General features: G+C 73.1%; 85 protein-coding genes and 1 pseudogene (1 of these 86 only partly in view). 45 read left to right on the forward strand and 41 right to left on the reverse strand.

The genetic code is table 11. The features are described from left to right. Nucleotides 1–187 precede the first annotated feature (187 nt). A complete protein-coding gene (locus AB0J76_RS13245) occupies nt 188–874 on the forward strand; it encodes a hypothetical protein (protein WP_352327116.1) in 687 nt (228 codons plus the stop codon). Between the two features lie 199 nt (nt 875–1,073). Next, nucleotides 1,074–2,339: a valine--pyruvate transaminase gene (locus AB0J76_RS13250; protein ID WP_352327115.1), complete on the forward strand. Its 1,266-nt coding sequence runs from the start codon at nt 1,074–1,076 to the stop codon at nt 2,337–2,339. A 72-nt stretch (nt 2,340–2,411) separates the two neighbouring features. On the opposite strand, the gene bla is transcribed toward AB0J76_RS13250, so the two are convergent. Beyond that, nucleotides 2,412–3,383, reverse strand: coding sequence for a class A beta-lactamase (bla, locus tag AB0J76_RS13255; protein ID WP_352327114.1), 972 nt, complete (start codon nt 3,381–3,383; stop codon nt 2,412–2,414). A gap of 250 nt (nt 3,384–3,633) precedes the next feature. On the opposite strand from bla, the gene AB0J76_RS13260 reads away from it, so the two are divergent. Beyond that, nucleotides 3,634–4,677 carry a DUF5937 family protein gene (locus tag AB0J76_RS13260; protein ID WP_352327113.1) on the forward strand — a complete coding sequence of 348 codons (1,044 nt, stop codon included), beginning with the start codon at nt 3,634–3,636 and terminating at the stop codon, nt 4,675–4,677. A gap of 91 nt (nt 4,678–4,768) precedes the next feature. Then, entirely contained in the window at nt 4,769–5,299 is a 531-nt protein-coding gene (locus tag AB0J76_RS13265; RefSeq protein ID WP_352327112.1) for a hypothetical protein, read from the forward strand. A 39-nt stretch (nt 5,300–5,338) separates the two neighbouring features. Here AB0J76_RS13265 and AB0J76_RS13270 read toward each other — a convergent pair whose 3' ends face one another. After that, entirely contained in the window at nt 5,339–5,956 is a 618-nt protein-coding gene (locus AB0J76_RS13270) for a hypothetical protein (protein ID WP_352327111.1), read from the reverse strand. Beyond that, a complete protein-coding gene (locus AB0J76_RS13275; protein ID WP_352327110.1) occupies nt 5,944–6,525 on the reverse strand; it encodes an RNA polymerase sigma factor in 582 nt (193 codons plus the stop codon). Before AB0J76_RS13275 ends, AB0J76_RS13270 begins: the two co-directional genes overlap by 13 nt. A gap of 200 nt (nt 6,526–6,725) precedes the next feature. Here AB0J76_RS13275 and AB0J76_RS13280 point away from each other — a divergent pair, with 200 nt between their 5' ends. After that, nucleotides 6,726–8,225, forward strand: a complete 1,500-nt coding sequence (locus tag AB0J76_RS13280) for a S41 family peptidase (RefSeq protein WP_352327109.1) — start codon at nt 6,726–6,728, stop codon at nt 8,223–8,225. Here AB0J76_RS13280 and AB0J76_RS13285 read toward each other — a convergent pair whose 3' ends face one another. Continuing rightward, nucleotides 8,226–8,897, reverse strand: coding sequence for a DUF4386 domain-containing protein (locus AB0J76_RS13285; protein WP_352327108.1), 672 nt, complete (start codon nt 8,895–8,897; stop codon nt 8,226–8,228). Nucleotides 8,898–8,925: 28 nt separating this feature from the next. Next, nucleotides 8,926–9,300, reverse strand: a complete 375-nt coding sequence (locus AB0J76_RS13290) for a nitroreductase family deazaflavin-dependent oxidoreductase (protein WP_352327107.1) — start codon at nt 9,298–9,300, stop codon at nt 8,926–8,928. A 121-nt stretch (nt 9,301–9,421) separates the two neighbouring features. Between AB0J76_RS13290 and AB0J76_RS13295 the strand changes: the two genes are divergently transcribed. Continuing rightward, nucleotides 9,422–10,090, forward strand: a complete 669-nt coding sequence (locus AB0J76_RS13295) for a TetR/AcrR family transcriptional regulator (protein ID WP_364389503.1) — start codon at nt 9,422–9,424, stop codon at nt 10,088–10,090. A gap of 102 nt (nt 10,091–10,192) precedes the next feature. Here the strand turns inward: AB0J76_RS13295 and AB0J76_RS13300 are convergent, their stop codons facing one another. Genes AB0J76_RS13300 through AB0J76_RS13315 form a run of 4 tightly spaced genes read right to left on the reverse strand, consistent with a single transcriptional unit; the run spans nt 10,193 to nt 17,698 of the window. After that, entirely contained in the window at nt 10,193–11,086 is an 894-nt protein-coding gene (locus tag AB0J76_RS13300) for a hypothetical protein (protein ID WP_352330822.1), read from the reverse strand. After that, nucleotides 11,083–15,354 carry an NEW3 domain-containing protein gene (locus tag AB0J76_RS13305; protein ID WP_364389505.1) on the reverse strand — a complete coding sequence of 1,424 codons (4,272 nt, stop codon included), beginning with the start codon at nt 15,352–15,354 and terminating at the stop codon, nt 11,083–11,085. The genes AB0J76_RS13300 and AB0J76_RS13305 overlap by 4 nt, the downstream gene beginning before the upstream one ends. Before the next feature lie 45 nt (nt 15,355–15,399). Next, nucleotides 15,400–16,620 (reverse strand): glycosyl hydrolase, encoded by a 1,221-nt coding sequence (locus AB0J76_RS13310; RefSeq protein ID WP_352325020.1) that lies wholly within the window; start codon nt 16,618–16,620, stop codon nt 15,400–15,402. A gap of 46 nt (nt 16,621–16,666) precedes the next feature. Further along, nucleotides 16,667–17,698: a LacI family DNA-binding transcriptional regulator gene (locus AB0J76_RS13315; protein ID WP_352325018.1), complete on the reverse strand. Its 1,032-nt coding sequence runs from the start codon at nt 17,696–17,698 to the stop codon at nt 16,667–16,669. Nucleotides 17,699–17,796: 98 nt separating this feature from the next. Between AB0J76_RS13315 and AB0J76_RS13320 the strand changes: the two genes are divergently transcribed. From AB0J76_RS13320 to AB0J76_RS13335, 4 genes are read left to right on the forward strand one after another with little or no spacing between them, the layout of a single operon-like run. After that, the gene (locus AB0J76_RS13320) at nt 17,797–19,077 is read left to right on the forward strand and encodes a sugar ABC transporter substrate-binding protein (RefSeq protein ID WP_352325017.1); all 1,281 of its coding nucleotides are present in this window, start codon (nt 17,797–17,799) and stop codon (nt 19,075–19,077) included. Then, nucleotides 19,074–19,973 carry a sugar ABC transporter permease gene (locus AB0J76_RS13325; protein WP_352325015.1) on the forward strand — a complete coding sequence of 300 codons (900 nt, stop codon included), beginning with the start codon at nt 19,074–19,076 and terminating at the stop codon, nt 19,971–19,973. Before AB0J76_RS13320 ends, AB0J76_RS13325 begins: the two co-directional genes overlap by 4 nt. Before the next feature lies 1 nt (nt 19,974). Beyond that, nucleotides 19,975–20,892: a carbohydrate ABC transporter permease gene (locus AB0J76_RS13330; RefSeq protein WP_352325014.1), complete on the forward strand. Its 918-nt coding sequence runs from the start codon at nt 19,975–19,977 to the stop codon at nt 20,890–20,892. A 30-nt stretch (nt 20,893–20,922) separates the two neighbouring features. Then, nucleotides 20,923–23,919 carry a glycoside hydrolase family 38 C-terminal domain-containing protein gene (locus AB0J76_RS13335; RefSeq protein WP_352325013.1) on the forward strand — a complete coding sequence of 999 codons (2,997 nt, stop codon included), beginning with the start codon at nt 20,923–20,925 and terminating at the stop codon, nt 23,917–23,919. Nucleotides 23,920–23,983: 64 nt separating this feature from the next. On the opposite strand, the gene AB0J76_RS13340 is transcribed toward AB0J76_RS13335, so the two are convergent. Further along, nucleotides 23,984–24,886 carry an endo-beta-N-acetylglucosaminidase H gene (locus tag AB0J76_RS13340; RefSeq protein WP_352325011.1) on the reverse strand — a complete coding sequence of 301 codons (903 nt, stop codon included), beginning with the start codon at nt 24,884–24,886 and terminating at the stop codon, nt 23,984–23,986. Between the two features lie 230 nt (nt 24,887–25,116). On the opposite strand from AB0J76_RS13340, the gene AB0J76_RS13345 reads away from it, so the two are divergent. The 11 genes from AB0J76_RS13345 to AB0J76_RS13395 all read left to right on the forward strand — a co-directional run bounded on the left by AB0J76_RS13345 (nt 25,117) and on the right by AB0J76_RS13395 (nt 37,523). Next, nucleotides 25,117–26,031 (forward strand): 2-dehydropantoate 2-reductase N-terminal domain-containing protein, encoded by a 915-nt coding sequence (locus AB0J76_RS13345; protein ID WP_352325010.1) that lies wholly within the window; start codon nt 25,117–25,119, stop codon nt 26,029–26,031. Next, a complete protein-coding gene (locus tag AB0J76_RS13350; protein ID WP_352325009.1) occupies nt 26,028–26,384 on the forward strand; it encodes a metalloregulator ArsR/SmtB family transcription factor in 357 nt (118 codons plus the stop codon). Before AB0J76_RS13345 ends, AB0J76_RS13350 begins: the two co-directional genes overlap by 4 nt. 140 nt (nt 26,385–26,524) lie before the next feature. Then, nucleotides 26,525–27,451 (forward strand): NAD(P)-dependent oxidoreductase, encoded by a 927-nt coding sequence (locus tag AB0J76_RS13355; RefSeq protein ID WP_352325007.1) that lies wholly within the window; start codon nt 26,525–26,527, stop codon nt 27,449–27,451. Continuing rightward, entirely contained in the window at nt 27,448–27,855 is a 408-nt protein-coding gene (locus AB0J76_RS13360) for a hypothetical protein (RefSeq protein WP_352325006.1), read from the forward strand. Before AB0J76_RS13355 ends, AB0J76_RS13360 begins: the two co-directional genes overlap by 4 nt. Nucleotides 27,856–27,921: 66 nt before the next feature. After that, the gene (locus AB0J76_RS13365) at nt 27,922–28,680 is read left to right on the forward strand and encodes a hypothetical protein (RefSeq protein ID WP_352325005.1); all 759 of its coding nucleotides are present in this window, start codon (nt 27,922–27,924) and stop codon (nt 28,678–28,680) included. Nucleotides 28,681–28,794: 114 nt separating this feature from the next. Further along, nucleotides 28,795–30,873, forward strand: coding sequence for a hydantoinase/oxoprolinase family protein (locus tag AB0J76_RS13370; RefSeq protein ID WP_352325004.1), 2,079 nt, complete (start codon nt 28,795–28,797; stop codon nt 30,871–30,873). Then, nucleotides 30,870–32,585 (forward strand): hydantoinase B/oxoprolinase family protein, encoded by a 1,716-nt coding sequence (locus AB0J76_RS13375; RefSeq protein ID WP_352325003.1) that lies wholly within the window; start codon nt 30,870–30,872, stop codon nt 32,583–32,585. Before AB0J76_RS13370 ends, AB0J76_RS13375 begins: the two co-directional genes overlap by 4 nt. Before the next feature lie 37 nt (nt 32,586–32,622). After that, nucleotides 32,623–33,951 carry an MFS transporter gene (locus AB0J76_RS13380; protein WP_352325002.1) on the forward strand — a complete coding sequence of 443 codons (1,329 nt, stop codon included), beginning with the start codon at nt 32,623–32,625 and terminating at the stop codon, nt 33,949–33,951. Between the two features lie 28 nt (nt 33,952–33,979). Then, nucleotides 33,980–35,164 (forward strand): glycine C-acetyltransferase, encoded by a 1,185-nt coding sequence (locus tag AB0J76_RS13385; protein ID WP_364389511.1) that lies wholly within the window; start codon nt 33,980–33,982, stop codon nt 35,162–35,164. Next, nucleotides 35,161–35,955, forward strand: coding sequence for an SDR family NAD(P)-dependent oxidoreductase (locus AB0J76_RS13390; protein ID WP_364389513.1), 795 nt, complete (start codon nt 35,161–35,163; stop codon nt 35,953–35,955). Before AB0J76_RS13385 ends, AB0J76_RS13390 begins: the two co-directional genes overlap by 4 nt. A 74-nt stretch (nt 35,956–36,029) precedes the next feature. Next, a complete protein-coding gene (locus AB0J76_RS13395; RefSeq protein ID WP_364389796.1) occupies nt 36,030–37,523 on the forward strand; it encodes a CoA-acylating methylmalonate-semialdehyde dehydrogenase in 1,494 nt (497 codons plus the stop codon). Between the two features lie 106 nt (nt 37,524–37,629). Here AB0J76_RS13395 and AB0J76_RS13400 read toward each other — a convergent pair whose 3' ends face one another. Continuing rightward, nucleotides 37,630–38,400, reverse strand: a complete 771-nt coding sequence (locus AB0J76_RS13400; RefSeq protein WP_352330652.1) for a GntR family transcriptional regulator — start codon at nt 38,398–38,400, stop codon at nt 37,630–37,632. Nucleotides 38,401–38,508: 108 nt separating this feature from the next. Here AB0J76_RS13400 and AB0J76_RS13405 point away from each other — a divergent pair, with 108 nt between their 5' ends. Together AB0J76_RS13405 and AB0J76_RS13410 are read left to right on the forward strand one after the other, a co-directional pair. Continuing rightward, complete coding sequence (locus AB0J76_RS13405) at nt 38,509–39,672, forward strand: pyridoxal phosphate-dependent aminotransferase (protein ID WP_352330654.1); 1,164 nt, start codon at nt 38,509–38,511, stop codon at nt 39,670–39,672. 127 nt (nt 39,673–39,799) lie between these two features. Beyond that, nucleotides 39,800–40,204: a hypothetical protein gene (locus tag AB0J76_RS13410; RefSeq protein WP_352330656.1), complete on the forward strand. Its 405-nt coding sequence runs from the start codon at nt 39,800–39,802 to the stop codon at nt 40,202–40,204. 36 nt (nt 40,205–40,240) lie between these two features. Here the strand turns inward: AB0J76_RS13410 and AB0J76_RS13415 are convergent, their stop codons facing one another. Then, nucleotides 40,241–40,561 (reverse strand): hypothetical protein, encoded by a 321-nt coding sequence (locus AB0J76_RS13415; RefSeq protein ID WP_364389515.1) that lies wholly within the window; start codon nt 40,559–40,561, stop codon nt 40,241–40,243. 181 nt (nt 40,562–40,742) lie between these two features. On the opposite strand from AB0J76_RS13415, the gene AB0J76_RS13420 reads away from it, so the two are divergent. The 4 genes from AB0J76_RS13420 to AB0J76_RS13435 all read left to right on the forward strand — a co-directional run bounded on the left by AB0J76_RS13420 (nt 40,743) and on the right by AB0J76_RS13435 (nt 44,331). Continuing rightward, nucleotides 40,743–42,002 carry a serine hydrolase domain-containing protein gene (locus AB0J76_RS13420; RefSeq protein ID WP_352331269.1) on the forward strand — a complete coding sequence of 420 codons (1,260 nt, stop codon included), beginning with the start codon at nt 40,743–40,745 and terminating at the stop codon, nt 42,000–42,002. A 187-nt stretch (nt 42,003–42,189) separates the two neighbouring features. Continuing rightward, the gene (locus AB0J76_RS13425) at nt 42,190–43,419 is read left to right on the forward strand and encodes a serine hydrolase domain-containing protein (RefSeq protein WP_352327254.1); all 1,230 of its coding nucleotides are present in this window, start codon (nt 42,190–42,192) and stop codon (nt 43,417–43,419) included. A 101-nt stretch (nt 43,420–43,520) separates the two neighbouring features. Next, entirely contained in the window at nt 43,521–43,982 is a 462-nt protein-coding gene (locus AB0J76_RS13430) for a hypothetical protein (protein ID WP_352327255.1), read from the forward strand. Between the two features lie 103 nt (nt 43,983–44,085). Beyond that, nucleotides 44,086–44,331, forward strand: coding sequence for a hypothetical protein (locus AB0J76_RS13435; RefSeq protein ID WP_352327256.1), 246 nt, complete (start codon nt 44,086–44,088; stop codon nt 44,329–44,331). Nucleotides 44,332–44,459: 128 nt separating this feature from the next. Here the strand turns inward: AB0J76_RS13435 and AB0J76_RS13440 are convergent, their stop codons facing one another. Then, the gene (locus tag AB0J76_RS13440; RefSeq protein ID WP_364389518.1) at nt 44,460–47,474 is read right to left on the reverse strand and encodes a BTAD domain-containing putative transcriptional regulator; all 3,015 of its coding nucleotides are present in this window, start codon (nt 47,472–47,474) and stop codon (nt 44,460–44,462) included. A gap of 199 nt (nt 47,475–47,673) precedes the next feature. Here AB0J76_RS13440 and AB0J76_RS13445 point away from each other — a divergent pair, with 199 nt between their 5' ends. Further along, nucleotides 47,674–50,433: an AAA family ATPase gene (locus AB0J76_RS13445; RefSeq protein WP_352323350.1), complete on the forward strand. Its 2,760-nt coding sequence runs from the start codon at nt 47,674–47,676 to the stop codon at nt 50,431–50,433. Between the two features lie 4 nt (nt 50,434–50,437). Here the strand turns inward: AB0J76_RS13445 and AB0J76_RS13450 are convergent, their stop codons facing one another. Both AB0J76_RS13450 and AB0J76_RS13455 read right to left on the reverse strand, forming a co-directional pair. Next, nucleotides 50,438–50,950 carry a hypothetical protein gene (locus AB0J76_RS13450; protein ID WP_352323351.1) on the reverse strand — a complete coding sequence of 171 codons (513 nt, stop codon included), beginning with the start codon at nt 50,948–50,950 and terminating at the stop codon, nt 50,438–50,440. A gap of 39 nt (nt 50,951–50,989) precedes the next feature. Further along, on the reverse strand, nt 50,990–52,471 hold the full coding sequence (locus AB0J76_RS13455; protein WP_352323352.1) for a cytosine permease: 1,482 nt from the start codon (nt 52,469–52,471) through the stop codon (nt 50,990–50,992). Between the two features lie 186 nt (nt 52,472–52,657). Here AB0J76_RS13455 and AB0J76_RS13460 point away from each other — a divergent pair, with 186 nt between their 5' ends. The 8 genes and pseudogenes from AB0J76_RS13460 (at nt 52,658) to AB0J76_RS13495 (ending at nt 63,629) form a co-directional block, all read left to right on the forward strand. Continuing rightward, complete coding sequence (locus AB0J76_RS13460) at nt 52,658–54,055, forward strand: FAD-dependent monooxygenase (protein ID WP_352323353.1); 1,398 nt, start codon at nt 52,658–52,660, stop codon at nt 54,053–54,055. A 6-nt stretch (nt 54,056–54,061) separates the two neighbouring features. Then, nucleotides 54,062–55,618, forward strand: a complete 1,557-nt coding sequence (locus AB0J76_RS13465) for an FAD-dependent monooxygenase (RefSeq protein ID WP_352323354.1) — start codon at nt 54,062–54,064, stop codon at nt 55,616–55,618. A 62-nt stretch (nt 55,619–55,680) separates the two neighbouring features. After that, nucleotides 55,681–56,523, forward strand: a pseudogene (locus AB0J76_RS13470) (CoA-binding protein); the annotation flags it as partial. Between the two features lie 643 nt (nt 56,524–57,166). Next, nucleotides 57,167–57,406 (forward strand): hypothetical protein, encoded by a 240-nt coding sequence (locus tag AB0J76_RS13475; protein ID WP_352323366.1) that lies wholly within the window; start codon nt 57,167–57,169, stop codon nt 57,404–57,406. Between the two features lie 226 nt (nt 57,407–57,632). Next, entirely contained in the window at nt 57,633–57,944 is a 312-nt protein-coding gene (locus tag AB0J76_RS13480) for an acyl carrier protein (protein WP_352323355.1), read from the forward strand. Continuing rightward, nucleotides 57,941–61,900, forward strand: a complete 3,960-nt coding sequence (locus AB0J76_RS13485; protein ID WP_352323356.1) for an amino acid adenylation domain-containing protein — start codon at nt 57,941–57,943, stop codon at nt 61,898–61,900. Before AB0J76_RS13480 ends, AB0J76_RS13485 begins: the two co-directional genes overlap by 4 nt. Then, nucleotides 61,897–62,631 (forward strand): alpha/beta fold hydrolase, encoded by a 735-nt coding sequence (locus AB0J76_RS13490; protein WP_352323357.1) that lies wholly within the window; start codon nt 61,897–61,899, stop codon nt 62,629–62,631. Before AB0J76_RS13485 ends, AB0J76_RS13490 begins: the two co-directional genes overlap by 4 nt. Then, complete coding sequence (locus tag AB0J76_RS13495; RefSeq protein WP_352323358.1) at nt 62,610–63,629, forward strand: LLM class F420-dependent oxidoreductase; 1,020 nt, start codon at nt 62,610–62,612, stop codon at nt 63,627–63,629. Before AB0J76_RS13490 ends, AB0J76_RS13495 begins: the two co-directional genes overlap by 22 nt. Here the strand turns inward: AB0J76_RS13495 and AB0J76_RS13500 are convergent. The 12 genes from AB0J76_RS13500 to selA all read right to left on the reverse strand — a co-directional run bounded on the left by AB0J76_RS13500 (nt 63,598) and on the right by selA (nt 93,362). Further along, nucleotides 63,598–64,866: an MFS transporter gene (locus AB0J76_RS13500; RefSeq protein ID WP_352323359.1), complete on the reverse strand. Its 1,269-nt coding sequence runs from the start codon at nt 64,864–64,866 to the stop codon at nt 63,598–63,600. The genes AB0J76_RS13495 and AB0J76_RS13500 overlap by 32 nt on opposite strands. After that, the gene (locus AB0J76_RS13505; protein WP_364389523.1) at nt 64,847–68,467 is read right to left on the reverse strand and encodes an amino acid adenylation domain-containing protein; all 3,621 of its coding nucleotides are present in this window, start codon (nt 68,465–68,467) and stop codon (nt 64,847–64,849) included. The genes AB0J76_RS13500 and AB0J76_RS13505 overlap by 20 nt, the downstream gene beginning before the upstream one ends. Beyond that, on the reverse strand, nt 68,464–71,493 hold the full coding sequence (locus tag AB0J76_RS13510; protein WP_364389525.1) for an amino acid adenylation domain-containing protein: 3,030 nt from the start codon (nt 71,491–71,493) through the stop codon (nt 68,464–68,466). Before AB0J76_RS13510 ends, AB0J76_RS13505 begins: the two co-directional genes overlap by 4 nt. Further along, nucleotides 71,486–74,614: an amino acid adenylation domain-containing protein gene (locus AB0J76_RS13515; RefSeq protein WP_352323362.1), complete on the reverse strand. Its 3,129-nt coding sequence runs from the start codon at nt 74,612–74,614 to the stop codon at nt 71,486–71,488. The genes AB0J76_RS13510 and AB0J76_RS13515 overlap by 8 nt, the downstream gene beginning before the upstream one ends. After that, nucleotides 74,611–77,751: an amino acid adenylation domain-containing protein gene (locus AB0J76_RS13520; RefSeq protein WP_352323363.1), complete on the reverse strand. Its 3,141-nt coding sequence runs from the start codon at nt 77,749–77,751 to the stop codon at nt 74,611–74,613. Before AB0J76_RS13520 ends, AB0J76_RS13515 begins: the two co-directional genes overlap by 4 nt. Then, complete coding sequence (locus AB0J76_RS13525; RefSeq protein ID WP_352323364.1) at nt 77,744–77,971, reverse strand: MbtH family NRPS accessory protein; 228 nt, start codon at nt 77,969–77,971, stop codon at nt 77,744–77,746. Before AB0J76_RS13525 ends, AB0J76_RS13520 begins: the two co-directional genes overlap by 8 nt. Beyond that, nucleotides 77,968–83,409 carry an SDR family NAD(P)-dependent oxidoreductase gene (locus AB0J76_RS13530; RefSeq protein WP_364389528.1) on the reverse strand — a complete coding sequence of 1,814 codons (5,442 nt, stop codon included), beginning with the start codon at nt 83,407–83,409 and terminating at the stop codon, nt 77,968–77,970. Before AB0J76_RS13530 ends, AB0J76_RS13525 begins: the two co-directional genes overlap by 4 nt. Further along, nucleotides 83,406–88,019, reverse strand: a complete 4,614-nt coding sequence (locus AB0J76_RS13535; RefSeq protein ID WP_364389530.1) for an amino acid adenylation domain-containing protein — start codon at nt 88,017–88,019, stop codon at nt 83,406–83,408. The genes AB0J76_RS13530 and AB0J76_RS13535 overlap by 4 nt, the downstream gene beginning before the upstream one ends. After that, nucleotides 88,016–89,494: a thioesterase domain-containing protein gene (locus tag AB0J76_RS13540; RefSeq protein WP_352329761.1), complete on the reverse strand. Its 1,479-nt coding sequence runs from the start codon at nt 89,492–89,494 to the stop codon at nt 88,016–88,018. The genes AB0J76_RS13535 and AB0J76_RS13540 overlap by 4 nt, the downstream gene beginning before the upstream one ends. Before the next feature lie 539 nt (nt 89,495–90,033). Further along, nucleotides 90,034–91,323, reverse strand: coding sequence for a hypothetical protein (locus AB0J76_RS13545; RefSeq protein WP_352329763.1), 1,290 nt, complete (start codon nt 91,321–91,323; stop codon nt 90,034–90,036). Between the two features lie 125 nt (nt 91,324–91,448). Continuing rightward, complete coding sequence (locus AB0J76_RS13550; protein ID WP_352329765.1) at nt 91,449–91,922, reverse strand: DUF6463 family protein; 474 nt, start codon at nt 91,920–91,922, stop codon at nt 91,449–91,451. Between the two features lie 129 nt (nt 91,923–92,051). Then, the gene (selA, locus tag AB0J76_RS13555; protein ID WP_364389533.1) at nt 92,052–93,362 is read right to left on the reverse strand and encodes an L-seryl-tRNA(Sec) selenium transferase; all 1,311 of its coding nucleotides are present in this window, start codon (nt 93,360–93,362) and stop codon (nt 92,052–92,054) included. 127 nt (nt 93,363–93,489) lie between these two features. Between selA and selD the strand changes: the two genes are divergently transcribed. Next, nucleotides 93,490–94,482: a selenide, water dikinase SelD gene (selD, locus tag AB0J76_RS13560; protein ID WP_352328898.1), complete on the forward strand. Its 993-nt coding sequence runs from the start codon at nt 93,490–93,492 to the stop codon at nt 94,480–94,482. A gap of 71 nt (nt 94,483–94,553) precedes the next feature. Here the strand turns inward: selD and AB0J76_RS13565 are convergent, their stop codons facing one another. From AB0J76_RS13565 to AB0J76_RS13590, 6 genes are read right to left on the reverse strand one after another with little or no spacing between them, the layout of a single operon-like run. Further along, entirely contained in the window at nt 94,554–94,946 is a 393-nt protein-coding gene (locus AB0J76_RS13565; RefSeq protein ID WP_352328897.1) for a MauE/DoxX family redox-associated membrane protein, read from the reverse strand. Continuing rightward, nucleotides 94,943–95,485: a hypothetical protein gene (locus tag AB0J76_RS13570; RefSeq protein ID WP_352328895.1), complete on the reverse strand. Its 543-nt coding sequence runs from the start codon at nt 95,483–95,485 to the stop codon at nt 94,943–94,945. Before AB0J76_RS13570 ends, AB0J76_RS13565 begins: the two co-directional genes overlap by 4 nt. A gap of 18 nt (nt 95,486–95,503) precedes the next feature. Next, nucleotides 95,504–95,677, reverse strand: a complete 174-nt coding sequence (locus AB0J76_RS13575; RefSeq protein ID WP_352328893.1) for a hypothetical protein — start codon at nt 95,675–95,677, stop codon at nt 95,504–95,506. A 9-nt stretch (nt 95,678–95,686) separates the two neighbouring features. Next, complete coding sequence (locus tag AB0J76_RS13580) at nt 95,687–96,199, reverse strand: hypothetical protein (RefSeq protein WP_352328891.1); 513 nt, start codon at nt 96,197–96,199, stop codon at nt 95,687–95,689. Continuing rightward, the gene (locus tag AB0J76_RS13585; protein ID WP_352328890.1) at nt 96,196–96,705 is read right to left on the reverse strand and encodes a hypothetical protein; all 510 of its coding nucleotides are present in this window, start codon (nt 96,703–96,705) and stop codon (nt 96,196–96,198) included. The genes AB0J76_RS13580 and AB0J76_RS13585 overlap by 4 nt, the downstream gene beginning before the upstream one ends. Before the next feature lies 1 nt (nt 96,706). Next, complete coding sequence (locus AB0J76_RS13590) at nt 96,707–97,456, reverse strand: hypothetical protein (protein WP_352328889.1); 750 nt, start codon at nt 97,454–97,456, stop codon at nt 96,707–96,709. A 337-nt stretch (nt 97,457–97,793) separates the two neighbouring features. On the opposite strand from AB0J76_RS13590, the gene AB0J76_RS13595 reads away from it, so the two are divergent. Next, a complete protein-coding gene (locus tag AB0J76_RS13595; protein ID WP_352328887.1) occupies nt 97,794–98,321 on the forward strand; it encodes a hypothetical protein in 528 nt (175 codons plus the stop codon). A 133-nt stretch (nt 98,322–98,454) separates the two neighbouring features. Then, a complete protein-coding gene (locus AB0J76_RS13600; protein ID WP_352328885.1) occupies nt 98,455–99,111 on the forward strand; it encodes a CBS domain-containing protein in 657 nt (218 codons plus the stop codon). Nucleotides 99,112–99,134: 23 nt separating this feature from the next. Here the strand turns inward: AB0J76_RS13600 and AB0J76_RS13605 are convergent, their stop codons facing one another. Continuing rightward, nucleotides 99,135–99,467: an STAS domain-containing protein gene (locus tag AB0J76_RS13605; RefSeq protein WP_352328884.1), complete on the reverse strand. Its 333-nt coding sequence runs from the start codon at nt 99,465–99,467 to the stop codon at nt 99,135–99,137. Between the two features lie 269 nt (nt 99,468–99,736). Here AB0J76_RS13605 and AB0J76_RS13610 point away from each other — a divergent pair, with 269 nt between their 5' ends. Then, nucleotides 99,737–100,264, forward strand: a complete 528-nt coding sequence (locus AB0J76_RS13610; RefSeq protein WP_364389538.1) for a hypothetical protein — start codon at nt 99,737–99,739, stop codon at nt 100,262–100,264. Between the two features lie 87 nt (nt 100,265–100,351). Here AB0J76_RS13610 and AB0J76_RS13615 read toward each other — a convergent pair whose 3' ends face one another. The 5 genes from AB0J76_RS13615 to AB0J76_RS13635 form a co-directional block, all read right to left on the reverse strand. Continuing rightward, nucleotides 100,352–101,764, reverse strand: coding sequence for a non-reducing end alpha-L-arabinofuranosidase family hydrolase (locus tag AB0J76_RS13615; protein ID WP_364389798.1), 1,413 nt, complete (start codon nt 101,762–101,764; stop codon nt 100,352–100,354). Nucleotides 101,765–101,831: 67 nt separating this feature from the next. Continuing rightward, on the reverse strand, nt 101,832–103,850 hold the full coding sequence (locus AB0J76_RS13620) for an RICIN domain-containing protein (protein ID WP_364389540.1): 2,019 nt from the start codon (nt 103,848–103,850) through the stop codon (nt 101,832–101,834). After that, a complete protein-coding gene (locus AB0J76_RS13625; RefSeq protein WP_352330745.1) occupies nt 103,847–106,570 on the reverse strand; it encodes a beta-L-arabinofuranosidase domain-containing protein in 2,724 nt (907 codons plus the stop codon). Before AB0J76_RS13625 ends, AB0J76_RS13620 begins: the two co-directional genes overlap by 4 nt. A gap of 496 nt (nt 106,571–107,066) precedes the next feature. Then, on the reverse strand, nt 107,067–108,524 hold the full coding sequence (locus AB0J76_RS13630; RefSeq protein WP_352330255.1) for an endo-1,4-beta-xylanase: 1,458 nt from the start codon (nt 108,522–108,524) through the stop codon (nt 107,067–107,069). A gap of 396 nt (nt 108,525–108,920) precedes the next feature. Beyond that, on the reverse strand, nt 108,921–109,757 hold the full coding sequence (locus tag AB0J76_RS13635; protein ID WP_352330253.1) for a MerR family transcriptional regulator: 837 nt from the start codon (nt 109,755–109,757) through the stop codon (nt 108,921–108,923). 189 nt (nt 109,758–109,946) lie between these two features. On the opposite strand from AB0J76_RS13635, the gene AB0J76_RS13640 reads away from it, so the two are divergent. Further along, the gene (locus AB0J76_RS13640; RefSeq protein ID WP_352330251.1) at nt 109,947–110,561 is read left to right on the forward strand and encodes an SAM-dependent methyltransferase; all 615 of its coding nucleotides are present in this window, start codon (nt 109,947–109,949) and stop codon (nt 110,559–110,561) included. Between the two features lie 174 nt (nt 110,562–110,735). Then, nucleotides 110,736–111,917 (forward strand): acetate kinase, encoded by a 1,182-nt coding sequence (locus AB0J76_RS13645; protein WP_364389543.1) that lies wholly within the window; start codon nt 110,736–110,738, stop codon nt 111,915–111,917. Nucleotides 111,918–111,927: 10 nt separating this feature from the next. Here the strand turns inward: AB0J76_RS13645 and AB0J76_RS13650 are convergent, their stop codons facing one another. Continuing rightward, nucleotides 111,928–113,181: a hypothetical protein gene (locus tag AB0J76_RS13650; protein ID WP_352330674.1), complete on the reverse strand. Its 1,254-nt coding sequence runs from the start codon at nt 113,179–113,181 to the stop codon at nt 111,928–111,930. Between the two features lie 221 nt (nt 113,182–113,402). Here AB0J76_RS13650 and AB0J76_RS13655 point away from each other — a divergent pair, with 221 nt between their 5' ends. From AB0J76_RS13655 to AB0J76_RS13665, 3 genes are read left to right on the forward strand one after another with little or no spacing between them, the layout of a single operon-like run. Beyond that, nucleotides 113,403–114,245, forward strand: coding sequence for a universal stress protein (locus tag AB0J76_RS13655; RefSeq protein WP_352330676.1), 843 nt, complete (start codon nt 113,403–113,405; stop codon nt 114,243–114,245). Beyond that, on the forward strand, nt 114,242–114,742 hold the full coding sequence (locus AB0J76_RS13660) for a CBS domain-containing protein (protein ID WP_352330678.1): 501 nt from the start codon (nt 114,242–114,244) through the stop codon (nt 114,740–114,742). The genes AB0J76_RS13655 and AB0J76_RS13660 overlap by 4 nt, the downstream gene beginning before the upstream one ends. Nucleotide 114,743: 1 nt before the next feature. Further along, nucleotides 114,744–115,262, forward strand: a complete 519-nt coding sequence (locus AB0J76_RS13665; protein ID WP_352330680.1) for a flavodoxin — start codon at nt 114,744–114,746, stop codon at nt 115,260–115,262. 46 nt (nt 115,263–115,308) lie between these two features. Here AB0J76_RS13665 and AB0J76_RS13670 read toward each other — a convergent pair whose 3' ends face one another. Next, nucleotides 115,309–115,343, reverse strand: the 3' portion of a protein-coding gene (locus AB0J76_RS13670) for a cation-transporting P-type ATPase (protein WP_352329901.1). 2,476 nt of this gene lie beyond the right edge of the window; only the last 35 of its 2,511 coding nucleotides appear in the window; the start codon falls outside the window, past its right edge; its stop codon occupies nt 115,309–115,311.

The raw sequence follows: 115,343 nt of genomic DNA on the forward strand, positions 1-115,343 counted from the left end.
CGGCTTGTTCGTCCGATCGCTGCTCGCGGGGATTCCGCGGGCCGGGCGCCGCCCCTACCCCGCCCTCCAGGGAGGCACACGGCGACCGCCGCGAACGTCAGAGCCCTGTCACAGCACGATCAGCCGCACGTCAGGACGGGTTGGCAGGAGGGAGGCGGACGCACGTCCCATCGACGAGGGGAGAACCATGTACACCGACTTCGAGCCGACCCCGCTGGCCGGCCAGGCCGTACGGCGGCTGCGGCAGCTGCGGGACGACGACCCCGTGCCCAACCGGTTCCTCGACCGCATGGACGCCGGGACGCTCACGATGGACCACGTCAGGCAGCTCGTGGGCGTGACCCACAAGTGCCACCCCGCCGAGATCACGGCGTTCGCCACGATGATCGCCCGCGACCCGCACCCGCTCGCGGTCGAGTTCTTCGACGGCATGCTCGGCCTGATCCACCGTGCCCGGCCCAAGCTGGCCAAGGTGATGGCCGCCCTGGACCTCGACGAGGAACGCCTGCACCGCTGGCCGGCCGACCCCGCCGCCTACCAGGTGGCCGGGACGTGGGGCTGGATCGGCTTCCTCGGCACCCAGGCCGACGCCGCGCTCGCCCTGTACTGGGACATGGTCCGCTACTTCCCCGACAGCGACGAGATGCTCGCCCGCCTGCCCAAGACCGGCCTCGACGTGCCGGAGGAGTTCGTCGTCTACTACGGCGGCGGGCAGTCCGACGAGCTCGAACGTCAGGCGCTGGCGGTGGCCGAGCACGGCCTGCGGCGCGGGCAGAGCGCGGACGACGCCGTGTTCGCCGCCCGCCTGATGGAGGAGAGCATCGGCCAGTACTGGGCCGCCGCGGCCGCCGACCCGCGCGAGCCCCGGCCCTGATCCCGGCGATCCCTTCTCGGAGGCGCGGCTCCCCGCCACCTGCGTCTTCGTGCGCGACGCCCGGCGGTGCGCTCGGCCCGTGCCGGCGGGCGTCGTCCCCGTCTTGTGCGGGGGCGGCGAATGCGGTGGACTCGCTTGATCACGACAAACCGCGGGTGTGTGCCGGCGGCGGGCCAGATCCGAGAAGGGACACGCAACAATGAAGTTATCGCGGAGCGGCCAGAAGATGTCTGACATGTCGGGCCTGCGGAGCATCATGGAGGACGTCGCGACCTCCACCGCCTCGGGCGCGTCCGACTGGCTGAACCTGAGCATCGGCAACCCCGCCCAGATCAAAGAGGTCATCGACGCCTGGAGGGACCTGACCGCGACCGTCGTGGCCGAGGACTTCGCCGCGACCAGCAGCCGCTACGGGCCCTCACGCGGCATGCCCACCCTGGTCGAGGAGATCGTCACCTCCTTCAACGCCCGCTACGGCTGGGGCATCACGGCCGACAACGTCGTGGTGGGGCCGGGCAGCCAGATGCTCTTCTTCATCGCCACCGCGCTGTTCTCCGGCCAGACCGCCGACGGCTCGTTCCAGCGCGTGGTCCTGCCCATGACCCCCGACTACGCCGGCTACCTGGGCCTGTCCACGGACCCCGACGGCGTGACCGGCATCGCCCCCGCGACCGAGCTGATCGGCGACAGGTCCTTCCGCTACGCCTTCGACTTCGAGGCGGTGGAACGATGCCCCGAGATCGGCATGCTCCTGCTGTCCAGCCCCAGCAACCCGACCGGCCGCAGCATCGACGGCGACGAGCTCGCCCGGCTGATCGACCTGGCCCGGCGCCGTGACGTGCCGCTGATCGTCGACCACGCCTACGGCGCCCCCTTCCCCCGCGTCGCCGCCTCCCGGGTCGCCCCGCAGTGGGACGACCACCTGATCAACTGCTTCACCCTGTCCAAGGCGGGCATGCCCGCCGAACGCGTCGGATTCGCGATCGGGCCGTCCCGGTACATCCGCGCGATGGTGTCGTTCATGGCCAACTCCGTCCTGCACGCTCCGCAGCTCATGCAACGGGTGGCGGCCAGGGCGCTGTCCTCGGGGCTGCTGGACCGGCTCGCCTCCACGGTGATCAACCCGTTCTACCGGGCCCGCCGCCTGTACGCCGAGCGCCTGCTGGCCGACCTCCTGCCCGAGTCCGTCGCCTGGCGGCTGCACGCCGGAGAGGGCGGCATGTTCTGCTGGTTGTGGATCGATCACGACTGGTTCGACGACATGGCCCTGTACCAGCTGATGAAGACCAAGAAGGTCTTCGTCGTCCCGGGCCGCCACTTCTTCGCGCCCCCGGCGTCGGCCGCCACGGCGGAGCCCCATGCCAGGCGGTGCTTCCGGATCAGCCTCACCGCCGACGAACACGTGATCGCCGAGGGCGTCGGAAGGATCGCGGAGGGCCTCCTGGAGCTGCGCCGCGGCTCCTGAAGGCCCGCGCCGCCCGGGACCTGCCGCCCCTCACGAGCCCAGGCCCGGCGCGGCCCCGCCACCAGGACGCCGCTACCTGGCGAGGCCGAGCCCTCGGACCAGGACGGTGGCCGCCTTGGCGATCACGCTGTTGTCCATGGTCGCGTTCGGGTCGGTGCGATTGGTGTAGATCGCGATGATCACCGGCGCGCCGGAGGGCGGCCAGGCGACGGCGATGTCGTTGGCCGGAGCGTACGCGCCGGTGCCGCCGCCGGTCTTGTCGCCGACGATCCAGTCCCGCGGAACCCCGGCCCGGATGCGCTCGGCGCCGGTGACGCTGGCCCGCAGCCAGTCGTTCAGCCGCTGCCGGTCCTCGGGCACGAGCGCGTCGCCCACGCTGAGCTGCTGGAGGTTGCGGGCCATGAACGCGGGCTTGACGGTGTCGCGCTTCTCGCCCGGCTTCCAGTCGTTGAGTTCCGGCTCCCAGCGGTCGAGCCGCCCGACCGGGTCGCCGAGCGAGCGGTAGTAGCGGGTCAGCCCGGCGGGTCCGCCGATCTGCTTGAGGAGCACGTTCGCCGCGGTGTTGTCGCTGGCGGTGACGGCCGCGTGGCACAGCCGGTCCGCGGTCATGCCGTTCCTGACGTTCTCCGGCCGTCCGCTGATCGGCGAGTTCACGACCACGTCCTCGGCCGTCCAGTGCAGCGTGCGGTCCAGCAGGCCGGGGTCGGTCGTGCGGGCCTTGTCCAGGATGGCGCCGCACAGGATGGCCTTGAAGGTGGAGGCGCCGGCGAATCGTTCGCCGCCCCGGTAGGAGAGGGTCCTCCCGGTGCCGGTGTCGATCGCGTAGGCCCCGATGCGTCCCTGGTAGGAGTGCTCCAGCGCGCGCAGTTGCTTCCTGACGCCGGCCGTGCCGCTCTCCGGCCGCGCGGCGGCGAGGGCGGACGCCGAGCGCGCATCGGCCCCCGCCGAGCCCGCCAGGCCCACGACGGCCGCCATCGCCGTCGAGGTCGCCAGCACAGAAGCGCCGAGCCTGGTACGCAGCCCTCCGTGACGAACGTCTCTCATCCCGACTCCCCGATCTCGATCCGGACCTTCCCGAGCGCGACCAGAAGACCAGAGGCCGCAGCGGGATGTCCAATAGCGATATGAGACCCCGAACCATTAGGACCCGGATATTCACCCAGGTGTCAAAGGTCTCCCAGCGCGACGCTGCCCGCGTCCGGGTCCGGCGCGATCGGTGGTCGAGGCGGTACGGCGTCGGTGACCGGGCGCCCGTGTGCGCCGGCCCTGCGCTGCGGGTGATGGGATCGGTTCCATGCCCACAGTGATCACCGGCCTCGACCGGTGCATGCAGGCGGGGTCCCTGCTTCCCGCGGTGTCGGCGATGACCGAGTTCGGCTCGGCGCTGCACGTCCTGCGCGACCCCGGTCACCACGGCCTGCAGGACTGGGCGGCGAAGACCCTCGCGGCGATGAGCCCTGGCCTGGCGGCCTGGACCCGCTCGTGGTGGTGGACGGCGCAGGCCATCAGAGCGACGCCGTTCGTCACCCCCGAGCCCCCGGCGGAGAGCTTCGACGACCGGCTCGAACAACTGCGTGCCATGCCCGCCCAGGAGCTGGCAGGACAGCTGCTGCGGCCGATCGCCCCCTCGGGCGACCGGCAGGTCGCGCTCCAGTGGTCACGCGCGCGAGATCCGGCGGTGGCGGCCCGCGTCGAAGCGCTCGTCAGGCACCCGCAGGACGCTGCCGCCGATTTCCTGTCGTTCCTGCGTCGCAGCCGCCAGGAGTGGTTCGAGGCCGAATGGACCCGGATCCGGCCGGTGCTGGCCGGGCGGGCGCGACGCTTCGCCGACCTGGCGGCCCGGCAAGGGCCAGGGCCCGCACTCGCCGCTCTCGACCCCGCCATGGAGCTCGCCCCCGGCGAGGTGGCCGTACGCATCGCCAAGATCCAGGCCGCCCGTCATGACGTGTCCCGGCGCGGGCTGGTCGTCGCGCCCAGCACCTTCATCCGCCCCCACCTGTACGTGGCCGACGTCCCCGGCCGGCCACTCCTTCTCCTGCACCCCGTCGACGCCGGACTTCCCGTGCCCTCCGCCGCCGTGGTGCGGCGACGGCTGGAGGCCCTCGCCCACCAGGGCCGCCTGGAGGTCGCCCGGGCGATCGCCACCGAACCGCGAACGGCCGGCGAGATCGCGATGTTGTGGAACGTGGACCCGACGCAGGTGAACCGGCACCTGCGCGCCCTGGCCGCGGCGGGACTGGCCACCACGGCCCGTCAGGGGCGGTTCGTGCGGTACCGGCTCGCCGCCGACGTCCTGGAGGAGCTCGGCAGGGACCTGCTGTCGCTGCTGCTGCGCTGAGCACGATTGATCGCATTCGTCAGTCCGCTGGCCGGACGGCCACGGTGGGTGCTGAAGTCCCTCCCAACCACTTCATCGAGGGAGAACCACCGTGACGATCCTGTCTCCGGAAGAGGCGGCCGGCCGCCTGCGCGCCGATCGGGACATCCTCCTCGCCCGCGTCACCGGGCTCACCGAGCAGCAGCTCGACGCCGACCACCTGGTGGATTCGGGCCCGCTCGGCGACTTCTGCCGCTCCTTGCACGACCTCATCGCGCACGTCCTGATGTGGGACGAGATCAACCTGGCGGTGCTGACGGAAGCCGCCGCGGGCCGGCCGCACTGGAGCCTCGATCCACGCTGGGAGGACCCCGCCGTCGGGCAGGCGCTGAACGTCGGCGGCGTCGAGGCGGGCCGGCACCTCCCCGCCTCGCTGCTCCTGCACCGGTTCGGGGCCGTGCACGACGCGATCCTGACGGACCTGAGCCGGTACGACACGCAGTCCTGGGACGCGCCCGGCCTCGGAGCCGTGGTGCAGAGGGCGTGGACCGTGCCCGGCAACCCCGCGTACTGGCACGCCGCCGTCCACCTCCGCCGGCTGCCGTCCACCCCACCTGCCGCCGGCCGCCGGCCGCGAGGATGAAGCCTGCCCGGGGGCGAGGCCCAGTCCCGTCAGTTTTCGTCACCGAGCGTCCGCGACGGGCGTGCACGGCTGCACGGGGGTGCCCGCCTGGGCCAGCCAGGCGCCGAGCTGCCAGGGCACCTGCGGGTTCCCGTTGTCGCGGAACTCCACCACGAGCGTCTCGCCCGGTCTGATGTACTGCGGGAAGATCTGGAGCGTTCGGACGGACTTCACCCGGGTGGCCCTGTACGATCGCGACTCCTCCACCAGCGAACGCAGCTCGCTCGGGTGCGAAGCCGGTTCCCCGCCGTAGGCGCGGTCGACGCCGGTGAATCGCGGGCCCGCGCACCGCGTGGCCGGAGCCAGGAAGGTCACGTCGGCCTTGACGCCGACCGCATCGAGCTTGGCCTCCAGGCCGGCGGGATCGCGCAGCTCGTTGACGGTGACCTCGACCGTGCCGTCCGGGCCTCTGGTCACCGCGTGGGCGGCGGGCCCGGTTCCGCCGACCAACGGTGTGACGGTGATCGCCGCCGCGACTCCGGCCGCGACCAGCAGGCGAGGGCCGGTGACGACGCGTCGCCGGGGCTGCATCCCGCGGAGCAGTCGCTGCCGTGCGCCGGCGAGTTCGTCCGGGGTGGCGGGGGGAACGGTCTGCCACATGGCCTTCAGGGCGTCCATCGGCGTTCTCCTTGTCTGCTCAGGGCTTGACGGATCTGAAGACGGGCCCGGTTGAGTCGCGAGGCGACGGTTCCAGGCGGGACGGCCAGCGCGTCGGCCACCTCCTGGTAGCTCAGTTCGGCCCAGGCGACGAGCAGCAGCACGTCGCGATCGGCCGGTGCGAGCTCCATCAGGGCCAGCGCCAGCGGGCGGTTGACGGCCAGCGTGTTGACCTCGTCCTCGACCGGGGAGCCGGACAGCTCCGCCGGATGCACGCCGCTGCGCACGTAGGCGCGGTAGAGGCTCATCTCGGTACGCCGCCTCCGGCCGATCAGGTTGGAGGCGATGCCGTACAGCCATGGCCGGGCGTCGGGGCGACTCCGGTCGTAGCCGCCGCGGTGCTGGAAGGCGGCCAGGAAGGTGTCGGCCACGACGTCCTCCGCCTCGCTGGGGCCCAACCGTCTGGTCACGTAACGGTGCAGGAGCGGCGCGTGCCGGTCGAACAACGTGGCGAAGATCTCGGGCTCGTCGAGCGATCTCTCGATGAGGAGCGCGTCGTCGACCTCGACTGCTTCGCGAGGGATTGTCATGCATACCGACCTTTCCTGGCGTATGCGGTCACCTGTACTTACCGCGCCGGCCCGAAATCCTTCACGGGAGAACGCGGTCAGTACGGGCGCGAAGTCGTTCGCCGAAGAGCCGGCCCACCGCCGTCGGACGCCTGCGCCGAAGAGCCGGCCCACCGCCGTCGGACGCCTGCGCCGAAGCACGCTGCCTAGCGCCGGATCCCATGAACGACAACAGCGATCTCGACAGCACCATGACCGACAACAGCGATCTCGACAGCAGAAAAAAGGGGCGCGGACGGACGGCCCGGCGGCTGGCCGCCGTACTGGCCGCGCTGGGCGTCGCCGTGGCGGGGCAGGTCGCCGCACCGCCCGCGGACGCCGCCGCCGGACGGCAGCCGCTGGACGGCCTCTGGCGGGCCGACGGGTACGGCACCGTCTTCGACATCGGCCAGGGGCGGCTCACCACCTACGACACGACGGCGATCAGCTGCCTGCGCGGGGTGCTCTCGGCGGAACAGACGGCGCGGACGCGCGACTCGGCGTCCTTCACGGCCCGGGAAGGCGCCCGGCGGATCGTCGTCGAGACGCGGGGGGCCGGCCGGGCGCGGCTACGGTACCCGGGCAGCGTCGGCGCCATCGACCTGCGCAGGCTGCCCCGCCTGCCCCGGGCCTGCGCCATCCCCACGCCCGCTGATCCGGTGAAGGTGTTCGACGTCTTCTGGACGACCTTCGCCGAGAACTACCCGTTCTTCGCCACCAAGGGCGTCGACTGGCGAGCCGTACGGGACCGGTACCGGTCCAGGATCGGTCCGGGCAGCGGGGACGAGGAGCTGTTCGCCGTACTGCGCGACGTGCTCAAGGAGCTCGGGGACGCGCACACCGCGCTCATCGCGGGCGGCAGGCAGTTCGCCAGACCGTTGCGTCCGGGCACCAGGCAACTGGACGGGGTGCCGGCCTTCGTGGCCTTCAACGAACGCGTCCGGGAGTTCGTCGAGCGGAACGACACCCGCAAACCCCTGCAACAGTGGGGACGAGGCGTGATCGGGTACGCCGACCTCCCGGGCGGCCTGGGCTACCTGCGGCTGGGCGCGTTCGACGGCTACGCCGACGGCGGCTTCGAGCCCAACGCGGCCGAGCTGGACCGGGCGCTCGACGAGATCTTCACCGTGTCCCGCACGTCGGGGCCCGGCCGGCTGCGCGGTCTCATCCTCGACGTCCGCGTCAATCTGGGCGGCTACGACGCACTCGGCCTGCGGCTGGCCTCCAGGCTCACCGGCAGGCCGTACCAGGCGTACGCCAAGCAGGCCCGCAACACCCCGGGCGATCCGCCCGGGTTCACCCGTCCTCAGCCGGTGCCGGTACGGCCGGCGGCCGGACCGCTGTACACGGGCCCCATCGCGATGCTCACCAGTAGCCTGACCATCAGCGCGGGCGAGACGTTCACCCAGGCCATGACGGGACGGACGCCCCGGCCCGAGCGGATCGGGGAGAACACCCAGGGGGCCTTCTCCGACTTCCTGTGGCGGCGGCTGCCCAACGGGTGGAGCTTCGCGCTGCCCAACGAGCGTTTCCTGACCCGCGACGGGACCTCCTTCGACGTCACGGGCATCCCGCCGCACCTGTCCGTCCCCGGCGTCCTCAGCGACGAGGAACTGAACGGCGGCCACGACGCCGCCTTCGCGAAGGCCCTGTCCTACCTGACGAGCCGGCGGCGGCGGTAGCTACGGGTTCTTCGTGACGAAGCCTCTCGTCATCAGCCACACGGCGAAGACGAAGCTCTGCAGGGCCAGTGGCGCGTTCATGGCCAGATAGAGCGGCGTGACCACGCCGATCACGCGAAGCAGCACGAGGAGACTCGCCGACACGGCTGCCGCGATCGCCAGGAGTCCCCACCCGGACAACCATCGAGGGATCGATCTCGACCGCCACAGAATGCGGAACAACAGGAGATCTCCAAGGCTCAGCGAGATGATCAATGCGACGTGATTGACCAGATCGCGCGCCGTCCGCAGTACTTCTCCTGCGGCCTCGATGCCGGGTGCGGCGGCAGCGTCGGCCTGGGTGAGCTCCTGGCCCAGGACGAGGAACAAGGGCAGGATGATGACGCCGACGAAGTGGAACGTCGCCGCGATCAGCCTGAACCCGAGGAAACCCAGGCTGAGTGCTTCGTTCTGCGCCCGCACCATCGGATACAGCAACAGCGCGAACCCGACATAGGCGGGGATCATGATGGACTGAGCGACTGCGCCGAGGAGGACCTGGCCCTCGTGTGCGGAGACGAGAGCGAGACGGCGTGGTTCATCGACAGCAGGAACGACGCTCAGCGCGCCGGCGATCATGCCCAGGATGACCAGCGTGCCGGCAATTGCGGTTGCCCGCCTGTTCGTGTGCACGATTCTTGTCCCGAGATCGTCGTGGCGGTCAGCCGGTGAGCAGGTCCATGCGCAGGAACTCGGTGATGCGGAGCAGCTTCGGTGGGCGTGCCACTTTCTCGGGGAGGGCCTGGAACGCCTCGTCCTCCCCGACAAGGCGGGGGGCGGTGAGTTCCACCTCCCTCCCGCCGACGCGGAGCCGCGCGTTCCCCGCCGCCAGGACGTTCTGCACCCAGTCCGAACGCGATCCATAAACCAGCACGAACAGGTAACCGCCGTCGACGGGATGCGCGTCGAGCGGCGTGCGGTACGTGGCGCCGGAAACGCGGCCGACGTGAATCAGCACCGGCCATTTGCCGCCGGTTATCGCACGGGGGTTGAACACCTTCTTGTTCACGTGCCCCCACCACTTCGGCATCGGCATGGAAATCTCCTTCTGCGAGCTCCGTCAAGCGCCAGGACAGCCTTACGGTCGTAAGGCCGCTTACGGGTGTAAGGTTGGCTTACGCTCGTAAGGCTGTCAACCCGTCCTCACCGGAGCCGTCATGCCGTCGCAACCGCTCAGCAGAGTCCTCGTCCTGGAAGCCGCGATCCGGGTCGCGGACCGGGGCGGCGCCGAGGCGATCACGATGCGCCGGGTGGCCCAGGAACTGGGCGTGGAGGCCATGTCGCTCTACCACCACGTGCCCAACAAGGACGCGATCCTCGACGGCGTGGTCGACATGGTGTTCGCGGCGATCGAGTTGCCGGGTGCCGGATGTGACGATTGGCGCGATGCGATCCGTACGCGAGCCGTCTCCGCCCGCACGGTGTTGTCGCGGCACAGCTGGGCCCTCGGCCTGATGGACTCCCGCCGCGATCCGGGGCCGGCGACGCTGCGCCACCACGACGCCGTCCTGGGCGTCCTGCGGGAGGCGGGGTTCACGCTGCCGATGGCCGCGCACGCCGTGTCGCTGATCGACAGCTACGTCTCGGGGTTCGTCCTGCAGGAGGCGAACCTGCCGATGGCGACGCCTGACGATGTCGAGGACGTGGCCGGTGACATCCTCCGGCAGTTGCCGGAGAAGGAGTTGCCGTACCTCGCCGAGATGATCCGCGACCACGCCCTGCGGCCGGGCTACGACCACACCAGCGAGTTCGGCTACGGCCTGGACCTGATCCTGGACGCCCTCGAAGCGCGCCGCAGCGCCCAGCGCGCGGGCGAATTCGGATGAGCTTCTCGGTACGGGCGGCGAGCACGTGAACGGCCGGCCGGGTCGCGGGGTGCCGCCGCCTGGTCGAGGGCGAGGGATGTGAACGGGCCGGGTCCGGTTGGGTCAGTGGCGGTGGTGGTTGTCGGGTTGTGCGGGGTCGCCGGGGTGTTCGAGGCCCGGCACCAGTCGCAGCCGGTGGGCGCGGGCGTGGTCGAGCCAGCGTACGAACGCCACCCTGCGCGCGGAGTCGAGAAGGCCGTCGGCGGGTGCGTCCCGGTCCGGGGCGGGGTCGTGACAGGCGACGAGGGTGGCGGTCCAAGGGCCGGCGGTCACCGTCCGGCCCGGTGCGGCGGCGGCCAGGGCCTCGGCCAGGGCGACGGGCAGCGAACCCGGTTCGGCGTCGAACTCGCCGTCCGGGGTGCGTAGCCGCCATGTCGGTCCGGCGGGCGGTCGCGCGGTGGCCTCCCGGTACGCGGCTACCTCAGACGCCGAGACGGTGACGCCGGCGGTGACGGCCTCGTAGACGGCCCGGACGGCGGCGCTGCCCTCGTAGGCCGCCGCAACGATCGACCCCAGCTCAACAGCCGCCCGCTGATCGAGCCGTACCGCAGGGGCGTTGGCGGGCTGGCCGGGCCGTGCCGCGAGCGCGTCGGTGGGGGACCGGTCGGGGCGGGGTGGTGGGGGCTTGTCCAGGGGCAGTCCGCGGGCTGTGGCCTCGGCGGCGCACAGGTGCTCGGTCAGCACCACCTGGGCCACCCAGCGCGTGAGCTGCCGGTCCTCGGCCGTGCCCGGTGCCGGAAGCGCCGCGGACCTCGGGCCGGCCCGCAGGGCTGCGAGCCGCCGGTCCAGCTCGAAGCGGGGGAGCGGGCAGCCGTCGAGCCACCCGAGCACCGGCCCCACACCGGCCGCCACCGGCTCGCCGGTGACGGGCGCATGGGCGAAGTCCGGATGGCCGGCCTCATGCGCGGAGGTCTCAGAATCGCACCGGGGATGGTCGGGGCGGGGGGAGCGGGTCACGGGGTCACCAGCAGTTCGACGGTCGGCGCGTACTGGCAGCGGCCGAACCACATGACCTTGCCCAGGGCCCATGCGGAGCCGGAGGCGGCGTCGCGGGGTGCCGACACCTCGAACTCGGCGACCGTGCGCTCGCCGGCCGCCAGGACGAACCCGCGGACCGGGGCGGCGATCAGGTCCCACGTGCCCCAGGGCGAGACGACCTGCAGCTCGCCCCGGATCTCGCCGTTCGTGCGGTTGTGCAGCGCCAGCCCCAGCACGGCCCGCCCGCCGGGAGCGACGCGCACCGACGGCGTGGTCACCTCCACCGACAGCCCGGTGTCGCGGCCGGGACGGTCCTTGCTGCCCTGCGCGGCCACCCACTCCTCCGGGATCTCACCGGGCACGGGCAGCACGCCGGGCAGGTCGCCGACGGCGACGGTGACCACGTCCTCGACGGTCTGGCCGTCGTGCCGGATCCGGGCGGCGACGAAGTACAGGCCGGGCCCGACGCCCGGGGGAGGGGTCACCGTGACCGGGAACCGTACGTGCCCGCCCGCCGCCAGCCGGTACGGGCGCCGCGTCACACCGGCCGTCCAGCCGTCGGGGACGAGGATCTCCACGGCTCCTTCCACGTCGGCGTCGAGCAGGTGCGAGGAGAGCACCACGGACAGCTCGGCGGGCTCGCCCCCGGTCCGCACCAGGCCCGGCGACGCCGTGACGCTCACCGGCAGGTAGCCCATCGGCGCCGGCCCCCGGTTGTGCAGCCAGTACCGCGCATGCACCGGCTGAGCCGCCTCGGCCACCGGCCCCAGCACCGCACCGCCGCGCGGCGACCCACCCGCAGGCCCGAGCACCGCACCGCCGCGGGCCGAGCCTTTCGGCGGCAGCGCGGGTCCGGTCGGCAGGGAGGGCAGGCCGATCACGGTGGCGACCTCGGCGCCGGTCAGCGCGACGGCCCCCTCGACGGGTCCGCGCCGCCGTTCGAGCAGGTCGGCGCGGTGCGTCTCGCGGAGGGTGAGCGCACCGGAAAGGACGGCGTCGCGGCCGAGCCCGGTGGACTCCATCAGCCGCACGGTCACCCCTGCGGCCGGGTCCGCCGCGGCGGCCGACCCGTGCGCGGTCGGGTTGCCGGTCGGCTTGAGGGTGCCGACCAGCACTTCGCGGGCGGGCTCGACCTTCAGGTACGACCGGGTCGGCGGCAGCGGGCCCCCGTGCGGTTCGGCGATCACGGCGTACAGCGGATGGTTGAACTCCTGCCCCCGGGCGGGCAGCGTCAGCGTGCGCCAGTCGCCCTCGCCGGAGACCAGCGCATAACGGAACTCGTGGGTCCAGTGCATGAGCTGGAAGCCCGCTCCGTCGGGCAGCGTACGGCGGGGCGGGTCGATCCACACCCCGGACGGCCACCCGGTGCACGAGCGCATCAGCGACAGGTGCAGCGTGCCGGCCGGATCGACGGCGAACCCCGGCAGGCCGTAGGTGAGCAGCGCGACGGTGTGGCCGGTGAGCAGCTCGGACTCCGGGACCTCGCCGGGGCAGGCGGAGATCACGCGGGCGTCGGCGAGGTCGGCGGTCAGCGCGGCGGGATCGGTGGTGACCAGGGCGGGCAGCGCCCGCAGGTCACGCAGGTCCGCGTTGGGCCGCCAGACCTCGCGCAGCGGCCGGGCGGCGGGCACCCAGACGCGCCCGTCCCGCTCCAGGACCTCGGCATAGGCAGGGCCCGCGCGTTCCAGCAGCTCGCGCACCGCGTCGTTCTCCCGCGGGCCGCCGACCATGACGCGGAAGTCGGGCAGGTTGGAGTCGACGTCGAGCCAGCCGTACCTGGACCAGTCCGCCCCGGCCGTGGTCGCGGTGACCCCGGCCCTGACCAGCGCCACCAGCAGGTCGCGCACGCCGGCGGCGTCGTCCGGGCCGGGCACGACCACCTCCGCCACGCCGAGCGCCCGCTCGCCCAGCGGCCGGCCGTCCGGGCCGGCGAGGGCGACGCGGGCGGTGGAGCCCAGGCCGAACCAGGTGTTGGCGGGGTTGTCGAGGGTCCACGGCGCCTCGGCGGCGTCCACGTCGGGCAGGGCGAACCCGCGTCCGACCACGGCCCCGGCCACCTCGCTCACCGGCAGCGCGCCGGGCAGGTCGGCGGGGAAGCTGAGCCGCAGCAGCCGGTCCGCGCCGCGGTAGTCCAGGACGCGGGTGGTCAGGTCCACGTGGTCCACGCCGTCCCAGAGGGTGACGGTCTGCTCGTAGCCGATGCCGTCCACCGTGCCGGTGATCACCAGGCGCTCGCCGAGCGGGCAGGTCTCGCGCCGCACCTCGGCCGCGCCCTGCGCCGCGCCGACGACCGGGCCCTTGGGCACCAGGTGCCAGGGGCCCTCGCCGAAGTCGGGATGGGCGGGGTACTCCTCGTAGACCCGCAGCTCGTTGCCGACGCAGCCGGGCCGGAGCAGCTCGCGCCCCGCCTTCTTGTCCAGGACGGCCGACAGGCAGCCGCCGCGGCCGGGGTCGGCTGTGACGCGGTAATGGGCGTTCTCGACGGTCACGCCGGGCGCGGAGATCCATGCGGTCGCCGCACCGGGCCGGGACGATCCCGGCAGGAGACGCCAGGTGCGCCACCCGGTGGCGGGCACGTCCTCGGCCAGGAAACGCAGGGTCCCCCGGTCCACGACGCACGGCACCTCCACGCCGGCGTCGTCGAGCACCCGTCCGCCGTCGAGCCCGGCGGGCAGCCGTACGGCCACCGGCGCCGACCGGTCGAACGACAACGTGTTCGCGACGACGACGGCGACGCCTTCGCCGCCGGTGTCCACGCGCGCGACGAGCGAGGCGAGCGACACGTCGCGCACCGCGCCGGCCAGGTCGTACGCCTCGCGCCAGCCGGACAACAGGTCCAGGTAGACCTGGTCGGACTCGCTGCCGGTGATCGCGTCGTGGTGTGCCCCGTAGGCCAGCTGCCGCCACACCTTGTCCAGCGCGGCCTCGGGGTAGGTCCCGAGCCCTTCGAGCGCGGCCAGGGTGGCCAGCTTCTCCGCGTCCACGGCGGCCACCTCGCCCGCCCGCTGCGCCTGCTTGGTGTCGATGTAGGAGACGTCCTTGCCGGTGTAGACCGGGTTCATGTCGCGGGTCTGCGGGCTGGGACGGCGTCCGGCGGCCGCCAGCTCGGCCCGGACCGCGTCGAGGAAGTCGCGCGGGGTGGCGCAGACGAAGCGCGGCCAGACGTAGCGGGCGTTCCAGGAACGGTGGATCTCGGTGACCCACTTGTTGGGCGGGGTGTAGTCAGTGCCCACGGGCAGCAGCAGGTTCCGCGTCGCCCCGACCGGCTTGAGCTTGCGGTACAGCTCGTACACGGCGTGCTCGGCGCTCGCCAGGTCGGCGGCGGAGTCCATCCACCAGCCGGCCGAGTAGTGGTGCGGCATGAAGTGCGTCAGCACGCCGAGCCCCGACGGGGCGATCCACTCGAACTCGCTCGGGAACTGCATCACCCGGGCGTCGTCCTTGGCCTCGCCGAAGTTCTTCTGGATCGGCCCCCACTGGTGGAAGGGCCCGCGCGCCCACGCGCTGCCGGTCAGCCCCGCCGCGGCGAGGTATCCGGGGAACTGCGGGTCGTGCCCGAACGCGTCGAGCTGCCACGCCGTCGCCGGGTCCCCGCCGAGGATGTCGCGCTGGTAGCCGATGCCGTACACGATGTTCCTGATCGTGACCTCGGCGCCGGTGAGGTTGGTGTTGGGCTCGTTGTACGTCCCCCCGACCAGCTCGACCTGCCCGCGCTCCATCAGCAGCCGCAGGTCGGCCCGGCGCTCGGGACGGACGTCGAAGTACGGCTTGAGATAGTCGATCTCGGCCAGCACGAACTTGTAGACGGGGTCGCGCAGCGCCAGGTCCAGGTGCGCCTCCACCAGCGCGAACCCGTTGCGCTCCCACAGCGGGCGGGTGGTGGCGTCCCCGGACAGCAGCTCCCACGGCGAGGTGTAGGCCGCCTGCGTGTTCCACCACACCGGGTCGTAGTGGAAGTGGGAGACCAGGAACATCGTCCAGCCGGGCTCGGCCACGACCACCACGGCCTCGGCCCGCGCGCCGCCCGCCGTCACCACGACCGGCAGCTCGGCCCCCGGGACCGGGTCGGCGATCTCCAGCGGGACCTCGACCTCGCCCGCGCCCTCCGCCTCCCCGGACACGCCCGGGCCGGTGACGGCGACCCGGGCCGGCGGGCCGTCGAGCGTCACGCGCAGCAGCTGGCGCGGGGCGTCCTCGGTGCCCGTGAACAGGTCCGTGGACTCCACGGAGACGATGGCGACTGACACGGTCTTCCCTTCAGGAAATCGATGATCACGCGGTCGGCCCGCCGTTCACTCCGGGGTGAGGACGGTGCCGATGCGCCGGGTCGCGAGGTGGGCGGGGTCGGCGGCGCGGTCGCCGGCGACGATGGCCACGGGCCCGGACCGGCGCAGCCGGACCCATGCGGCGTGGAAGGCGCTGCCCGGCGCGACCTCGGCCCGGCGTCCGGGCTCGGTCCGCAGGTCCACGTCGCACCGCAGGGCCGGACGGCTCGCCTCGGCACGGCCGCGGCGCTCGCCGATGATCGCGGCGAGCTCCTTGGCCGCCGGCTTGGGACGGTGGTCCACGGTGAACAGGCCCAGCTCGTACTCCCGCTCGGGGAAGTCGGAGAGGGAACGGTCCAGGTCGTGGGAGCACCACCAGGTGACACCCCACAGGGCGGGGTTGACGGTCACCGCGTCGAGCGTGCGGCGGACGAACTCGGCGGTCGCGGCCTCGGGCACGTCCGGCCTGGGCACCCCGATCTCCTGCAGCCAGACGGGCCTGGCCGGGTCGAGCGAGGTGGCCGCGGCCAGCTCGACCAGGTAGTCGGCGTGCGAGACGGTGGCCGGGCCGAGCGGGCCGTCGATCGCGGAGACGCCGTTGAACACCCAGGAGTGCACCGTGGTCAGGTCGCCCAGGTCCACGTTGTCGGCGGGGTGGAAGGGGTGCTTCGGGTCGTACCAGGTGGCGTCGTACAGGGAGTGGAGGGCGAGCAGGCCGGGCGCGGCCGCACGCACGACGTCGATCAGCTCGGCGGCCCACGCCGTGGACGCCTCTGGGGTGGTGGCGTTGCTGGGGTAGAGGTTGTTGACCTCGTTGCCGAGCGTGACGGCGAACACGTTGCCGCGGGTGGCGACGGCGCGGGCGAGCCGGTCGGCGTAGGCGGCGATGGCGTCGCGCGCGCCGCGGTCGGTGAACAGGCTGCGCCGGTGCCAGGTGAGCACCCAGGAGGGCAGGAAGTCGAAGCTGGACAGGTGCCCCTGGAGCAGGTCCACGGCGACGGACAGGCCGAACTCGGCCGCGACGTCGATCACCGCCAGCAGGTCCGCCACGCCGCGCTGCCGGACCAGCCCCGGGTTGGGCTGGATCCACGGCCAGATCGGGAACACGCGCACGTGGTCCAGGCCGATCGAGGCCAGGTCCTCGAAGTCGCGGCGGACCGCGTCGAGCGACAGGTCGAGCCAGCTGTGGAACCAGCCGGCGGAGGGCACGTAGTTGGCGCCGTGGCGAAGGGGGTCGAGCAGGGGCACGCGTCCTCCGGGGGTCGTACGATCTCCCGGCGGAGCCTAAAGCGATTTAGTCGCCCTGCCAAGCCCCCGGAGCCGCCGTGCTCTCCCGGACCGTCAGCCGGGGGGTCTCGGTCTTGACGTCCTTGCGCTGTTCAGGGTCGGCGATGACCTCCAGCATCACCTCGGCCAGCCGCTTGCCGAAGGCGAAGGTGTCGCGGGAGAGCGCGGTGATCGCGGGGTGGGTGATCCGCGTGAGCACCGAGTCGTCGAAGGCCACGATGGACAGGTCGTCGGGCACCTTCACCCCCATCTCGCCGGCCACCCCCAGCCCGGCCAGGGCCATCACGTCGCTGTCGTAGACGATGGCGGTGGGCCGGCGGGGCCGCGACAGCAGCGCGCGCGTCGCGGCGGCGCCCTCGGAGTCGCTGAAGTCGGTGTGCACCGACACCGCCTCCTCCAGGGCCAGCCGCCCCGCCCGGTCGCGCAGCGCGCGGGCGCGCCGCTGGGTGTGCCGGAACGCCGGCAGGCCCGCGACGTGCGCGATCCTGCGGTGACCGAGCGCGGCCAGGTAGTCCACGATCGACAACATGGCCTCCCGGTCGTCGGCCCAGACGCTCGACAACGACCCGTGCCGGCCCGGCCCGCCCAGGACGACGGCGGGCACGCCCAGCTCCTCCAGCACCGCGATGCGCGGGTCGCGGACCATGAGGTCCACCATGACGAAGCCGTCGACCCGGTGGGCGGAGGTCCACTCGCGGTAGATCTCCATCTCGGCCTCGGCGTCCTCCACGATCAGCAGTTGCAGCGCGACGGCCTGGGCCGACAGCCCCGACTGCAGGCCGGACAGTAACTGGGCGAAGAACGGCTCCACGCCGAGTGCGCTGGCGGGGCGGGCGATGACCAGGCCCACCGCCTCCGCGCGCGCCCCGCCCAGGGCCCGGGCGGCGCTGTGCGGACGCCAGTTCATCTCCTTGGCGACCTGCAGGATTCGCGCGCGGGTGGCCTCTCCGACCCCCGGGCGGCCGTTGAGCGCGAAGGACACCGCGCCCTTGGAAACCCCGACCCGCTCGGCGATGTCGGTGATCGTCGGTCGGCGCACCACTGCTCCTTCACGAATTCGTCTCAGCTATTGACACACGAGTCTAGCCAGGTGAATAGTCCCGCAACTAGAGCGATTTAGTAACCAAGGAGAGCGCCATGCGTAGGTACTGGACGGGCCCGGCGGTGGCAGCCGTCATGGTCGTCTCGGGCTGCGGCCTCGGCGGGTCCGCCGAGCCGGGAGCCGCCGCCCCGACCGCGGCGGCCACGGGAGAGGTGAAGGGCACTGTCAGCCTCCAGACGTGGGCCCTGAAGCCCAAGTTCACGGCGTACGTCGAGGGCGTCATCGCCGCCTTCGAGAAGAAGTACCCCGGCACGAAGGTCGAATGGCTCGACCAGCCGGCGGACGCCTACTCCGAGAAGGTACTGAACCAGGCCGCCTCCGGAACACTCCCCGACGTCACCAACCTGCCCCCGGACTTCGCCAGGCCCCTGGTCCAGCAGGGCATGCTGCTCGACGTCGCCGCCGCCGACCCCAAGCTCGCCGACGAGTACGTCGCGGGCGGCATCGACGCCTACACCTTCCGCGGCTACCCCGGCACCTACGGTTACCCCTGGTACCTCAACACCGACGTCAACTACTGGAACTCCGAGTTGATGAAGAAGAACGGACTCGACGCGGCCAAGCCGCCGACGACGTTCGACGAGCTGGTCGAGCAGGCCAGGACGTACAAGGAGAAGTCCGGCGGCAAGACCTACCTGATGAGCCGCCGCCCCGAGCTGGGCGACCTGGCGCAGGCGGGCGTGAAACTGCTGTCCGACGACGGCAAGAGCTTCGTCTTCAACACCCCCGAGGCCGTCGCGGTGATCGAGAAGTACCGGGCCGCCTTCAAGGAGGGCTTACTGCCGCGCGACGTGCTGACCGACACCTACGCGGGCAACGCCAAGCTGTTCAACGAGGGCACCGTGGCCTGGACGACGGCCGGCGCCAACCACATCATCGCCGTCAAGACCGACAACCCCTCGCTCGCGCCCAAGGTCGTGCCCTCGACCGCGATGGGCACCCCGCCGCTGTACGTGCAGGGCCTGTCGGTGTCGAAGAAGAGCAAGAACCCGGCCGCGGCGATCGCGCTGGCCCGCTGGGTGACCAGCGCCGAGAACCAGGCGGCGTTCGCGCACGAGGTCAGCGTCTTCCCCAGCACCAAGGCCTCGGCCGGCGACCCGTTCTTCACCCGGAGCGACGGCACCAACGCCGGCGACGCCAAGGTCATCGCCTTCAAGTCGCTGGCCAGCGCCAAGGTGCTGCAGCCGGTCGAGGTGACCGAGGCGATGAGCAAGTTCATCCGCCAGCAGATCGCCCTCGCGCTCAACGGCGAGGTCTCCGCCAAGGAGGCGCTGGACGCCGCGGTCGCCAAGTGCAACGAGCTGCTCAACCAGTGATCACCCCCGCGATCCCCGCACAGGGCGCCCTCCGCCGCCGGCTCACCCCCTGGCTGCTGGTGGCGCCCGCCGCGTTGTGGCTGCTCGTCTTCAACGTCTGGCCCTCGCTGAACACGCTGGTGCTGGCCTTCACCAACGCCAAGCCGCTCAGCGGCGGGCACTTCACCGGGCTGGCCAACTTCGGCCGCATGCTCGACGACGACCAGCTCGGCGACGCGCTGCTCAACAGCGTCGTGTTCATGCTGGTCTGCCTGCCGGTGCTCACCCTGCTGCCGCTGCTGCTGGCGATCCTGGTGGAGAAGAAGATCCCCGGCATCACGTTCTTCCGCACCGCCTTCTACACGCCGGTCGTCGCCTCCGCCGTCGTGGTCGCGCTGATCTGGAGCTGGCTGCTGAGCGACCGGGGCCTGATCAACGGGCTCATGCAGGCGATGGGCGTGCTGCAGGGGCCGCTGCCGTTCCTGACCGACCGGTGGCTGCTGGTCCTCAGCGCCATCACCCTGACGGTGTGGAAGGGGCTGGGCTACTACATGATCATCTACCTGTCGGCGCTCGGGAACGTGCGGCGCGAACTGCACGAGGCCGCGGCCGTGGACGGGGCGGGGGCCGTGCGCCGGTTCTGGAGCGTGACGGTGCCCGGCGTGCGCAACACGATGTTGCTGGTGTCGGTGCTGGTCTCGGTGTCGGCCCTGCGCGTGTTCTCCGAGCTGTTCGTGCTGTCCAACGGCACCGGCGGTCCGGGCGGGCGGGCGATGTCGCTGGTCATGCTGATCCAGATGTACAGCCGCGGCTTCTACGGCCACTTCGGCTACGCCTCGGCGCTGAGCATCCTGCTCTTCGTCATCACGATCGGCCCGATGCTCCTGCTGACCCGGCTCAATAGGAAGGCGGACTGACATGGCCGCTATGAAGGCGAGCCCGCGACCCGCCGCCGCGGTGGCCCGCCCGGGGCGGCACGGCGGCCGCCGCCGGGGCCGGGGCGGGTTCGGCGCCACCAGGCCGGGGGAGCTGGTCCTGCGGTACGCGCTGCTGCTGCTCGTCCTGGCGATCACCATCCTGCCGTTCCTGTGGCAGTTGTCCACCTCGCTGAAGGGCCCGTTCGAGGACGTCTTCGCACAGACCCCCAGCTTCGTCCCGCACCAGCCGACGCTGGAGAACTACGCGCGCGTCGCGGACACCATCCCCGTGTGGACGTACGCGCTCAACTCGGTGATCGTGGCGGTCATCGTGGTGGGCGGCAACGCGGTCGGCGCGACGCTGGCCGGGTTCGCGCTGGCCAGGCTGGAGTTCCGGGGCGCCAAGCTGCTCCTGGTGCTGTTCCTGTCCACGCTCGTGCTGCCGGGCGAGGTGACGATCGTCTCCCAGTACGTCACCGTGCGCGGCATGGGCCTGGCCGACACGCTGCTCGGCGTGGCGCTGCCCGGCGCGATCGGCATGCTGAACGTGCTGCTGATGCGCACCGCCTTCCAGGCCATCCCCAAGGAGATGGACGAGGCGGCGGTCATCGACGGGGCGACCCCCTGGCAGCGGCTCGTCCGGCTCGGGCTGCCGAACGTGCGCGGCATGCTGAGCGTGATCACGATCTTCGCGTTCATCGGCGCATGGGACGACTTCCTGTGGCCGCTCATCGTGCTCAACGACCCGAAGAACTTCACGCTGACCGTCGGACTGCAGTACCTCAACGGCACGTTCAGCGCCAACCCCCGTCTCATCGCCGCTGGGACAATGATCTCCTTCCTGCCCATCGTGCTCCTGTTCGCCTCGCTGCAGCGCTTCTTCTTCCGGGGCGTCGCCGAGGGCGCGATCAAGGGCTGAGCCGGTTCCGAGAACGAGGAGTCTCTCTCCATGCATGACGACCGCACCCTGGTCGAAGCCCGCCTCAAGCGCGTGCTGGACGAACGTCTGCGCCCGGCCGTCTATCCCGAGTCCGTGCCGATGGACGTGCGCGTCTGGACCGCGCCGGGCGAGCCCGTACCCGTCGCCGAAGGGCTGGCGGCCCCGACCGAGCCGATCGCGGTCGGCGCGGCCTGGGGCGCGCCGTGGGCGACGAGCTGGTTCACGGTGACCGGCACCGTCCCGCCCGCCTGGGCGGGCCGGACCGTCGAGGCGGTGCTCGACCTCGGCTTCGACGAGAACATGCCCGGCTTCCAGTGCGAGGGCCTGGTCTACCTGCCCGACGGCACGCCCGTGAAGGGGCTCAACCCGCGTAACCAGTGGGTGCGCGTCGGCGCGCCGGTGGCCGGCGGCGAGCAGGTCGAGCTGCGGATCGAGGCGGCCTCCAACCCGGTCGTGCTGGACTACAAGCCGTTCGTGCCCACGTTGCTCGGCGACAAGGAGACGGCGGGCAGCGAGCCGCAGTACCGGCTGGCGCGCATGGACCTGGCCGTGTTCGACGAGACGGTGTGGAACCTGATCCTCGACCTGGAGGTGGCCGGGGAGCTGATGCACGAGCTGCCCGCCGACAGCGGCCGCCGCGCGGAGCTCACCCGGGCCATCGACCGCGCCCTGGACGCGGTCGACCTCCAGGACGTCAACGCCACCGCCGGGGCGGCCCGCGCCGAGCTGGCCGGCGTGCTGTCCGCGCCCGCCGTGCCCTCGGCGCACCGGATCAGCGCGGTCGGGCACGCCCACATCGACTCGGCCTGGCTCTGGCCGCTGCGCGAGACCGTCCGCAAGGTCGCCCGTACCGCCTCCAACATGACGGCGCTGCTGGCCGACGAGCCGGAGTTCGTGTTCGCGATGTCGCAGGCCCAGCAGTGGGCGTGGATCAAGGAGCACCGGCCCGAGGTGTGGGCCAAGGTGACCAAGGCCGTGGCGGCCGGGCGGTTCGTCCCGACCGGCGGCATGTGGGTGGAGTCCGACACGAACATGCCCGGCTCCGAGGCCATGGCCCGCCAGTTCGTGCACGGCAAACGCTTCTTCATCGACGAGTTCGGCGTCGACAACGAGGAGGTGTGGCTGCCCGACACGTTCGGGTTCGCGGCCGGGCTGCCGCAGATCATCAAGGCGGCGGGCTCGAAGCGGCTGCTCACGCAGAAGATCTCGTGGAGCCGGACGAACACGTTCCCGCACCACACGTTCCTGTGGGAGGGCATCGACGGGACGCGGGTGTTCACGCACTTCCCGCCGGTCGACACCTACAACTGCTCGATGAACGGCCGGGAGATCGCGCACGCGGCCCGCAACTTCAAGGACAAAGGCGTCGCCCGGCACTCGCTGGCCCCCACCGGCTGGGGCGACGGCGGCGGCGGCACCACCCGCGAGATGGTGGCCAAGGCCGCCCGGCTGCGCGACCTGGAGGGCTCGGCCACCGTCACCTGGGAGACCCCCGCCGCCTTCTTCACCAAGGCCGAGGCCGAGTATCCCGACCCGCCGGTCTGGGTGGGCGAGCTCTACCTGGAGCTGCACCGCGCCACGCTGACCAGCCAGGCCAAGACCAAGCAGGGCAACCGGCGCAGCGAGTCGCTGTTGCGCGAGGCCGAGCTGTGGGCCGCCACGGCCGCCGTGCGGGCCGGCGCGCCCTACCCGTACGAGCAGCTCGACCGCATCTGGAAGACGGTGCTGCTGCACCAGTTCCACGACATCCTGCCCGGCTCGTCGATCGCCTGGGTGCACCGCGAGGCCAGGGCCACCTACGCGGCGCTGGCCGAGGAGCTGACCGGCCTGATCGACGACGCCCAGCGGGCCCTGGCCGGGGACGGCCCCCACGAGCTGGTCTTCAACGCGGCCCCGCACGCCCGCAACGGCGTGCCGGCCGGCGGCGCGGCCCCGGCCGTACCGGGGGCTCCGACGAGCAGGGAACCCCGCGAGGGCGGCGGCTTCGTGCTGCACAACGGCCTGCTCCGGGTCGAGGTGGACGGCCGCGGCCTGATCGTCTCCGCCTACGACCTGCGGGCCCGGCGCGAGACCCTGCCCCCCGGCCAGGCCGCCAACCTGCTCCAGCTGCACCAGGACTTCCCCAACATGTGGGACGCCTGGGACGTGGACGAGTTCTACCGCAACACCGTCGCCGACCTCACCGCCGCCGACGAGGTGACGGCCGGCGAGCGGCCCGGCTCGGTCCGCGTCACCCGCTCGTTCGGCGGGTCGTCCGTCACGCAGGTGATCTCGCTGGACGGGCGGCGGGTCGACATCGCCACCGAGGTCGACTGGCACGAGACGGAGAAGTTCCTCAAACTGGCCTTCCCCCTCGACGTGCGCGCCGAGCGCTACGCCTCCGAGAGCCAGTACGGCCACGCCTACCGCGCCACCCACACCAACACGAGCTGGGAGGCGGCCAAGTTCGAGGCGTGCAACCACAAGTTCGTGCACCTGGAGGAGCCCGGCTGGGGCGTGGCCGTGGTCAACGACTCCACCTACGGCCACGACGTGACCCGGACCGTGCGCGCGGACGGCGGCACCACCACGACCCTGCGGGTGTCGCTGCTGCGCGCCCCCCGCTTCCCCGACCCCGAGACCGACCAGGGCAGGCACACCTTCCGGCACGCGCTGCTGCCCGGCGCGACGATCGGCGACGCGGTGCGCGAGGGCTGGTTCCTCAACCTGCCCGAGCGGGTGCTGTCCGGCGCCGCCGAGGTAGAACCGCTGGTCACGGTGGACGACGACGCGGTCGTGATCACCGCCGTCAAGCTGGCCGACGACGGCAGCGGCGACGTCGTGGTGCGCTTCCACGAGTCGCGCGGCGGCCGGGCGGCGGCCACGCTCACGGCCGGCTTCCCCGTCACCTCGGTGACCGTGACCGACCTGCTGGAGCGCCCGCTGGCCGAGCCCGAGCGGCCCGGCCGGTCGATCCCGGTGACGTTGCGGCCGTTCGAGCTGGTCACCCTGCGGCTCGGCCGCTGACCGCACGTTCCCGATGAGGGGCGCCCGTCCCGGGCGCCCCTCACGTGCGTTCAGGGCGGAGGCGTCAGGGGGTGTAGACGGCGGAGCTGCCGTACAGCTTGCTGGTGAAGGCCGAGATGTAGGAGGCGGTGTTCGCCGAGGTGAGGTTGTAGGTGAGGAAGACGCCGTACCCCTCGCTGACCGTACGGCGGGCCAGGGAGGCGGCGGTGGACGAGCTGGTGCCGGTGAACGACACGGCGGCCGGCGACAGGCGGGACCTGGAGGTCGGGCCGTTCGGCACGGACCAGGTGCCGTACCAGGGGTTCCAGGCGTAGTCGAAGGTGTTGTTGATGCTGACGCCGTTGTAGGACAGGCGGTCGGCGGCCGGGCCGATGTCGTACAGCGTGATGAGCTTGTTCGGCAGCTTCTGGCGCAGGGCCTGGACCAGGTAGACGAAGGAGAAGTCGTTCGGCTGGCCGGTGCCGTTCCTGCCGTACTCGACGTACTCGTCGTCGAAGTCGATGCCGTCGAGCCCGTACGTCGTCACCACGTCGGCCAGTTCCTGGGCGAACGCGTCGGCGGCCTGCCGGGACGGGAAGTTCGCGAAGCCGGCGCCCTGGTGGTTGCCGAGGATCGACAGCAGGACCTTGATGCCCTTCTGCTGCAGCGGGCGGACCTCGGTCGCCACGTTGTCGAGCACCCGCTGCACGTTCTCGTTGCAGTGGAGGTAGGCCTTGGTGCCGTCGTAGTTGATGTTGGCGGCGAAGATGACCGCGATGTCGAACACCTGCGCGCCGCCTCGGGCGAGCGTGTACTTCGCGACGTTGGTCATGCTCTCGCTGTTGACCTCGATGTAGACCACCGAGAGCGGGCCGGTCTTGGCGGCCGCGCGGCGCTCGGCGTGTGCCGCGGTGGGTAACGCGGCACCTGCGGCGGTCGCGGCCAGCGCTGCCAGCAGGGTCCTTCTGCGCATGAGCGGTGAACTCACGATCGACTCCTCAGGGCATGGGGGATGATTTGCTATATCGGTTAAGTCCAGTCCACTCGTTCTCGCGAGGCTGCATGGGGGCTGGAGATAAAACGGTATAGCGCCTCGATCATCGGCAGCCCGGGGCCCGCTGTCAAGGTGTCCGCGGCGCGGAAAGACGTCGCGCGCGCCGGAGATCTCTCCGGTGGTAGTGTTCCGTATATCCAAATATTTAGATGTATGGAGCAGTGATGACGAAGGTGCTGATTGTCGGTGCCGGCGCGCTGGGGCAGGTCTTCGGGGCGTGGCTGGCCGCGGGCGGGGCCCGGGTCAGCTATCTCGTCCGGCCGGGCCGGGAGGGCTGGGAAGGGGCTCCGGTGTACCGGCTCAGGCGGGGGCGGGCGCCGGTGACCGAGCGGATCACGCCGTACGAGGTGCGCAGCGAGCCGCCCCGCGAACAGTGGGACATGGTGTGGCTCTGCGTGGACTCCCCGGCGCTGCGCGGCGACTGGACGGGCGCGCTGCGTGCGGTGACCGGCACGGCGACGGTGGTCACCATCGGCCAGGACCCGGGCGATCTGCGCACCCTGGCCGGCGTCTGGCCGCAGGAGCAGATCGTCCAGGTGACCCCGACGCTGCTGGCCTACCAGGCGCCGCTGGAGCGCGAGGTCCCCGCGCCGGGGGTGGCGTACTGGGTGCCGCCCGGTACGGCGACGGGCGTCACCGGAGCGCGCGCCCCGCAGGTCGTCGCCGCGCTGCGGGCCGGCGGCGTGCGGGCCAGGCGGGTGACGCGGGCCGGCACGGGAGAGCTGACCGCCGCCCGGATGATCCCCTACATCGCCGCGCTGGAGTCCTCCGGCTGGCGGCTGCCCGCGTCCGGCCCGCGGTTGCGAGGGGCAGCCGCGGCCGTCCGGGAGGCCGTCGCGGTGGTCCGCGCCCAGCACGGGCTGCGCGCTCCCGTCCCCGTTCCGTCCTGGGCCGTGGGCCTGGCGTTGCGCGTGCTGCCCCGGCTGCTCCCGTTCGACCTGCGCCGCTACCTGGAGACCCACTTCACGAAGGTGAGCGCGCAGACCCGCCTGATGCTGGACGGCTGGATCGCCGAAGGGTCCACCAGGGCGCTGCCGGTCGGCCGCCTGTCCGCCGTGCGCGACTCGCTGCCCGCATGAGCGGCTCGATCGAGGCCCGGGACGTCCTCGCGCTGTTCGCCCGGACCCGGCCGCTGTTCACCGCCCTCGGGGACGAGCGCAGGCAGGAGATCGTCGTCCACCTGCTGGAGTCCGCGGCCCCGCGCAGCGTCGGCGACATCGCCGCGCACCTGGAGCTGTCCCAGCCCGCCACCTCCCACCACCTCAAGATCCTGCGCGACGCGGGTCTGCTGACGGTACGGCGCAAGGGCACCCTGCGCCTGTACGACCTCGACGCCGACGCCTATCCGGAGCTGCTGACCCCCATGCGCGACCTCATCACGTTGATCATCTCGTGCGCCTCCGGCCCCGGCGAGCAGCCGGACGGTCAGTAGCGGCCGGCAACCGCCCGCGCGCCTTCCCGTCCCGGTCTGTCACATCGGGAGCGGCTGTCCCGTCCTCGCAGTGCTGTCCATCCAGCTGAGGAGGTCTCCGTGACACACCCCCACGGGCGACGGGCGAAGGAGCAGGGGCGATGAAGGTACTGCTGGCCGGGGCGACCGGCGCGATCGGGATTCCGCTGCTGTCGGCGCTGGCCGCGGCGGGGCACGAGGTGGTCGCCGTCGTCCGCGATCCCGCCAGACGGCGGCTCGTCACCGACCGCGGCGCGCACGCCGTCGTCGCCGACGTGCTCGACCGGGACGCGCTGCTGCGCGCGCTCGACGGGCACGCCGCCGACGTCGTCATGCACCAGGCCACGGCGCTGCGCGGCGCCTCGCGCAGACTGCGCCCCGACGACCCCACCCTCGCCCTGCGCGACCGCGGGACCGCGCACCTGCTGGACGCCGCGCGGGCCGTCGGCGCGCGCCGGTTCGTCACCCAGTCGCTGATCACCGGGTACGGCTACCGCGACCACGGCGACCGCGTGCTGACCGAGGACGACGAGTTCGGCGTGCACGTCGGCACCGTCGCCGACCTGGTGACCGACTCCAGCGTGGCGACCGAGAGCCAGGTGTTCGCCGCCGAGGGCATCGAGGGCATCGCCCTGCGCTACGGCATGTTCTACGGCAGGAACGCCTTCAGCGACCTGTTCGCCGACCTGATGCGCAAACGGGCGCCCGTGCTGCCGCGCGGCCGGACGGGCACCACCTCCTTCGTCCACGTGGACGACGCCGCGGCGGCCGCGGTCGCGGCCATGGAACGCGGCGCCGCGGGGCAGGCGTACAACATCGTGGACGACCGGCCGATGAGCTGGCGCGACTTCCTGACCGCGGTCGCCCGCGCGCACGGCACGCCGCGTCCCGTCGTGATCCCGAGATGGCTGGTCAGGCTGACCGTGCCGTACCTGGGCTGCCTGCTGATGGACACCACGATGCGGGTCTCGCACGCCAAGGCCACCCGCGACCTGGGCTGGACCCCGGTGCACCCGAGCGTTCCCGACGGACTGGAGGACATGCGATGACGAACGGCTACAGCAGGCCGGCCAGGATCTTCGTCCAGGCGGCCGTGGCGGTCGGCGCGCTGACGATGCTGGGCTTCGGCGTGTGGATGCGCCTCGACCCGGCGGGGTTCGCGGTCTTCGCCCGCTTCCCCAATCACGTGCACTTCCTGCACGACGCCGGGGTCTTCCAGATCGGCATCGGGCTGATGATGCTGAGCGCGCTGGTGTGGCGCGACGTGCTGTCGGTCGTGCTGGTCGGGTTCCTCGTCGCCAACACGCTGCACGTGGTGAACCATGCGGCCGACCTGGACCTCGGCGGCAATCCGGACAACTGGTGGCAGCTCGCCCTCCTCTCGCTGCTGACGCTGGCCGGCCTCGTGGTGCACCGCAGGCAGCTCAGCCGCCGGTCACGGGCGCAGAGGTAGGTCATGGGCGGTGGGTGTCCGATAGCTTGCGACAATCCGCGTGACATGACATGAGGAGTGTTCAGCGTGACATCCGAGACGAACCCGGCGGCTGACTCCAGCGAGTGGGAGGCCGCGCTGGCCGCTGCGTTCGAGATCCTGCTCGGTGGAGGGCCGGCCGTGGACCCTGCCGCCAGGTACGGCGTGTACTACGCCTCGGCCACCTTCGACGAGTTCCTGTTCCCGAACGACTGGGCCACCGCCGACGCCCTGTCGGGCCGCGAGGCGGGGCACCTCCCGGATCCGGATGGTGCACACCCCTTCTCGCCCTGGACGTGGCGGTTCGACCTGGGCGGGTCGTTGTTCTGGTTCGACCCCGATCTGCTGGCGGGAACAGGGTCGTGGGGCGAGGACGGGCACAAGGGCCCCCGGCCGTTCGGCGACGCCTTCGTGACCGACCTGCGGGCCGTGTCCGCGGTCGACGAAGCCGATGAAGCCGGTGAGGTGCTGGTGCGCGGCGCGCAGTTGGGGCCGCTCCTGAGCCGCCACGGCGTCGATCTGACCGGCGGGGAGTGCGAGAAACTGAACGGCTGGCTGACCGTGCTGCTGCGTGTCGCCACCGACGGCACCCTCACCGACGCGATGCGGGCCGCCACGTTCACGGAACGTGGCCCCGGCCACCTGGTGTCCGTCTCCGACCTGCGGTACGCCCGCTCCGCCGTGCAGCCCTGGGAAGGGCGGCTGGGCGCGGTCACGCATTCCGCGCTCCGCGACCATCTGCGCATGCTCTGTCTCGCCAAGGACGACGCGCGCAGCCAAGGGTGGGACCAGCCGGAATCACGCTGACGACCTAGGCAGGTCATATCACCTGACTCATATAAAAATGACAACTAGGCATTGCTGATATCTCAACCCACTCGTACTGTGATCCCAGTCGCTCCGTAGAACGAAGGAGATCCAGTGCCCCCCAGTCACGATCCTCGACCGGCCGGCTGGCGAGTCGGCGCCGACATCGGCGGCACCTTCACCGACGTCATCGCGCTGGGGCCGGACGGCGAGGTCGTCCCCATGAAGGTGCTGTCCACCCCGCCCGACTACGGCGCCGGCGTGGTGGCGGCGACCACCGGCGTGCTCTCCCTGGCCGGGGCCCGGCCCGAGGCCGTGGTCGCGATGCTGCACGGCACGACCGTCGCCACCAACGCGATCCTGTCGATGAACGGCGTGCGCACCGCGGTGGTCACCACCCGCGGCTTCCGCGACGTGCTGGAGATCGGGCGGCTGCGCCGGCCGGTGCTCTACGACCTGTCATGGTCCAAGCCCGAACCCCTCGCCCGGCGACGCGACCGGCACGAACTCGACCAGCGGATCACGGCCGACGGCCGGCTCGCCCCACCGGCCGGCGAGGACGAGATCCGCGCCCTGGCCGGACGCCTGCGCGCGGACGGCATCGAAGCGGTGGCCGTGTGCCTGATCAACTCCTACGTACGCCCGGACGAGGAACGGCGGGTCGCCGCGCTGCTGCGAGCCGAACTGCCCGGCGTGTACGTCACGGCGTCGGTCGACGTCTCCCCACAGCCGCACGAGTTCGAACGCACGAGCACCGCCACGGTCAACGCCTACGTCGGCCCCACCGTGCACGGATACCTCACCCGGCTCGAAGCGGGGCTGCGCTCGGCGAAGGTGCGCGCGCCCCTGCTGGTCATGCAGTCCAGCGGCGGACTGCTCGACGCGGCCTCCGTCGCGCGACGGCCGGTGCAGATCATCGAGTCCGGTCCGGCGGCCGGCGTGACCGCCGTGCAGAAGCTCGCCCAGTTGATGGGCCTGTCCACGGTGGTCGCGTTCGACATGGGCGGGACCACGGCGAAGGCGTCCCTGATCGAGCACGGTGAGCCGTTCGTCTCGGCCGACTACGAGGTCGGCGGCGGCATGAACGGCGCCCGCGGTCTCAGTTCCGGCGCCGGGTACCCGGTGCGGGCGCCGTCGATCGACATCGCCGAGGTCGGCTCCGGCGGCGGCAGCGTCATCTCCGTCGACGCGGCGGGCGCCCTGCACGTGGGGCCCGTCAGCGCCGGCTCGCGTCCCGGGCCCGCCTGCTACGGCCAGGGCGGCGAGCTGCCGACCCTGACCGACGCCAACGTGACGCTCGGCTACCTCAGCCCCGACGCGCTGGCCGGCGGCCGGGTGGCGATCCACCCCGAGCTGGCCGCGAAGGCGTTGTCGGCGGTGGCCGAGCAGCTCGGCGACGACGTGGCGGGCGCCGCGCGCGGCGCGTACCAGGTGGCCGTGTCGAGCATGACGACCGCGGTCAAGGCGGTGACCAGCGAACGAGGGCGTGACCCGCGGGAGGCCACCATGGTCGCCTTCGGCGGCGCGGGCCCCCTGTATGCCGCCGCGCTGGCCCGCGAGCTGGGGATCTCGACCGTGATCGTGCCCGTGCATCCGGGACTGTTCAGCAGCCTGGGCCTGCTCGTGGCCGACACCGAACGCCAGGAGCTCACCCCGTACCGGGCCGGCCTCGCCGACGTGGGCGCGCTCGCCGCGGAGTTCGCGCGGCTGTCCGCCCTCGTACGCGACCAGCTGGGCGCCGACGCCGTCGTGGACCGGCTCCTGGACATGCGCTACCGCGGCCAGCGATTCGAGCTGCGGATCCGGGTGCCCGACGGCGACCTCACCGAGGACCTGCTCGCCGAGACGCGGTCCCGCTTCCACGCCGAGCACCGGCGCACCTACGGCCGGGCCGGCACGGACGAGCTGGTGGAGCTGGTCAACCTCCGGGTACGCGGCCGGCTCCCCACCCCGGTGTCCATCGCGGACGTGCTGAGCCTGCCCCTCGCCCCCGGCGGCGAGCCCGCCGTCCGCGCGTGCCGGTTCGACCGGACCATGCCCACGCCCGTCGTGGGCCGGTCGGATCTCGGCCCGGAACCGGTCGAGGGACCGATGGTCGTCGAGGACATGGACGCCACCACCCTCGTCCCGCCCGGCGCCCGGGTGCACCTCGACCGGCTCAACAACATCGTCATCACCTGGAGCGCCTCATGATCCGCGACGCCGTGACCTTCGAGGTCTTCCGCAACGCCGTCACCGGGATCGCCGACGAGATGGCGATCACGATCCTGCGCACGGCTCACTCGCAGCTCGTGGCGTCCAGCATGGACTTCTCCGCCGCCCTGTGCGACGCGCACGGCCGGGTGATCGCCCAGGCCAACACCCTGCCGGTGCACCTCGGGTCCATCCCGGACGCGATGGAGGCGATCCTCGACGAGTTCGGCGACCGGATCCGTCCGGGAGACGTCTACCTGCTCAACGACCCGTCCCTGGGCGGCATGCACCTGCCCGACATCTTCGCGGTCGCCCCGGTGTTCGCCGGAGCGGACCTCCTGGGCTTCGCGGTCACGGTCGTCAACCACACCGACGTCGGCGGGTGGGCCGCCGGTTCGATGGCCGTGCAGTCGACCAGCATCTTCGCCGAAGGCGTGCAGATCCCGCCGTCGTGCCTCGTCGAGGCCGGCACGGTGAACGAGACGTTCCTGCGGCTGATCCTGCGCAACGTCCGCGAGCCCGAGCTGCTGCGCGGCGACCTCGAATCGCAGCTCGCGGCCTGCCACACCGGGGCCGAGGGGCTGCGCGCGCTCGCGGCGCGGCACGGCGTCCACGGGCTCGCCGCCCTCGTCGACGAGTTGCTCGACTACTCCGAGACCCTGCTGCGCGCCGCGCTCGCCGAGGCCGTCCCGGGCGCCTACGAGTTCCTCGACCACATCGACGACGACGGCCTCGGGTCCGGGCCGATCCCGATCCGGGTCAAGGTCACGCTGTCCGGGTCGGGGATCGAGCTCGACTTCACCGGCTCCTCGCCGCAGGTGGACTCCGCGCTCAACGCGACGGCCTCCTTCACCCGCTCCGCCGCCTACGCCGCCCTGCAGGGCGTGCTCGCCTCCGACATCCCGGCCAACAGCGGCTTCTACCGGCCGTTCAGTTTCGTCATCCCGGAAGCCTCCATCCTCAACGGCCGGCGGCCGGCCGCGCGCGGCGCCCGCGGGCTCGTCGGCTTCCGGATCATCGACGCCGTCCTCGGGGCGCTCGCCCCGGTGTTCCCCGCCCGGGTGCCGGCCGCCGGGGAAGGCGGGCCCGACGGGATCGCGATCGGCCTCGTCGGGCCGGACGGGGAGTCCATGGTGTTGTGGGACCCGCTGGCGGGGGCGTGGGGCGCGCGTCCCGACCGCGACGGCGTCGACGGGATCAGCTCCCTGGGCGCGAACCTGACCAACACGCCGGTCGAGGAGCTGGAACGCTCCGGCCACCTCCGCATCGACGGTTACGGCTACCTCCCCGACAGTGGCGGAGCGGGCCGCTGGCGCGGTGGCCTGGCGACCTTCCGCGACATGACGCTGCTGGCGGCCGAGGCCAAGGTGCAGATCAGGTCCGACCGGCGCAGGTTCCTGCCGTACGGGCTGGCCGGCGGCGCACCGGGAACCCCCTCGCTCAACGTGCTCGACCCCGGCGGTCCCGGTGAACGGGTGCTGGAGTCCAAACCGCACTTCGAGATGACCGCGGGAACCCGCCACCGGCACGTGACCGCCGGCGGCGGCGGGCACGGCGTCCCCTTCGAACGTATCCCCGAACTGGTCCTCGAAGACGTCCTCGACGGCAAGGTGACCCACGAGGGAGCCGAACGGGACTACGGCGTCGTGATCACCGCGGACGGCGTGATCGACAGGGACGCCACCGCCAGGCTGCGAGGCCGGGCGCGCTGAAGCCGCTGCACACCCCCCACACCGATTGGAACCCCCCATGAGTTCACCCGTCGCGACACCACCGAGCACCGTCTCACCGCGCACCTGGCGCAAGGTGGGCGTCCGGATCATGCCCCTGGTCGGCCTCGCCTACGTGGCGAGTTACATCGACCGCGCCAACGTCGGTTACATCGCCGCGCCCATGTCCCGTGACCTGGGCCTCGGCAGCGGCCAGATCGGCCTGGCCGCCGGGCTGTTCTTCATCGGCTACGTCCTGTTCGAAGTGCCGAGCAACATGATGCTCAGCCGGTTCGGCGCGCGGAAGTGGATCGCCCGCATCATGATCACGTGGGGGCTGGTCACGGCGGCGACCGCGGCCGTGAACTCCCCGGCCACGCTGTTCGCCGCGCGGCTCCTGCTCGGGTTCGCCGAAGCCGGTCTGGCCGCCGGGATCCTGCTCTACCTGACGTTCTGGTTCCCGCGCCGCCAGCGTTCCTGGGCGCTGTCGGCCTTCATCGTGATGATCCCGCTGTCCTCGATCATCGGCTCTCCGCTGGCCGCCGCGCTGCTGGAGTGGGGCCAGAGCCTGTTCGGCGTCGCGGGCTGGCGGGCGCTGTTCCTCGTCGAGGGCATCCTGACGGTCGTCGTCAGTGTCCTGATCTTCGTCTTCCTGCCGAACCGCCCGGCCGACGCGCGCTGGCTCGACGACGAGGAGAAGGCCGCCATCGAGAACCTCCTGGCCGCCGAAGCCGCCGAACAGCGCGCCCGCGGGGCGCTCACCGGGCTGCGCCAGGCGCTGACCAGCGGCCGGGTGTGGGCGATGGCCGTGACGTGGTTCGCGATCGCGTTCGGGCTCTACCCGCTGCAGTTCTTCCTGCCCACGATGATCAGGTCCATCACGCAGAGCGTCGGCGACTCCGCCGACGTCAGCAGCGTGCTGCTGTCCGCGATCCCCTACGTGGTGGCCGCGGTCGCCCTGCTGACCTGGGCTCGCCTCGCCGCGCGCTGGACGGCGGTCACGGCCACGGCCGTACCGATGGCCCTCGGCGCGGCGGGGCTGCTGCTGGCGACCTTCACCAGCAGCGGCACGCTGTTCGTGCTCGCCGTCTGCCTGAGCGTCGCCGGGATCATCACCGCGATGCCGCAGTTCTGGCGGATCCCGGCGATCGGCCTGACCGAGGCGGCCGCCGCCTCCGGCATCGCCCTGATCAACTCCGTCAGCAACGTCAGCGGATTCATCGGTCCGTACTTCACCGGGACGATCGCGTCCGCGACCGGCAGCTTCACCTACGCGCTGCTGGCCATCGCGATCATCATGGTCGCCGGGCTGGCCGTCCTGCTCACCGCGGGACGCCGGATGGAGCGGCTGGACGGGAGCCTGTCATGACCGCCGCCGACCGGCAGGGAGGCAGGGCGTGAACGCCGCGCTGCTGAACCGGCTCCGCGCCGAGCTCGACGGACGCCGGGCGACCACCGGGCTGCGCCGCGACCTCGTGGTCTCGGGCGCCCAGGGGCCGGCGCTCGGCGTGGCGGGGGAGTGGCTGGTCAACTTCGCCTCCAACGACTACCTCGGGCTCGCCGGCGACCCGGAGGTCCTGGACGCGGCCCGGCGGGCGCTGCGCGAGACGGGGCTCGGGGTGGCGGCGGGCCGAGTGCTCTGCGGCACCCGGGCCGTCCACGGCGAGCTGGAGGCGGGCATCGCCGAGCTGGTCGGCGCCGAGGACGCCGTGCTCCACAACTCCTGCTTCGACGCGAACCTCGGCCTCTTCGACGCCCTGCTCGGCCCGCAGGACGTCGTCCTCAGCGACGCGCTCAACCACGCCAGCCTGATCGACGGCATCCGCCTCACGCGGGCCCGGCGGCGCGTCTTCGCCCACGCCGACCTCGACGAGCTCGAACGCCACCTCGCCGAGTCCGCCGGCGCGCGGCACCGCCTCATCGTCACCGACGGCGTCTTCAGCATGGACGGCGACGTCGCCGCGCTGCCCCGGCTCTGCGAGCTGGCCGAACGCCACGACGCGGTGCTCGTGGTGGACGACTCGCACGCCACGGGGGTGCTGGGCCCGACCGGCGGAGGCACCCCCGAGCACTTCGGGCTGAAGGGACGCGTCGACGTGCTGACGGGGACGCTCGGCAAGGCACTGGGCGGCGCGGCCGGCGGCTTCGTCGCGGGCGACCGCGCGCTGGTCGAGACGCTGCGCCAGGTCTCGCGGCCCTACATCTTCACCAACGCCATGGCCCCCGCGCTGGCCGCGGCGGCGCTGGCGGCGATCCGCATCGCACGGCGGCGTCCGGATCTGCGGGAACGCCTGGCCGCCAACACCGCCTGGCTGCGCCGGGCGTTGCGCGACCTCGGCTACGAGGTGCCGCCAGGGGAGCATCCGATCATCCCCGTGATGCTGCGCGGCGGCACGCTGGCCCGCGACGTGGCGGCGGCGCTGCGCCGCGAGGGCGTCCTCGCCTTCGCGCTCTCCCACCCGGTCGTCCCGGCCGGCGAGGAGCGGATCAGGGTGCAGGTCTCGGCCGCGCACACCGCCGGCCAGCTCGAACGGGCCGCAGCCGCCTTCGGCCGCGCGCGTGCCGTCCTGGCCGGCTCATGAGCACGGCCGACGGACTGCGGGCGCCGACCAGCGCCGACGGCAGTGAGCTGGCGGGCCGGGTCGCGATCGTGACCGGCGGGGCCAGTGGCATGGGCCTGGCCGCGGCCCACGCGCTGGCCCGCCGCGGCGCGACCGTCGCCGTGTTCGACCTGGCCGCGCCCGGCCCCGCCGAGCTGGCGGCGACGCTGGCCGTGCCGGCGGACCGCGTCCGGTCGCTCGCGGTGGACGTCACGGACGGCGACCAGGTCCAAAGGGCGTTCGCCGCGCTGCTGGAGGAGCGGTCGCGGCTCGACATCCTGGTCAACGCCGCGGGCGTCGCACCGCCGACCCCGTTCGAGGAGATCACCCGGGCCGAGTGGAACCAGGTGCTGGCGGTCAACGTGCTCGGGACGGTCCTGTGCTGCCAGCAGGCGCTTCCCGCGATGCGCGCCCGAGGCTGGGGCCGCATCGTCAACTTCTCCTCCACCGCCGGCAAGACCATCAGCACCGCGGGCGGCGCCCACTACACGACGGCGAAGCACGGCGTCCTCGGGCTCACCCGGCACCTGGCGAAGGACTGCGGCCCCGACGGCATCACGGTGAACGCCGTCTGCCCGGGGCTCATCGACACCCCGATGGCCCGCGCGCTGCTGCCCGGAGAGGCACTCGAACACGCCACCCGGTCGTTCCCGGTGCCCCGCGCCGGGCAGCCCTGGGAGGTCGCCGAGCTCGTCGCCTTCCTCGCCTCGGACCGCGCCGCGTACATCACCGGGGCGGCCATCGACATCAACGGCGGCGACCTGATCGTCTGACGCGGCGCCGCCGAACACCCGCAACCAGCACCCCACGAGAAGGTGAGCTATCTGTGAGCACAGGGACAGTCAGGATGATCCGGCACCGGATCAACGGCCGCGAGACCGCCGGCCGGTCCAGCCGCACCGCCCCGGTATGGAACCCCGCGACCGGCACGCACCAGGCCGACGTGCTGCTGGCCGAGCCCTACGACGTCGACGCCGCCGTGCGAGCCGCGCGGGCCGCCCTGCCGGCCTGGGCCGACACCTCGGTCATGCGGCGGTCGCGCTTGATGTTCGCCTTCCGCGAGCTGGTCGACAAGCACCTCGACGACCTCGCGCGGCTGGTCTCCGCCGAGCACGGCAAGGTCCTCGACGACGCCAGAGGCGAGCTCGTCCGCGGCCTGGAGGTGATCGACTTCGCCTGCGGGATCCCGCACCTGCTCAAGGGCGAGTACTCCGACCAGGTCTCGACCGACGTCGACCTGTTCTCCTTCCGGCAGCCGCTCGGCGTCTGCGCCGGGATCACGCCGTTCAACTTTCCCGCCATGGTCCCGCTGTGGATGCATCCGATCGCGATCGCGACCGGCAACACGTTCGTGCTCAAGCCCTCCGAACGCGACCCGTCGGCGGCCAACCTCATCGCCGACCTCTACGCCGAAGCCGGTCTGCCCGACGGCGTCTTCAACGTCGTCCACGGGGACAAGGTCGCGGTCGACGCGATCCTCGACCACCCGGACATCGCCGGCGTGTCGTTCGTCGGCTCGACGCCGGTCGCGCGGTACGTGTACGAGCGCGCGACCGCGGGCGGCAAGCGCGTCCAGGCGCTCGGCGGCGCCAAGAACCACGCCGTCGTGCTGCCCGACGCCGACCTCGACCACGCCGCCGACCATCTGGTGGCGGCCGGGTACGGCTCGGCGGGCCAGCGCTGCATGGCGATCTCGGTCGCCGTCGCGGTGGGCGACGTGGCCGGGCCGCTCGTCGAGCTGATGCGCGAGAAGGCGCAGGCGATCAAGGTCGGGCCGGGGCTGGAGGCCGGGTCCGAGATGGGGCCGGTCGTGTCGGCGGAGGCGCTCGACCGGATCAGGGGTTACATCGACTCCGGCGTCGCCGCGGGCGCCGACCTGGTCGTCGACGGGCGCAAGCTCGACCTCGGGGGCGACGGCTTCTTCGTCGGGCCGACGCTGTTCGATCACGTCACGCCCGACATGGACGTCTACCGCGACGAGATCTTCGGCCCGGTGCTCGTCGTCGTGCGGGTCGGCTCGCTGGAGGAGGCGATCGGCCTGATCAACGGCAACAACCTGGCCAACGGCACGGCGATCTTCACCAGGGACGGCCATGCGGCGCGCCTCTTCCAGCGTTCCGTCCAGGTCGGGATGATCGGCGTCAACGTGCCGATCCCGGTGCCCATGGCGTTCCACTCGTTCGGCGGCTGGAAGCAGTCGCTGTTCGGCGCCCACCACATGCACGGCCCTGAGGGCGTCGCCTTCTACACGCGCGCGAAGGCCGTCACCAGCCGGTGGCCGGCGGAGAGGGAGGACGGCCCGCGCCACCGCGGCGACCTCTCCTTCCCGACGGCGGTCTGACCGGACGGCCCGGCCTCGCGCCGCACCCCGCGGGCCCGGTCGGACGGCCCGGCCTCCGACCGGCCACGCGCCGCACCTCGCAGGCCCGGCCCCCGCCCGGCGCCGGCTAGGCCGGCGGGCGCGAGGCGGGCAGCTCGATGTGCGCCCTGCTCACCGAGGTGCTCTTCGCCAGAACCTGCAGCAGGTCGCGGCGCACGCGTTCGCACCGGGCGCGCATCGCGTCCCGGGCGGCGTCCGCGTCACGCGCGCGCAGCCCCTCGTAGACGGCCCCCAGCTCGCCGGGCGGGCTCGCGATGCCGGGATCGATCAACGCGGCCATGCGCAGAACCCGTTCCAGCTCGTCGAGCACGTCGACGATCGCCTTGCCGAGACGCGGGTTGCCGCTGAAGTTGGCGATGATGCCCTCGAACTCGATGCCGGCCCGGAGCGACTCCTCCTGTTCCACCTCGCCCGCCGCGAGCGCGATGGGCACCTTGGACAGCGCTTCGAGCCGTTCGAGCGCCGGCGCCGTGACGCCGAGGCGCGCCGCGGCGGCGGCCGCCTCGCCGGACAGCAGCGTCCGCAGGGCGCACAGGGCGTCGGTGTCCTGCAGCGTGATCGGACTGACGACGTAGCCCGCGCGCGGAAGCGCGGTCACGAGCCCGTCGCGCCGCAACCGGGCCAGCGCCTCGCGCACCGGCGTCTTGCTGATGCGCCATTGCTCGGCGAGCGACGTCTCGGTGAAACTGCTGCCGGGCGACAACGTCAGGTCGATGATCTGGCGGCGGATCGCCCGATATGCCTGACTGGTGCGGTCGAGGCCGGTCTCGTCCGTGCCGACCAGCAGGAGCGCGGGGATGTGCGGGGTTCCGCTGACCACACCATGAATGTCGGACATCGCGCCAGGATACCAATTCACAGCGTTGATACAGCAGCTCGGTCGTCGGGAACTGGATAGAGATATCTATTCTTGTTGTTGATATCTCAGTGTGCGATGCTTCGTTCCATGCAGCGAAACTCCTGGTCCCTTCCCGCCGCGAGCGACTTCCCGGCGCTGGGGGCGATGAGCACCCGCGCCCGCGCGGAGCGCAGCGCACGCGACGGCGTGCGGATGCTCCCGCTCGCGGGCGCCCCGATCCTGCCCATGCCCGAGCACGTACGGCGGGCGGTGGCGGGCGCGATGGACCTGCCCGATCCGCGCGACACCCGCGGCCTGCCGGAACTGCGCGCCGCGATAGCCGCCGAACTGGAGCGCGAGCACGGCCTGCGCGTCGATCCCGAGCGCCGCCTGCTGATCACCCACGGAGCGATGCAGGGGCTCTCCCTCGTGCTGCGCACGGTGCTCGCGCCGGGCGACGAGGTGATCGTGCCGACCCCCACCTACTTCTTCGACGGCGCCGTCCGCGAGGCCGGCGCGACGCCCGTCGGCGTCCCGTCCCGCGAGAGCGATGGCTGGGCGCTCGACCTGGCCGGTCTGGAGGCCGCCGTCACGAGCCGCAGCCGCGCCGTGCTGCTGTGCAATCCGACCAATCCGACGGGCTATCTCCCCGACGCCGCCACCCTCGAGGCCGTGGTCGACCTCGCCGCCCGCCACGGGCTCCTCGTCATCTCCGACGACTCATGGCAGCACTTCACCTACGACGGCCACCGCTACCACCCGGTGGAGGCGTACGCCGACCGCTGGCCGCACCTGGTCACCGTCACCAGCCTCAGCAAGTACTACGCGCTGGCCAGCTGGCGGCTCGGCTACGTCCTGGCGCCGCCACCGGTCATCGACGCGCTCAACCGCCGCTTCGAGTGGGAGGCGGTGTGCTGCGGAGCGGTTCCGCAGCGGGCCGCGGTCGCCGCCCTGACCGGCCCGCGCGACTGGCTCGACCGGGCGCTCTCCACCTACCAGGCCAAGCGCGACCTCGTCTGCGACGGCATCGCCGCGAGCGGCCTCCCCGAGCCCGTCCGGCCCATGGGCGGCGCCTTCCTGCTCGCCGACTGCTCACGCCTCGGCGAGACCCCGGCCGCCATCGACCACGCGCTCCTGCGGAACGGCATCGCGACCGTACGCGGCGCCGACATGCACGGTCCCGACACACATGTCCGCATCACGTTCGGCTCCGACGAGCGAACGCTCACCGAGCTGATCCGCGGCCTCGAACGGGCCCTCCGGGCGTCCTGACACCCCCGGGCATGCCGGTCTTGTTGCGTTTTTGCGGCAAATTTCGGCAGTCGGTCACCAAGGTCGACAATGAAGGGAGATCATGGCATCAGCCTCGGGGAACAGGTCGATCTGCTGAAGGAGACCGATGAACGAGCGAATCCTGCCGTTACCCGCCGTACTGCGCGCCGCGCGAACCGTCATGTGCATCCAGGTGGTCCTGGTGGCCCTGAGTCTGATCGTCTTTGTGACCGGCCTCGTGGAGGCGGCGCTCGTCGGGCTCCTGCTGATCCCCGTCCTGGTCAATGTCGTGATCGGCGTGACCATCGGCGTGGTCGTGGCCAGGATGAGGTCGCGCCGGCCGTGGGTCCGCTGGACGGGAGTGGCCGTCGAGGCGGTCCTGGCGGCCACCCAGCTCTGGGGAATGATCGGCGGCCCGAGCATCGGGGGCGTCGCCGGCCTCGTGCTGGCCGGGGGCGCGATCTACTGCCTCCTGTCGCCGCCCTCGACCGCCTGGTTCACGCCCGCGGCCCCGGCGACAGCGGCTCGTTGACACCCGCCCCCGGTAGGGGGTCGAAGGCGCGCGCCTCTAGCCGAACTTGACGAAGGTCGGGAAGGGGGCGGTGAAGGTCTCGAAGTTGCGGGAGCCGACGAATCCGGCGAAGACGGTGCAGTTGCTGTTGGTGTACAGGGTGGCGTCGGCGTCGGTGTCGTTGTGGGCGTTGCGGGCGCCGCCGGAGACCGGCAGGCAGGCGCCGTTGGGCGTCGGGATGTTGAGGGTGGTCTCCTGTCCGTTGCTGGCCCTGGTGTAGAAGAACGTGCCGGTGGCGGCGTGGGCGGAGACGGGGAGCGATGCCGCGACCAGCGTGGTGGCCAGGGCGCTCAGAGCGAAGGCGGGAAGACGTGTCATGCCTCCAGGTTATACGTAGAGTAAATAAGCGACAACTCTGAGTAACAAGGAAATTCCGGGGTTTCCTCCCGAGAGGCGGCACCCGGGTCCGTCCGCTGCGCGGCCGTTCATGACTCCTGTCATGTGCAGCCGATGACAGCCGGGACTGACCGCGGAACCGCGTTCGGATCATGCTTACGCCATGAACATCCGGACGCTTGGAAAGAACGCCTCGGCCATCGCCCTGACCGCCGGGATGGTGCTGGCGGCCGGCCCGGCGCAGGCCGCCCCCGCGCGGGAGACCGGGCTCGACCGGCAGGCGCTGCGGCAGTCGCTGGACGCCGTGCACGAGGCCGGCATGTACGGCATCTACTCGACCGTCCGCGACGGCGAGCGCAGCTGGCGGGGCGCCTCCGGCGTGGCCGACGTCGCCACGAGGCGCCCCGTACGCCCGGACATGCTGCACCGGGTCGGCAGCATGACCAAGACGTTCACCGCGGTGGCCCTGCTCCAGCAGGTGGCCCGCGGCGCCGTCGAGCTGGACGCCCCCATCGCCCGCTACCTGCCCGACGTGGTGCCGGGCGAGCGCGGCCAGAAGATCACCGTGCGGATGTTGCTCAACCACACGAGCCACATCGCCGACCACGTGGGCCCGGCCTTCCCCTCGCTGCTCCAGGGCACGTTCGAGAGCCTCGACGACAACCGTTTCCGCACCTTCTCCCGCCGGGAGCTGGTCGAGCTGGGCCTGGCCGCCACGCCCACCGGCGAGCCGGGCGCCACGCCGGGGATCTACTCCAACACCAACTACCTGATCGCCGGCCTGCTCCTGGAGAAGGTGACGGGCGAGAACGCCGAGCGGTACATCACCCGCAACGTCATCCGCAAGGCGGGCCTGCGGCACACGTCCTTCCCGCGCACGCCGGTCATCCCCGGACCGCACTCCAAGGCGTACGAGTCGATGTTCGGCTTCATCGACCCGCCCAAGGACTACAGCGTCTACAACATGTCGTGGATCAGCACGGCGGGCGCCGTCGTGTCCACGATGGAGGACCTCAACCAGTTCTACCGGGTGCTGCTGCGCGGCGGGCTGATCGGCCCGGCCGAGCTGGCCGAGATGCAGAAGACCGTGCCCGTGGCCGGCGTGTCGGGGGCCTACGGCCTCGGCATCTACGCCACCGACCTGCCGTGCGGACGGTTCTGGGGGCACAGCGGCGGGGTCTTCGGCATGGCCACCGACTCCTACACCAGCCCGGACGGCGTCCGCCAGCTCTCCATGGGCGTCAACCGCACGAAGTACCAGAGCCTGGACGAGAACGGCAACATCGAGATCAGCCCGATCGACTACGCCACCGTCGACCATCTCCTGCTGGGGCTCTGCGGCCAGAGCGCGGCGCGCACGAAGGCCGCGCAGCCGCAGATCGTCCCGTTCGCCGTGGACCGGCTGGTCTCCGTCAAGCGCTGACGTCACGCGTGCCCGAGGCGAGGCGCGGCCTGGGCACGTCGTCGCCGACGGCCCGGAGCGGGCGTGTCAGCGGCGGCGTCAGTGCGGTGACGGTCCGGTGTCAGGGCGCTTCGCGAAGGTTGACCCATGGCCGCCGGACCGGACAACGGTCCGGCGGAACGACCACCGCGACAAAGGAGACACCATCATGGCGATCGGCGGGAACGGCTTCTCCGAGCAGGAGCTGCGCAGGCTGCGCGAGGTGCTGGCCCGGCACGTCGACTCGGGCCGGATCCCGGGCCTGGTCGCCCTGGTGAGCCGCGGCGAGGAGACGCACGTCGAGGCGATGGGCACGATGCGGCACGACGGCGGCGCGCCCATGCGCCGCGACACCGTCTTCCGGATGGCCTCCACGTCCAAGCCCGTCTCGATCGCGGCGGCCATGGTGCTGCTGGACGAGTGCCGGCTGCGGCTGGACGACGTGATCGACCCGTGGCTGCCCGAGCTGGCCGACCGGCGCGTGCTGACCAGCCCCGGCGCGCCGCTGGACGACACCGTCCCGGCCCACCGGCCGATAACCGTGCGGGACGTGCTGACCTCCACCTTCGGGCTCGGCATGGACTTCACCGCGCTGGGCAAGCCGATCATGAACGCGATCTTCGAGCGGGGCCTCACCCCGAACCTGCCGGTCGAGATGCCCGAGCCGGACGAGTGGCTGCGCCGCCTGGGCGAGCTGCCGCTGATGTACCAGCCGGGCGAGCAGTGGCAGTACCACATCAGCAGCGACCTGGTCGGCGTGCTCGTCTCCCGGGTCACCGGCCGGCCGTTCGAGGAGTTCCTGCGCGAGCGCGTCCTGGAACCGCTCGGCATGACCGACACCGGCTTCCACGTGCCCGCCGACCAGATCGACCGGCTGCCCGCCCTGTACGCCCCCGACCCGGCCACCGGCGAGTTCCTCGTCTGGGACGAGCCCGAGGGCGGGCGGTGGAGCAAGCCGCCGGCGTTCCAGGGAGGCGGCGGCGGCCTGGTCTCCACCGCCGACGACTACCACGCCTACTTCCGGATGTTGCTCAACGGCGGCACCCACCGGGGCACCCGCATCCTGTCCCGGCCCGCCGTCGAGCTGATGACCACCAACCGGCTCACTCCGCGGCAGAACGACGCCCGTACCGCCCTGGCCAGGAACAACGTGCACATCTCCTTCGGCCAGGGACAGCAGGGCGGCTGGGGCATGGGCATGGCGGTGCGCACCTACCGCGGCGACTACGCCCCGGTCGGCCAGTTCGGCTGGGACGGCGGCAGCGGCACCTCGGCCTACGCCGACCCGGTCAACGGGCTCACCGGCGTCCTGCTCTGCCAGCTCGGCTACTCCGTCCCCAACCCGGCCCATCTGATGAACGACTTCTGGACCACCCTCTACCAGGCCCTCGACGACTGACGCGGGCCACGCTGACCGGCGGTGCAAGCGCGGGGCCAGCCCCGCGCAACAGCGGTCCTCTTTGCTGAGGTTGTCCGACGTCAGTCTCACAAGGGGGACCAATGACCAGATCAGTGATCGGAACCGGCAAAGCGGCCGGGGCGGCCGCCGCCGCGAGTGCTCTGCTGCTCGCGGTGGCGTCGCCGGCGCACGCCGCGACCGACCTCCAGCTCGGCTGTCACACGTACGGCAGCAAGGCGCTCCGGTACGAGCTCGACGCGACCGCCACCTTCGAGAACCTGCCAGGCGGGCGCCGCGCCTGGCACAAGCTGACCTTCCGCGTCGACCACGGCGGGTCCACGACTGTGGTGAAGATGCGGATCAGGGACGGCTACCGGAACGCCTGGGCCTTCGAGCGCGCCGTCGAACCAGGAACGACCTACACCGCGCTGCCGCTGGTCGACGGCGGACGGCCGCTCGTCACGAGCACCGACCGCAAGGACGACCAGGTCGTGTTCGCGGCGTTCTTCGCCACCGCCCAGGACCCGGACCCCCGCTGCATCACCCGCTCGGCGCCGATGTAGCCGTCCCGCCATGGGGGCAGCAGCGGTGCAACATTCCGGCAACCGGAGCCGCGTAGCCCTGGTCGCGAGAACGACGGGACGGAACGTCGAAGGAGGCGCCGACGTGGCATCGCTGCACACCCCCGATACACCGCCTGCCCCCGGACGGGCGGCACCGCGAACGCCCGGCGAGGAGCTGCCGCCGGAGCCGGACGAGGGTGCGCCGCGAGGGCCCGGCGAGGAGGTGCCCGGAGCCGGTGGGGAAGTGCCGGGGAACGGCGGGGAGGCGCCCGACGGCGGGGGACCGGCGGAGGTCAGGCCGCCCGGCCGCCGGTTCCTCGCCGCCGGCTCCGTGGCGGCGCCGGCGTGACCCGGCTCGCCTCAGCCCGCGGCCGCCGAACGAACGTGACGTCCGTCTGACGTCGTTCCGTGGCCTGAACGAGCGTGACGTGTCCTGTCGTCGTCTCGCGGCGTGAACGAGCATGACGTGTCCTGTCGTCATCTGGCGGTCGCCTCGGCGGCGGCCAGGGCCGCGGTCACCGTGTCCGCGACGGTGCGGCGGCGGCCGGCGGTGTGGCGGGCCTGGTAGCCGTCGGCCCCCAGTGCCGCACGCAGGCCGCTCTCCAGCGCGGCGAGGTCGGCCGCCTCGCACGGCGGCACGGGCGCCGAGATCGTCTCGCGGATCCTCGCGGCGCCGCCGAGCAGTTCGGCCGCGGCGGCGTGGGAGCCGTCCAGGTGCAGGGTGCGGGCGATGGCCTCCACCACGCTCGACGACCGGCACAGGTCGCCCAGGCGGTGCTGGACGTCGAGCGCGCGGCCCAGCCGCCGGGCCGCGGCCCCGAGATCCGCCCCGGACGCCCCGGACGCCCCGGACGGCCCGGCGCCGGTCAGGTCGGCCAGGGCCAGCAGGTTGTCGGCCCAGCCGAGCCCTTCGGGGAAGCCGACGTCCTCGAAGAGCGCCAGGGCCTCCAGCAGCAGGTCGCGCGCGCGTGCGGGGGCGCCGTCGTACAGGTCGCAGGCGGCCAGGTCGAGCAGCGTCCAGCCGATGCGTTCCTTGTCGCCCAGCCGGACGAACGCGTCGTGCGCCTCCCGCGCCCGCGCCCGCGCCTCGGTGAAGCGCCCGGCCAGCCACGAGGCCAGGGCGAGCATCTCGACCTGGAACGCCTCCCCCCAGACGTCCCTGGCGGTCCGGTACTCCTGCCGTGCCTGCTCGTGGGTCCGCAGGGCGCGGTCGAAGTCGCCGGTCTCGCGGGCGATCTCGCCCAGCATGCTCAGCGCCCGCGCCACGCCGGCCGCGTCGCCGAGCCGCCGGTACGCGGCCAGGGCGCGTTCGGCGTACCCGGTGGCGGGGGCGTAGTCGCACTCGTAGGCGGTCAGCGTCGCGACGCCGCCCAGCGCCTTGGCCACGTACGGCTCCGCGGCGGCCCCGGCGTGCCGCAACGCGGTCTCCAGCCAGTGGCGGCCTTCGGAGTAGTGGCCGCGCAGGTAGCAGTAGCGCCAGACGGCCCCCGCGATGCGCAGCGCCACCTCGTCGGCGGCGCCGAAGGTGCAGGCGGCGCGCAGGTTGTCGTGCTCGGCGGCGACGCGGTCCAGCGCCGCGCCGAGCCCCGGCCCCTTCAGCTCGCCCTCCGCCTTCTCGGCGAAGGCCAGGTAGTGCTCGGCGTGCCGCCGCACGATCAGGTCGCGCCGCTGCGGGGTCAGCTTCCCGGCGGCGAACTGGCGGATCGTCTGCGACATGCGGTACCGGGCGCCGGACGGCGTGGGCTCGACGGTCACCAGGGACTTGTCGACGAGCCGTCCCAGCAGGTCGAGAACGTCGGGCTCGGCCGAGACGGCGGCGGCCGCCGTCAGGTCGCAAGCGCCGGGGAACACCGACAGGGCGCCCAGCAGCTCGCGCTCGCCGTCGTCGAGCAGGGCGTAGCTCCAGTCGATGACGGCCCGCATCGTCCGGTGCTGCGGTGGCGAGGTGCGCGGGCCGCCGGTCAGCAACGTGAAGTGGTCGTGCAGCCGCTCGGCGATCTGGGGCAGCGTCAGCACTCTGGCCCGGGCCGCGGCCAGCTCCAGGGCCAGCGGAAGTCCGTCCAGGTCGGCGCAGATCAGTGACAGTGCGGCCCGCTGGTCGTCGTCCAGGCCGGTGAGGGGGCCGAGCCCGGCGCGTTCCAGGAACAGCTCGGCCGACGGCGGCGCGCCCAGCGGCGGCACCCGCCACACCAGCTCGCCTCCCACACGCAACGTCTCCCTGCTGGTGGCCAGGATGTGCACCGACGGGCAGCTCGTGAGCAGCTCGTGCGCGACGGCGGCGCAGGCGTCGGCCAGGTGCTCGCAGTTGTCGAGCACGAGCAGCACGCGCCGCGTCCCCAGGTGCTCGGCGAGTGCCCGCAGCGTGGAGTGGCCGCCCGTGGTGTGCACGCCGAGCAGGTCGGCGACGGCCGGCGCCACCAGCTCGGGGTCCTCGACCTGGGCCAGTTCCACGAAGTGCACTCCGTCGAAGCCCGCGCCCGCGCCCGCGGCCATGCCCGCGGCCATGCCCGCGGCCATAGCCATGGCCAGGCGGGTCTTGCCGACGCCGCCCATGCCGGTCAGCGTCACCAGGCGGTGGCCCTCGACGAGGGGACGCAGCTCGGCCAGGTCCGCCGCACGCCCGACGAGCCGGGTGATCGGGGCCGGGACGCCGGTGCGCACGCCCGCCGGAGCCACCGGCGCGGCCGTCACCTGCCGCACGACCGGCGCGACGCCCGGGGGCAACAGGTCCTCGGCGGTGAGCCGGCGGCGCAGCACGTTCGCCTCGATCCCGCGCAGGGCCGGGCCGGGATCGACGCCGAGCTCCTCGTCGAGCACCCGGCGGGCCCGCTGGAAGGTGGCCAGGGCGTCGCCCTGCCGTCCCGACAGGGCATGAGCGATCATGAGCAGCTCCCACAGGTGCTCGCGCAGCGGATGCTCCACGACCAGGTGCTCCAGCTGTTCGGCGGCGGCCCGGTGCAGCCCGAGGCGCAGCCGCGCGGTCAGGACGTCCTCCGTCGCCGACAGCCGCATCTCCCTGAGCCGCTCGATCTCCCCGTGCGCCCAGCCGTGCACCTGGCAGTCGGCGAGCACGTCGCCCCGCCACAACTCCAGCGCGCCCGCGAGCACGCCGGCCGCCCGGTCCGAGACCTCCTCCGCCAGCAGGCCGCGGCCGAGCAGCACCTCGGACTCGAAGACGGCGGCGTCGACCTCGCCGGGCACGAGCGCCAGCCGGTAGCCGGGCGCGCGGGTCTCCAGGACCTCGGGCAGACCGGCCTCGCGCAGCCTGCGGCGCAGGTGGGAGATGTAGGTGTGCAGCGTGCGCACGGCCTCCGCCGGCGGCTGCTCGCCGTACAGGCCGTCCACCAGGCGTTCCACCGACACCACCCGGCCGGGTGTGAACGCCAGCAGGCCCAGCACCGCGCGCAGGCGGGATCGCGGCAGGCCGGTACGCCGGTGACCGGCGACGAGCTCGACGGGTCCGAGTACGGCGACGCGGATGTTTGCGGCCACCGGGCGCTACCTCCGGGCAGGGGGCTGACATCGTCGACGACGAGTAAAGGTGCCGGGGTCCGTCACGTCCTCAGGGAAACCCCTGAACCCGCGCGACATTTTCCCCGAGGATCATGCTTTGTTACGCTCCACGAGCCGTGACGGAACGATGCCCCCACCGTCCCGGCCGCGCCGAGGGGCGGTTCCACGGCAGGTGAACATGGGCGAACGCCTCCTCGGAAGAGACGCCGAGCTGAACTCGCTGCGCGCATGGCTCGGCCTCCCGCACGCCGGCCCCCGCATGCTCATGATCAGTGGCGCGGCAGGCATGGGCAAGACGTCGTTGTGGACGGCCGCCCTGTCCACCGTCAGGGCCGGCGCGGGCCGGGTGCTCGCCTGCCGCCCGGGGGAGACGGAGACCGGGCTGATCTACTCCGGCCTCGGCGACCTGCTCGACGGGCAGCAGGACTCCCCGGCGGTCCGCGCGCTGCCCGAGCCCCTGCGTGACGCGCTCGGCGTGGCGCTGCTCTGGCAGCGGCCCGGGCACACGCCGCCGGACCAGCGGGCGGTCGCGCTGGCCGTGCTGCACCTGTTCAGACGGTACGCCGACGAGGGGCCGCTGATCATCGGCGTGGACGACCTGCAATGGCTGGACCCGTCCACCGAGGCGGTGCTCGGCTTCGCGCTGCGCCGGCTGGAACAGCCCGCCGGCGTGCTGGCCACGCTGCGCACCGGCACCGGCACGGGCACCGGCGACCTGTCCCGGCCCCCGCTCGCCCACGCCGTGCCTCCCGACCGGGTGGAACGGCGCGAGCTCGGCCCCCTGGACGCCGACACCATCGGCGCCCTGCTCACCGCCCGGTACGGCCGGCCGCCGCGGCCCGCTCTGCTGCGGGTCGTCCACGAGGCCGGCGGCGGCAACCCGCTGTTCGCGCTGGAGCTGGCCAGAACCCTGGACGACCGGCCCGACCTGGATGCGCAGCTGCCCGTCCCGGAGAGCCTGCGGCACCTGTTACGCACCGTCATGGACGGCCTGTCGGAGGCGGCGGCCGAGGTGGCGCTGATGCTCGCCTCCGCCGCGCGCGCCCGCGCCGGGCTGCTGGACGGCCTGCCCGCGGGGCACGAGGGCCTGGCCGAGCTGGTCGCCAGGCACGTCGTCGTCACCGGCGGTCCGGTCCCGCGCTTCGCCAACCCCCTGTACGGCGCCGCCGTCCTGGAGTCGGCCGGAGCCGCGAGGCGGCGCGAGATGCACGCCAGGCTCGCCCGCACGGCGGCCGGGCCGGAGGAGCGGGCCAGGCACCTGGCGTTGGCCGCGACGGGTCCCGACGCGGTCGCCGCCGACGCCCTGCACGAGGCGGCGCGGGTGGCGGTGGCCCGCGGGGCGCCGTACACGGCGGGGGAGCTGGCCGAATGGGCCGCCCGGCTCACCCCGCCCGAGCAGGACGACCTGGCCACCAGGCGGCGGATCGAGGCCGCGGCGAACCTGCTGACCAGCGGCGGCGCGTCCCGGGCCCGCGCGCTGCTGGAGGACGTCGTGGAGCGGTGCCCGTCCGGGCCGGTCAAGGCCGAGGTGCTGTTCCTGCTCAACCGGGCGATCTTCTGCGAGGGGGACTACGCCGGCGCGCTCGTCCCCAACCAGCAGGCCAGGCTGGAGGCGGGGGAGTCGGTGGAGCTGCTCGTGCCGATCCTGGCCGACCTCGCGTACTCGCGCATGCATGTCGGCCACCTGGCCGGGGCCGCCGGGCACGCCCGCGAGCTGCTGGCCGTGGCCACCCGCACCGGGGACGCCGCCCTGCACGACGAGGCCACCATCGCCACGATCACCATCGAGTTCATGCGCACCGCCAGGCCGCCCGCTGCGGTGCCCGAGCCGTCCTACGACAACCCGCTGGACCGCTCCCCGTTCGCCGCGCTGCACGTGGCCGGCTACCTGTACCGCTCGCTCGGCGACCTGCCGGCGGCACGGGCGGCGCTCGACACCGTCCGCACGGCGGCGGTGGCGGCCGGCGTCGAGGCCTACATCCCGTCCGCGCTCATGTGGGCCACGGAGGTGGAGTGCCTGGCGGGCGACCTCGACGCCGCCGCCGAACGCGCCGCGCTCGCCCGCCGCGCCGGGCAGGAGACCGAGACGCCGTCCACGTCCGCCCTGTTCACCGAGGCGCTGGTGCTGGCCCACCGGCGCGAGCTGGACCGGGCGCGGCCGATCGCCGAGGAGGGCCTGACCGTGGCGTTGCGGTCCGGCATGGGCACGGGCGCGCTGTGCCTGCGGGCCCTGCTCGGCTTCGTCGAACTGGCGGCGGGCGACCCGGCCGAGGCGGCACGGCACCTGGAGCACATGGAGCAGGCGGCCACGGCCCTCGGAGCGGCGCTCGAAGTGGTGTGCCCGACCGCGGTGTCCGACCACGTGGAGGCGCTGGCGGCGCTCGGCCGTCTCGACCGGGCCGCCGAGCTGGCCGAGCGGGCCGCCAGGTCGGCGCGGCTGATCGGCCGGCCGCTGGCCAGGGGCGTGGCGGGCCGGGCCCGTGGCCTCCTGCTCGTGGCCACGGGCTCGCCCAAACGGGCCGCCGAGGAGCTGCGCGCCGCCTGCGCGGAGTTCACCGCCGCAGGCATGCCGTTCGAGCTCGGCCGCACGCTGCTGGCGCTGGCCCAGGCGCAGACACGGCTGCGGCAGCGGGCCGCGGCCAGGCAGAGCGCCGAGCGGGCCGCCGCCGTCTTCGCCGGGATCGGCGCGGACGGCTGGGCCGCGGCGGCGGCGCAGCCCGTCCGCCCGGCCGAGCCGTACGGGCTGACGCCGTCGGAGGGGCGGGTGGCCCTGCTCGCGGCGCGCGGCCGGTCCAACCGGGAGATCGCCGAGGAGCTGGTGATCGATGTGAAGACCGTGGAGACGCACCTGTCCAGCGCCTACCGCAAGCTGGGCGTGCGCGGCCGGACGCAGCTCGCGGTCCGGTTCGGCGACGACGCGGGCACGGGCCGCGCCTGACCGCTCACCTGTGCCGGGCCGCGGCGGTCAGCTCGCGCAGCCGGGCCAGGAACGCCTGCCCGGCCGGCCCGGTGTCGAGCGGCAGCAGGTACGAGCTCGCGTCCGACGACCCGAACCACCGCGCCTGCACGTCCACCCCGGTGGCCCGCCTGTACAGGGCGGGGTCGGCGACGTGCAGCGACACGTCCGCCAGCCTGGCGCCCAGCCGCACCTGCGTGCCCCGGTCGGTGACGGTGGCGATCACGATCACGCCCGGCGTGACGACGGCGGCCGTGGTGAACGGCCCGCTCTCCAGCCCGGCCGCCCTGAACGCGCCGAACAGCCCGTTCAGCAGGCCACGCCGCCCGCGGCCCGGCGGCGGGACGGGGACGCTGCGGGTCTCGCAGCAGATGTCGGCCGTCTCCGCCAGGTCGCCGAGCAGCTGCTGCCCGGCGTATTCCGTGACCGCGGCCCGCAGCCGGTCGTCCAGGTCGCTCACCGGGCACAGCCGGGTCGCTCGGGTGTGGTCGAGGCTCATGACGCTCTCCTGATGAGGTCGGGCGGGGACGGGTGTTCTTCAGCGGCCGGCGGCGGGCCACAGGTACGCCTGCCGCCAGTCGGGGATCGGCTCGCCGGCCCGGTGCCCGGTGCCGAGCAGCAGGTAGACGCAGGCCGCGACCAGCGCGGACAGCAGGAAGCCGACGTCCAGGCCGCCGGTCAGGACGACCAGCGGGCCGGTGTAGAGCGGGCTGTCGGCGTCCAGGAGGCCGACGGCGGCCCCCGCCAGCCAGGCGGCGCAGGCCCGCGGGTTCCAGCCGCCGGCGTACCAGTAGCGGCCGCCCGACAGGCTCTTGTTGTGCACCTGCAGGTCCCGCACGTCGTACACCCGTCCGCAGCGCAGGTGCCCGATCAGCGCGATGACCGCCCACGGCGTGGCCAGCACGGTCAGCACCACGACGAACCCGGTCACGGCCTGCTCCACCCCCACCGTGGAACGGCCGGCGAACACCAGCCCGACGGTGATCGCCGTCGCCACCGCCGCGCCCGCCGTCCTGGACGTGCGCGGGAACAGGCCGTGCAGCTCCAGCCCCATGTTGTACAGCGGCACGCCCGCCGCGCCCAGGCACCCGGCCACGGCCGCGAAGAGCAGCAGCGGCACGTACCAGGCCGGCGCCGCCCGTACCAGGCTCTCCAGGTACGCGCTCTCCGCCCGCGTCGAGATCGCCACGAAGGCGCCGAACAACGTGGGCGCCAGCAGCCCGCAGAACAGCCCGGCGGCCGACGACCACACCACGCTCGCCGCGCTGTGCCGTCTGGGCGACAGGTAACGCGTGTAGTCGCCGATGATCGTGGCGTAGGCGACCGGGCCGCTGATCCCGGCCGTGACCAGGGCGAGGATCCACGCCGATGCGCCGTCCGGCCGACCGGCGGCGGCCGCGGACCAGGACGGGTCGAAGCCCGGCGCGTACGCGACCACTCCGGCGGCCAGCACCAGCGCCATCGGCGCCACCAGCAGCGCGCTGATGCGGGAGATCAGCTCGAACCCGCCGACGGCCAGCGCCGCCACCAGCACCGCGATGCCCGCGTAGGCCGCCGCGCGCGCCGCCTCGCCCGGCCCGGCGCCCGGCACGGAGTCCGGCACGGAGTCCGGCACGGCGTCGCTCAACCGGGCGAGGACGGCCACGACGGCCTCGCCGCCCGTCCAGATCGCCACCGCCGTGTATCCCAGGGACAGCAGCAGCCCGATCAGCGAGCCCACCAGCCGGCCGCGCACGCCGAAATGCGCGCCCGCGGCCACCGTGTTGCTCGTCCCGGCCCGGAACCCCAGCAGCGCCAGCGGCGCCGCCACCATCAGGCCGAGCGCGGTGCCCGCCACGGCGGCCGCGACGATCTGCCACCAGCTCAGGCCGTAGGTGACGGGCAGCCAGCCGAACACCGTCGCGCTGAGCGACAGGTTCGACCCCACGAGCACCCACGTCACGCTCGCGGGGCGGGCGGTGCGGCGATGCTCGGGCATGGCGGAGACGCCGTGCCGTTCGATCACCCTGCGCTGTTCCATGGCGGCCGTCCCTTCCGATCGCGGTCGGAAGCCACGATCGGCGGCGGCGGTTGCGCGCCGGTCGACGCCGGGCTTGCCGGTGGGGGCAAGCGGGCGGCAACATCCCGGCAGGACGGCAACACGACGGCGAGGCCCGCCCGCCTCGCCTGCCGGAGCGCTTCCACCGCGCGGCCATGGGGCTCACTCGTGCGGCCACAGCCCGGCCAGGCGGGCGATGCGGAGACCGGCGTGCAGTTCCAGGCGGATCGACCCGTCGGTGATGTCGCAGCCGATGACCTCCCGGATGCGGTCGAGGTCAAGGACCGGCTGACCGGGCAGCAGTACGGCATCCGCAGCAAGTACCTGATCGGCGCGGACGGCGGCAACTCGACCGTCGCCGCGCAGGCGGGCCTGCCGCTGGTCGGCAAGATGGGGCTCGGCGGCTCGATCAACGTGGTGTTCGAGGCGGACCTCACCCGCTTCGTCGAACACCGGCCGGGCGACATGTACTGGTTCGTCCAGCCGGGTGTCGGCCACGACGGCAACGGCATCGGCGTGCTGCGCATGGTGCGCCCGTGGACCAAGTGGGTCGGCGTGTGGGGCTACGACGTCAATGCCGGGCATCCCTCGCTCACCGAGGAGGACGGCGTCCGCATCGCCCACCAGCTGATCGGCGACGACCAGGTGCCGGTGACGGTCGAGTCGATCTCCACCTGGGCGGTCAACGACGTCTACGCCACCGACAACATGGCGGGCCGGGTCATCTGCGTCGGCGACGCCGTGCACCGGCACTCGCCCATGAACGGCCTCGGTTCCAACACCTCCATCCAGGACAGCTACAACCTGTGCTGGAAGCTCGCCATGGTGGTGCGCGGCGAGGCCGCCCCGGCGCTGCTCGACAGCTACCGGGACGAGCGGCTGCCGGTCGCCAGGCAGATCGTCCAGCGCGCCAAGCGCAGTGACGGGCTGATGCCGCAGCTCTTCATGGCGCTGCGCCTGCCGCCCGCCTCCGGCGCCGCGGAACTGCGCGACGCCCTCGACGCCCTGCTGTCGCCGACGGCCGAGGGCGGCGAGCGGCGGCAGGCGTTCGACGCCGCGATGCAGGCCACGATCATGTGCTTCAACACGCACGGCGTCGAGACCAACCAGCACTACACGTCCGGCGCGATCGTGCCCGACGGCACGCCCGAGCAGCCCGCGCCGCGGGACGAGGAGGTCTACTACTTCGCCTCCACCCGTCCGGGACGCCACCTGCCGCACGTGTGGCTGACCAGGGACCAGCAGCGCGTCTCCACCTTCGACCTGTGCGGCCGGGGCAGGTTCACCCTGCTCACCGGCGTCGGCGGCGCGGCCTGGCGGGAGGCGGCCGAGCGCGTCTCCGCGCGGCTGGGCGTGCCCGTCCGGGTGCGCTCGATCGGCCGCGGCTGCGACTACGAGGACAGCTACGGCGACTACCGCGCCCTGTCCGAGGTCGGGGAGGACGGGGTGCTCCTGGTCCGTCCCGACCACATGGTGGCCTGGCGGTCCGCGTCGATGGCGGACGATCCGGAGGCGGCGCTGAGCGCCGTGCTCGGCCGGATCCTCGGCCTGGCGACCAAGGAGTAGCGGGCCATGCGCATCGCGGTGGCCGGCGGCGGGCCCGGCGGGTTGTTCTTCGCCGCGCTGATCCGGCAGGCGGACCCGTCGTCGGAGGTGACCGTCTTCGAGCGCAACCGCGCCGACGACACCTTCGGCTTCGGGGTGGTCTTCTCCGACCGGACCCTGGAGGCGATCCACGAGGCGGACCCCGTGCTGCGCGCGGCCCTGGCCGAGCACGGCAGGCACTGGGACGACATCGAGGTCCGGCTGAAGGGCGAGCGCATCAGGTGCGGCGGCAACGGCATGGCCGCGGTCGTCCGGCGCACGCTCCTGCTGCTCCTGCAGGAACGGGCCCGCGCGGTCGGGGCGGACCTGCGGTTCTCCACCGAGGTGACGCTCGCCGACCTGGCCGGCTACGACCTGGTGGTGGCCGCAGACGGGGCCTCCTCGCGCATCCGCGAGGAGCTCGGCCCCGGCCTCGGCTCGCAGGTGGAGACCGCCGCGGCCAAGTTCGTCTGGTTCGGCACCGACCACCTCTTCGACGGGCTCACCTTCGTCCACGAACGCGGCCCTGACGGCGTCTTCGCGGTGCACGGGTATCCGATCTCCGACACCATGTCGACGTTCATCGTGGAGACCGACGAGGCGTCCTGGCGGCGGGCCGGTCTCGACGCGTTCGACGAGGGCCTGCCGCCCGGGGCGAGCGACCTGCTCTCCAAGGCGTACCTGGAGAAGCTGTTCGCCGAGCACCTCGAGGGCGGCCGGCTGCTCACCAACAACTCCCGGTGGGCCAGTTTCCGCACCCGCCGCACCCGCCACTGGCACACGACGGCCCCGCGGCCCGTCGTGCTGCTCGGCGACGCCGCGCACACCGCGCACTTCTCCGTGGGCTCGGGCACCAAGATGGCCATGGAGGACGCCGTCGCGCTCGCGCGGGCGCTGGCCGGGCACCCCGGCGACCTGGCGGCCGCGCTCGCCGGCTACGAGCGGGCCGCCCAGCCGCCGGTCCGGCACATCCAGGACTCGGCGCGGCCCAGCCTGGCCTGGTGGGAGAGCTTCGGCAGCTACCACGACGCTCTCGAGCCGTGGCAGTTCGCCTACCACTTCCTGTCCCGCAGCATCTCCGACGCGCGCCTGGCCAGACGCGCGCCGCGGTTCGTCGCCGCGGCCCACCGCCGGTGGCTCGACCGGCACGGCGCCGCGCCCCTGGAGACGGGCTTCGAGGCCGCCGGGTGGTCGGCGTCCGGGCGGCTGCTCGACGTCCTGCCCGGCCCGAACGGCGCTCCCGCCGCCGTCCGGGGGAGGAACGACCTGCCGCTCTCCGCGACGCCGCTGCCCGGCGCGTGGGGCGCGCTGCTGGAGGCGCCGGACGACGAGGACGGGCTGCCCGACCTGTCCGGGCTCGCCGCGGCCGGCGCGACCCTGGTCGCCGTGCACGGCGGCACGGCCCTGGCCCGTACCCGGCTGTGCGAGGAGGCACGGATGCGCGCGGGACTGCCCGCACTGCTGATCGAACGCGAGCCCGACCGCGACCGGGCGCTGACCACAGTGCTCTCCGGCCGCGCCGACCTGGTCGGAGTGCTCTCATGAACGGCCTGGGACCCGGTCGGAGCGCGCACGTGGACGGCCGCGGACCAGGCGGCAGTGCCCCCATGGGCGATCTTGGCCCGTTGTTCGGTCCGCGGGGTGTCGCGGTCGTCGGCGCGTCCCGGGACCCGGGCAAGCTGGGCGCCGCCATGGCCCGTTCGCTGTCCGGTTTCGGGGGGTTCCTGGCGCTGGTGAACGCCCGCGACGACACCATGCACCCGTCCGTCGGCGCCGCCGCCGCGGCCGGGCCCGTCGATCTCGCGGTGCTCTGCGTGCCCGCCGCGGCCTGCGCCGGCGTGCTCGCCGAGGCGGCGCAGGCGGGCGTGCGGGCCGCCGTCGTGTGCGGCGGCGGGTTCGCCGAGGCGGGCGGCGCCGGGATCGAGCACCAGCGACGGCTCGCCGCCCTCGCCCGGGACTCGGGCCTGCGCCTCCTCGGCCCCAACACCAGCGGCTTCCTCGCCCCGCACGCGCGGCTGACCGCCAGCTTCGTCCCCGGCGCCCACCGGGTGCGGCCGGGCGCCGTGGCCGTCGTGGCCGCCAGCGGCGGCGTCAACCACGCCCTGGCGTTCGCGCTGACCGAGGCCGGGCACGGCGTCAGCCTCGCCGTCGGCCTCGGGAACGCGGCCGGCGTCACCGCCCCCGACGTCCTCGACCACCTCGCCGGCGACCCCCGCACCGCCGCCGTCGCGCTGCACGTGGAGTCGGTGGCGGACGGCCCCCGGCTGGTCGAGAGCGTGCGCCGCCTCACCGCGACCCGGCCGGTCGTCGCCCTGGTCGTCGGCCGCCACGACGTCGGGGCCTTCGCCGCCTCGCACACGGGGGCGCTGGCGACCTCCTGGCGCACCACGCGCGCCGCGCTGGCCCAGGCGGGGGCGGTCCTCGTGGACGACGAACGCGAACTCGTCGACGCCGTCGGCGCGCTGGCGGTGACGCGGGCCAGCCCGTGCGCCGACCCGGGGGTGGGGATCGTGACCGCCCAGGCGGGTCCTGGCCTGCTGCTCCTGGACGACCTGCGCGGACGCGGGATCCGGGTGCCCGAGCTCGCTCCCGGCACCAGGGAGACCCTGGCCGGGCTGCTGCCGCCGCTGACCTTCCAGCGCAACCCGGTCGACACCGGCCGTCCGGGGCCCGAGCTCGGGGCGGTGCTCGCCGCCACCGGCGCCGATCCCGGCGTCGACGTCATCGCGGGGTACGTGCTGCACGAACCGGACGCGGTGGACGTCGTCGCCGCCGTCGCCGAAGGCCTGACCGCGGGCGTCCCCGTCGTCCTCGGGCTGGCGGGCACCGGCGACGACGTCGTCCGCGACCGCATGGCCCTGCGCGGGTCGGGCGTGCCCGTGGCCGCCGACGCCCGCGGCGTCGCCGCCGCCACCGCCGCGCTGCTGGCCGACGCCCGCGCGCGCCCGGCCCGCCCGGCCGCCTCGACCCTCTGGCGGGCGCCGGCCGTCCCGCCCGGCCGGTACGACGAGCACACCGGCAAGGCACTGCTCGGACGGCTGGGCCTGGCGACCATGCCCCCTTCCCGCCGTGAGCCAGGTCGCCGCCGTGGCCATGCCGGACCCCGTGCTCGGGGAGCGCGTGTGCGTGTACGTCGTGCCGCGGGCCGGGGCGACGGTCACGCTGGAGGAGATCCGGGCGCGCATGGAGAGCGCGGAGGTCGCCCGCTTCAAGCTGCCCGAACGGCTCGTCGTCGTCGAGGAGCTCGCCTGGACCAAGGTCGGGAAGATCGACAAGAAGGCCCTCAGGACCGACATCGCCGACCGCCTCAAGGCCGAGCTCGCCGGGGGGTGACGGAGCCGGCCGCCGCTCCGGCGCGTACGGTCGGCGAGCTTTCCTGCTCGGTGCGTGCTCGTCCGCCGCGTAGCGCCATGTCAGGCCCAGCGCGGCGGCTCCACGGGCTTTTGGCGTGCCCGAAATCCCGATAAATACGGGCTTGTGGTGGATTACGGCGCTCGGGAAGGATGCTGGGAGGCGGACGGTGATCCCGTCCGATCGCAGGCGAGACGAAGGACGCCGGATGACCCAGGCCGACGCGGTTGCATCACTCGTGGAGCGCAGGTTAGGCCGCGCCCTCGATCCCGACCTCAACTTCTTCGAAGCCGGTTTCGACTCGCTCGCGCTGGTCGAGCTGCACGAGGAGATCACCGCGGCGCTGGGCCTGAAGCTGCCGGTCACCGCGATGTTCACCCACCCGAACCTGCGCGCTCTCTCGCACCTGATCGCCAAGGGCCAGGAGGCCGCCCCGGCCCGGCAGGACGGCGTCCGCCGCCGTCCGCTGGGCGGCAGCCGCCGCGACGTGCGCGCCAGGATCCGCGAGGAAGGTCGGTGACCTCGCACGAACAGCCCGTCGCGGTGATCGCGGTGGGGCGTTTCCCGCTGGAGGCCGGGGCGGCCGAGGAGGCCGGGCACGATCCAGGAGCGCAGGCCGTCCGGCTGTACGGCGGGGTGGGCAAGGCCTGCGCCGCGCTGCTGGCCGGGGAGTGCGAGCTCGCCGTGACCGACGCCGGCGAGCTGCCGCCGGGAACGCTGCGCGGCACCCTGGTCCTGCGGCTGCTCGACCGGGCGCTGCTCGACGGCGACCTGGTGCACCGGGTGATCTGGCCCGGCGACCTGGAGGTCGAGGAAGGGTATCCGCCGGTGCACGCGCCGGGCGACGGCCGTCCGCGGGTCGTGGTGTGGTCCGGCCGCACCCGCGAGGAGGCCGAGTCGGTACGGCGAAGCCTGGCCGGCTTCCTCGCCGGGCTGCCGGAGGACCGCTACGCCGACGTGGCGGGCACCCTGCAGCAGGGACGCGCCCACCACCCCGTGCGCGGCGCGGTGGTCTGCCGGAGCGCCGCGGAGGCCGCCCTCGCGCTGGGCCGGGAGCACGACTACGAGCAGGAGCCGGTCAGCCCGGCCCTCTCCGCCGGGGCAGCCGGTCTGTACGGCGTGGAGCCGGTGTTCACCGAGGCCGTGGACGTGTGCGAAGAGGTGTTCGAAGCCCGCGGCGTCCAGGCGTCACCCGCCCTCACCACCGCCTACGGGCTGGCCGCCACCCTCGCCGCCTGGGGCGTCCTGCCGGCCGTCCCGGACCCGGCGGCCCTCGTGGACGCCCCCTCGCCGCACGACACGCTCACCGCCCTCACGCGGGCGAACCCCGGGGCCGAGGTCGAGGCGGGTCCCGACCGGGCCGGGTTGCTGGCCGCCGTGGCCAGCTTCTGGACGGGTGGCGGCCGGGTGGACTGGGCCGCGCTCGACCCCGATCATCCGCTGCAACGCGTCCCCGTCCCGAGGCCGCAGCCGGAGCTGCCCGCCTCCGTGGAGGAGCCGCGCCCGCTGTCGGCGGTGCCGTACTCGTTCTGGGTGCTGGAGCAGCTCGCGCCGGACAGCGGCGTGTCGAACCTGGCGGTGGCGCTCAGGTTCCGGACGCCGCTGCGCCGGCTGCCGCTGCAGATCGCGGTGAACCGGCTGGTCAAGCGGCACCCGGCGCTGCGCCTGCGGTTCCCCGTGGTGGACGGGACGCCCGTCCGGCACCTGGTGGCCCCCCAGGACGCCCAGCTGAAGGTCGAGACCCGGGCCACGACGGAGGAGACGCTGGTCGCGGACCTGCGGTCCTTCCTGGACGAGCCCTTCGACCTGGGCCGCGACCTGCTCGTCAGGGTGGGGCACTTCACCCTGTCCGACGGCGCGGGAACCGTGGTGTGCCTGGCCGGCCACCACATCATCATCGACGGCACCTCCATGCAGCTCCTGGTGGAGGAGCTGGGCCGCTTCTACGACAGCCAGACCGGGCACGGCCCGCTGCCCCCGGAGCTGGCGGGCCCCGCGCCGATGCTGGAGCCGGGGGAGCCGTCGGAGGAGTCGATCGGCTACTGGCTGGACCGGCTCGACGGCGTCGACCCGGCCGCCATGGTGCTGCCGGGCAGCAGGCCCTCGCCGGTCCGTCCGACGTTCGCCGGGCACACCTGCTCCTGGCAGGTGGACGCCGAGACGGTCGCGGCCCTGGACGAGCTGCGCGCCAGGCTGCGCACCACCGGCAACATCGTGCTGGCCACCGCCTTCCTGCTGACGCTGCGCGGGCATGGCGCCGGCCCGGACCTGGTGATCGGCATGCCGGTCAGCACCAAGACGGGCGAGCAGCACCGGCGCGTCGGCTACGCCGTGAGCACCCTGCCGCTGCGCGTCCACGTCGAGCCGGACGACGACTTCGAGCAGCTCGCCAGGCGCGTGGAGGAGGCGTTCGCGGAGGGCGTCGAGCACGCCGGGGCCTCGGTGGAGGCGGTGCTGACCCGCCGCGGGCACGGTACCGACGACTGGCGGGTCCCGCTGTTCCGGCACATGTTCAACTACCGGCCCTGGAGCGACGAGAAGGTGCACATCCAGGGAGAGGTGCCCGGCTATGTGGACAACCTGATCGACCGCAGCCGCCTGGACATGCAGTGCAACGTCATCCAGGAGCCGGACCGGCTCACCGTCCGGATGGTGCACAGCACCGAGGTGCACGACGAGGACGAGATCGCGGCGTTCACCGCCAGGCTGTGCGCGGTGGTGCGGCAGGCGGCGCGCGGCGGAGTGCCGGACGTGTTCTCCCCGGCCGACCGGGCGCTGCTCGACCGCATCAACGACACGGGCCGCACCTGGCCGGGCACGCTGGCCGGGCGCATCGTGCCGGGCCCGGCCGTGGCGGTGCGCGAGGGCGACCACGAGGTCACCTACGACGAGCTGCTGGGACGCGCGGCCGCGGTCCGCGACCTGCTGCGCGAGCACGGGGTGGGTGACGGCGACGTCGTCGCCCTGGCCCTGGGGCGCTCGGCGGACCTGGTGGCGGCGGTCCTCGGCGTGTGGCAGGCGGGAGCGGCGTTCCTGCCGCTGGACGTGCGGCAACCGGAGTCACGCCTGGCCTTCCAGGTGGCCGACTCGGGGGCGCGGCTGATGGTCGCGGCGGGCAGCCCGCACTGGGCGGGCGGGACGCCGGTCGTGCCGATGCCCGGCGCGCGGGGGGACCACGTACCGGCCGAGACCGGGGACATCGCCTACGTCATCTACACCTCCGGCTCCACCGGGCAGCCCAAGGGCGTGCAGGTCACGCACGCGAACCTGACGAACCTCGTGCTCGACTTCGCCGACCGGCTGGGCGCGCCCACCAGCGTCCTGTGGTCCACCACCACCTCCTTCGACATCTCCTGGCTGGAACTGCTGCTGCCGCTGGCCTGCGGCGGCACCGTGGTCGTGGCCTCCGACGAGGACCAGCTCCAGCCGGGCAGGTTCCTGGAGCTGATCGCCGGAAGCGACGTCCAGGTCGTGCAGGCCACCCCCACCGCGTGGCGGCTGATCGCGCCGGAGGCCGGGCGCGAGCTGGCCGGGCGCACGGTGCTGTGCGGTGGCGAGCCGATGCCCGCCACCCTGGCCAGGGACCTGCTGGAGCTGGGCTGCCGGGTGTTCAACGTCTACGGGCCGACCGAGACGACCATCTGGTCCACCGCCGCCGAGCTGCGCGAGCCGCCGCGCGACCCGGTCCCCGCCGGGGAGCCGCTGGCCAACACCCAGATCTTCGTCACCGACGCCGCGGGCCGCGAGCTGCCGCCGGGCGTGCCGGGCGAGCTGTGCGTCGCCGGCGCGGGGGTGAGCGCGGGCTACCTCGACCGTCCCGAGCTGACGGCGCAGCGCTTCGGCCACCACGACCGGTACGGCCGGTTCTACCGGACCGGCGACCGCGCGCGCATCCGCCACGACGGCCGGCTGGAGCTGCTCGGCCGCGACGACCGGCAGATCAAGCTGCGCGGCCACCGCATCGAGCTGGGCGAGGTCGAGGCCGCGCTGCACGGGCACGAGGCGGTCCGGACGGCCGCGGTGATCCTCGACGGCGACCCGCAGACCGACGGACGGCTCGCCGCCTTCCTGGAAGTCACCGGCGAGACCACCGAGGAAGAGCTGTGGCGCTTCGCCAGGACGCGGCTGCCCGACTACGCCGTCCCCACCCGGTACGTCGTCACCGAAAGGCTGCCCACCACGGCCAACGGCAAGATCGCCTACCGTGAGCTGAAGGTGCCCGACGAGGGCCGCGCCCCGGCGCGGGAGGCGGGCGACGGGCTGGTCCGGCAGGTGGTGGCGCTGTGGAGCGAGGCGCTGAACCGGCCCGGCCTCGGGCCGCACGACAACTTCTTCCTCAACGGCGGCCACTCCGTGCTGGCCGTCCGGCTGATCGGCCCGCTGGAGGAGCTGGCGGGCCGCGCCGTCTCGGTACGGGCCGTGTTCGACCATCCGACGCCGGCCGAACTGGCCCTGCACCTGGGGGAAGCCCGATGACGCCGTGGTACGTCCAGGTCAAGGAGGGGGAGCGGGCGCTGGTCGCCTTCCCGCACGCGGGCGGCGGTCCGGCCTCGCTCGGCGAGCTCGCCGGGCACTTCCCGCCCGAGGTGGGCCTGTGGTCGGTCAACCTGCCGGGACGCCAGGCCAGGCTGGCCGAGGAGCCGCGGACCGACCTCGACGGGCTGGTCGACGACCTGGCGCGCGACCTGGCCGGGTGGCGGGAGCCGTACACGCTGTTCGGCTACTGCAGCGGGGCGTTGCTGGCCTTCCTCGTCTGCCGGCGCGTGGTCGAGCTGGGCGGGCGGCCGGAACGGCTGGTCGTGGGCTCGTTCGCCGCGCCGGACGTCACCCTGCTGCTGCGCCGCCTGCCGTCGTTGCCGTCGTGGCTGTTCTGGGAGCAGCTGATCGAGCTCGGCGGCGTCCCGCCGGAGCTGGCCGACCGGAAGGCGCTCTGGCCGGTGCTGGAGCCGGCGCTGCGCGCCGACTTCGGGCTGCTGGCCGGCTATCACCACCGGCCGGGACCGCCGCTGCCGGTGCCGATCTCCGTCCTGTACGGGGCCAGGGACGCCTCGCTGACCCGGGGCGGCCTCCTGGGCTGGCGGCGGCAGAGCGTGCACCGGCCCGCGTTGAAGGAGCTCGACTCCACCCACTGGCTGGCCGAGGAGACCCCGGACGCCCTGGCCGCCGCGATCGTTGAGGAGATGGGATGCGCCTCGGTTACAGCATGAGCTACTGGGGCGGCGCGGGCCTCGGCCCGGCCGACCACCTGGCGCTGGTCCGCGAGGCGGAGGCCCTGGGCTACTCGTCCGTGTGGGCGGCCGAGACCTACGGCACCGACCCGGCGAGCCTGCTGGCCTGGGTCGCCGGCCAGACCGAGCGCATCGCGCTCGGCACCGGCGTGCTGCAGATGTCGGGACGCAAGCCCGTGGTCGCCGCGATGACGGCGGCCACCCTCGACCAGGTCTCCGGCGGCCGCGCCCGGCTGGGCGTGGGCCCGTCCGGCCCGCAGGTGGTCGAGGGCTGGCACGGCGAGCGCTTCGACCGGCCGCTGGCCCGCGCCCGCGACTACCTCCAGGTGGTGCGCAAGGCGCTGGACGGCGAGCCGGTGCGGCACGAGGGCCCCACGATGACGCTGCCCCTGCCCGGCAGCGAGGGCAAGGAGCTGACGCTGGCCGTCGCGCCGGTCCAGGAGCGGCTGCCGGTCTACCTGGCCGCGATGGGCCCGAAGACGGTCGCGCTGGCCGGCGAGCTCGCCGACGGCTGGCTGGCCATCCACTTCCCGCCCGACCACCTGGCCCGCATGGCCGAACACCTCAACGGCGCCGCCCTGGACGTCGCCCCCATGGTGCTCACGCTCGTCGAGGAGGACCAGGAGCTGGCCTACGACATGATGCGGCCCATGCTCGCCCTCTACCTCGGCGGCATGGGCTCGCGCCGGACCAACTTCTACAACCGCCTGGCCGCCACGCTCGGCTTCGAGCAGGAGGCCGCCCGCATGCAGGAGGCCTTCCTGGACGGGCGGCAGGGTGAGGCCATGGCCATGCTGCCCGACGCGCTCGTGGACGCGATGACCATGTGCGGCCCCGCGGGCAAGGTGCGCGAGCGGATGGCGGCCTACCAGGAGGCGGGCGCGACCACGCTGATCGTCGGCCTGGTCACGCCCACCCGGCGGCTGCGCAGCCGTCAGCTGCGGCTCATTGCGGGTCTGGCGCCGGCATCCCGATGAGCTTGGCCAGCGGCGACCAGGCCATCGCCGCGATCGGCACCAGCGCGCCGACGGCGATGACCACCCACAGCGTCGTCCGCGTGCCCACGGCGCCGGCCAGCAGGCCGGCGCCGAGCGCGCCCAGCGGGGCGGGGATCAGGCCCAGCGAGTAGATCGAGGCCACCACCCGGCCCTGGAGGTGCGGCGGGGTGACCGTCTGCACCAGGCTGGTGTTGGTGACGAAGAAGATCTGCGAGCTGACGCCGCTGACCAGCTGCGCGACGACGAGCATCGCCACCGAGACCCAGACCGGGCCGACGGCCAGCGGGATGAGGAAGAGCGCCAGGTTGCCGTACACCATCGACCACACCAGCACCTTGCCGATCGCGTAACGCCGCATCACCTTGACGGCGACCAGCGCCCCGATGATCGCGCCCACGCCGCCGCCGGCCAGGATGCTGCCGAACCAGGCCGCGGGCACGCCCAGGTCGCGGATCACGTACAGGGCGTAGATCGAGTTCATCGAGCCCAGGATGAACAGCGAGTACACGGCCGAGGAGACGGCCAGCGGCCGGATCAGCTCGTGCCGCATCACCCAGCCCATGCCCTGCCAGATCGCCTTGTGCACCTGCGCGGGGGTGGTGTCGTCCGGCTCCGGACGGGCCTCCGGCCGCTTGATCAGGGACACCGCGATCGCGGAGGCCAGGTACGACACCGCGTCGATGATCAGCAGCGCGGGCGCGGCGAGCACCTTCAGCAGCGCCGCGGCCAGGCCCGGCCCGAACGTCTGGGCGGCCGACTCGGTCAGCTGCAGCTTGGAGTTGCCCTCCATGAAGTTCTCCCGCGGCACCAGGAACGGGAAGTAACTGCGGTAGGCCGTCTGGAAGAGCGTGCTGAGCAGGCCGAGCGCGAAGATGACGCCGTAGAGCCAGGTCAGCGTGAGCAGGTCGGCGAACCACGCCACGGGGATCAGCATCAGCAGCACGAAGCGGGCCGCGTCCGTCCAGATCAGGATGGGCCGCTTGCGCACCCGGTCGGCCAGCACGCCGAACAGCAGGAAGAACACCATCGGCAGTCGCAGCAGGAAGCCGACGACGCCCATCTCCGCCTCGGAGGCGTTCAGGACGGTGACCGCGATGACGGGGAACGCGAACAGACTGATCGCCGAGCCGAACTGCGACAGGCTCTGGCCCGCCCACAGCCGCAGGAAGTCGGGGTGCTTCCAGAGGCTCGTCTGCTCACTGGTCGGGGATGCCATGATCCATCCACCTTCTGATCTCGGTGGCCGCTCCGGCGACCAGGGGTTCGTACAGGATCGGGACGCGTTCCTCGGGGATCGCGACGTGGGCCAGCCGCCCCTTGGCGACGGAGGGCCAGTTGCCGTCCTCGCGCCTGGGCGCGAAGAGCGCGACGCCGCCGTCGTAGGGCTCGTGCCGGTAGCCGCCGACCGCGTGCGCGTTGGCCCGGAACACGGCCAGGTAGCGGCGCGCCTGCTCGACCTCGGCGGTGTCGGGCGCCAGCCGGTCGGCGGCGGAGGCGGCGCCCATGACCGTCAGGAGCTGCTCCTCCGGCGGCCGGGCGGCGAGTTCGGCCGGGTCCAGCCCGAGGGTCTCCTCGGGGCCGCCGGCCAGCGCGTGGAACAGCAGGACCGTGTCGTCCTCCAGCGACGCCTCGGCCACTGGCTCCTCGGCGTTGGCGTAGAGCAGCACGACGAGCGGCACCTGCTCGCCGCGCTCGCGCAGCCGCCTGGCCACCTCCAGGGCGATGTTCCCGCCGATGCAGAACCCGCCCAGCACGTACGGCCCCGCCGGCCGCACCTCCAGCAGGTCGGCCACGTAGGCGTCGGCCATCTCGGCGAGCGTGGCGTGCGGCTCCTCGCCGGGCGCCAGCCCGCGCGCGGCGATGGCGTACACCGGCTGGTCGGGGCCGAGGCGGCGGGCCAGCGGGTGGTAGCGGAAGACCTGGCCGCCGAGCGCGTGGATGAAGAAGATCGGCGTGCGGTCGCCGTCCGGGTTGAGCGGCACGACGTGGCTCGGCGGCGCCAGGTCCTCGGGCTGGCGGAGCACCCTGGCCAGCTTGCTGATCGTCGGCGCGGTCAGCACGGTGCCCACGGGCAGGCTGCGACCCAGCTCCTGGCGGATGCGGGCGGCCAGCCGCAGGGCGCTCAGCGAGTGGCCGCCGAGCTCGAAGAAGTCGTCCAGGATCCCGGCCGCGGGCACCTGCAGCACCTCTTCGTAGAGCGTGGCCAGGCGCGCCTCCACCTCGTCGCGTGGCGGCACGTACGGCCGGCCGCTCGCCGTCTCCGGCGCGGGCAGCGCGGCCCGGTCGAGCTTGCCGCTGCGGGTGAGCGGGAGGGCGTCCAGGCTCACCCACCGGCGCGGGATCAGGTGGTCGGGCAGGACGTCCTGGAGGTCGGGCACGTCGCCCACCACGTAGCCGACCAGGCTGTGCCCGTGCGCCGTGACGGCCGCGTCCCGGACCCCCGGCTGGGCGCGCAGGACGGCCTCGATCTCGCCGGGTTCGACGCGCATGCCGCGGATCTTGACTTGGTGGTCGGTGCGGCCGAGGTATTCGAGTTCCCCGGTGGGGAGCCAGCGGGCGAGGTCGCCGGTTTTGTAGAGGCGTTGGCCGTTGGGTGCGGGGAGGAAGCGTTCGGCGGTGAGTGCGGGTTTGCCGAGGTAGCCGCGGGCGAGTTGGATGCCGCCGATGTAGAGCTCGCCGGGGGTGCCGATGGGGACGTCTTGGAGGTGTGGGTCCAGGACGTGCAGGGTGGTGTTGTGGACGGGTTTGCCGATGGGGACGGTGGTTTCTCCGGGTTGGCAGGGGTGCCAGGAGACGTCCACGGCTGCTTCGGTGGGGCCGTAGAGGTTGTGCAGTCCTGGGAGGTCGTGGCCGGGTGGGAGGGCTTCGCCCGAGCAGATGATCCGGGGCGGGAGTTGGATCTCTTCTTCTTCCAGGAACGCCTGCAACATCGAGGGGACGAAGTGGGCAGTGGTGATGTTCTCGGTCTTGATGAGGTCGCGCAGGTAGGCGGTGTCGCGGTGGCCGCCGGGCCGGGCGATGACCATGGTGGCGCCGGTGATGAGCGGCCAGAACAGTTCCCACACCGACACGTCGAAGGTGGTGGGTGTTTTGTGCAGGACGCGGTCCTGCGGGGTGAGGTGGAAGGTGTCCTGCATCCAGCGCAGCCGGTTGACGATCGCGCGGTGGGAGACGCCGACGCCCTTGGGCCGTCCGGTGGAGCCGGAGGTGAAGATGACGTAGGCCAGGTTGTCCTCGTGCACCGGCGGCGGGGTGAACCGGTCTCCGGAGGTCGCGGCGGTGAGCACGGTCGCGGCGCCCGCGTCGGCGAGCATGCCGCGCCGCCGTTCCTCGGGATCGGCCGGGTCGAGCGGCAGGTAGGCGCCGCCCGCCGCCAGCACGCCGAGCAGCACGACGGGCAGGTCCAACCCGCGTTCCATGCAGACGCCCACCGGCTGGTCCACCCGCACGTCCAGCCCGGCGGCCACCGCGCGGGCCCGTTCGGCCAGCTCGCGGTAGGTCAGCCGGTCGCCCTCGAAGACGACCGCCGTCGCGTCCGGGGCGCGCTCGGCCTGCTCGAACACCAGGTCGTGCAGGGTGCCGCCCGGATGTTCCCGATCGGTGGTGTTCCAGCGCGCGAGCTGGGCCGCGTCCTGCGGCGAGATGCCCGCCTGTCCGGACAGGGCGCGGAGGTAGTGGTCCCGGATCGCCGCGACCTGGTCGGCGGGGAACTGCGTGGTGTCGTAGGAGATGGTCAGCGTCAGCCCCTGGCCCGGCGTCCGGACGAAGGCCGTGCTGAAGGCGAAGTCGGTCTGCTCGAAGAAGTCCTGGCCCTCGATGGGCGTGGCGGCGGCGCCGTTCACGTGGAAGTCGCGGAAGTCCACGTGCGTGTCCAGCAGGCGCGCGCGACCGCTGGCCCGCTGGATCTCGAAGAGCGGGAAGTGCCGGTACGGCAGCGCCGCCACCTCCGCCTGGAAGACCCGCTGGACCAGGTCGGGTGCATCGGCCCGGACCCGCAGCGGGACGGTGTTGAGGAACAGGCCGAGCACCTCGTCGCCGGCCTCGCTCTCCGGGCGGCTGTGCGTGAGCATCCCCGTCAGGACGTCGGGATCGCCGGTGAGCAGGGCCATGACGCGCACGTGCGCCGCCAGCACCACCGAGCGCAGCGGCACCCGGGCGGTGGCCGCCTGCTCGGCCAGCGCCTTCGCCAGGTCGCCGGGGAGCGCCGTGGCCAGCACCGCGACCTCGCGCGGCCCGCCGGTGGGGTAGCCGGGCATCCGGGGCAACCGGCCCTCCGGCGCCTCGGCGATCGCGTCCCGCCAGAACTCCGCCGCCTCCGGCCGGGCCAGCATCGCCTTCTCGGCCGCCACCAGGTCGCGGAAGCGCGCCGCCGGCGGCTCCACCGGCAGCCCGGGGGTCGCATAGCGTTCCAGCAGCTCGCTGACCAGCCGCGCGACGCTCCACCCGTCGAGGATCGCGTGGTGGAAGTAGACGGTCAGTGCGAACCGGTCGGCTTCGGGCCGCACGTGGACGCGGAGCAGGGGAGCCCGCGTCCAGTCGAACGGCCCGTACTCCGGCTCGCCGCCGGAGACGGTCAGCGGGATCTCCGCACGGTCGTGCACGAGCTGGACGGGCTCGCTGAACCCGGTCAGGTCGAAGGACGTCCGCAGCACCTCGTGCCGGGCCGACAGCTCGTCCAGCGCCCTGACCAGGGCCGCCTCGTCGAACGTGCCGCGCAGCGTGAGCGTGGTGTGGTCGTGGAAGGTCACGCCGTCCAGCTCGCTGTGGTACAGCATCCCGGCCTGGAGGGCGCTGAGCGGGTAGGCGTCGATGATCATCGCGTGAGCCTCTCTCTGTCCGCCACGCTGAGCAGGTCGAAGGCTCCCGCCGTGGTCTCCGGTACGGCCTGCCGCGGCCGCAGCACGGCGGCCAGTTCGGCGACCGCCTGATGGGTGAACAGCTGCTGCAGTTCCACGTCGTAGCCCGTGGCGCGCAGCCGGGCGACGACCTTGAGACTGCTGATCGAGTCGCCGCCCACGGCGAAGAAGGTGTCGTGCCGGCCGGCCCGGTCTAGGCCGAGCACCTCCTGCCAGACCTGCGCGACGGCGATCTCCGCCGCGCCGCGCGGCGGCTCCCACGGCAGGTCGGCCGGGCGGTCAGGCGCGGGCAGGGCGGCGCGGTCGAGCTTGCCGTTGGCGGTGACGGGCAGGCGGTCCAGCCGCACCCACGCCGTCGGGATCATGTAATCCGGCAGCGCGTCGGACAGCTCGGGGACGTCGCCGACGACGTAGCCGACCAGGCGGCCGTTAACCAGCTTGGCCGCCGCGGCCGTGACGCCGGGTCGCTCCCGCAGCACGGCCTCGATCTCGCCCAGCTCCACGCGCATGCCGCGGATCTTGACTTGGTGGTCGGTGCGGCCGAGGTATTCGAGTTCTCCCGAAGGTAGCCAGCGGGCGAGGTCGCCGGTTTTGTAGAGGCGTTGGCCGTTGGGTGCGGGGAGGAAGCGTTCGGCGGTGAGTGCGGGTTTGCCGAGGTAGCCGCGGGCGAGTTGGATGCCGCCGATGTAGAGCTCGCCGGGGGTGCCGATGGGGACGTCCTGGAGGTGTGCGTCCAGGACGTGCAGAGTGGTGTTGTCGACCGGTCTGCCGATGGGGACGGTCGGTTCGCCCGGTCGGCAGGCGTGCCACGAGACGTCCACGGCCGCTTCGGTGGGGCCGTACAGGTTGTGCAATCCTGGGAGGTCATGGGGTGGGAGGGCTTCGCCGGAGCAGATGATCCGGGCTGGAAGCCGAATCCCTTCCTCTTCCAGGAACGCCTGCAACATCGACGGGACGAAGTGCATCGTGGTGATGTTCTCCGTCTTGATGAGGTCGCGTAGGTAGGCGGTGTCGCGGTGGCCGCCGGGCCGGGCGATGACCATGGTGGCGCCGGTGATGAGCGGCCAGAACAGTTCCCACACCGACACGTCGAAGGTGGTGGGTGTCTTGTGCAGGACGCGGTCCTGCGGGGTGAGGTGGAAGGTGTCCTGCATCCAGCGCAGCCGGTTGACGATCGCGCGGTGCGAGACGCCCACGCCCTTGGGACGCCCGGTCGAGCCGGACGTGAAAATGACGTAGGCCAGATTGTCCTCACGCACCCGCACCACGGAAGCCGCAGCCGGCCGCACGTCCGCCGCCGTGACCATCAGGTCGGCGCCCGCGTCGGCCAGCATGCCGCGCGTGCGCTCCGCCGGGTGGGAGGGGTCGAGCGGCAGGTAGGCGCCGCCGGCCGCCAGCACGCCGAGGAGCACGACGGGCAGGTCCAGCCCGCGTTCCATGCAGACGCCCACCGGCTGGTCCACCCGCACGTCCAGCCCGGCGGCCACCGCGCGGGCCCGTTCGGCCAGCTCGCGGTAGGTCAGCCGGTCGCCCTCGAAGACGACCGCCGTCGCGTCCGGGGTGCGCTCGGCCTGCTCGAAGACCAGGTCGTGCAGGGTGCCGCCCGGATGTTCCCGATCGGTGGCGTTCCAGCGCGCGAGCTGCCTCCGCTCCTCGTCCGGCAGGATGTCCAGACGCCCCACCGGCACGTCGGGGGACGCCACCACCGCACGCAACAGCGCGGCGAACCGCTGCGCCAGCCGCTCGATCGTCTCCGGCCGGAACAGCTCGGCGTTGTAGACGAAGCGGCCCTGCAACAACTCGCCCCGCTCGGCGGCGTAGAGCTCCAGGTCGAACCGGGTGGTCGTGCTGTCCGGCTCGAAGCCCTCGCCGTCGCCGCGGTAGCTCTGCAGCGCGAACAGCACCTGGACCAGCGGCGGGCGGCTGACGTCGCGTTCGGGGTCCAGCTCGGCGACCAGCTTCTCGAAGGGCAGCTCCTGGTGGCCGTAGACCTCGATCGCGCCGTCCCGCGTGCGGCGCAGCAGCTCGGCGAAGCCGGGGTCGCCCGCCAGCCGCGCCCGCAGCGGGAGCAGGTTGACGAACAGCCCGACCATGTCCTCGAACTCCGGCCGGGTCCGTCCGGCCACCGGCGACCCCACCGCGAAGCCGGTCGTGCCGGACCAGCGGGCCAGCAGCACCTGGAAGGCGGCGAGCAGCCCCATGTAGAGCGTCGCCCCCTCGGCCCGGCACAACTCGCGGAACGCCGCCACGTCCAGCTCCACGTCGTGCCAGCCGCCCCGGAAGGTCTGCCGGGCCGGGCGCGGCCGGTCCAGGGGCAGGTCGAGCACCTGCAACCCGTCCAGCTCGGCGCGCCAGAACGCCAGGTCGGCGGCCAGCCGGTCGCCGCTCAACCGCTCCCGCTGCCACAGGGCGTAGTCGCCGAAGCCCAGCCGCGGCCCGCTCTGCGGCGGCGTCAGCAGCTCGCGGAGGATGAGGTCGGCCGACCAGCCGTCGGCGACGATGTGATGGACCGCCACCAGCAGCGCGTGGTCGTCGGGCGCGAGCCGGACCAGGGTGGCGCGCAGCAGCGGGCCGTCCGCCAGCTCGAAGGGGAGTGCGGCGTCGGCGCTCAGCACCTGCCTGGCCGCCGCCTCGCCCGGCACGTCCACGACGCGCAGTGGCACCCGCACCCGGTCCGCCACCCGCACCTCCGGCCGCCCGTCGGGGCCGGCGGGGAAGGTCATGCGCAGGCTCTCGTGCCGGGCGACCACGGCGTCCAGCGACTCCCGCAGCCGTTCGACGTCGAGCGGGCCGCGCAGCCGGGCCGACACGGGCAGCACGTACGCGCTCGTCCCGGGGGCGAACTGCTCCATGAACCACAGCCGCTCCTGCGCGAACGACAGCGGCGGATCGCTGCCCTCGGCACGTCGCGGGATCTGCTCCGCGGCGCCCAGGCCCGCGACCGCCTTGCGGAAGCGGGCCTGCACGCGGGTTCGCCGTTCATCCACGCTCGTCGGCCTCCTCGGCCAGGTGTTCCAGGGCCGCGGCCAGCAGGCGTGGCGTCGGGTGGGTGAAGGCCAGCTTGAGCGGCACGTCCAGCTCGACGGCCGCGGCGATGCGGGCGGTGGTCCTGGTGGCCAGCAGCGAGTGGCCGCCGAGCTGGAAGAAGTCGTCCAGCACGCCCACCCGCTCCAGCCCCAGCACCTCGGCCCAGACCAGGCAGACGAGCTCCTCGGCCGGGCCGGCCGGCGGCTCGTAGGCGGCGCCGCGCGGCCGGCCCGGCGCGGGCAGGGCGTCCCGGTCGACCTTGCCGCCGGGGGTCAGCGGGATGCGGTCGAGCGAGACGATCGCGCTGGGCACCATGTGCGGGGGCAGCTCGGCGGCCAGGTGCTCGCGTAGGGCGTCCCCGGCGTCGTGGACGGCGTAGGCGATCAGCCGGTCGTCGTGGACCACCACCGTGGCCTGCCGCACCGACGGGTGGGCGAGCAGCGCCGACTCCACCTCGCCCGGCTCGACCCGGTAACCGCGCACCTTCACCTGCCGGTCCAGGCGGCCGAGGATCTCCAGGCTGCCGTCCAGGCGGAAGCGGGCCCGGTCGCCGGTGCGGTAGAGGCGCGACCCGCCTGGGCCGGGGACGAACCGCTCGGCCGTGCGAGCGGGCGCGCCCCGGTAGCCGCGGGCCAGGCCGCTGCCGCCGATGTGCAGCTCGCCCGCGACACCGGCCGGCACCGGGAGCCCGTCGGGCCCCAGCACCTGGAGCGTGGTGCCGGGCAGGGCGACGCCCACGGCCGGGCGGCGCAGCGCCTCGGACGGGTCCATCTCGGCGGTGGCGGCGATGATCGTGGCCTCGGTGGGGCCGTAGCTGTTGACCAGGCGCACGCCCCGGGGGCCGGACGCGTACCAGGCGGCCAGCGCGGGGCCGGGCAGCGGGTCGGCGCCCAGGATGACCAGCCGCAGGCCGGGCGGCCATTCGACGCCCATGGCCACCAGCTCCTGCCAGTACGACGTGGGCAGGTCCAGCACGGTGAGCGCGGCGCCCTCCGGGGTCTTCAGGAAGTCCGGCAGCGGCTCGTCCGGGCACAGGACGAGCTCCGCGCCGGCGGCCAGCGCCGGGTAGATCTCCTCGGCGTGCGTGTCGAAGCTCGGCGAGGCGAACTGCAGGACGCGGTCGCCCGGCCCGAGCTCGTAGTGGCCGCGCATCCAGCCCACCCGCGACGCCAGCGCCTCACGCGGCACCTCCACGCCCTTGGGACGCCCGGTCGAGCCCGAGGTGTAGATCACGTAGGCCAGCGAGCCAGGCCCCGCGGCCTCGGCGCGCGGCGCCTGCGGCGACTCGCGGAGATCGTCCTCGTCCAGCACCAGGGCCGCGCCGGCGTCGGCCGCCATCCACCGCAGCCGCTCCGGCGGGTACGCCGGGTCGAGCGGCAGGTAGGCGCCGCCCGCCCGGCCGACGGCGAGCATCCCGGCGATCAGCTCCACCGAGCGCCCGGCGCGCAGGCCGACGACCGTGTCCGGGCCGACCCCGGCCGCGGCCAGGCGTCCGGCCAGCGCGGCGGCCATGGCGTCCAGCTCGGCGTAGGTGACCCGGCGGTCGCCGTGGCTCACCGCCGTCGCGCCGGGCGCCAGCCGTACGCGCTCCTGGAAGAGGTCGAGCACGTCGCGCGCGGGGGGCTGCGGGGTGTCGAGGACCTGCGGCCGGTCCTCGGGCAGCAGCATGGCCGCGCGCAGCGCGGACAGCTGCGTGCCCGGGTCGCGCACGACCGCCTCCAGCACCCGCTCCCACCGCCGCAGCAACCGCGTCGCGGTCTCCTCCTCGAACAGGTCGCGGGCGTAGGACAACATCGCCCAGAGGGAGCCGTCGAACTGGGTGACGTCCAGCATCAGGTCGAACTTGGCCTGGGTCGCGCCCGGGTCGAACATCTCCGCCTCGACGCCGGGCAGCGGCAGGGCGCCGGCCTCCTTGTCCTGGATCACGAACATCGCCTGGAACAGCGGCGTCGTGCTCAGGTCGCGGCGGATGCCGAGGTCGTTGAGCAGGCGTTCGAAGGGGATGTCCTGGTGCGCGAACGCGTCCAGGACCGTGGCCTTGGTCCGCGCGAGCAGCGTGCGGAAGGACGGGTCGCCGGACAGGTCCCCGCGCAGCACGAGCGTCTCGGGGAAGAAGCCGACGACGTCCTGGAGCTCCGGACGGTCGCGGCCGGCGATGACCGAGCCGACCGTCAGGTCGTCGGCGCCGCAGTGCGCGCCCAGCAGGAGCTGGTAGGCGGCCAGCAGGACCATGAACAGCGTGCCGCGCTCGTCCTTGGCCAGCTGCTCCAGCCGGGCGGTCAGCTCGGGGCCGATGCGCCGCGCGCAGTAGTCGCCGCTGGCCACCCGTACGGCCGGCCGCGGCCGGTCCGTGGGCAGGTCGAGCGGCTGCACGCCGTCGAGCTTGGCGCGCCAGTAGTCCAGCGACTCCCGCGACGGCTCACGGCCGCGCTGCCAGGCCGCGAAGTCGCGGTAGTCGATCGACGGCACGCCCAGCCCGGCCGCGTTCCCCGTGTAGCAGGCGGCCAGCTCCGAGAAGATGATCTTCAGTGACCAGCCGTCCGCCACCAGGTGGTGCAGGACCAGGCAGAGCACGTGATCGGTCGCCGCCAGCGTGATCAGGTGCACCCGCACCAGCGGCCCCGTGGCCAGGTCGAACGGCGTGTTGGTCAGCTCGGCCACGATCGCCGTGGCGCGCGCCTCGCGTTCGGCGGCGGGCAGGTCCGTGAGGTCCACCAGCACCGGATCGAGCTTCAGCGCCGGCTCCACGACCTGGACCGGGCTGCCCTCCACCGCGGGGAAGCGGGCCCGCAGCATCGGGTGCCGCGCCGCCACGGTGGCCAGCGCCCCGGCCAGGTCACGGATGGACAGCTCGCCGCGCAGCCGCTGCACCATGTACATGTTGTAGGAGGCGTCGGCGGGGTCGAGCCGCTGCAGGAACCACAGCCGCTCCTGCCCGTAGGAGAGCGGCGCCGGCGCGTCCGGGTCGCTGCGCGGGGGGATCCCGGCGGGCCGGGCCTTGGGCTGCCGCTGGAGCCTGCGCTCCAGCGCCGCGCGCTGCTCCGGGCTGAGGCGGGCCAGCCGCCCTCTCACCTCGCTCATCCGTCCGCGTCCTCCGCCAGGAGATCGTCCAGCTCGACGTCGCCGAGCTGGAGTTCCAGCACGGCCAGCGCGTGCTCGGCCACCGTGGTGAGCTCGAAGCACACCCGCAGGTCCATCTCGATCCCGTACGCCTCCCGGTACCGGGTGATCAGCAGGACGGCCAGCAGCGAGTGCCCGCCGAGCGCGAAGAAGTCGTCCTCGACGCCCACCCGGTCACGGCCGAGCAGCTCGCCCCAGAGCGCGCACAGCTCCTCCTCCAGCGGCGTCTCCGGCGCGACGTAGCTGGTGCCGAGATCGCTGCGGCCGGGCCCGGTGGGCGACGGCAGCGCGGCCCGGTCGAGCTTCCCGCTCGGCCCCACGGGGAACTCGGTGACCGGCACGAACGCCTGCGGCACCAGCGCCGACGGCAACGTGCGGGCCGGCCCGGTCCGCAGCTCGTGCGACAACCGGCTCGGATCGCCCGTCCAGTCCACGTAGGCCACCAGCCCGCGGCCGCCCGGCGCGTCGTCGCGCAGGGCGACGACGACCCCGCGCACGCGTGGGTCCGCGGCCAGCGCCGCCTCGACCTCGCCCAGCTCGACCCGCCAGCCGTGCACCTTGACCTGGTCGTCGATGCGGCCGAGGAACTCCAGCTCCCCGTCGGCGCGCAGCCTGGCCAGGTCGCCGGTGGCGTACAGCCGCGCCCCCGGCGGCCCGTACGGGTCGGGGACGAAGCGCTCGGCCGTCAGCCCCGGCCGTCCCGCGTAGCCGCGGGCCACCTGGACGCCGCCGATGTGCAGCTGGCCGGGCACGCCGACGGGCATCGGCTCCAGGCGCTCGTCGAGCACGTGCAGACGGCAGCCGGGCATCGGACGGCCGATGGGGATCACGGTCTCGCCCGGCCGGCAGGCGTGCCAGGAGACGTCCACGGCGGCCTCGGTGGGGCCGTACAGGTTGTGCAGCTCCACGCCGGGCAGGCGCTCGAAGAAGCGGGCCGCCGTCCTGGGCGGCAGCTCCTCGCCGCTGCACACCACCCGCCGCAGCGACGCGCACGACTCGATGTTCGCCTCCTCCAGGAAGAGCGCGAGCATCGACGGCACGAAGTGCATCGTGGTGACCGCGTGCCGCTTGACCAGGTCACGCTGGTGGGCGGGGTCGCGGTGGCCGCCCGGCCGCACCGGGACGAGGCAGGCGCCCTGCAGCAGCGGCCAGAAGAACTCCCACACCGACACGTCGAAGCTGGTCGGCGTCTTCTGCATCACCACGTCGCCGGCCGTCAGGCCGAACGTCTCCTGCATCCAGGCGAGCCGGTTGACGATGCCGCGATGGGTGTTGACCACGGCCTTCGGCCGGCCGGTCGAGCCCGAGGTGTAGATCAGGTACGCGGCGTCGTCCGGCCCGGTCACCGGGTCGAGGTCGCCGGAGCCGAGGTCGTGGTCGTCCTCCAGCAGCACCGTCTCGACCGGCCCGAAGGACGGCAGGTGGCGCTGGGTGAGCAGCACCCGCGCGCCGGAGTCGGACAGCATGAACTCCAGCCGGTCCCGCGGGTACTCCGGATCGAGCGGCACGTACGCCCCGCCCGCCTTGAGCACCGCCAGCAGCGCGACGACCAGCTCGGGCGAGCGTTCCGCGCAGACCGCCACGGGCCGGCCGCGCTCCACGCCGATCTGCCGCAACCGCCGGGCCAGCCGGTTGGCGCGGCCGTTCAGCTCGGCGTAGGTCAGCGTGAGGTCGCCGAAGAGCACCGCGGGCGCGTCGGGGGTCGCGGCGGCCCGGGCCTCGATCAACGTGTGCAGGGTGCCCGGCTCGGCCTGCGGCCCGCCGTCCCCCAGGGCCAGCACGCGCGCACGCTCGTCCGCGTCGAGCACGGGCAGCTCGGGGACCGCCCGGTCGGGGTCGGCGGCGGCCGACTCGACCAGCGTGCGCAGGTTCGCCTCGAAGCGTTCGATCGTCTCGGCGTCGAACAGGTCGGTGGCGTACTCCAGCCGGGTGTGCAGCACCCCGTCGCGCATGTTGACGTCGAGCTGGAGGTCCACCTTGGCGGTGCCGTTGGCGATCTGCCCTTCGTTGGTGCGGATCGCCAGGTTGAACATCACCTGGTAGATCGGCGGCACGCTCAGGTCCCGGGCCGGTTGCAGGTCCTCCACGAGCCGCTCGAACGGCAGCTCCTGATGGTCCAGCGCCTCGGCCACCGTCGCCCGCACGCGCCCGGCCGCCTCGCGGAAGCCGGGCGCGCCCGACAGGTCCACGCGCAGCGGCACCGCGTTGACGAACATGCCGATGACCGGCTCGGTCTCGGGCAGCAGCCGGCCCGCGACCGGCGTGCCCACCACGATGTCGTCGATCCCCGACCAGCGCGACAACACGGCGGCGTACGCGGTGAGCATCACCGTGAACAACGTCGTGTTGAGCTCCTTGGCCAGCCGCTCCACGGCCGCCGACAGCTCGGGGGAGTAGGCGCCGAGCCGGATCCCGCCCCGGTAGCTGCGGCGGGCCGGCCGCGGCCGGTCGCCCGGCAGGGCGAGATCGGCCGGCACCCCGGCCAGCCGCTCGCGCCAGTGCACCAGCTCGGTCTCCAGGAACTCGCCGGACAACCTGCCGCGCTGCCACACGGCGAAGTCGGCGAACTGGATCGGCAGCTCGGGCAGCTTCGGCGGCCGGTCCTCGCCGAGCGCGTCGTAACACTCCTCCACCTCGTCCATGAAGACCATGGAGGAGACGCCGTCGAAGATCGTGTGGTCGAAGACGACAACCAGCCGCAGGTCGTCCTCGGCCAGCTTGACGTGCCTGCCGCGGTACAGCGGCGCCCGTTCCATGTCGAACGGCAGCACCGCGTCCGCCCTGGCCAGACGGGCCAGCTCCGCCTCGGCGGCGGCCCGCGGAAGGTGGCTCAGGTCCGTCTCGGTCAGCGCCGTGGGCGGCGCGCCGGGGTGGACGATCTGCACGACCTGCCCGTCCCGGAAGTCGAACGTGGTGCGCAGCGCCTCATGACGCCGCACGACCAGATCGATCGCCCGCTCCAGCCGGCGGGGGTCCACCGGCTGCCTGGCCGCCATCGGCATGACCATGCCGATGTTGTAGACGGCCAGATCGGGCTCGAAGCGTGAAAGGAACCACATCCGCTCCTGGCCGGAGGATGCGGGGAAGGCATCACTCACTGTCCATGGCCTCTCGCAGACTCTTCGGCCGCATGTCGGTCCACACCTGCTCGATGTGCGCCAGACAGGCTTCCTTGGTGCCGGAGAAACCGGCGTCGTACCAGCCGGAGGGGTTGTCCCGGCCGGCGGGCCAGATGGAGTACTGCTCCTCGTCGTTGCGTACGACCTTGGTGTCTGCGCTGGTTTCTGTGCTGTTCTCTGTGCTGGTCTCTGTGCTCATGCGGAACTCCGGGGGAGGCGGGGGATGGTCTGGGTGGCGGGCCCGGAAGGAGCGGGCTCGGGGGCCGAAGCCGTGGCGGCGTCGATCAGGGCCGCGACCCCGGCCACGGTCGGCTCCTCGAAGAGGTTGCGCATCGGCAGCCGGACCCCCAGCTCCTTGCGGATCAGGGCGATCAGCTGGACCGCGATGAGCGAGTTGCCGCCCAGCTCGAAGAAGTCGTCGTCGACGCCGATGTGGTCGCCGCCGAGCACCTCGCCCCACAGGCGGGCGATGGTGGCCTCGGCGTCGTTGCGCGGCGCGACGTAGCCCTCGGCGGGCGCCTTGTCGTGCCGGTCGGCGACCGCCGCCGGATCGAGCTCGCTCTCGACGGTCTCCTGGGTCAGCGAGCCGACGCCGGCGACGAGCTCGGCCACCGTGCTGGCCGCCACCACGACCTGGGGGCCGAGCGGGGCGGCGAGCAGCCTGCGCAGGGAGAGCGCCCCGTCGGCCGGCCTGATGCCGGCCGCGTCGTCGGCCGCGATCGGCGCCGCCGTCGCCGCCGTGGACGCGGCCGCGGCCGGGGCGGCGACCTGGGACCCGGCGCTGGAGCGCACCCCGGAGACCACGGCCTCGGTGTCGATCCTGCGCAGCACGTAGTCGGAGATCTGCACCAGCACCGTGCCGTCGGGCGCGATCAACGTGACGTCGACGACCAGCACCTCGTCGGTGTCGGTGCTGGTGATGCGCAGATGGCTCCAGAACGCCTCCGGCAGGCTGCCGAAGACGGTGATGCGGCCGTAGCCGAGCGGCAGGTAGTGGCCCTCGACCGCGACCCAGCTGAAGGTGGTGGCGGCGTCGAGCAGCGCCGGGTGCAGCCCCCACCGGTCGAGGTCGGCCATCAGCGCGTCGTTGGCCTCGAACAGGCCGAGCGCCTCCTGCCGGCCGACATGCGTGGCGGTCAGCGTCCGGTGCCAGTGCGCGCCCAGCGTGAGCAGGCCCGACAGCGGGACGCCGCCCTGCTCGTCCGCCGAGGACACGCAGCGGTCCATGATGGCGCGCAGGTCCACCCGGTCGGCGGGCGGCGGGCTCACCTTGGCCGCGGTGCCCCTGGCGTGGGTGCGGTGCGAGCCGCCGATGATGCTCTGCACCTGGAAGTCGGCGCCGTCCGCCTCCGGGGTGAAGAGCACCCGTACCTCGGCGGTCGCGCCGTCGGCCACCGACAGCGGTTCGACGAACACCACGTCCCGCAGCTCGACCAGCCCGCCGCCGGGCAGCACCGCCTCGGCGGCCGTCCTGGCCAGCTCGACGTGGCCGGTGCCGGGCAGCACCGGCACGTCGGCGATGCGGTGCTCGTCCAGCACCCAGTGCGTGCCGGGCGAGAGCGTGCCGCTGCACCAGTCGAGCCCGCCGATCTCCCCGGCGTGCCGCGCGTCGAGGACCGGGTGGTCGAGCGCCTTGATCCGGTCGCCGCGCTGCAACGCGACGAATCCCGCGGGCGCCGCGGTCTCCACCGCCATGCCGACTTCCAGCCACCTGCCCCAGTTGACGCTGACGACCTGGGCGGCGTTCCAGCCTCGTCCGGCGCGGGCGTGCGCGTCGAGGAAGTTGTTGGCCGCGCAGTAGTCGATCTGGCCGAACCCGCCGGCCACCGCGGTGATCGACGAGCAGAGCACCACGGCCTCCAGCTCCAGGTCGCCGAACGCCTCCTGCAGCGCCAGCGTGCCGAGCAGCTTGGGCCGCAGCACGGCCTCGGCCGCCTCCCGCTCCTTGACCTGGGCCATGCCGCCGCCGGGCAGGCCGGCCGCGTGCACGAGCACGTCCACCCGGCCGAAGGCGGCCAGCGTCTCGTCCCTGACCCGGCGCATGTCCGCCGGGTCGGTCACGTCGGCGGCCAGGGTCAGCACCCGCGCCCCGGCGGCCTCCATCCGGCCGATCGCCTCGGCGGCGCGCGCCTCGCGGGCCGACCGCGGCGGGCCTTCGGGCAGCCCGCTCCTGGACAGCAGGACGATGCCGACGCGGGCCCGCGCCGCCAGGTCCTCGGCCAGCGAGATGCCGATGCCGCCCAGGCCGCCGGTGATCACGTACACCTGGCCGTCGCGCGGCTCGCCCGGCTCGCTGTCCACCTCCACCTGCTCGTATCCGAGCAGCCAGCGCTTGCCGCCGCGCAGGGCGACCGGGGCCAGCAGCCCGGCCTCGCCCGGCTCCGGCGCGCGGCCCAGCTCGGCGGCGATGCTTAGCACCGCCGCCGCCCGGTTCGTGTCCCCGTCCGGCGCGTCGATGTGGCGGACGCGCAGCCACGGCGTCTCCAGCGGGACGACCCGGGTGAAGGCCGCCAGCGTCGCGTGCTCCGGCCGGGTCAGGTCGCCGCCGACGACGTCCATCGTGCCCGCGGTCACCAGATCGAGCTGCACGCCGCCCGGCGGCTGGGCCGCCGACAGCGCCTGCACGAGACCCAGGACGCCGAAGAAGCCGCGGTCCTGCGCCGCCCACGCCTGCTCGCCGCCGGTGAGGGCCCAGGCGTGCACGATCCGCTCGGGGATCTCGCCGACCGCCTCCAGCAGCGCGTCGTAGTCCTCCCGTACGGCCGGCCGCACCGTGAAGTGCCCGTCGAAGGCGCCGAACGCGGCACCCGGCCGCACCTCCAGCACCTCGGCCCCGGAGGCGCGCAGCGCGTCGGCCAGCGCGGCCGAGTCCTCGTCCACGAAGGCCAGGCAGCGCGTGACCGGCGACGGAGTCCCCGGACGGGCCGGCGCCTGGTGCCAGACGGGCACGCCGTACCACCGCTCGGGCGGCAGGGGGCCGTCGGCCTGCTGCGGACGGGCGACGCCGCCGGCGAAGGCGCCCTGCGGGTCGGGGTCGATCCAGGCGCGCTGCCGCTCCCACGGGTAGCCCGGCAGCGAGACGCGGAAGCCGGGGGCGCCGAAGTCGTTCAGCTCGATGCCGTGCACCCACAGCGCGCCCACGGCCTGCGAGAGGACCGCGACGTCGCCGGCCCGGTCGCGCGGGCCGGGCAGCGACGGCAGCGGCGCGATCGCGCCGGCGGCCAGCTGGGTGCCGGCCAGGCCGCACAGCTGCCGGCCCGGCCCGCACTCGATCATGATCCATTCGCCGTCGGCCAGGAGCGTCGAGACGCAGTCGCCGAAGCGGACCGGTTCGCGCACGTGCCTGGCCCAGTAGGACGGGTCGGTGGCCTCCGCGGCGGTGATCCAGGTGCCGGTCACGTTGGACAGGAACGGCAGGCTCGGCGCGGCCGGGCGGGCCGCCGCGACCAGCTCGCGGAACTCGCGCAGCATCGGCTCCATCATCGCCGAGTGGAAGGCGTGCGAGGTGCGCAGCCGGGTGCAGCCGATGCCCTCCTCCTCCAGCATCTCGGCCAGCTCCGCGATCGACTCCGACGGGCCGGACACGACGCACGTGCCGGGGCCGTTGACGGTGGCCACGGAGACGTCGTCGGGCAGCATCGGCGCGATCTCGTCGGGCATGAGCTGCACGGCCAGCATGGAACCCGGCGGCAGCGCCTGGATCAGCCGGCCGCGCGCCGCGACCAGCCGCATCGCGTCGGGCAGGGTGAAGACGCCGGCGACGGTGGCCGCCGCGTACTCGCCGATGCTGTGGCCGATCATCGCGGCGGGCTCGACGCCCAGCGAGAGCCAGAGCCTGGCCAGCGCGTACTCGACGGTGAACAGGGCGGGCTGGGTGAGGGAGGTCTGCCGCAGCGCCTCGTCCGCCTCCTCGCCGGTGGCGAAGATCTGGTCGCGCACGTCCAGGACGGCCGCGCACTCGTCGACCGCCTCGCGGAAGATCGGCTCGTTGCGGTACAGCTCCGCGGCCATGCCGCCGTACTGGGCGCCCTGACCGGAGAAGAGGAAGGCCACCTGCGGCGGCCGCTTCGGCTTGGCGCCGGTGACGATCCGCCTGGGGTCGGACAGCGCGGCCACCGCGTCGCCCGGCGAGGTGGCGACGACGACGGCCCGGTGCTTGAGCTCCCGGCGGCCCACGCGCAGCGTGAACGCGGCGTCGGCCAGGTCCGTCTCGGGGTGCGCGGCCAGGTGCGCGGCCAGCCGTTCGCGCGCCGCGGCCAGCGCGGACTCCGTCCTGGCCGACAGCTTCAGCAGGTGCGCGGGCCGCTCACGGGGCAGCGACGGGCGCGGCGGGGCCTCCTCCAGCACGGCGTGCGCGTTCGTGCCGCCGATGCCGAACGAGCTGACGCCCGCGCGGCGCGGGAACTCGTCGCGCTCCCACTTCGTCGGCGAGGAGACGACGTAGAACGGGCTCGACGGGAAGTCGATCTTCGGGTTGGGGCTCTTGAAGTGCAACGTCGGCGGGATCAGCTTGTTCTCCAGCGCCAGCACCGTCTTGACCAGGCTGGGGATGCCGGCCGACTGGCCGAGGTGGCCGATGTTGCTCTTGACCGAGCCGATGCCGCACCACTGGGTGTCGCTCGTGTGCTGGGCGAACACGCTGGACAGCGCGGCCACCTCGATCGGGTCGCCGAGCGCCGTGCCGGTGCCGTGCGCCTCGACGTAGGTGACCGTACGGGGGTCCACGCCGCCGACGCCCAGCGCCTGCGCGATGACCGCGGCCTGGCCGTCCAGGCTGGGCGCGGAGAAGCCGACCTTGCCCGCGCCGTCGTTGTTGATCGCGTTGCCCAGGACCACCGCGCGGATGTTGTCGCGGTCCTCGATCGCCTCCGACAGCCGCTTCAGCACCAGGACGCCGCCGCCGCTGCCCCAGGTCGTGCCGCCGGCGTCGGCGTCGAAGGAACGGGTGTGCCCGTCGGGGGAGACGATGCCGTCCTGGTCGTAGATGTAGCCCTCGCCCTGCGGCAGGTCCAGCATGGCCGCGCCGGCCAGCGCCATGTCGCATTCGCCGTTGCGCAGCGCCTCGCACGCGATGTGGAAGGCCACCAGCGCGGTCGAGCACGCGGTGTGCACGGTGTAGCTGGGGCCGCGCAGGTCGAGCTTGTAGGAGGTGAGGGTGGCGCAGTAGTCGACGTGGTTGCCCACCATGACCGCCAGCCAGCCGGCGTTCTTGTGGGCCTGGGCGTTGCTGCGGATGTTGCGCCACTGGTAGGTGTCCGTCCCGGTCCCGGCGTAGACGCCGATCTCGCCCGGGTAGCGGAACGGGTCGTAGCCCGCGTCCTCCAGCGCCGTGTGCGACAGCTCCAGGAACAGCCGGTGCTGCGGGTCGCGGACCTCGGCCTCCCTGATCGACATGCCGAAGAACGCCGCGTCGAAGCCCTCGTAGTCGTCCAGCGTCATGGCGGCCGGCACGAAGTTCGGGTCGGCCAGCAGGCTCTCCGCCGTGCCCAGCGCCCGTTGCTCCTCCAGGGTGTACGTGGTCAGCGACTCGACGCCGTCGGCGAGGTTGCGCCAGAACTGCTGCGCGTCACCCGCTCCCGGGACTCGGCACGACAAGCCGATGATCGCGATCGGCTCGGCCGTGGGCTCGTCCGTCATGGGGCAATCCCCTTCTCGTTGCGGTTCCTCAACCTGTCTCGCCGTGAGGCCAGGCGGCGTGCCGCCCGGTCCAGCCCCGGACTGCCGCCCGCGCCATCGAGATGAGCGGCCAGCGTCCGGATCGTGGGATGCCTGAACAGCTCCGTGATCGGGATCTCGCGGCCGGTCGCCGCCCGCAGCCGGGCCTGCACCGCCGCCACGGCCAGCGAATGGCCGCCGATCTCGAAGAAGTTGTCGTCGGGGCCGAGCCGCGGCACGCCCAGCACGGCGCGCCACACCTGGGCGACCGTCTTCTGGGTGGGGCCGTCGAGGCCGCCGCCGGCGGCCTTCGGCTGCTCGACCGGCCGGCCGCGCAGCGCGGCGCGGTCCACCTTGCCGTTGGGCGTCAGCGGCAGCGCGGGCAGTGCCACCACCTCGCTGGGGACGGCGTGCTCGGGCAGCGCGCCGCGCAGCTCGTCCAGGAGGCGGTGCGCCGCCAGGCCGGGCCGGGCGGGCACCACGTAGCCGATGAGCGTGCCGCCCTCGACCCTGGCCGCGGCGGCGCGCACGTCCCGGCAGGCGGCGAGCGCGGCCTCCACCTCGCCCAGCTCGACCCGGAAGCCGCGCACCTTCACCTGGTCGTCGGCGCGCCCCGCCGGGGTGATCGTGCCGTCGGGGTTGCGCCGGCCGAGGTCGCCGGTGCGGAACCGGTCGCCGGCGAAGCGCCGGCCGGTCAGCGCCGGATCCAGGTAGCCGTCGGACAGGTGGCGGCTGCGGACGACCACCTCGCCGAGCTCGCCCACACCGGCCCGCCTGCCGTCCGGCGTCACCACGATGATCTCGCTGCCCTCGACGGGCCGCCCGATCGGCACGACCTCCGGGTACGGCTCCGCGAGCTCGTGCCACGCGTGCGCCTGCGGCGTCTCGGTCGTGCCGTAGAAGGCGACGATCCGGGCATCGGGCACGAGCGCGCGCAGCCGGGCCGCCTGGACACCGGTGAACAGGTCGCCGCCCACGCCGGCCAGCCGCACGTCGGGCAGCGTGCCGCCGGTGGCCGCCAGCATCGCCGCGAGCTGCGGCGTCAGGTGCAGGACGGTGATCGCGTGCTCGCGCAGCCAGGTGACGAGCTTGCCGGGGTCGCGGACCAGCTCGTGCTCGGGCACGAACAGCTCGGCGCCCGCCACGGCCGGCACGAACATGTCGCGCAGCGCCGGATCGTGGGCCGGCCCGTGCAGCAGCGCGAACCGGTCGTGCGGCCCGACGGCGAAGGTGCGGACGTACCAGGACAGGAAATGGGCCAGCGGCCGCTCGCCGGTGACGACCGCCTTGGGGTCGCCCGTGGTGCCCGAGGTCATCGAGAGGTAGCCGGGACCCGGCAGCAGGGCGCCGCCCTCGCGCAGCTCGATCCCGTCGTCCCGCAGGACCGCCCGCGCTCCCGCGGCGGCGATCTGCCGCTCCTGGACGGCCGGAGGATAGGCCGAGTCGATCACCACCCACCGTGCCCCCGCCGCCAGCACGCCGAGCAGGACCCCCGGCAGCTCGGGCACCCGGGAGGCGACGACGGCCACCACGGCCCCCGGCTCGACCCCCGCGCTCCGCAGCGCCGCCTCGGTCCGCCGCCGTGCCCCGGCGTGCGCGTCGCCGGCCAGCTCCAGCAGGCCGGGCCCGTCCCAGGCCGGCAGCGCGGCGTCGGGGGGCTCGGGGCGCGCCTGTCCGGTCAGCACGTCGCCGAGCAGCTCGACATAGCCGTCGACCAGCGCCGTCATGCGCTCGGCGGAGAACAGGTCGGGGTTGTAGACCAGCTCCAGCGCGTAACCGCCGCGCTGCTCGCCCACGTACATCGTCAGGTCGAACAGCGCCCCGGGCAGCCCCGGCCGCAGCGTCTCGCTGACGCAGCCGTCCAGGTCCAGATGGGCCTGCGCGAAGTTGTACATGTTGAACATGACCTGCGTGATCGGGTTGCGGCTCAGGTCGCGCGGCAGCCGCAGCGACTCCAGCAGCTGCCCGAGCGGCACGTCCCGGTGCCTGATCGCCGCGTTCAGCTCGGCCGCGCACGCCGTCACCTGCCCGGCGAAGTCGCCCCGGGGGCGCAGCCGCAGCGGCAGGACCTGCACGCACATCCCCACCAGCGACTCGAACGCCACGTGCGGCCGGTCGGCGTAGGCCGCGCCCACCACCAGGTCGTCCCGTCCGGCGAGGGTGGCCAGGCGGCGTCCGAAGGCGGCCAGCAGCACCGCGTACGGGGTGGTGCCGAGTTCCGCCGCCAGCTCGGCCACCCGGCCGGCCAGTTCCGCGTCCACCTCGCCCCGGACGGCGGCGCCGCGGAAGGTCTGCGCGGGCGGCCTGGGCGCGTCCCTGGGCAGGTCCAGCACCAGCGGGGCGTCCTGCAGGCGCTCGCGCCACCAGCCCAGCGCCTGGGCGTCGCCGTTCGCGCGCAGCCAGCGCACGTAGTCGGCGAACGTGTGCTCGCCCGCCTCGACCGGCTCGCCGCGGTAGGCGGCCGACAGGCCGCGGAAGAGCACGTCCTGCGACCAGCCGTCGAACACCAGGTGGTGCGCGGTCAGGCAGAGCACGTGCTCGCCGGGGGCCAGCCGGAGCAGCCGGGCCCGGAACAGCGGCCCGGCGGCCAGGTCGAACCGTTCCCGCGCCTCCTTCTGCAGCGCCGCGTCCAGCTCGGCGGGGGAGAGGTCGTCGATCGGCAGCGGCACCTCGCCCGGCGGCGCCACCGTCACGTCGGGGATCCCGTCGCGCGAGGCCACCCGCCAGCGCAGCGCCTCGTGGGCCGCCACCACGGCGGTGAGCGCCCGCCGCAGCGCGGCGACGTCGAGCGGGCCCCTGATCCGCTCGGCCATCGCGATGTTGTGCGCGGCCGACTCGGGCGCCAGCTGCTCGACGAACCACATCCGGCGCTGGGCGGGGGAGAACGCGGCCGGGCTGCCGGTGGGCGGCGCGGCGGCGGAGGCCCGCTCCGCGTCCGCCACGAGCGCGCGCAGCGCGCCGTAGGTCCGGCCCTCGTACACGTCCTGGACCGAGACCACCCGGCCCAGCTCCGCGCGTACCGCGGCCACCAGCCGCATGGCCCGCAGCGAGTGGCCGCCGCGCTGGAAGAAGTCGTCCTCGTCGTCCGGGACGGGCGCCTCCAGCACCCGCGCCCAGATCCCGGCCAGCCCGCTCGCCGTTCCCCGCTCCCGCTGCGACTGCGCCCGCAGGGCGGCGAGGTCCACCTTGCCCGAGGCGTTCAGCGGGAGCAGCGGCAGCCGGACCAGCCTGGTCGGCAGCATGTACGGCGGCAGCCGCACCGCCAGGTCCTCGCGCAGGGCGGCCAGGTCGGGCGCGTCCTCGGGCGTCACGTAGGCGACCAGCTCGCCCGCGAAGTCCACCACCGCCTGCCGCACCCCGGGATGGGCGCGCAGCGTCGTCTCCACCTCGCCGATCTCCACGCGCTGCCCCTGGACCTTCACCTGGCGGTCGAGGCGGCCCATGAACGCGATCTGGCCGTCCTCCTGCCACGCCACGTGGTCGCCGGTCCGGTACAGCCGCGCACCCGGCTCGTCCGAGAAGGGGTCGGGCACGAACCGCTCGGCCGTCAGCGCGGGCCGGTCCAAGTAGCCGCGGCTGACCTGCGGCCCGCCGACCAGCAGCTCGCCGGGGACGCCCGGCGGGCACTGGTTCATGTCCTCGTCCACGATGTACGCCCGGCAGCCGCTCAACGGCCGGCCGATCGGCAGCGGACGCTCCCACACGCCGTGGAACTCGCCGCCCACCACGACGACGGTCAGCTCGGTCGGGCCGTACAGGTTGTGGAACCGGGTGTGCGCCGACCATCGCGCCACCTGCTCGGGCGGGGGCGGCTCGCCCGCCGTCACCACGTCCCGCAGGTGCGGCAGCCGGCTCGGGTCCACCAGCGGCAGCAGCGCGGGCGGGAGGTAGCCCCAGGTGACGTCGTGCCGCTCCAGGAAGTGCTGCAACCGGGCCGGGTCCACGCGGTCCTCGTCCGGCACGAGCTGCACGCAGCCGCCGACGGTCAGCGGGAGCACCATGTCCATGATCGAGGCGTCGAAGCCGAGCGCGGAGAAGGCCATCGAGCTGCAGGTCGCGTCCAGGCCGAAGCGCGCGACGGTCGCGGTGACGAAGAAGACCGCGTTGGCGTGGCTCACCACCACGCCCTTGGGCCGTCCGGTGGAACCGGAGGTGTAGATCACCCACGCCGCGTTGCCCGCGACGGCGCCGCTCTCCTGAGGTTCGGCCGGCCCCGGCTGGAAGGCGTCGACGAGCGTGGCGGCGCAGCCGTCCAGGAGCTCGTGGCCGCGTTCGTCCACGACGACCACCGCGATCCCGGCGTCCTCCAGCACCTCCTCCAGCCGCTGGCGCGGATGCCCCGGGTCCAGCGGCACGTACGCCCCGCCCGCCAGATGCACGGCCAGCACCGCCACCGGCATCAGCGGGGTGCGGCGGGTGCACAGCCCCACCCGCGCCTCCGGCCCGACGCCGAGCTCGCGCAGCCGGCCCGCCAGCGCCCACGCCCGCTCGACCAGCTCGGCGTAGGTGAGCACGTTCTCCCACTGCCGGACCGCCGGGGCGTCCGGGGTCCGCGCGGCCTGAGCCGTGATCAGACTGCTGAGGAGTGTCATCCTGCGGCCTCCACACCCGGCCGTACCAGCCGGCCTGCCCGTACCGTCTCGAAACGCAGCAGGAAGCCCGGCGCCCGCACGGCGATCGCGGCGATCGCCCGGCCCAGCGGCAGGTGCGTCACCCGCCACCCCGCCAGCCACTCCGCCTCGGCACCTGCTTCGGGGGACGCCTCCGGCACCCACGGCCGGCCCGGACGCTGCCCGGCGAACCCGAACCGCGCCGGATCCACCCGCAGCCCGCCACCGGACGCCTTCAGCAGCGCCTCCTTGGCCGTCCACGTGCGCAACGCGCTGTGCAACCGCAGTTCCTCGGGCAGCGCGGCGAACTCGTCGCGCTCCCGCTCGTCCAGCATCCGCTCGAAGAACGTCTGCTCGTCCGCCGGCGGGCGGAAGCGCTCCAGGCCGGCGCCCACCTCCCGGCCGGTCGTCAGCGCGACCAGCGCCAGGCCGCCCGACCGGGTGACGCTGTAGGTCAGCTCGGTCCCGCCGTACGGCAGGCCGCCGGACCGGCCGGGCGGCTCGGCGAGGCCCGGCTCGACCCCGTACTCCCTGAGCAGCCGCCGCAGCAGCACCGACCTGCCGACGAACCCGCGCCGGCCGTCCTCCTGCCGGAACCGGGCCGCCCGCGCCGCCTCCCGGGGCGACAGCTCGTCGAGGGCCGCGCACATCTCGGGCAGCCCGTCGAGGTCGGCCAGCCACACGTGCACCTCGTCCGCGGCCAGGCTCCGCTCGGGGCCGGCCGCGATCGTCCGCGCCACCTCCGCACCGTGCGTGGCGAGGAAGAGGTGCGCGGCGTCGAGCGTGTGCAGGCGGAAGGCCGAGGAGGTGTGGCGGGCCCAGGCGAGCATCGTCGGGTGGGTGACCTCCTGGTCGTGCGCGCCGGCGAAGGCGACGATGGGCACGTCCAGGGGTTCCTGGCGGGTGAAGCGGTAGCGGCGCAGCCACTCCATGTCCGTGCGCAGGGCGGGGATGAGCAGGGCCTTGACCTCGGGCTGCGTGCGTAACTCCGCGGGCGCGCCGAGCCGCAGGATCAGCTCGTCGACCAGGTCCTCGTCGCCCAGGCCCGTCCACCGTCCCAGCGTCTCCTGGCGCTCCGGCGGGTGCGCGGCGCCGACGTAGAGGCAGTCGGGCGCCCGCACGCCGAGCCGCCGCAGCTCGCGGACCACCTCGAAGGCGACCCGGCCGCCCATGCTGTGCCCGTAGATCGAGTACGGCCTGCGCTCCCGGTCGACGGCGGCGGCGACGGACCGCGCGATCAGCTCAGGGGACAGGGCGCCGGGCTCGGCCACCCGGCCCTCCCGGCCGGGCAGCATGGCCACCCGCACGTCCAGGACGCCGTCGAACGCCTGCCGCCACGCCCAGAAGGCGGTGACGTCCCCACCGGCGTAGGGGAGGCAGAAGAGGGTCCGAGCGCCGGGCGGGTATCGCGTCAGCGAGGCGAACGGTGTCTCGGACAGCGGCTGTTCTTCTGGCATCGCGACGCGAAGTCACCCTCCGGCAGGTCTGCCGCGCCGGGCGAGGTCGTCGCGCGGGCAGCAGGAAATATGGGCCGCTCGTCAGGGTTCGACCTGGCGAGGGGCGGCTCACGGCTGAAGCCACGCCATTCCTATTATTTTGTCCGAAAGTCAGTCAAGGGATGAAATTTAAACCAATGATGGAATGCTGGTTTCGGGCATCGACAAAACCCGCTTCCGGCGGGTCTGTCTACGGACGGTGGACCTCCCCGGCTGGGCCGATGATCTCCGCCGGTGCTCGCGTCCTGGGATTCTGCCACCCTCTGTGATGATCTTGTCCCTCTATGGAATGCCCGTAATTAGGATTTCGGTCGTGACGTTCGCCGGGATCCCTGTCCCTATTGACTGATTGAGTCGGGTCCGATTCTCCATATCGGTCAGATCGGCGGTCATCCCGCTGGCAGGGGCCTCGCCGGGTGCTGACAGCCACAGGCCCCCGCCGAGTCAGATCCGGGATCAGAAGACCTCCCCGTGCCCGGCGCGCATGGGGAGGCCCGCCCTCACCGCTTCGGCCGGAAGTAGTGCCCGACCATGTAGGCGGTGACCTGGGCGCCGATCTTCGCGCCCTGCACGTCCGCCGTGCGCGTGTGGATGCCGCCCCACACACGGGCCTCGATGACCTCGGCCAGGGCGTGGGAGAAGCCGCGGAAGCTCCTGGTGGTGCCCGAGGCGGAGCTGTAGCCGCTGAAGGGGATGTCGTCCCTGCCGAAGAAGTGGGCCAGCGCCGACATGCTGGCCGCCGTGAAGCACGTGTGCCCGGAGGTGTAGTCGGGGTGCGGCGGGGTGACGAGCAGCGGCGTCCAGTCCGGGTCGGCCGCGGTGCGCGGGTTGCCGTCGGTGTCGGCCAGGCGGATCGCCGTGACCGGCCGCCAGAAGGCCCACGCCGCCTTCTCGTTGTAACAGGCGGTCGTGGCGTCGGCCTCGGCCAGGTCGACCATGGCGAACATGCGGGCCGCCTGGAGCGGGTTCAGCCGCCGCGTCGTGGCGAGCTGGCGTTTGATCTCCCACTCGGCCAGGTGCCGGTCGTGCCACCAGATCGCGGCCTGCGTCTGGTCCTGCGTCCTGACCTTGCTGTCGGCCCCGCCGATCCGCTTGAGCTCGTTGACGTCCCTGGCGTAGCGGGAACTGGTCAGCGCGGGCGGGCCCGAGGTGCGGAACATCGACGCGCTGGGGATGAGGAACGGCTTGAGGTCGCCGACCCAGGCCCCGTCCGAGGCGTTCGTGGGCGGCGTCGGCCGCCACTGGCCGGGCTGGGTGCCGATCGGCCAGGTCTGGTCGCCGAACGCGCCGTCGTTCTCCCTGGCGGCGATCATCGCGGCCGCCGCCTGCTCGCCCACGGCGACGCCGCGTCGTTTCGCGCCGCCGTCGGGGATCGTGGCGAGGTAGTCGTCGTACTGGGTCGTCAGCCGGGCCTGCTGGGCGGGGAAGAGCTTGTTCAGCACGCGGAAGGCCGCGGTGGCGACGGCGGCCTCCGTCGACTCCCCGCCGTCGGCCCGCGGTGCGATCAGGTACGGCTGGTACGGGGTGCCGGCGATCGCGTTCACCGCGTCGTAGACGGCTCCGTGCACCATGGCGAAGCTGCGCGCCTGGACCTGCGGCTGCTGGCCGGCGACGTCCCAGATGGCGGTCTGGGCGTTGCGGTCCCAGACGACGACGGCGTTCTCGGGCGGTTGCGAGCCCGACGCGTACGCGGTCGGCGAGCCCGGTCCCGCCGGGATGACGGCGGCGATGACGAGGACGGCCAGCCATCGTGTGATGACCGGCCGTCGCCTACCAGGTGATTGAGGCATTCGAGAAAATTACTATGTCGCCTCAAAGCCGTTAAGCGGCCAAATGCGCGACAATTCGATAACAACACACCCGAAAAGGGCCGGCCGGGACGACGTGCCGCGCGTCCTTGTGGCGGCGCATCCTCTCAGGGGGTCTGACGTCGGGTGATGCCGCCGGCGCGGTCATGGCCGCCGCGGACGGTACGCCGGTCGCGGTTTTCCCGCCCGGCGATGACGTTCGCCGCGATGAGCAGTCCGGAAGGGACGATCGCGGTGATGAAACCGCTCATTCCGATCAGGCCGACGCCAATGGCCCCCCAGACGAGGATCGCCCAGCCGACATATCCGGGAACCTGCTGCCCCTGCCGTCCCGCCCGCGCCACCAGCAGGCCCAGCAGCGCCAGCACCACGACGAACCCGCCGGGCAGCGCCCAGAAGACCGCCTGTGAGTCGCCGTCCGCGAGGCCGTTGCGCAGGTCTCCCGCGAGCCAGCCGGCCCAGGGGGCGAGGGGGGCGAACACGGCGGTGTGCGCCAGGGCGATGAAGATCATGGCCCGCCCGGCCCAGACGGTGAGCCGGCTCGGCGGTGTCGCCGTCGCGGGCGGAGAGGAAGTGCTCATGCCTGCCAGCCTCTCCCGGGAGGCCGGCCGGCGTGCTCCCTCGCGAGGGGGAGGCCGCTCCCTCTCCGGGGCGGTCTCCGGAGCCGCCCGGGCGCGGCGGCGCCGCGATCGCCCGCGGCGCGGGCCCGATCAGCCCGCAGGCCACGCGGTGAGGACGGCGGCCAGCAGCGTGTCGTCGTGGCCGGACGGCACCGCGCGCAGGTCGAGCAGGCAACGGCCGTCCTCCACCCGGGCGAGCACGGGCGGCCGCGCCCGGCGCAGCGCGGCGGCCGCCCGCCGGTCCAGCGCGACGGCGGCGCTCGGCAGGGACACCCCCGGCGCGCCGCCGCCGCCGACCACGCTCCGGCTGTCGACGGCCTCGGCGTCGATCCCCTTGCCGCGCAGCCGGGCCGCCAGGTCCTCGGCGCGGGCGCGCAGCGTGGCCTGATCGGCGTGCAGGCTCTCCCAGGTCGGCGTCGGCGGGCCCGCGACCGTGGCCTCCAGCGCCGCCAGCGTGACCTTGTCCACCCGCAGCGCGCGGGCGAGGGGGTGGCGGCGCAGCCGGTCCACGAGGCCGGCGCGGCCGAACAGCAGCCCGCATTGAGGGCCGCCGAGCAGTTTGTCCCCGCTGGTGGTGACGAGGTCCGCGCCCTCGGTCAACCAGCTCGTGACGTCGGGTTCGCGGGGCAGCAGCGGCTCGTGGGCCAGCAGCCCCGAGCCCGCGTCGGCGACGAGGGGGACGCCCCGCTCGCGGCACAACGCCGCCAGCCGCGACACCGGGACGTCGGCCGTGAACCCCTCGATCCGGTAGTTGGACGGGTGCACCTTCAGCACCAGGCCCGTCCGCGGCCCGATCGCGTCGGCGTAGTCGGCGAGGGCGGTGCGGTTGGTCATGCCGACCTCGCGCAGCCGGGCCCCCGTGGAGACGAGCAGGTCGGGAAGGCGGAAGCCGTCCCCGATCTCGATCAGCTCCCCGCGGCTGATCACGATCTCGCCGCCCGCCGCCAGTGCGGTGGCAGCCAGCACGAGCGCCGCCGCGTTGTTGTTCACGACGTGGACCGCCTCGGCCGCGGGCACCGCGGCGGCCAGGGCGGCCAGCGCCGTACGTCCCCGTCTGCCCCGGCCGCCCGTGTCCAGGTCGAGCTCGACGTCGGTGACCCCGGCGGCCAGCTCCACCGCCTGGCGGGCGGCGTCCGACAGCGGGGCGCGGCCCAGGTTGGTGTGCAGCAGCACGCCGGTGGCGTTGATCACCGGCCGCAGGCCGGCGGCGGAGGCGGGCAGTGCCGCCAGCGCCGCGGTCAGGACGTTCTCCGGCGCGAGCTCTCCCTCTCTGGCCCGCCGCTGCGCCGCGACGATCACGGCCTTGACCTGGGCGTGGCCGAACCGCCGCCGGGCCTCGACCAGCCGGGGGTCGGCGAGCAGGGTGTCCGTCCGCGGGATGGATCGACGATGGTCGGTCACGCTAGGGATGTCCGTTCAGCGTGGGAAGCACGATGTCTCCAGGTCTCGTACCGGGGCCGATCAGGCATCATATGATCAACCGCCAGAAAGGCGATCATGGCTGCCGTGATCGCCCTAAGGTGTGATCATGAAGAGGCTTACACAGTACGCCCAAGGCGGCGGCTGCGCCTGCAAGATCCCCGCGGCGGACCTGGAGTCGCTGCTCGGCAACTCCCGCATGCCGGTCCCGCGAGATCCCGCGGCGGAGCTCGTGGTGGGGCTGGAATCCGGCGACGACGCCGCCGTGGTCCGCACCCAGGACGGCTCCGTGCTCATCAGCACGGCCGACTTCTTCACCCCGGTGGTCGACGACCCCTACGACTGGGGCCGCATCGCCGCCGCGAACGCCCTGTCCGACGTCTACGCCATGGGCGGGCGTCCCGTGGTCGCGCTCAACCTCCTGTGCTGGCCCCCCGACCGCCTGCCCTACGACCTGGCCGCCGAGGTGCTGCGGGGCGGCGCGGAGGTGGCCGCCCAGGCCGGCTGCCACCTGGCCGGCGGGCACAGCGTCGTGGACGCCGAACCCAAGTACGGCCTGGCCGTCACCGGCGTCGCCGACCCCGACCGGCTGCTGCGCAACGACGCCGGCCGCCCCGGCCTGCCGCTGTCCCTGACCAAGCCGCTCGGCCTCGGCGTGCTCAACAACCGGCACAAGAACACCGGCGAGGTCTTCCCGCACGCCGTCGAGACCATGACCCGGCTGAACGCGGACGCCTCGCGCCAGGCCGTGGCCGCCGGGATCCGCTGCGCCACCGACGTCACCGGCTTCGGCCTGCTGGGCCACCTGCACAAACTGGCCCGCGCCTCCGGCGTCACCGCCGTGCTGCACGCCTCGGCCGTCCCGATGCTGGACGGCGCGGCGCAGGCCGTGAAGGAGGGGTTCGTCCCCGGCGGCTCCCGGCGCAACCTCGACTGGGTGGCCCCGCATCTCGATCCCGGCGACGTCCCGGAGGAGACGCTGCTGCTGCTCGCCGACGCGCAGACCTCAGGGGGGCTGCTGGTCGCCGGGGAGATCCCCGGCGCCCCGGTGGTCGGCGAGCTCATCGAACACAACGGGCACACCGTCGTCATCCGTCCCTGAACGGGGCCGGCGCCGGGCCCGCGTTCCGCACGCAGGCCCGGCCGGCCCCCTCACCCACGGAGGAAGGCTTCTCAGACCGCGGCGCCCCACAGCGCCAGCCCCATCAGCAGGACCAGCGCCGCGCGGCCGAACGTGCGGGCCGAGGCCCGCTCCGGGGTGCCGAAGCACAGGCAGGGAGCCGCCTGCTCGCCCATGACCAGGAGATACGTCTGCGCCACCGTGAACGTCAGGCCCAGCCCCGTCCCGGCCACGCCCACGAGCACGTCGCCGGCGACGGGGGTGAAGGCGGCGAGCGCGACGAGCGCCTCCACGGTCACCACCGTGAAGGCGCCCGCCCGGGCCACCCGTCCATGGAGCCCGAAGGCCGCCAGGCCGCTCCGGAAGGCGCCGAGGTCGCGCGCCTTCCCGAGCACCGCCAGCACCAGGACGAGGCCCAGCCCGTAGCGGGCGACGAGGGCGATCATCCGATCACCAGCATCGCCACCACGGGCACCGCGAGCACGACGAACAGCACCTTCATCCTCGGCAAGGTGAAGTAGAACGCCGTGTCCGCCTCCATCCGGTCCCGAGCGAAGGCGAAGGTCAGGAGCATCATCGCCCGCGCCGCCGCGAAGCCGGCGCCCGCCAGGAGCGCCTCCTGCCAGGACGCCAGGAACAGGATCGCCACCGCCATGATGTGCGGCAGCCCTGTCGGCGAGTACGTGCGCATCCCCGTGCCCATCTCGGCGCCGAACTGCACGGCGCCCCAGAAGGGAATCCTGGTGACGAACTGCGGCACGAGCCGCGCGTTCTGGAGCAACGGGAAGGAGAGCACGTCCAGCTCGCGCAGCAGGAAGATCACCGCCGCCGCGGCGACCATGATCTGCGAAACCACTGCCGGGAACGGAGCCCGCAGCACGGAGCCGACGACCACCAGCACGAACGTGACGGCGCCCGCTCCCACGAACAATCCGGCGATGAAGCCGGCGACATCAGCACCCCGCCGGACCGACGAGGACAGCACCCAGGCGCTGTTCAGGCTTCAAACGGAGCCCGAGAGGGAGAAGCCGGCGACGAGGGCGGCCACCAGCCAGGTGAAGCCCTTCGTGTCCGCGCCCGCAACCCTCGAACACAGCACCAGGGCCTCCGCCGCCGCGATCAGTGCCAGTCCTGGCACCAGCAGGCGAACGGATTTTCTGGTGGCGGAGTCGCTCATGGACCCGGGTCAGATCGCCGTACGGCAGATGGAGAAGCGGGAGACGTTGCCGCCGCCGCAGTCGTGGTACTCGTACCAGCCGTCGGAGCACATGCGGCGGGTGCTGGTGGTGCCGCCGCCGTACCACTTCCAGGCGTTGTTGCCGTCACAGCTGGAGGGGTTGTGGGTGTAGCGGAGGTTGTAGCAGGTGCCGGACGCGCCGTCGTTGCGGTGCCAGGAGCCGGAGCAGTTGCCCGAGTAGAGCGCGGAGGACGGCACGCAGACGGAACCGGCGTCGGCGAAGCCGTGGCAGGTCTCCCACGCGGTGTAGGCGGCGGCCGTCGCGCCGCGCGGCTTCGACCAGGGCAGGAGGTCGAGGACGCCCAGCCCGGTCGCCACGGCGGCGCCGGTGGCGATGCCGAGCACGCGCCGCCTGCTCCAGCCCTCGCGCGTGGCGCCCACCCGCGTCGGCAACGCCTGCTCGGGCATCTCCTCGGCGCTGGGTATCTGGTCGAGTATCGAGGTCCGCTTCTCGGCCTTCACAGCTTCACTCCCTTTCTGTTCGCAACCGCTCGCTCGACGATCTCCGTGAGCGCCTCTCCCGACCCCACCGGAGCCGTGAACACCACCACGCCGTTCTCGTCCACGACGAGCAGGGCCGGGCTGTAGGGCACGCTCGCCGCGCGCCAGATCGCCGGATCCTTGATCACCCGGATGGAGCCGGGCAGGGACTTGTCGAACCCGGGGTCGTCCGACAACACGGTGAACGACAGGTCCGAGGGCAGGCCGGCCGCCATCCCGGCGGCGGCGAGCAGGACGTCGTCGCAGATCGGGCAGCGACGGTTGACCTTGATGACCATGGTCGTGGCGCCGGGCACGCCGAGCCCGTTCGCCTGGGCCTCGGGCCCGGCCGCGGCGAAGCGCACGCCGACGCCGTTGTAGGTGGCCAGTTCCAGTTCGCGTACCCGCCGGTAGAGTCCGGCGCCCGCCGCGAACAGCAGAGCGACCAGGACGGCCAGGATGATGACCACCGCGGTCAGCGGTTCCACGTCAGGCCCGCCACTCGACGCGCTTGACCTTGTTGAGGAAGTCGGCGGCGGTCTCCGGGGTGCCCGCGGCCGAGCGGGCCGCCACGCCCGCTTTGCTGTAGTTCGGGGCGTTCCAGGGATGCAGGGTCACGATGGCGGTGTCGGTGACCAGGAGGAAGGGCGCCACCGAGTCGGACGGCGGCGCGGGCAGCCGCCACAGCTCGCCGGAGGGCGCTCCGTAGCCCCGCCACTTGGGAATGCGGTTGATCCCCGCCTGCTTCGGCTCGACCGTCATGGTGCCGACGCCCGCGATCGAGATCGCGTAGAGCTCCATGGAGACGTCGAACCGCCTGCCGCCGTCGGCCACCATGCCCTCGGGGGTGTCCTGCCACGTCACGCGGCTGAACATGTCGACGATGTCGGCCGACTCCCACTCGGGGGAGTAGAAGAGCCCGTGCGCCATGTGCCAGGGGCCGAGCCAGGCGGCCCACCTGGCGTCGGAGGGGTCCTCGCAGTCGTAGACGACGACCTCGCCGCCCGCCAGGGAGAAGCGCTCTCGCTCGCGTCCGCGGACCGAGTTGACGCCTGCCGTGAGGGAGGACAGGGGGGCCAGTTCGAGCCCCCAGGTTTCCGCGGTGGTCTTCCGCGCCCCGTATTTCGGGGTGTAGCGGACGTGGCCGGTCCAGGAGGCCAGCGAGGCGGCCTCGGCGTCTTCGACCTCGAGTTGGAGGAAAGAGTTCTTGACGGTACGAAGAGAGGATAAATGCGCCATTAAGCCCCAGCCTTTCGTGGCAGATCGCGGGCGCTAGATCATTCGGCTCGAAGCCTTACATGCGCCATCACCCAGGTCAAGACACAAGATCCACACGTTTTTCCGCTGGAAAATACGGGAGAAAGGTGCCATTACGGCCGCGTTACTTTGGCGTTGGCAAATGGCCATATTCCTGTCATCTGCGGCCGTCGCGGCCACGGCGTGACCTCCTCCCGGCAGGGCGGCGAGGACCAAGGTCCTTCGGCCGACGGTCGTAGGGCACTGCCGGCGGCGCACGGAAAACGGTGCGATGGAAGCGCGGAAGAGAACGACGAACCATCGCTGAAAGGGGATCGTCATGGCCGCCACGATCGACAGGCCCGTCGCCTACCCGGGCATCACCGCCGCCGGACGCCGTCCGGTCGACTACGTCTGGGCCGTCGCCCGGATCGCGATCGGCTGGATCTTCCTGTGGGCGTTCCTGGACAAGACGTTCGGATGGGGTTTCGCGACCCCGGCGGGCAAGGCGTGGGTGGCGGGCGGCAGCCCGACGACGGGTTTCCTCAAGGGCACCGGCGAGAACGCGCTGGGCGGGCTGTTCTCGAGCCTGGCCGGTCAGGCGTGGGTGGACTGGCTGTTCATGGCCGGTCTGGCCGGCGTCGGCCTGGCGCTGGTGCTGGGCGTGGGCACCCGGATCGCGGCGGTCGCCGGAACGCTCATGCTGACCCTGATGTGGGCCGCCGAGCTGCCGCTGGCCACCAACCCGTTCCTGGACGAGCACATCGTCTACGCGATCGTGCTGATCGGCCTGGCCATGACCGGCGCGGGCGCCACGCTCGGGCTGGGGAACCTGCCGATCGTCCGCCGCAACGCCTGGCTCAGGTAGTGCCGGGAAGCGAACGCCCGCCCCGCACCCGGGGTGGGCGTTCCGCGCACAGGGACGAAGGCCCCGCCGCTCCGCTCTTTGGCGGACCGGCCGGGCGAGGAGCAGGATGGAGAGAGGGGCAAGGAGGTACACCATGTCGATCGAGGTCAAGGACGTCATGGGCCGGGTGGCCGTCGCCGTGCCGGCGGACGCGTCGTTCGCCGACGTCCTCAACGCGATGAGGCGGTACGGAGTGGGCGCGGTCACCGTGACAGACGCCGACCGGCGCCCGGTGGGCGTGGTCTCCGAGGACGACCTGCTGCTCAAGGAGATCGACCCGGTACGGCACAGCGTGTCGATGTACGAACCCGACCGCCTGCTGGACGAGCACCACCGGGCGACGGCCGTCACCGCGGACCGGCTCATGTCCGCTCCGGCGATCACCGTCACGCCGGGCACGTCCGTGCGCGAGGCCGCCAGGCTCATGCACGACCGGCGCGTCAAGCAGCTCCCGGTGATCGACCCGGCGAGCGGGCGCATCGTCGGCACCCTGCACCAGCGCGACGTGCTGCGCGTCTTCGCCCGTCCGCGGGCGGAGCTGGAGGGCGAGGTCCGAGCCGTGCTCCCGGCGTCCGGGGCGATCTCCGCGCAGGTCGAGCAGGGCGTGGTGCGGCTCAGCGGGCGCGTGGAGCGCCGGTCGCAGGCGATTGCGGCGGTGCAGGCCGTCCGCGCCGTCGAGGGCGTCGTCGACGTCACCAGCGAGGTGACCGCCGACCACGACGACCTGGTCACCGTTCCGCCGCCGCGGTAGAGCCCGGAACCGCCGGCCGCCGTTCACGCGGCGGGGCGCACGTCCGCGAGGGAGACCGGTGAGAACGTCCGGTCGAGCCGGGTCACCTCCAGCAGCCGCAGGACGGCCGGCGTCACCCCCGTCAGCCGGAGGCTGCCGTGGCGGGCGGCCGCCAGGTCGCGCGCGGCCACCAGCGCGGCCAGCCCGCGGGCGTCCATGAAGGTCACCCCGCTGAGGTCGAGGACGAGACGCGTGCCCTGCTCGGCGAGTGCGGCGGCGAGCCGGGCGCGGAAGCCCGCCTGCGTGGCCAGGTCCAGGTCTCCGGAGACCTTCAGCACCGCCCGCCTGCCGGTGCGGGACCGTGCCTGAGAACCCATGTCCGTCTCCTTACCTTCGGCGGGCGGCCGGTGGCCGGCGTTCGTCGCGGAAGCACGATGCCCCCGATGCGAAGCTACGAGAACGCCGGTCACCGGCATAGGGCCCAAAGTCCCACCTCCGGCAGCCGAAGGACCGGACCTGGCACGTACGGCCCTGAGGACCAAGGTCCTTCCAGCGGGGGGCGTACGACACTGCCCCGGAGCGGGCGGGCGCAGTGGAATAGGGGTGAGACAAGGACATACACCCCCCACCGAAAGGGAGGCCCGCCATGGCCACCACCGTCAACCGGCCCGTGATGGACGTCGCTCCCGTGCGGGCGGCGCGTACCCCGGTCGACTACGTCTGGGCCGTCGCCCGGATCGCGATCGGCTGGATCTTCCTGTGGGCGTTCCTGGACAAGACGTTCGGATGGGGTTTCGCGACCCCGGCGGGCAAGGCGTGGATCGCGGGCGGCAGCCCGACGACGGGTTTCCTCAAGGGCACCGGCGAGAACGCGCTGGGCGGGCTGTTCTCGAGCCTGGCCGGTCAGGCGTGGGTGGACTGGCTGTTCATGGCCGGCCTGGCCGGCGTCGGCCTGGCGCTGGTGCTGGGCGTGGGCACCCGGATCGCGGCGGTCGCCGGAACGCTCATGCTGACCCTGATGTGGGCCGCCGAGCTGCCGCTGGCCACCAACCCGTTCCTGGACGAGCACATCGTCTACGCGATCGTGCTGATCGGCCTGGCCATGACCGGCGCGGGCGCCACGCTCGGGCTGGGGAACCTGCCGATCGTCCGCCGCAACGCCTGGCTCAGGTGAATCGCACCCGCCACGGGCCCACCCCTCGGCGGAGGGGTGGGCCCGTGGCATTTCACGTGGGAACCGCCGGGTCACCGTCTCACGGCGTCAGCGCTGCAGCGTCAGCACTCCCGGGCGGTAGGGCAGGAGGCCGTAGTCGCCGCCCGAGCTGGGGCTGCGGCCCTGGTAGAGGAGTTGCAGGTTGCACGGATCGACGGTCATGGTCTGGTCCGCGCCGGTGCGCACCAGCTCGCCGTGGCTGATGTCGTTCGTCCAGGTGGCGCCGCTGTTGGCCTTGCCGGCGAACGGGTTGCCCTCGGTCGCGGCCTGGGGCGTCCAGGAACCGTTCAGGCTGGTGGCGGTGAACGAGCGGAAATAGCGGCCCTGCGCGCCGATCGCCTCGACGATCATCAGGTACCGGTTCTGGCCCTGGAGCTTGTAGACCTGGACGGCTTCGAACAGGTTGTTCGTCGTGTCGCTCATGACCACGGTCGAGGCCGTGCCGAAACTGCCGGGGAAGTTCCCGATGGGCATGCTCGCCCGGTAGATCTTGCCGTTGTCCCCGGCGAAGAACAGGTACATGTCAGTGTTGTCGCCGATGACCGTCTGGTCGATGGGGCCCGTCCCGGAGCCCGAGATGCTGCCGGAGAAGAGCGTCTGCGGCGCCGACCAGCTGTTGGGGTTGGCGGGGTCGGTGGAGGTCCGGTACGAGAAGGCGGGGCCACCCCACTGGTAGGCGAGCACCCAGACGTTCTTGGGGGCGAAGAAGAAGAGCGTGGGGGCGACGGCGGCGAAGGACATCGTGTTCTGCGTGGCCGAGGCCATGTCGGACCAGTTGGCCAGCGGGCTGAAGTTCATCGACCCCCACCTCGTCCCCGTGTCGTGGGTCGTCGCGTAGACCAGGTGCCGCCCGTTGTAGGGGGCGACGGTGAAGTCCTTGAGCGAGACCCAGCCCGCCTTCGGCGTGGCCAGCGGGCCGGTCGAGGCCCAGCGGTAGGTCGAGGGGAGGTCACACATGCCGGGGTTGCCACCGTCCGTCCGTACGAGTTGCCATTGCTGGTTGGCGCCGCCCCAGTCGTCGTACTGGACGATGTTGGCGCCGTCGGCGGTGGAGGCTCCTTGGACCTCCAGGGCCTTGTTGCTGTGGCGGGAGATGAGCCTGACGTAGCCGTCGGGGCTGTCGGAGAGTTTCCATTGCTGGTTGGTGCCGTTGAGGTCGGTCCATTGGACGATGGAGCCGCCGTTGGCGGTGGAGAAGTTGTAGACGTCCAGGACTTTGCCGGAGTGGCGGGACTTGATGCGGTAGTAGCCGCCGCCGGAGTCGACGAACTGCCATTGTTGCTGGTTCTGGTTGTTCCTGGTCCATTGGGTGATGCGGCCGCCGTCGGCGGTGGACAGGTTGTAGACGTCCAGGGCCTTGCCGCTGTTGCGGTTGACCAGGACGTACCAGGCGTTGGTGTCGACGGTGGCCGCGTGGGCGGGCTGGACGGCGACGAACAGGCTCGCCAGCAGGACGGCCACCGTCGCGAGGACGGTCAGGGGGCTGTGTCTCTTCACCAGTTTCTTCACCATGTGCTCCGATGCCGTGTCAGGGGGTGGTGAGGTCGAAGCGGCGCACGGTGACCGCGCCGCCGAGGGACTTGGTGGCGTAGTTGAAGATGCCGAAGCGGTAACCCATGAAGAACTGCCAGGCGTTGTTCAGCGTGAAGGCCGGGCCGAGGCCCACGAAGGTGCTGCCGTCGGTGCTGTAGGAGAAGCGGGCCTGACGGCCGGACCCGGGCCGGATGTCGGCGGTGACCCGCAGCCAGATCCGGCCGCCCGGGACGTTCGCGCTCGCCGCCTCGGCGCCGGTGCCGGTGGTCTGCCACGAGCCGTTCATGGTCAGGCCGTTGGTCATCACGACCCGGCTGACGCCGTTGTCGCGTTTGACGCCGATCCATGCCGACTGGTCGCGCAGCATCGCCAGCCCGGCGCGGTCGCCGTCGGCCATCTGGGAGTGGTCGAGCTCGATCGTCGCCGTCGAGGACGGGCCCTGGATGCGGTGTGTCAGCGTGTTCCGGGCGGCGTAGAGGTCGCCGGTGACGGTCGCGGTCTGCAGGCGCAGGCCGTTGCCGGTGGAGAAGCGGCTGGTGTCGGGGTTGTGGTTCCACTCCCAGCGGGGGCCGAGCGTGGCCGCGGTGAAGGCGTCCGGGCCGATCATGGACGACACGGTCCGGCTGGTCTGGATGTTCGGCTTCGGGTAGTTGACGCCCCAGCCGCCGTTGACGGTCTGCACGACCGGCCAGTCGCCGGTCCAGGTGATCGGCGCCAGGGCCGGGACGCGTCCGCCGGGGTAGGCGTCGACGAAGGCCATGTAGTACCAGTCGCCGTTCTGGGTCTGCACGAGGCCGCCCTGGTGCGGGACGCCGCCCCCGGCGACGGGGCCCGGCAGGTCGAGCAGGACCTGGCGCATCTCGTACGGGCCCCAGGGCGAGGTCGAGCGGAGAACGTACTGGCCGTTGGCGGGGCGGGTCAGCCAGATGTAGTAGTAGCCGTTCCGCTTGTAGAAGCGGGACCCCTCCAGGGTGCCGACGTTGCCCGGCGTCTGGAACACCTGCTGCGCGCGCACCTGGCTGAGGCCGTCGGCCGAGAGCTGGGCCACGCTGATGGTGCTGTTGCCGTAGGCGACGTACATGGTGTCGTCGGAGTCGACCAGCAGGCCGGCGTCGTAGTAGCAGTTGTTGATCTGTGAGCGCTTGGTCCACGTGCCGTCCACGGCGGAGGCGGTGTAGACGTAGGTCCGGTTGAACTCGACGCAGCCGAGCCAGTAGAAGGTGCCGTTGCTTGGCCGGTAGTTGAGGGCCGAGGCCCAGATGCCCTTCACGTACGCCCGGCCGCCGCTGAGGTCGTAGGCGCCGGAGCCGAAGTCGAGCCGCGGCACGGAATGCCCGGCGTACTCCCAGTCGACCAGGTTGTAGGAGCGCAGGATCGGCGCGCCGGGCGAGTAGTGCATGGTCGAGGCCGAGTAGTAGTAGGCGTCGCCCACCCGGATGATGTCGCCGTCGGCGAAGTCCTGCCACACGACCGGGTTGGCGTAATTCCCGCCGCCGGTGCCGTTGACCGGGACGAGTTGCCATTGCTGGTTGGCGCCGCCCCAGTCGTCGTACTGGACGATGTTGGCGCCGTCGGCGGTGGAGGCTCCTTGGACCTCCAGGGCCTTGTTGCTGTGGCGGGAGATGAGCCTGACGTAGCCGTCGGGGCTGTCGGAGAGTTTCCATTGCTGGTTGGTGCCGTTGAGGTCGGTCCATTGGACGATGGAGCCGCCGTTGGCGGTGGAGAAGTTGTAGACGTCCACGACTTTGCCGGAGTGGCGGGACTTGATGCGGTAGTAGCCGCCGCCGGAGTCGACGAACTGCCATTGTTGCTGGTTCTGGTTGTTCCTGGTCCATTGGGTGATGCGGCCGCCGTCGGCGGTGGACAGGTTGTAGACGTCCAGGGCCTTGCCGCTGTTGCGGTTGACCAGGACGTACCAGGCGTTGGTGTCGACCGTCGCGGCCGACGCCTCCTGGGCGGTGAGCAGCACGCCCACGAGAAGCAGGGCCGAGACGGCCGCGAGCACACGTCTCACAGGAACCTCCAGAGGTTGTCGTCCGAGCCGTTGTCGTCGGCGAGCACGACCTGCGCGCCCTGCGACGTGCCGGCGACGCCGAGGACCCGGCCGCCGCCCGCGCACTGGAGGCGGAAGGCGGCGGCCGACCCGTGGCGCAGCCGCCAGCGGTGATCGGCGGTGCCGTTGTCGGCCCACTGCACGACCCGCGACCCGGCGGCGGTGCCCATGTTCTCCACGCCCAGCACCTTCTGGCTGTGGGAGTTGCGCAGCCGCAAGTAGCCGCCGGTGTCGTTGACGGCGGTCCACAGGTGGTCGGCGGTGCCGTTGTCGCCCCACTGGACGACGAGCGCGCCGTCGGCCGTGGACATGCCGGTGACCCCGAGCACCATCCCGGTGCCCACGTTCTGCAGGCGCCGCGCGCCGTTCGGCAGGAACCGCCACTGGTTGTCCGGGCTGCCGTCGTCGGCGCCCTGGACCACCCGCGCGCCGTTGGCGGTCGAGCCGTTCTGGACGGCCAGCAGCTTCGAACTGTTGACGTTGCGGATCTTGACGGAGCCGTCGCCGACGTCGATGATCGTCCACCGGTGGTCGGCGGTGCCCGTGTCACCCCATTGGAGCACCGGCGCGTTGTCGGCGGTCGACATGTTCTCGACGCCGAGCACCTTCCCGCTGTTGCCGTTGCGGAAGCGCAGCGCGGCGCCGTCGACGATCGGGATCCAGTCGTGGTCGGCGGTGCCGTTGTCGGTCCACTGCAGGGCGGGGGCGCCGTCGGCGGTGGACATGTCCTGGATGCCGAGCACCAGCCCGCTGGCCGCGTTGACCAGCCGGAAACCGGCCCCCGCCGCCGAGCCGCCCTGGGTGTTCCAGTAGACGACGTAGTTGTGGCCGTGGGCGTCCTGGAACGGCTCCAGACGCACCTGCGCGCCGCTCGCCGTCGCCGTGAAGGCGAGCGCGGTGGTGCTGGTCCGGGTGATCGAGGACGGGGTCAGGACCGGGGCCGACGACAGGCTCGTGTCCCCGTAGTCGCCCGACAGCACGACCGGCCCGTACGTCACGGCCTGCACGCCGGGGTTGTCCGCGGCGGCCTTCATGACCACCCGCATGGGCAGGCGCACGGTCACGGTGTCGCCGGACGACCACGTCCGGGTGAGGGCGGCGTAGCCGCCCGGCGCGGCCGCGACGTCCTGCCGGACCCCGTTGACGCTGATCGTCGCGCCCTGCGTCCAGGCCGGGATCCGGACGCGCATCGTCCACGATCCGCCCACGTTGCCGGTGACCTGCAGCGACGTGGTGTCGCTGACCGGATAGGAGGTGGTCTGGGTGACCGTGATGCCGCGCCCGCTCCAGTCGAGGACGGAGGGCACGAACAGGTTCACGAACAGGGTGGTGTCGTCGTGGAAGTAGATCGAGTCCATGAGCTTGGTGTTGGTCTCGATCCCGGTGCCCTGGCAGCACCAGAACGAGCCGTAGTCCGTGCTCCAGGTGCCGCCGCCCCAGGCCGGACCGACGCCTCGCCGTCCGCCGGGGTTGAGCGGGGTGAAGTAGGTGACGTGCCCGTGCGCGTCCGCCGGGTTCTGCTGGCCGAGCAGGTGGTTGAGCAGGGCGTTCTCGTAGTAGTCGAAGTAGTCGGCCCGGTCGGGGGACAGCAGCCACAACTCCCGGGTCAGTTTGAGCATGTTGTAGGTGTTGCACGCCTCGCCGGTGTCCCTGGTCAGGTAGGAGGCGATCGCGCCGGGCGCGCGGAAGTGCTCGGCCTGGCTGTTGGAGCCGTTCACGTACGTGTGCGCGCCGACCGTGATGGCCCAGGCGTTGACGGCGATGTCGCGGTAGCGGGTGGCGCCCGTCGCCTTGTACTCGCGGGCCGCGCCGATCCACTTGGGCACCTGGGTGTTGGCGTGCAGGCCGTTGAGCCGGTCCTGGTTCGCGGCCAGCGGGTCGAACACGGCCGCGTGGTCGAACCGCTGTGCCGTGGCCAGCCAGCGGGGGTCGCCGGTCGCCTGGTACAGGTCGGTCAGCACGGCGTTCATGCCGCCGAACTCGGTGCCGAGCATGGCCTGCGTCTGGCCGGCGGACAACCGCGACGTCCGGGCGTCCACCCAGCCCGCCAGGGCCAGCAGCACGGACTTGGCCTGGGTGTCGCCGATCAGCCGCCAGACGTCCAGCAGCCCGGCCAGGGTCTTGTGGACGCAGTAGTACGGCACGTTGCCGTTGGTGAGCGTGCGGTTCTCCAGGGCCGTGAAGTCCGACTCGGGGAACCCGGACAGGTAACCGCCGGAGAATCCGGCGGCCGGGTTGTTCGCCTGGCATTTGGCCAGTTCCGCCACCATGTAGCGAGCCTTGTCGCGGCAGGTGGTGTCACCGAGCACGGCGTACGCCTGCGCCCAGGCCGTCAGGAAGTGGCCCTGCGCGTGCGACCGGAACGGGAAGCCGGGCGCGTCCCAGCCGCCGTTGGGCGCGGCGCCGCCGGTGGACAGCCGGTGGTTGGCGCGGAAGACGTACAGCAGCCGGTCGACGTCGACGAAGCGCAGGTAGGCGAGGGTGCGGTTCTGGTTGTCCAGCAGGCGGCCGGAGGTCAGCCGGACCTGGCCGAGGTCGAACTCGTAGGCGGAGACGCCGATGTCGGGCCTGCTCCAGGGGACTGCGGCCAGGGCGGGGGACGTGCCGGCCAGCTGACCGACGACGGAGAGCGCGGCGGTCGCGCCGGTGGCCTGGAAGAGCTGACGGCGGCTCAAGGACATGCGGAGCTCCTTGGGGTGGGGGGGCGGTGAACGGCCGGGGCCGGTCACGGGGTCAGCAGGTCAGCGCCTGCGCAAGGCCGTTGCCTGGTCTTCGGCGCAGCTTTGTTAGCGCTAACAAATGGCCGATCGGGTCACCGTCGTGTCCTGGGCCATCGGTTGCATGTCGGGGGCTCCTTGGCTGGGTAGGGTTGTTAGCGCTAACATCGTCCTGCCGGTGGGTCTGGTCCGTAGTGAGGGAGTACATCCGACGGTCCGTCCGGCGTCAATGAGCGGATCGCCGGCCGAGCCGGGCTCTGTCCCGCGCATGCCTTCCCGCCTGGAGTTCTGTCTCCGCGGAGACGTCCCGTCACGATGAAAGTTTCACGGGGATGCGGGAAGGCGACCCGCCCCCGGCTTCGCCGGGCCGGGGGCGGTCGGCGGGCGGAGCCGGGGGGGGGGGCGGGGGGGGCCCGCGGGGCCGGCGCCGCGCCGCCCCGGCGCGACGGCCCGGCGAAGCTCACGCGGTGCCCGCGTTGTAGGTCCACTTCTGGTTGCTGCCGCCCCAGCAGGTGTACAGCTGCAGCCCCGTGCCGTTGCCGGTGCCGCCGCCCACGGCGTCCAGGCACAGCCCGGACTGCACGCCCACGATCGTCCCGTCGGTGTTGACGCGCCATTTCTGGTTGTCGCCGCCCCAGCAGGAGTAGATCTGGATCTTGGCGCCGTTGCCTGTGCCCCCGGCGTCCAGGCACTTGTTGCCGTAGACCTTCAGTTCTCCTGCCGAGGTCTGGGTCCACTGCTGGTTGCTCTGACCGTTGCAGTCCCACAGTTGCACCGCGCTGCCGTCGGCGGTGCTGGAGCCGGGCACGTCGACGCAGCGGCCGGCGGCCGTGCTCCTGATCTGCCCCGCGCCGCCGCCGGGCGGGGGTGTCGTGTTGCCGCCGTTCAGCGCGTTGAGCACCGCCGTGTAGGCGGCCTTCTTGTTGCCGTTGCCGTCGAAGAGCAGCGCGCTGGCGCCGGAGCCGAGCCAGGAGTCGGTGTCGCGGACGCCCCAGGTGGTGATGCCGGTGCACCGCGGCACCGCCAGGCAGTCGTTGACGACGGCGGCGTACGTGGTGGCCGAGCCGCCCTGGATGTCCAGCTCGGTGATCTGCACGTCCACGCCCAGCGCGGCGAAGCTCTGGATGGTCGTGCGGTAGTTGCTGTTGTACGGGCTGTTGCCGTTGAAGTGCGACTGCAGGCCGACGCAGTCGATCGGCACGCCGCGCGCCTTGAAGTCCTTGACCATGTTGTAGACGCCCTGCGTCTTGGCCCAGGTCCAGTTGTCGATGTTGTAGTCGTTGTAACACAGCTTGGCGGCCGGGTCGGCGGCGCGCGCGGTGCGGAAGGCCACCTCGATCCAGTCGTTGCCGGTGCGCTGGAGGTTGGAGTCGCGCCGGCCGCCGCCGCTGTCGGCGTAGGCCTCGTTGACCACGTCCCAGGCGTAGATCTTGCCCTTGTAGTGGGCCATGACGCCGTTGATGTGGTCGATCATCGCCTGGCGCAGCGAGCCGCCCGACAACGACTGCATCCAGCCGGGCTGCTGGGAGTGCCAGGCCAGGGTGTGGCCGCGTACCCGCTTGCCGTTCTGCACGGCCCAGTTGTAGACCCGGTCGCCGTTGGTGAAGGTGAACTGACCCCGGTTGGGCTCGGTGGCGTCGATCTTCATCTCGTTCTCGGCCGTCACCATGGTGAACTCGCGGTTGGCGATCGTCGTGTAGGCCGAGTCGCCGAGCTTGCCCGCGGCGATGGCGGTGCCGAAGTAGCGGCCGCTCTGGGCGGCGGCCGCGCCGAGCGTGCTCGCCGCGGCGTCGGCCGGAATCGCCGTCGCCAGTGCCGTGAGCAGGCCGAGCGCGCCGATCGCGCCGGTGATCAGTGCCCGGCGGCGCGCGCCGGGCAGCCGTCCGGCGGTCGGTGGGGACATGGCGTTGACACGCATGCTTGAGCCTCCGTACGCGAATCATGGGGAAGGTCGTGGGGCGCACTTCGGAGGGGTGCGCCCGAGGCGCTGGGGAGCGGATGGGGGGAGCCGGGCTCGGGCACTCAGTGTGTGGATCTAGCCGAAAGTTGTCAAGGATAGGGTAAAACTTTCGGAGTCTGGCTTGCTTGCAAAGGCTGGTCATCCAGGCCGGTAGCTGTCGAAAGTTTCGGTCGGCGGGTCGTGAAAGTTTCACGGCGACGGCGGCGCCCATTTGGAGGTGGGACGCGTCTTCGGCCGCTTCGGGGTTCGGGCGCTCTTGACAGGGTCGTCCGGCTCGTATTTGCTCCGTCCCGCCGGCACCGCGACTTGTCAGCGCTGACGCACGAACAGGCGGAACCATGACACGGGCGTCCCCTACGGCTGCCCCGGGCCCGCCGGCGGCGCGAACGGGGCCGCGACGTCGGTGACGTGTTCCGCCGGGCCCGCCGTCTCCCGGTTCGGGTGGTAGATCTCGCGCATGGACAGCGCCGGGGCCAGCCCGTGGTCGTCCAGCCAGGCTCTGAGCGTGTCGTACGCCGGCAGGATCGCCGGGTAGTGCGACCGCTCCTTGCTGACCTCGACGTACGCGGCCCGGTGGGACGGCTCCAGCCGGACGCCGATCCGGCCGGCGGGCTCGATCGGGCTCCCGGTCGGCAGGCACACCTCCACCGGGCCGTTCGAGTCCTCGCTCACCGTGCCGTGGAAGACGGCGAACGGCGGCCCGGACAGGCAGCCGCCGGCCGCCCCCAGATGGGCGAAGAGCGCGGCCGAGGCGTCCGTGATGAAGTCCGTCAGGCCCGAGGCTCGCGCATGGCCGTGGATGAAGATCACGCGCTGCTCGGGCACGTCCCGCAGGCGCACCTCGTACGCGGGGGTCGCCTCCTCCAGGAAGACCTGCCGGATGTAGGCCAGCAACGACTGGCGTGCCCGCCATTGCTCCTCACGGGCGCTCCAGTGCTTCGCGATGGCCTCGACCGCCGCGGGGCCATCCAGCCGCAGCACCCTGCCGACCTCGGCGAGGGGCATGTCGATGGCGCGCAGCAGCGTGATGCGCCGGGCGGCGGCGAGTTGCGCCGGGCCGTAACGGCGGAAACCGGTGCGGGGATCGACCTCGGCGGGCGGCAGCAGCCCCTTGGCGTCGTAGAGCCGCAGCGCCTTGAGCGTCAGGTTGGACCGCGCGGCGAACTGTCCAGTGGTCATCAGATCGGACACCGCCCGAGTATGGACCCTGCCCCTGGGGCGGAGACAAACCACCTGGATCGCCGCCCGGGCGGCCCGCCGCGCCCGGCGCTGAAGTCGCCCGGCTGTTCCGGCGCGCGCTCCGGCGGCCGTGCCATCATGATCTTGGTCGGCCTTCCGTCCACGCGTCCCGCGTCACCCCTCAACTCCGAAGGGATCGCCATGAACGATCAAGCCCCCAGTTCCGCGCGGATCTACAACTACCTGCTGGGCGGCACGGACAACCACCCGGTGGACCGGCAGGCGGCCGAGGCGTTCAAGGCGCGGCTCCCCACGATCGAGGCCGCCGCCCGCGCGAACCGCGGCTTCGTGCTGCGCGCCGCCCGCGCCATGGCCGAGGCCGGCGTCCGCCAGTTCCTGGACATCGGGTGCGGCCTGCCGGTCGAGCCGAGCGTCCTCGGCGTGGTCCGCGAGGTACGGCCGGACGCGCGCGTCGTCCGCGTGGACAACGATCCCGAGGTCGTCCCCGCCGGTCGGGGCCGTACGGACGCGCCCACCGTGTTCGGCGACCTGCGCGACCCCGCCGCGATCATGAAGGATCCGGCCGTGACCGGGCTCATCGACTTCGGCGAGCCCGTGGGCGTCATCACCGTCGCCGTCTGGCACTTCATCCCCGAGGACGCGGCGTCCGAGTACGCGGCGACCCTGCGCGCGGGCCTCGCGCCCGGCAGCCATCTGGCGATCAGCCATGTCTGCGCGGACACCGTCCCGGCGGCCGCCCAGGAGGCGGGCAAGGCCGTCTACGCCCGGACGGCCGGGGTGGGCGTCCGGAACTAGCGGTGACCTTCCGGTTCTGCCGCATCGGTCGCGCTCGGCAGGCATGCTGCGACCGTGCGGGTGATCCACGTCATCGGCCCGGTTCCCTTCGCCGCCGAGGGCCGATAGGGCCGGAAGTCCCGAACGAGATCCGTGCCGCCACCCGGCCCCCGGAACGGACTTAGGGTCTTGGGCATGGCCGACCCCATTCTCGTGCTGAACACGGGATCCTCCTCCATCAAGTACGAGCTCGTCGATCCGCACACCCGCGAGCGCGCCGCCAGAGGGCTGGTCGAGCGCATCGGGGAGGACCTCGGGCGGATCACGCACCACGGCGGGGACGGGCCGCCGTACGTCCGGGAACGTCCCTTCGCCGGCCACGGGGACGGGCTGGAGGCGATGCTGGCGGCGTTCGCCGCCGCGGGCCCCGAGCCGGCGCCGGTCGCGGTCGGGCATCGGGTGGTGCACGGCGGCACCCGGTTCGCCGAGGCGGTGCTCATCGACGACGACGTCATCGCCGCGATCGAGGAGCTGGCCCCGCTCGCGCCCCTGCACAACCCGATCAACCTGACCGGCATCCGGCTGGCGCTCAAGGTGTTCCCGGACGTGCCGCAGGTGGCCGTGTTCGACACCGCGTTCCACCGCACGCTGCCGCCCGAGGCGTACACGTACGCGGTGCCGCGCGAGTGGCGGGCGCAGGGCGTGCGGCGCTTCGGCTTCCACGGCACCTCGTGCGCGTACGTCTCCCGCCGCGCCGCCGCCCTCCTGGGCCGCGACCTCGCCGGGCTCAACCTGATCGTGCTCCACCTCGGCAACGGCGCCAGCGCCACCGCGATCTCCGGCGGGCGCAGCGTCGACACCTCCATGGGCATGACGCCGCTGGAAGGGCTGGTCATGGGCACCCGCTCGGGCGACGTCGACCCGGCCCTGGCCGCGTACCTGGCCCGCACCGGCGGCCTGGACGCCCAGCAGGTCGAGCACGAGCTCAGCCACCGCGGCGGCCTGCTCGCGCTCACCGGATCCGGCGACATGCGCCAGGTGCGCGCCCGCGACGACGACGAGGCCAGGCTGGCCCTGGAGATCTACACCCGGCGCATCCGCAAGTACGTCGGCGCCTACCACGCGCTGCTCGGCTGCCGGGTGGACGCGATCGTGCTCACCGGCGGCGTCGGCGAGCACGACGCCGCCACCCGCGCCGCCTGCCTGGCGGGGCTGGAGCGGATCGGCATCGCGGTGGATCCCGTGCTCAACGCCGCGGGGGCGGCCGGCGAGCGGGCGGTGTCCGTCCCCGGCGCCGAGGTGCCCGTGCTCGTCATCCCCACCGACGAGGAGTGGGAGATCGCCCACCAGACGTTCGCACGCCTGAGGTCCGGCTGACCGGGCCGCGCTAGGCGCCCTTGTCCGTGCTCCGGTTGAACGTCGGGAGCGTGGTCAGGTCACGGGCGGCGGCCAGGTGGGAGGCGAAGTTCGGGTCGAGGAGGCCCAGGAGGAGCACGACGGCCCAGGCCACGACGGCGATCATGGCGCCGTCGTCGAAGGGAGCCGGGAGCCTGAGGCCCAGCCGGTCGGCGGTCACCAGGCCGGCCACCGGCAGCAGGGCGATGACCAGCGTCCGGACGGTCTCCAGGACGCGGGCGTGCCACGAACGGCGGGTCTCCTCGGGGGTGGTGTCGCGGGTGGGGAGCCGGTCGTACTCGCCCGTGATGACCGTGCGGGTCAGCTCGGCGACGCGGGTGCGCAGGTCGTCGTAGGCGGTCGGGGACGGCAGCGCCACCCACAACTGGAGGTCGATGACGGCCTTGGCCGCCTCGACCGCGCGGGCGCGGACGACGGCCCTGGTCAGCGGCGTCCCACCCCGGGCGACGGTCGGGATGCCGACGCGCAGCAGGAAGGCGACCCTGCCGAGCAGGGCGAGGATCTCCCTGCGCGCCCCCGGCGCGAGCTGCCCGCGGCGGTCGGGCTCGGCGCGGGCCAGGACGGCCGCCAGCTGCTCGAAGAGCGGCTCGGTGGGCGGGGTCCTGGACTCGCGGTCCCACTGCCACATCACCACCTTGACCGGGATCATCCCGAGGACCAGGGCGCAGCTGACGGTGCCGATGCTCTGGGGGATCGGCAGCCATCCCCGGCCCGCCAGCTCGACGGCCCACGCGGGGCCGGCGGCGTGCCGGAGGTACAGGACGGCCGGGAAGCAGCCGACCCCCAGGACGCTGGCCAGCGGATCGAGGACATAGCGGAAGAGCGGGCGATGCCGCCGGTTCTCGATCCAGACGGCGATCCAGATGAAGACCGTGAGGCCCGCGACGGCCAGGAAGACCTTCTGCACGGAGTTGACGGAGAACTCCGACACCAGGACGACGGCGGCCACGCCGAGCATGGGCAGCAGGATCCAGGCGCTCACGTTGTCCTCGACGTGCCTGCGCCGCACCGACCAGCGGGCGGTGGAGGCGGCCACCGCCCGGTAGCGGCTGCGCAGGAGCGCCGGGTCGTCGCCGGGATCCAGGCTGCGCGCGAAGACCGGCCAGGTGCCGTTCAGCTTCTTGGCCAGGGCGAACATCTCCGCCAGCTCGGGTTTCTCCAGCAGGCCGCCGGTGCGGGCGGGCGGGACGGGTGCTGCGACGGGGGGAACCGCTTCTTCGGTCATGAGGACGTCCTCACGTGGAGCGGGCTACTGCGCGAGGGGCGCTTCCCGACACTACAGAGCGTGGGACGGAGAGGCGGTGGCGTGACCGGATCGGGCCAGAACTCGCCCGCCGAGCCGATGAGGACCAACGGCCCTGCCGGGCGGGACTTCCTCCTCCGGCGCCGCGCCGCCGCCCGTAGGACCCTGACGGTGAGAGCTTCGACCGGTGAAGGAGATGCGCGATGAGCACTCACGTCGTCGTCGGTGTGGACGGGTCCGTCCCGGCGACCGGAGCGGTGGAATGGGCGGCCGCCGACGCGCGGCGGCGGGGCCTGGACCTGCGTCTCGTGCACGTCGGCCCGCAGTGGCTGCACGAAGCGAACGCCGAGCACTGCGCCCGGCTGCTGGAGGAGGCCGCCGACCGGGCCCGCGCGCTGTCCGGCGGCGTCAAGGTGACGACGGAGCTGCTGTCCGGGAACGTGGCCGGGGAGCTGATCCGCGAGTCGGCGACGGCCGCCGGGGTGGTGCTGGGCAGCCGGGGGCTCGGCGGGTTCGCCGGGATGACGGTCGGCTCGGTGAGCATGGCGGTGGCGGGGCACGCGTCAGGGCCGGTCGTGGTCGTCCGCGCCCCCGCCGCCGGCCCCGAGCACGGCACGGTGGTGGTGGGCTACGACGGGTCGCAGGACGCGCAGGCGGCCATGGAGTACGCCGTCACGCAGGCCAGGGCCCGCGGCGCGCGGCTGCACGTGGTCTCGGCCTGGCAGATGCCCGTCTTCTCCCCGTACGCGGTCACGTACAACTCCCTGCTCCAGGACCTGATGCGCGAGGAGACCGGCGCGGCGCGCGAGCGGGTCGTGCCCTGGCGGGAGGCCAACCCGGACCTGGTCGTCACCGACGAGCAGCCGTGCGCCCATCCGGTCACGGCCCTGATGCAGGCGGCCGGATCGGCCGACCTGGTCGTCGTGGGCTCGCGCGGCCGGGGCGGCTTCGCCTCCGCCGTGCTCGGCTCGGTCAGCCACGGTGTGCTGCACCACGTGAAGTGCCCGGTCGCCGTGGTCCGGCCGGACGCGGAGGAGCGGTCATGAACGGGTCACCGGCGGCCGGACAGGTCATGAACGGGTCGCCGACGGCGGGACAGGTCATGAGCCGGGTCCTGGTGGCCGTCAAGGCCGAGGAGTCGCCGCTGATGGCGTGGGAGCTGATGCGCCGGGCCGGCGTGCACCACCTGCCGGTCCTCGACGGAGGGCGCCTGCTGGGCATCCTGACCAGGGAGTGCCTGGCCGCGTCCTGGTCCGGCGGGCCGCAGGAGCAGGCCGGCCGCGAGGTGCGCGACCTGCTCGGCGGCGCGCGCATGCCCCGGGTGGGGCCGGACACCCCGCTGAGCAGGGTCGCCGCCGCCATGCTGGACGCCGACGTGGACGCCGTGCCCGTGCTGTCCGGCGACGGCCTGGTGGGCCTGATCACCGCCCGGGACGTCCTGTCGGCGGTCGCCGGACGGATCGCGCCGCGGCCCGAGCCGAGCGAGGTGGTGACCGGGATGTTCCACCTCGAACCCGTCCTGCCGGAACGGCGGGAGGCGTGAGATGAAGGCCCTGGTCGTCTACGAGTCCATGTTCGGCAACACCGAGCGGATCGCCCAGGCGGTGGCCGAGGGGCTGGCCACTCGGATGCGGGCCGAGGTGGCGGAGGTCGGCTCGGCCCCCGCGCACGTGGGGGACGAGGTCGCCCTCCTGGTGGTGGGCGGCCCGACCCACGCCTTCTCCATGAGCCGGGCCGCCACCCGCGAGTCGGCCGCTCAGCAGGCCGCCGGGCCGCTGGTGTCGCGCGGCGGGGGCGTGCGCGAGTGGCTGGCCACGCTCAGCACGTCGTCGGCCGGGCTCTGCTCGGCCGCCTTCGACACCCGCGTGACCAGGCCCCGCCTGCCTGGCTCGGCCGCGCGGGCGGTCGCCAGACGGCTGCGTCGCCTCGGCGTCCGGCTCGCCGTGCCGCCGTGCGGCTTCTACGTGACCGGCACGCAGGGGCCGCCGGCGCCGGGCGAGCTGGAGCGGGCCAGGCAGTGGGGTGAGAGCCTGGCAGCGTCGTTCCCGGTGCCCGCGTCCTGACAGCCTCGTGGAACGGCGCCCGGCGGTTCTCCGCCGGGCGCCGTTCTCAGTGCCGCGCGGGCGTGGGGGACGGGTGCAGGA

Origin of the sequence: Nonomuraea sp. NPDC049624, from assembly GCF_040675255.1 — a bacterium.
In the GTDB taxonomy this organism is placed as follows: Bacteria; Actinomycetota; Actinomycetes; order Streptosporangiales; family Streptosporangiaceae; genus Nonomuraea.

Bases quoted from the DNA above. Each gene is read 5' to 3' on its own strand.
- AB0J76_RS13660 (WP_352330678.1), top strand. From the start codon at position 114,242: ATGAACGGGTCACCGGCGGCCGGACAGGTCATGAACGGGTCGCCGACG.
- AB0J76_RS13455 (WP_352323352.1), bottom strand. From the start codon at position 52,471: ATGGAACAGCGCAGGGTGATCGAACGGCACGGCGTCTCCGCCATGCCC.
- AB0J76_RS13505 (WP_364389523.1), bottom strand. From the start codon at position 68,467: ATGATCATCGACGCCTACCCGCTCAGCGCCCTCCAGGCCGGGATGCTG.
- AB0J76_RS13490 (WP_352323357.1), top strand. From the start codon at position 61,897: ATGACGCCGTGGTACGTCCAGGTCAAGGAGGGGGAGCGGGCGCTGGTC.
- AB0J76_RS13550 (WP_352329765.1), bottom strand. From the start codon at position 91,922: ATGAGCACTTCCTCTCCGCCCGCGACGGCGACACCGCCGAGCCGGCTC.
- AB0J76_RS13345 (WP_352325010.1), top strand. From the start codon at position 25,117: ATGACGAAGGTGCTGATTGTCGGTGCCGGCGCGCTGGGGCAGGTCTTC.
- AB0J76_RS13565 (WP_352328897.1), bottom strand. From the start codon at position 94,946: ATGATCGCCCTCGTCGCCCGCTACGGGCTGGGCCTCGTCCTGGTGCTG.
- AB0J76_RS13465 (WP_352323354.1), top strand. From the start codon at position 54,062: ATGCGCATCGCGGTGGCCGGCGGCGGGCCCGGCGGGTTGTTCTTCGCC.
- AB0J76_RS13625 (WP_352330745.1), bottom strand. From the start codon at position 106,570: ATGTCCTTGAGCCGCCGTCAGCTCTTCCAGGCCACCGGCGCGACCGCC.
- AB0J76_RS13535 (WP_364389530.1), bottom strand. From the start codon at position 88,019: ATGACACTCCTCAGCAGTCTGATCACGGCTCAGGCCGCGCGGACCCCG.
- AB0J76_RS13665 (WP_352330680.1), top strand. From the start codon at position 114,744: ATGAAGGCCCTGGTCGTCTACGAGTCCATGTTCGGCAACACCGAGCGG.
- AB0J76_RS13575 (WP_352328893.1), bottom strand. From the start codon at position 95,677: ATGAGCGACTCCGCCACCAGAAAATCCGTTCGCCTGCTGGTGCCAGGA.
- AB0J76_RS13335 (WP_352325013.1), top strand. From the start codon at position 20,923: ATGCATGACGACCGCACCCTGGTCGAAGCCCGCCTCAAGCGCGTGCTG.
- AB0J76_RS13320 (WP_352325017.1), top strand. From the start codon at position 17,797: ATGCGTAGGTACTGGACGGGCCCGGCGGTGGCAGCCGTCATGGTCGTC.
- AB0J76_RS13375 (WP_352325003.1), top strand. From the start codon at position 30,870: ATGATCCGCGACGCCGTGACCTTCGAGGTCTTCCGCAACGCCGTCACC.
- AB0J76_RS13380 (WP_352325002.1), top strand. From the start codon at position 32,623: ATGAGTTCACCCGTCGCGACACCACCGAGCACCGTCTCACCGCGCACC.
- AB0J76_RS13540 (WP_352329761.1), bottom strand. From the start codon at position 89,494: ATGCCAGAAGAACAGCCGCTGTCCGAGACACCGTTCGCCTCGCTGACG.
- AB0J76_RS13650 (WP_352330674.1), bottom strand. From the start codon at position 113,181: ATGACCGAAGAAGCGGTTCCCCCCGTCGCAGCACCCGTCCCGCCCGCC.
- AB0J76_RS13260 (WP_352327113.1), top strand. From the start codon at position 3,634: ATGCCCACAGTGATCACCGGCCTCGACCGGTGCATGCAGGCGGGGTCC.
- AB0J76_RS13275 (WP_352327110.1), bottom strand. From the start codon at position 6,525: ATGACAATCCCTCGCGAAGCAGTCGAGGTCGACGACGCGCTCCTCATC.
- AB0J76_RS13280 (WP_352327109.1), top strand. From the start codon at position 6,726: ATGAACGACAACAGCGATCTCGACAGCACCATGACCGACAACAGCGAT.
- AB0J76_RS13640 (WP_352330251.1), top strand. From the start codon at position 109,947: ATGAACGATCAAGCCCCCAGTTCCGCGCGGATCTACAACTACCTGCTG.
- AB0J76_RS13400 (WP_352330652.1), bottom strand. From the start codon at position 38,400: ATGTCCGACATTCATGGTGTGGTCAGCGGAACCCCGCACATCCCCGCG.
- AB0J76_RS13250 (WP_352327115.1), top strand. From the start codon at position 1,074: ATGAAGTTATCGCGGAGCGGCCAGAAGATGTCTGACATGTCGGGCCTG.
- AB0J76_RS13450 (WP_352323351.1), bottom strand. From the start codon at position 50,950: ATGAGCCTCGACCACACCCGAGCGACCCGGCTGTGCCCGGTGAGCGAC.
- AB0J76_RS13395 (WP_364389796.1), top strand. From the start codon at position 36,030: ATGATCCGGCACCGGATCAACGGCCGCGAGACCGCCGGCCGGTCCAGC.
- AB0J76_RS13245 (WP_352327116.1), top strand. From the start codon at position 188: ATGTACACCGACTTCGAGCCGACCCCGCTGGCCGGCCAGGCCGTACGG.
- AB0J76_RS13405 (WP_352330654.1), top strand. From the start codon at position 38,509: ATGCAGCGAAACTCCTGGTCCCTTCCCGCCGCGAGCGACTTCCCGGCG.
- AB0J76_RS13425 (WP_352327254.1), top strand. From the start codon at position 42,190: ATGGCGATCGGCGGGAACGGCTTCTCCGAGCAGGAGCTGCGCAGGCTG.
- AB0J76_RS13630 (WP_352330255.1), bottom strand. From the start codon at position 108,524: ATGCGTGTCAACGCCATGTCCCCACCGACCGCCGGACGGCTGCCCGGC.
- AB0J76_RS13530 (WP_364389528.1), bottom strand. From the start codon at position 83,409: ATGACGGACGAGCCCACGGCCGAGCCGATCGCGATCATCGGCTTGTCG.
- AB0J76_RS13495 (WP_352323358.1), top strand. From the start codon at position 62,610: ATGCGCCTCGGTTACAGCATGAGCTACTGGGGCGGCGCGGGCCTCGGC.
- AB0J76_RS13445 (WP_352323350.1), top strand. From the start codon at position 47,674: ATGGGCGAACGCCTCCTCGGAAGAGACGCCGAGCTGAACTCGCTGCGC.
- AB0J76_RS13420 (WP_352331269.1), top strand. From the start codon at position 40,743: ATGAACATCCGGACGCTTGGAAAGAACGCCTCGGCCATCGCCCTGACC.
- AB0J76_RS13430 (WP_352327255.1), top strand. From the start codon at position 43,521: ATGACCAGATCAGTGATCGGAACCGGCAAAGCGGCCGGGGCGGCCGCC.
- bla (WP_352327114.1), bottom strand. From the start codon at position 3,383: ATGAGAGACGTTCGTCACGGAGGGCTGCGTACCAGGCTCGGCGCTTCT.
- AB0J76_RS13610 (WP_364389538.1), top strand. From the start codon at position 99,737: ATGGCCACCACCGTCAACCGGCCCGTGATGGACGTCGCTCCCGTGCGG.
- AB0J76_RS13600 (WP_352328885.1), top strand. From the start codon at position 98,455: ATGTCGATCGAGGTCAAGGACGTCATGGGCCGGGTGGCCGTCGCCGTG.
- AB0J76_RS13605 (WP_352328884.1), bottom strand. From the start codon at position 99,467: ATGGGTTCTCAGGCACGGTCCCGCACCGGCAGGCGGGCGGTGCTGAAG.
- AB0J76_RS13500 (WP_352323359.1), bottom strand. From the start codon at position 64,866: ATGGCATCCCCGACCAGTGAGCAGACGAGCCTCTGGAAGCACCCCGAC.
- AB0J76_RS13290 (WP_352327107.1), bottom strand. From the start codon at position 9,300: ATGCCGATGCCGAAGTGGTGGGGGCACGTGAACAAGAAGGTGTTCAAC.
- AB0J76_RS13355 (WP_352325007.1), top strand. From the start codon at position 26,525: ATGAAGGTACTGCTGGCCGGGGCGACCGGCGCGATCGGGATTCCGCTG.
- AB0J76_RS13410 (WP_352330656.1), top strand. From the start codon at position 39,800: ATGAACGAGCGAATCCTGCCGTTACCCGCCGTACTGCGCGCCGCGCGA.
- AB0J76_RS13330 (WP_352325014.1), top strand. From the start codon at position 19,975: ATGGCCGCTATGAAGGCGAGCCCGCGACCCGCCGCCGCGGTGGCCCGC.
- AB0J76_RS13525 (WP_352323364.1), bottom strand. From the start codon at position 77,971: ATGAGCACAGAGACCAGCACAGAGAACAGCACAGAAACCAGCGCAGAC.
- AB0J76_RS13515 (WP_352323362.1), bottom strand. From the start codon at position 74,614: ATGAGCGAGGTGAGAGGGCGGCTGGCCCGCCTCAGCCCGGAGCAGCGC.
- AB0J76_RS13475 (WP_352323366.1), top strand. From the start codon at position 57,167: ATGCCGGACCCCGTGCTCGGGGAGCGCGTGTGCGTGTACGTCGTGCCG.
- AB0J76_RS13545 (WP_352329763.1), bottom strand. From the start codon at position 91,323: ATGCCTCAATCACCTGGTAGGCGACGGCCGGTCATCACACGATGGCTG.
- AB0J76_RS13655 (WP_352330676.1), top strand. From the start codon at position 113,403: ATGAGCACTCACGTCGTCGTCGGTGTGGACGGGTCCGTCCCGGCGACC.
- AB0J76_RS13350 (WP_352325009.1), top strand. From the start codon at position 26,028: ATGAGCGGCTCGATCGAGGCCCGGGACGTCCTCGCGCTGTTCGCCCGG.
- AB0J76_RS13390 (WP_364389513.1), top strand. From the start codon at position 35,161: ATGAGCACGGCCGACGGACTGCGGGCGCCGACCAGCGCCGACGGCAGT.
- AB0J76_RS13295 (WP_364389503.1), top strand. From the start codon at position 9,422: ATGCCGTCGCAACCGCTCAGCAGAGTCCTCGTCCTGGAAGCCGCGATC.
- AB0J76_RS13270 (WP_352327111.1), bottom strand. From the start codon at position 5,956: ATGGACGCCCTGAAGGCCATGTGGCAGACCGTTCCCCCCGCCACCCCG.
- AB0J76_RS13480 (WP_352323355.1), top strand. From the start codon at position 57,633: ATGACCCAGGCCGACGCGGTTGCATCACTCGTGGAGCGCAGGTTAGGC.
- AB0J76_RS13415 (WP_364389515.1), bottom strand. From the start codon at position 40,561: ATGACACGTCTTCCCGCCTTCGCTCTGAGCGCCCTGGCCACCACGCTG.
- selD (WP_352328898.1), top strand. From the start codon at position 93,490: ATGAAGAGGCTTACACAGTACGCCCAAGGCGGCGGCTGCGCCTGCAAG.
- AB0J76_RS13645 (WP_364389543.1), top strand. From the start codon at position 110,736: ATGGCCGACCCCATTCTCGTGCTGAACACGGGATCCTCCTCCATCAAG.
- AB0J76_RS13590 (WP_352328889.1), bottom strand. From the start codon at position 97,456: ATGGCGCATTTATCCTCTCTTCGTACCGTCAAGAACTCTTTCCTCCAA.
- AB0J76_RS13595 (WP_352328887.1), top strand. From the start codon at position 97,794: ATGGCCGCCACGATCGACAGGCCCGTCGCCTACCCGGGCATCACCGCC.
- AB0J76_RS13360 (WP_352325006.1), top strand. From the start codon at position 27,448: ATGACGAACGGCTACAGCAGGCCGGCCAGGATCTTCGTCCAGGCGGCC.